General features: G+C 37.7%; 96 protein-coding genes, 1 tRNA gene and 1 pseudogene (2 of these 98 running past the window's edge). 43 read left to right on the top strand and 55 right to left on the bottom strand.

Annotated elements, in window-relative coordinates:
- From G440_RS0110175 to G440_RS0110125, 11 genes are all read right to left on the bottom strand, one after another.
- Window positions 1–412 carry the 5' portion of a chloride channel protein gene (locus G440_RS0110175; protein WP_245574848.1) on the bottom strand. The gene continues 1,415 nt to the left of window position 1, outside the view, so 412 of the gene's 1,827 nt are visible here — the first part of the coding sequence; it begins with the start codon at window positions 410–412; the stop codon falls past the left edge of the window.
- Between the two features lie 247 nt (window positions 413–659).
- A complete protein-coding gene (locus G440_RS0110170) occupies window positions 660–1,730 on the bottom strand; it encodes a PA0069 family radical SAM protein (RefSeq protein ID WP_034259334.1) in 1,071 nt (356 codons plus the stop codon).
- Between the two features lie 59 nt (window positions 1,731–1,789).
- Entirely contained in the window at window positions 1,790–3,631 is a 1,842-nt protein-coding gene (locus tag G440_RS0110165) for a Xaa-Pro dipeptidyl-peptidase (protein ID WP_026451213.1), read from the bottom strand.
- 167 nt (window positions 3,632–3,798) lie between these two features.
- Window positions 3,799–4,581 carry an enoyl-CoA hydratase/isomerase family protein gene (locus G440_RS0110160; protein ID WP_026451212.1) on the bottom strand — a complete coding sequence of 261 codons (783 nt, stop codon included), beginning with the start codon at window positions 4,579–4,581 and terminating at the stop codon, window positions 3,799–3,801.
- 109 nt (window positions 4,582–4,690) lie between these two features.
- Window positions 4,691–6,148, bottom strand: coding sequence for a sensor histidine kinase (locus G440_RS0110155; protein WP_026451211.1), 1,458 nt, complete (start codon window positions 6,146–6,148; stop codon window positions 4,691–4,693).
- A 95-nt stretch (window positions 6,149–6,243) separates the two neighbouring features.
- The gene (locus tag G440_RS0110150) at window positions 6,244–6,789 is read right to left on the bottom strand and encodes a CopD family protein (protein WP_026451210.1); all 546 of its coding nucleotides are present in this window, start codon (window positions 6,787–6,789) and stop codon (window positions 6,244–6,246) included.
- An 82-nt stretch (window positions 6,790–6,871) separates the two neighbouring features.
- Window positions 6,872–7,615 carry a T9SS type A sorting domain-containing protein gene (locus tag G440_RS0110145; RefSeq protein WP_157417929.1) on the bottom strand — a complete coding sequence of 248 codons (744 nt, stop codon included), beginning with the start codon at window positions 7,613–7,615 and terminating at the stop codon, window positions 6,872–6,874.
- Between the two features lie 15 nt (window positions 7,616–7,630).
- Window positions 7,631–8,713 (bottom strand): T9SS type A sorting domain-containing protein, encoded by a 1,083-nt coding sequence (locus G440_RS0110140; RefSeq protein WP_026451208.1) that lies wholly within the window; start codon window positions 8,711–8,713, stop codon window positions 7,631–7,633.
- Window positions 8,714–8,753: 40 nt separating this feature from the next.
- Entirely contained in the window at window positions 8,754–10,091 is a 1,338-nt protein-coding gene (locus tag G440_RS0110135) for an MATE family efflux transporter (protein WP_026451207.1), read from the bottom strand.
- 104 nt (window positions 10,092–10,195) lie between these two features.
- On the bottom strand, window positions 10,196–11,236 hold the full coding sequence (gene hemH / locus G440_RS0110130; protein ID WP_026451206.1) for a ferrochelatase: 1,041 nt from the start codon (window positions 11,234–11,236) through the stop codon (window positions 10,196–10,198).
- 143 nt (window positions 11,237–11,379) lie between these two features.
- Window positions 11,380–12,291 (bottom strand): helix-turn-helix transcriptional regulator, encoded by a 912-nt coding sequence (locus G440_RS0110125; protein ID WP_026451205.1) that lies wholly within the window; start codon window positions 12,289–12,291, stop codon window positions 11,380–11,382.
- Between the two features lie 279 nt (window positions 12,292–12,570).
- On the opposite strand from G440_RS0110125, the gene hemA reads away from it, so the two are divergent.
- From hemA to G440_RS0110085, 8 genes are all read left to right on the top strand, one after another.
- The gene (hemA, locus tag G440_RS0110120) at window positions 12,571–13,833 is read left to right on the top strand and encodes a glutamyl-tRNA reductase (RefSeq protein ID WP_026451204.1); all 1,263 of its coding nucleotides are present in this window, start codon (window positions 12,571–12,573) and stop codon (window positions 13,831–13,833) included.
- Between the two features lie 2 nt (window positions 13,834–13,835).
- The gene (hemC, locus tag G440_RS0110115; protein WP_026451203.1) at window positions 13,836–14,786 is read left to right on the top strand and encodes a hydroxymethylbilane synthase; all 951 of its coding nucleotides are present in this window, start codon (window positions 13,836–13,838) and stop codon (window positions 14,784–14,786) included.
- 19 nt (window positions 14,787–14,805) lie between these two features.
- Complete coding sequence (locus tag G440_RS0110110; RefSeq protein ID WP_026451202.1) at window positions 14,806–15,474, top strand: uroporphyrinogen-III synthase; 669 nt, start codon at window positions 14,806–14,808, stop codon at window positions 15,472–15,474.
- A 38-nt stretch (window positions 15,475–15,512) separates the two neighbouring features.
- Window positions 15,513–16,541, top strand: a complete 1,029-nt coding sequence (hemE, locus tag G440_RS0110105) for a uroporphyrinogen decarboxylase (RefSeq protein WP_026451201.1) — start codon at window positions 15,513–15,515, stop codon at window positions 16,539–16,541.
- A complete protein-coding gene (locus G440_RS0110100; protein WP_026451200.1) occupies window positions 16,542–17,027 on the top strand; it encodes a DUF6973 domain-containing protein in 486 nt (161 codons plus the stop codon).
- Between the two features lie 69 nt (window positions 17,028–17,096).
- Window positions 17,097–17,864: an EI24 domain-containing protein gene (locus G440_RS0110095; RefSeq protein WP_026451199.1), complete on the top strand. Its 768-nt coding sequence runs from the start codon at window positions 17,097–17,099 to the stop codon at window positions 17,862–17,864.
- The gene (hemF, locus tag G440_RS0110090) at window positions 17,861–18,796 is read left to right on the top strand and encodes an oxygen-dependent coproporphyrinogen oxidase (protein ID WP_026451198.1); all 936 of its coding nucleotides are present in this window, start codon (window positions 17,861–17,863) and stop codon (window positions 18,794–18,796) included. Before G440_RS0110095 ends, hemF begins: the two co-directional genes overlap by 4 nt.
- Before the next feature lie 339 nt (window positions 18,797–19,135).
- A complete protein-coding gene (locus G440_RS0110085) occupies window positions 19,136–19,471 on the top strand; it encodes a ribonuclease E inhibitor RraB (RefSeq protein ID WP_026451197.1) in 336 nt (111 codons plus the stop codon).
- On the opposite strand, the gene G440_RS0110080 is transcribed toward G440_RS0110085, so the two are convergent.
- Complete coding sequence (locus tag G440_RS0110080; RefSeq protein WP_026451196.1) at window positions 19,472–22,126, bottom strand: DEAD/DEAH box helicase family protein; 2,655 nt, start codon at window positions 22,124–22,126, stop codon at window positions 19,472–19,474.
- A gap of 189 nt (window positions 22,127–22,315) precedes the next feature.
- Between G440_RS0110080 and hemB the strand changes: the two genes are divergently transcribed.
- From hemB to G440_RS20690, 10 genes are all read left to right on the top strand, one after another.
- A complete protein-coding gene (gene hemB, locus G440_RS0110075; protein ID WP_026451195.1) occupies window positions 22,316–23,305 on the top strand; it encodes a porphobilinogen synthase in 990 nt (329 codons plus the stop codon).
- Between the two features lie 27 nt (window positions 23,306–23,332).
- A complete protein-coding gene (locus G440_RS0110070) occupies window positions 23,333–23,710 on the top strand; it encodes a hypothetical protein (RefSeq protein WP_157417927.1) in 378 nt (125 codons plus the stop codon).
- 83 nt (window positions 23,711–23,793) lie between these two features.
- Window positions 23,794–24,264: a hypothetical protein gene (locus G440_RS0110065; protein WP_026451193.1), complete on the top strand. Its 471-nt coding sequence runs from the start codon at window positions 23,794–23,796 to the stop codon at window positions 24,262–24,264.
- Between the two features lie 116 nt (window positions 24,265–24,380).
- Window positions 24,381–25,481 carry a CNNM domain-containing protein gene (locus G440_RS0110060; protein WP_026451192.1) on the top strand — a complete coding sequence of 367 codons (1,101 nt, stop codon included), beginning with the start codon at window positions 24,381–24,383 and terminating at the stop codon, window positions 25,479–25,481.
- Entirely contained in the window at window positions 25,481–25,957 is a 477-nt protein-coding gene (locus tag G440_RS0110055; protein WP_026451191.1) for a methylated-DNA--[protein]-cysteine S-methyltransferase, read from the top strand. Before G440_RS0110060 ends, G440_RS0110055 begins: the two co-directional genes overlap by 1 nt.
- A gap of 1 nt (window position 25,958) precedes the next feature.
- A complete protein-coding gene (locus G440_RS0110050) occupies window positions 25,959–27,101 on the top strand; it encodes a serine hydrolase domain-containing protein (RefSeq protein ID WP_026451190.1) in 1,143 nt (380 codons plus the stop codon).
- A gap of 147 nt (window positions 27,102–27,248) precedes the next feature.
- The gene (locus G440_RS0110045; RefSeq protein ID WP_026451189.1) at window positions 27,249–27,593 is read left to right on the top strand and encodes a type II toxin-antitoxin system RelE/ParE family toxin; all 345 of its coding nucleotides are present in this window, start codon (window positions 27,249–27,251) and stop codon (window positions 27,591–27,593) included.
- Between the two features lie 5 nt (window positions 27,594–27,598).
- Complete coding sequence (locus tag G440_RS0110040; RefSeq protein WP_026451188.1) at window positions 27,599–27,919, top strand: helix-turn-helix domain-containing protein; 321 nt, start codon at window positions 27,599–27,601, stop codon at window positions 27,917–27,919.
- Between the two features lie 154 nt (window positions 27,920–28,073).
- Complete coding sequence (locus G440_RS0110035; protein ID WP_026451187.1) at window positions 28,074–28,787, top strand: 3'-5' exonuclease; 714 nt, start codon at window positions 28,074–28,076, stop codon at window positions 28,785–28,787.
- A gap of 85 nt (window positions 28,788–28,872) precedes the next feature.
- On the top strand, window positions 28,873–29,280 hold the full coding sequence (locus tag G440_RS20690) for a hypothetical protein (protein ID WP_157417925.1): 408 nt from the start codon (window positions 28,873–28,875) through the stop codon (window positions 29,278–29,280).
- A 153-nt stretch (window positions 29,281–29,433) separates the two neighbouring features.
- Here G440_RS20690 and G440_RS0110025 read toward each other — a convergent pair whose 3' ends face one another.
- Complete coding sequence (locus G440_RS0110025; protein WP_026451186.1) at window positions 29,434–32,487, bottom strand: M4 family metallopeptidase; 3,054 nt, start codon at window positions 32,485–32,487, stop codon at window positions 29,434–29,436.
- 143 nt (window positions 32,488–32,630) lie between these two features.
- On the opposite strand from G440_RS0110025, the gene G440_RS0110020 reads away from it, so the two are divergent.
- Window positions 32,631–34,319 (top strand): ABC transporter ATP-binding protein, encoded by a 1,689-nt coding sequence (locus tag G440_RS0110020; RefSeq protein ID WP_026451185.1) that lies wholly within the window; start codon window positions 32,631–32,633, stop codon window positions 34,317–34,319.
- 99 nt (window positions 34,320–34,418) lie between these two features.
- Here the strand turns inward: G440_RS0110020 and G440_RS0110015 are convergent, their stop codons facing one another.
- The 6 genes from G440_RS0110015 to trhO all read right to left on the bottom strand — a co-directional run bounded on the left by G440_RS0110015 (window position 34,419) and on the right by trhO (window position 41,378).
- On the bottom strand, window positions 34,419–35,075 hold the full coding sequence (locus G440_RS0110015; RefSeq protein WP_026451184.1) for a CoA transferase subunit B: 657 nt from the start codon (window positions 35,073–35,075) through the stop codon (window positions 34,419–34,421).
- Between the two features lie 90 nt (window positions 35,076–35,165).
- Window positions 35,166–35,864 carry a CoA transferase subunit A gene (locus G440_RS0110010; RefSeq protein WP_026451183.1) on the bottom strand — a complete coding sequence of 233 codons (699 nt, stop codon included), beginning with the start codon at window positions 35,862–35,864 and terminating at the stop codon, window positions 35,166–35,168.
- A 136-nt stretch (window positions 35,865–36,000) separates the two neighbouring features.
- Window positions 36,001–38,313 (bottom strand): penicillin-binding protein 1A, encoded by a 2,313-nt coding sequence (locus G440_RS0110005; protein ID WP_026451182.1) that lies wholly within the window; start codon window positions 38,311–38,313, stop codon window positions 36,001–36,003.
- A 6-nt stretch (window positions 38,314–38,319) separates the two neighbouring features.
- On the bottom strand, window positions 38,320–38,805 hold the full coding sequence (locus G440_RS0110000) for a gliding motility lipoprotein GldH (RefSeq protein ID WP_026451181.1): 486 nt from the start codon (window positions 38,803–38,805) through the stop codon (window positions 38,320–38,322).
- Window positions 38,798–40,051, bottom strand: coding sequence for a PSP1 domain-containing protein (locus tag G440_RS0109995; RefSeq protein ID WP_026451180.1), 1,254 nt, complete (start codon window positions 40,049–40,051; stop codon window positions 38,798–38,800). Before G440_RS0109995 ends, G440_RS0110000 begins: the two co-directional genes overlap by 8 nt.
- A gap of 274 nt (window positions 40,052–40,325) precedes the next feature.
- Complete coding sequence (gene trhO / locus G440_RS0109990; RefSeq protein ID WP_026451179.1) at window positions 40,326–41,378, bottom strand: oxygen-dependent tRNA uridine(34) hydroxylase TrhO; 1,053 nt, start codon at window positions 41,376–41,378, stop codon at window positions 40,326–40,328.
- A 200-nt stretch (window positions 41,379–41,578) separates the two neighbouring features.
- Here trhO and recA point away from each other — a divergent pair, with 200 nt between their 5' ends.
- From recA to G440_RS20680, 4 genes are all read left to right on the top strand, one after another.
- The gene (gene recA, locus G440_RS0109985; protein ID WP_026451178.1) at window positions 41,579–42,586 is read left to right on the top strand and encodes a recombinase RecA; all 1,008 of its coding nucleotides are present in this window, start codon (window positions 41,579–41,581) and stop codon (window positions 42,584–42,586) included.
- A gap of 128 nt (window positions 42,587–42,714) precedes the next feature.
- Window positions 42,715–43,248 (top strand): RNA polymerase sigma factor, encoded by a 534-nt coding sequence (locus G440_RS0109980; protein WP_026451177.1) that lies wholly within the window; start codon window positions 42,715–42,717, stop codon window positions 43,246–43,248.
- Between the two features lie 111 nt (window positions 43,249–43,359).
- On the top strand, window positions 43,360–44,937 hold the full coding sequence (locus tag G440_RS20685; protein WP_051285280.1) for an outer membrane beta-barrel protein: 1,578 nt from the start codon (window positions 43,360–43,362) through the stop codon (window positions 44,935–44,937).
- Between the two features lie 189 nt (window positions 44,938–45,126).
- Complete coding sequence (locus G440_RS20680; protein WP_051285278.1) at window positions 45,127–45,477, top strand: SdpI family protein; 351 nt, start codon at window positions 45,127–45,129, stop codon at window positions 45,475–45,477.
- Window positions 45,478–45,487: 10 nt separating this feature from the next.
- On the opposite strand, the gene G440_RS0109965 is transcribed toward G440_RS20680, so the two are convergent.
- On the bottom strand, window positions 45,488–46,228 hold the full coding sequence (locus G440_RS0109965) for a lysophospholipid acyltransferase family protein (RefSeq protein WP_026451176.1): 741 nt from the start codon (window positions 46,226–46,228) through the stop codon (window positions 45,488–45,490).
- Between the two features lie 74 nt (window positions 46,229–46,302).
- On the opposite strand from G440_RS0109965, the gene trpS reads away from it, so the two are divergent.
- Window positions 46,303–47,271 (top strand): tryptophan--tRNA ligase, encoded by a 969-nt coding sequence (gene trpS / locus G440_RS0109960; RefSeq protein ID WP_026451175.1) that lies wholly within the window; start codon window positions 46,303–46,305, stop codon window positions 47,269–47,271.
- A 335-nt stretch (window positions 47,272–47,606) separates the two neighbouring features.
- On the opposite strand, the gene dprA is transcribed toward trpS, so the two are convergent.
- Complete coding sequence (gene dprA, locus G440_RS0109955; RefSeq protein WP_026451174.1) at window positions 47,607–48,710, bottom strand: DNA-processing protein DprA; 1,104 nt, start codon at window positions 48,708–48,710, stop codon at window positions 47,607–47,609.
- A gap of 84 nt (window positions 48,711–48,794) precedes the next feature.
- Here dprA and G440_RS0109950 point away from each other — a divergent pair, with 84 nt between their 5' ends.
- From G440_RS0109950 to G440_RS0109940, 3 genes are all read left to right on the top strand, one after another.
- Window positions 48,795–49,760 carry an HU domain-containing protein gene (locus tag G440_RS0109950; RefSeq protein ID WP_245574847.1) on the top strand — a complete coding sequence of 322 codons (966 nt, stop codon included), beginning with the start codon at window positions 48,795–48,797 and terminating at the stop codon, window positions 49,758–49,760.
- 132 nt (window positions 49,761–49,892) lie between these two features.
- Window positions 49,893–50,402: an acyl-CoA thioesterase gene (locus G440_RS0109945; RefSeq protein ID WP_026451172.1), complete on the top strand. Its 510-nt coding sequence runs from the start codon at window positions 49,893–49,895 to the stop codon at window positions 50,400–50,402.
- 224 nt (window positions 50,403–50,626) lie between these two features.
- Window positions 50,627–54,178 (top strand): S8 family serine peptidase, encoded by a 3,552-nt coding sequence (locus tag G440_RS0109940; protein ID WP_245574846.1) that lies wholly within the window; start codon window positions 50,627–50,629, stop codon window positions 54,176–54,178.
- A gap of 262 nt (window positions 54,179–54,440) precedes the next feature.
- On the opposite strand, the gene G440_RS0109935 is transcribed toward G440_RS0109940, so the two are convergent.
- The 17 genes and pseudogenes from G440_RS0109935 to G440_RS0109860 all read right to left on the bottom strand — a co-directional run bounded on the left by G440_RS0109935 (window position 54,441) and on the right by G440_RS0109860 (window position 68,920).
- Window positions 54,441–55,724, bottom strand: a complete 1,284-nt coding sequence (locus G440_RS0109935; RefSeq protein WP_026451170.1) for a murein hydrolase activator EnvC family protein — start codon at window positions 55,722–55,724, stop codon at window positions 54,441–54,443.
- Window positions 55,725–56,492: a lipoprotein insertase outer membrane protein LolB1 gene (lolB1, locus tag G440_RS0109930; RefSeq protein WP_026451169.1), complete on the bottom strand. Its 768-nt coding sequence runs from the start codon at window positions 56,490–56,492 to the stop codon at window positions 55,725–55,727.
- A gap of 5 nt (window positions 56,493–56,497) precedes the next feature.
- Window positions 56,498–57,898: a tetratricopeptide repeat protein gene (locus G440_RS0109925; protein ID WP_051285274.1), complete on the bottom strand. Its 1,401-nt coding sequence runs from the start codon at window positions 57,896–57,898 to the stop codon at window positions 56,498–56,500.
- A gap of 23 nt (window positions 57,899–57,921) precedes the next feature.
- Window positions 57,922–58,266, bottom strand: coding sequence for a type II toxin-antitoxin system PemK/MazF family toxin (locus G440_RS0109920; RefSeq protein ID WP_026451167.1), 345 nt, complete (start codon window positions 58,264–58,266; stop codon window positions 57,922–57,924).
- Window positions 58,253–58,465 carry a hypothetical protein gene (locus tag G440_RS0109915; RefSeq protein ID WP_026451166.1) on the bottom strand — a complete coding sequence of 71 codons (213 nt, stop codon included), beginning with the start codon at window positions 58,463–58,465 and terminating at the stop codon, window positions 58,253–58,255. The genes G440_RS0109920 and G440_RS0109915 overlap by 14 nt, the downstream gene beginning before the upstream one ends.
- A gap of 52 nt (window positions 58,466–58,517) precedes the next feature.
- The gene (locus G440_RS0109910; protein ID WP_026451165.1) at window positions 58,518–59,534 is read right to left on the bottom strand and encodes a sugar phosphate nucleotidyltransferase; all 1,017 of its coding nucleotides are present in this window, start codon (window positions 59,532–59,534) and stop codon (window positions 58,518–58,520) included.
- 43 nt (window positions 59,535–59,577) lie between these two features.
- Window positions 59,578–59,889, bottom strand: a pseudogene (locus tag G440_RS20960) (GIY-YIG nuclease family protein).
- A gap of 69 nt (window positions 59,890–59,958) precedes the next feature.
- A complete protein-coding gene (gene dut, locus G440_RS0109905) occupies window positions 59,959–60,393 on the bottom strand; it encodes a dUTP diphosphatase (RefSeq protein ID WP_026451164.1) in 435 nt (144 codons plus the stop codon).
- On the bottom strand, window positions 60,390–60,875 hold the full coding sequence (locus tag G440_RS0109900; protein ID WP_026451163.1) for a hypothetical protein: 486 nt from the start codon (window positions 60,873–60,875) through the stop codon (window positions 60,390–60,392). Before G440_RS0109900 ends, dut begins: the two co-directional genes overlap by 4 nt.
- A 147-nt stretch (window positions 60,876–61,022) precedes the next feature.
- Entirely contained in the window at window positions 61,023–62,477 is a 1,455-nt protein-coding gene (locus tag G440_RS0109895; protein WP_026451162.1) for an oligosaccharide flippase family protein, read from the bottom strand.
- A gap of 127 nt (window positions 62,478–62,604) precedes the next feature.
- The gene (locus G440_RS0109890) at window positions 62,605–63,000 is read right to left on the bottom strand and encodes an acyl-CoA thioesterase (RefSeq protein WP_034259329.1); all 396 of its coding nucleotides are present in this window, start codon (window positions 62,998–63,000) and stop codon (window positions 62,605–62,607) included.
- Entirely contained in the window at window positions 62,997–64,349 is a 1,353-nt protein-coding gene (gene mgtE / locus G440_RS0109885) for a magnesium transporter (RefSeq protein WP_026451160.1), read from the bottom strand. The genes G440_RS0109890 and mgtE overlap by 4 nt, the downstream gene beginning before the upstream one ends.
- Window positions 64,327–65,160 carry a 16S rRNA (adenine(1518)-N(6)/adenine(1519)-N(6))-dimethyltransferase RsmA gene (gene rsmA, locus G440_RS0109880; protein ID WP_026451159.1) on the bottom strand — a complete coding sequence of 278 codons (834 nt, stop codon included), beginning with the start codon at window positions 65,158–65,160 and terminating at the stop codon, window positions 64,327–64,329. The genes mgtE and rsmA overlap by 23 nt, the downstream gene beginning before the upstream one ends.
- A 63-nt stretch (window positions 65,161–65,223) precedes the next feature.
- A complete protein-coding gene (locus tag G440_RS0109875) occupies window positions 65,224–65,556 on the bottom strand; it encodes a DUF4286 family protein (RefSeq protein ID WP_034259327.1) in 333 nt (110 codons plus the stop codon).
- Window positions 65,557–65,673: 117 nt separating this feature from the next.
- Entirely contained in the window at window positions 65,674–67,512 is a 1,839-nt protein-coding gene (locus G440_RS0109870) for a tetratricopeptide repeat protein (protein WP_084426694.1), read from the bottom strand.
- A 139-nt stretch (window positions 67,513–67,651) separates the two neighbouring features.
- A complete protein-coding gene (locus G440_RS0109865; RefSeq protein WP_157417923.1) occupies window positions 67,652–68,254 on the bottom strand; it encodes a hypothetical protein in 603 nt (200 codons plus the stop codon).
- Between the two features lie 102 nt (window positions 68,255–68,356).
- Entirely contained in the window at window positions 68,357–68,920 is a 564-nt protein-coding gene (locus tag G440_RS0109860) for a DUF3109 family protein (RefSeq protein ID WP_026451155.1), read from the bottom strand.
- A 268-nt stretch (window positions 68,921–69,188) separates the two neighbouring features.
- On the opposite strand from G440_RS0109860, the gene G440_RS0109855 reads away from it, so the two are divergent.
- Together G440_RS0109855 and G440_RS0109850 are read left to right on the top strand one after the other, a co-directional pair.
- Window positions 69,189–69,770 (top strand): MarC family protein, encoded by a 582-nt coding sequence (locus G440_RS0109855; protein ID WP_026451154.1) that lies wholly within the window; start codon window positions 69,189–69,191, stop codon window positions 69,768–69,770.
- A 92-nt stretch (window positions 69,771–69,862) separates the two neighbouring features.
- Entirely contained in the window at window positions 69,863–70,063 is a 201-nt protein-coding gene (locus G440_RS0109850) for a hypothetical protein (RefSeq protein WP_026451153.1), read from the top strand.
- A 5-nt stretch (window positions 70,064–70,068) separates the two neighbouring features.
- Here the strand turns inward: G440_RS0109850 and G440_RS0109845 are convergent, their stop codons facing one another.
- The 3 genes from G440_RS0109845 to G440_RS0109835 all read right to left on the bottom strand — a co-directional run bounded on the left by G440_RS0109845 (window position 70,069) and on the right by G440_RS0109835 (window position 72,882).
- Complete coding sequence (locus G440_RS0109845; RefSeq protein WP_034259325.1) at window positions 70,069–71,694, bottom strand: S41 family peptidase; 1,626 nt, start codon at window positions 71,692–71,694, stop codon at window positions 70,069–70,071.
- Window positions 71,694–72,128 carry a deoxycytidylate deaminase gene (locus G440_RS0109840; RefSeq protein ID WP_026451151.1) on the bottom strand — a complete coding sequence of 145 codons (435 nt, stop codon included), beginning with the start codon at window positions 72,126–72,128 and terminating at the stop codon, window positions 71,694–71,696. Before G440_RS0109840 ends, G440_RS0109845 begins: the two co-directional genes overlap by 1 nt.
- A gap of 175 nt (window positions 72,129–72,303) precedes the next feature.
- On the bottom strand, window positions 72,304–72,882 hold the full coding sequence (locus tag G440_RS0109835; protein WP_026451150.1) for a HupE/UreJ family protein: 579 nt from the start codon (window positions 72,880–72,882) through the stop codon (window positions 72,304–72,306).
- Between the two features lie 429 nt (window positions 72,883–73,311).
- Between G440_RS0109835 and G440_RS0109830 the strand changes: the two genes are divergently transcribed.
- The gene (locus tag G440_RS0109830; protein ID WP_026451149.1) at window positions 73,312–74,682 is read left to right on the top strand and encodes a T9SS type A sorting domain-containing protein; all 1,371 of its coding nucleotides are present in this window, start codon (window positions 73,312–73,314) and stop codon (window positions 74,680–74,682) included.
- Window positions 74,683–74,773: 91 nt separating this feature from the next.
- On the opposite strand, the gene G440_RS0109825 is transcribed toward G440_RS0109830, so the two are convergent.
- Entirely contained in the window at window positions 74,774–76,504 is a 1,731-nt protein-coding gene (locus G440_RS0109825; RefSeq protein ID WP_026451148.1) for an APC family permease, read from the bottom strand.
- A gap of 256 nt (window positions 76,505–76,760) precedes the next feature.
- On the opposite strand from G440_RS0109825, the gene G440_RS0109820 reads away from it, so the two are divergent.
- On the top strand, window positions 76,761–78,212 hold the full coding sequence (locus tag G440_RS0109820; protein ID WP_026451147.1) for a sodium:solute symporter family protein: 1,452 nt from the start codon (window positions 76,761–76,763) through the stop codon (window positions 78,210–78,212).
- Window positions 78,213–78,243: 31 nt separating this feature from the next.
- Here the strand turns inward: G440_RS0109820 and G440_RS0109815 are convergent, their stop codons facing one another.
- Both G440_RS0109815 and G440_RS0109810 read right to left on the bottom strand, forming a co-directional pair.
- Complete coding sequence (locus G440_RS0109815) at window positions 78,244–79,080, bottom strand: 5'-nucleotidase, lipoprotein e(P4) family (protein ID WP_034259321.1); 837 nt, start codon at window positions 79,078–79,080, stop codon at window positions 78,244–78,246.
- Window positions 79,081–79,248: 168 nt separating this feature from the next.
- A tRNA-Leu gene (locus G440_RS0109810) sits at window positions 79,249–79,330 on the bottom strand.
- 695 nt (window positions 79,331–80,025) lie between these two features.
- On the opposite strand from G440_RS0109810, the gene G440_RS0109805 reads away from it, so the two are divergent.
- The 7 genes from G440_RS0109805 to serS all read left to right on the top strand — a co-directional run bounded on the left by G440_RS0109805 (window position 80,026) and on the right by serS (window position 86,998).
- Window positions 80,026–80,964, top strand: coding sequence for a ribose-phosphate pyrophosphokinase (locus G440_RS0109805; RefSeq protein ID WP_026451145.1), 939 nt, complete (start codon window positions 80,026–80,028; stop codon window positions 80,962–80,964).
- A gap of 349 nt (window positions 80,965–81,313) precedes the next feature.
- Window positions 81,314–81,958, top strand: coding sequence for a 50S ribosomal protein L25/general stress protein Ctc (locus G440_RS0109795; RefSeq protein WP_026451144.1), 645 nt, complete (start codon window positions 81,314–81,316; stop codon window positions 81,956–81,958).
- Window positions 81,959–82,069: 111 nt separating this feature from the next.
- Window positions 82,070–82,702: an aminoacyl-tRNA hydrolase gene (gene pth / locus G440_RS0109790; protein ID WP_026451143.1), complete on the top strand. Its 633-nt coding sequence runs from the start codon at window positions 82,070–82,072 to the stop codon at window positions 82,700–82,702.
- A gap of 2 nt (window positions 82,703–82,704) precedes the next feature.
- Window positions 82,705–83,637 (top strand): bifunctional riboflavin kinase/FAD synthetase, encoded by a 933-nt coding sequence (locus G440_RS0109785; protein ID WP_026451142.1) that lies wholly within the window; start codon window positions 82,705–82,707, stop codon window positions 83,635–83,637.
- A complete protein-coding gene (locus tag G440_RS0109780) occupies window positions 83,630–84,967 on the top strand; it encodes an HTTM domain-containing protein (protein WP_026451141.1) in 1,338 nt (445 codons plus the stop codon). The genes G440_RS0109785 and G440_RS0109780 overlap by 8 nt, the downstream gene beginning before the upstream one ends.
- A gap of 29 nt (window positions 84,968–84,996) precedes the next feature.
- Window positions 84,997–85,326, top strand: a complete 330-nt coding sequence (locus G440_RS0109775) for a hypothetical protein (protein WP_026451140.1) — start codon at window positions 84,997–84,999, stop codon at window positions 85,324–85,326.
- 400 nt (window positions 85,327–85,726) lie between these two features.
- On the top strand, window positions 85,727–86,998 hold the full coding sequence (gene serS, locus G440_RS0109765; RefSeq protein WP_026451138.1) for a serine--tRNA ligase: 1,272 nt from the start codon (window positions 85,727–85,729) through the stop codon (window positions 86,996–86,998).
- A 219-nt stretch (window positions 86,999–87,217) separates the two neighbouring features.
- On the opposite strand, the gene G440_RS0109760 is transcribed toward serS, so the two are convergent.
- From G440_RS0109760 to G440_RS0109745, 4 genes are all read right to left on the bottom strand, one after another.
- Window positions 87,218–89,461, bottom strand: coding sequence for an inorganic phosphate transporter (locus G440_RS0109760; RefSeq protein ID WP_026451137.1), 2,244 nt, complete (start codon window positions 89,459–89,461; stop codon window positions 87,218–87,220).
- A gap of 76 nt (window positions 89,462–89,537) precedes the next feature.
- A complete protein-coding gene (locus G440_RS0109755; protein ID WP_084426693.1) occupies window positions 89,538–90,752 on the bottom strand; it encodes an OprO/OprP family phosphate-selective porin in 1,215 nt (404 codons plus the stop codon).
- 343 nt (window positions 90,753–91,095) lie between these two features.
- Window positions 91,096–92,361 (bottom strand): hypothetical protein, encoded by a 1,266-nt coding sequence (locus tag G440_RS0109750; RefSeq protein ID WP_026451135.1) that lies wholly within the window; start codon window positions 92,359–92,361, stop codon window positions 91,096–91,098.
- 105 nt (window positions 92,362–92,466) lie between these two features.
- Window positions 92,467–95,292 (bottom strand): TonB-dependent receptor, encoded by a 2,826-nt coding sequence (locus tag G440_RS0109745; RefSeq protein WP_026451134.1) that lies wholly within the window; start codon window positions 95,290–95,292, stop codon window positions 92,467–92,469.
- 176 nt (window positions 95,293–95,468) lie between these two features.
- Between G440_RS0109745 and G440_RS0109740 the strand changes: the two genes are divergently transcribed.
- From G440_RS0109740 to G440_RS0109730, 3 genes are all read left to right on the top strand, one after another.
- On the top strand, window positions 95,469–96,800 hold the full coding sequence (locus G440_RS0109740; protein ID WP_026451133.1) for a deoxyguanosinetriphosphate triphosphohydrolase: 1,332 nt from the start codon (window positions 95,469–95,471) through the stop codon (window positions 96,798–96,800).
- 121 nt (window positions 96,801–96,921) lie between these two features.
- Complete coding sequence (locus G440_RS19780) at window positions 96,922–99,513, top strand: T9SS-dependent M36 family metallopeptidase (RefSeq protein ID WP_084426703.1); 2,592 nt, start codon at window positions 96,922–96,924, stop codon at window positions 99,511–99,513.
- Window positions 99,514–99,795: 282 nt separating this feature from the next.
- Window positions 99,796–102,393 carry a T9SS-dependent M36 family metallopeptidase gene (locus tag G440_RS0109730; RefSeq protein WP_026451132.1) on the top strand — a complete coding sequence of 866 codons (2,598 nt, stop codon included), beginning with the start codon at window positions 99,796–99,798 and terminating at the stop codon, window positions 102,391–102,393.
- A 50-nt stretch (window positions 102,394–102,443) separates the two neighbouring features.
- Here G440_RS0109730 and G440_RS0109725 read toward each other — a convergent pair whose 3' ends face one another.
- Both G440_RS0109725 and G440_RS0109720 read right to left on the bottom strand, forming a co-directional pair.
- Window positions 102,444–104,222: a 1-deoxy-D-xylulose-5-phosphate synthase gene (locus tag G440_RS0109725; protein WP_026451131.1), complete on the bottom strand. Its 1,779-nt coding sequence runs from the start codon at window positions 104,220–104,222 to the stop codon at window positions 102,444–102,446.
- A 223-nt stretch (window positions 104,223–104,445) separates the two neighbouring features.
- Complete coding sequence (locus tag G440_RS0109720; RefSeq protein WP_026451130.1) at window positions 104,446–105,318, bottom strand: cyanophycinase; 873 nt, start codon at window positions 105,316–105,318, stop codon at window positions 104,446–104,448.
- A 96-nt stretch (window positions 105,319–105,414) separates the two neighbouring features.
- Between G440_RS0109720 and cphA the strand changes: the two genes are divergently transcribed.
- Both cphA and G440_RS20675 read left to right on the top strand, forming a co-directional pair.
- Window positions 105,415–108,051 carry a cyanophycin synthetase gene (gene cphA, locus G440_RS0109715; protein ID WP_026451129.1) on the top strand — a complete coding sequence of 879 codons (2,637 nt, stop codon included), beginning with the start codon at window positions 105,415–105,417 and terminating at the stop codon, window positions 108,049–108,051.
- A 19-nt stretch (window positions 108,052–108,070) separates the two neighbouring features.
- Window positions 108,071–108,673 (top strand): hypothetical protein, encoded by a 603-nt coding sequence (locus tag G440_RS20675; RefSeq protein WP_051285271.1) that lies wholly within the window; start codon window positions 108,071–108,073, stop codon window positions 108,671–108,673.
- A gap of 100 nt (window positions 108,674–108,773) precedes the next feature.
- Here the strand turns inward: G440_RS20675 and G440_RS0109705 are convergent, their stop codons facing one another.
- From G440_RS0109705 to G440_RS0109675, 5 genes are all read right to left on the bottom strand, one after another.
- The gene (locus G440_RS0109705) at window positions 108,774–110,090 is read right to left on the bottom strand and encodes a sugar MFS transporter (RefSeq protein ID WP_034259359.1); all 1,317 of its coding nucleotides are present in this window, start codon (window positions 110,088–110,090) and stop codon (window positions 108,774–108,776) included.
- Between the two features lie 526 nt (window positions 110,091–110,616).
- Window positions 110,617–111,084 carry a DUF6036 family nucleotidyltransferase gene (locus G440_RS19770; protein ID WP_051285269.1) on the bottom strand — a complete coding sequence of 156 codons (468 nt, stop codon included), beginning with the start codon at window positions 111,082–111,084 and terminating at the stop codon, window positions 110,617–110,619.
- A gap of 66 nt (window positions 111,085–111,150) precedes the next feature.
- Complete coding sequence (locus tag G440_RS0109690; protein WP_026451126.1) at window positions 111,151–112,149, bottom strand: isoaspartyl peptidase/L-asparaginase family protein; 999 nt, start codon at window positions 112,147–112,149, stop codon at window positions 111,151–111,153.
- Window positions 112,150–112,366: 217 nt separating this feature from the next.
- A complete protein-coding gene (locus G440_RS0109680) occupies window positions 112,367–114,664 on the bottom strand; it encodes a GH92 family glycosyl hydrolase (protein ID WP_026451125.1) in 2,298 nt (765 codons plus the stop codon).
- Between the two features lie 174 nt (window positions 114,665–114,838).
- A protein-coding gene (locus G440_RS0109675) for a hypothetical protein (protein WP_157417921.1) crosses the window boundary here: on the bottom strand, window positions 114,839–115,343 show its 3' portion. Its footprint extends 197 nt past the window's final position; the window shows 505 of its 702 coding nt (coding positions 198–702); the start codon falls outside the window, past its right edge — the gene reads right to left on this strand; it ends in the stop codon at window positions 114,839–114,841.

Genomic DNA, 115,343 nt, shown 5'->3' with positions numbered 1-115,343 from the left:
TTACCGCACTTTGGATAATTTGGGAGTACATTTTGCTGGATTTCACCTTGCTGCCATTTTGTGAAATATCTTTTAATATAAATGAAAGCTCCTTGTCTTCATCTCCTTTAAAAAGGTATTTCACGATTAAGGAGGTCAACACAATTCCCAGCATCGGAAATATAGCAAATACAAATAGCCGCTCCGTGAGCGGTACATCATTATTGACGAAAAGTTGTATATGGTGGACCAAGACCTTAAGAAGAACTCCGGCCAAACCGGCGCTCAAACCAACCAGGATACCCGAGAGAATTAGAAATTGAATACGCGTAACCCGTTCCCTAATATAAAATAGAAGTATTTCTACAACATTGAACTTCCTAAATGGATAGTTTACGAAGGCTCTTTTGAACTTTAAAAAGCCGACTATCATTTTTTTTATTTTATAAACCATTGGACGTCATATTCTGTTTTGACTTTTAAAGTTAATTATGCAATTTATAGTAAATGCCCTGTTACTTTCGTTTTAAAGCTATCGATTCTTGATTAAATATAGGCTTTAATAAAAACATCGGTCTTTTCTTAAATTTATAGTGAAATTAGGGTTTTGTTTAAAAAACTAGCAATTCATCGGAAGACTAAATTTTCCCCAGAGCACTGCAAAGATAATACAGAGAAATTTAGAATAGATTTAGCTGCGGATTTTTTAATTGAAGAAAATGCGAGGTATCCAAGGTTTCAGTTTTGCGATCCTTTAAATATCTTTTCTTGGCGATTGCCATAGTACTTTTTACATGTTCGCTAATAGTGCCTTCGCCTCGCATTCTTCTTCCGTAATTGCTGTCGTTGAGGTTGCCGCCGTGACACTCTGCAATTTGGTTTAAAATGCGTTCCGCTTTATCCGGAATGGTTTTATAGGCCCAATCCTTAAATATTTCAGCAATCTGGCCGTTTAAACGAACAATGGTGTAGCCAACATCTTTTGCGCCAAGTTCTGCTACTTTTTTTACCAGAGGAAGGATTTCGTGGCTGTTTAAGGAAGGAATAATCGGCGCCATCATTACGCGAACAGGAATTCCGTTTGCTGAAAGTATTTCAACAACTTTAAGCCGTTGTTTAATACTTGCCGTTCGCGGCTCTAATAATCTGCGGGTATCTTCGGAAAGGGAAGTGATGGAAACATTTACTGAAATAATATTCAGTTTGGCCATTTCCTTTAAAATATCTAGATCGCGAAGAATCAATGAGTTTTTTGTGATGATTCCCGTGGGATGTTTCCATTTTAGCATCACCTCCAAACATTTTCGGGTGATTTCCATTTTGCGTTCCAATGGTTGATAGCAATCTGTATTTCCTGAAAATATAATGGTTTCGCCCTGCCAATTCTTTGAAGTTATCTTTTCTTCCAAAAGCTGAGGTGCATTTCTTTTAAAGAGAATTTTTCGTTCAAAATCCAAGCCGGCTCCATAACCCCAATATTCGTGGGTATTTCTGGCATAGCAATACACACAACCGTGTTCGCAACCTTGATACGGATTTGCGGAATAACTCATTCCAACATCAGGACTTTTAACCTTATTTACAAATGTCTTCGGAAAAACTTCAATGTAGGTTGTTTTATTTCTATCAGCTTCTTCGCCTTCGGCTTCACAGAAATTTAAATACTCATCCAAGACTTCGTGACTATTTTCGAAGAAACGATTGTGTACATTTTTCTGGGCGCCACGACCTTTTAGAACATTATCAGACATAAAAAAACTTTGAAGAATGGGTATCTTCAAAGTTAATTATTATTTGGAAGAAATCCTTTTTAATATGGAAATATTCCTATTTTTTTTATTGATTTTTCAAAAGCTTTCTTCCCTCCAACTACTGGAATTTCGATACTAGTTCCATCAAGATCAACTGTTAATTCAGTTCCCGGTTTTGGCAAAAGAGTGAATTTGCTATCGCTCGAAAAAATCATTAAACCAATTTGCTGTCCTGCTGGAATTACCTGATCATCTGGGATTAAGTCAAACGACATTTCATAAAACTTGCCTGGCTTTAAAGGTTCGCTCTCGGTAATAGATTTGTAATTCTGTGGATCGGCCCAACCTCTAGTGATAATATTGTCGGTTATTTTCGCGTCAGGATGCTTGTTCCACGGTAAGGAAACCATCCATACCGAAAGGTTCGCGGCAGGTTTGCTACTATCCAATTTTATTTTTAATGTGGAAAGTCCTGATAGATGAAGGTCTTCTTTTAAAACTGGAGTTACAAACAATAATCTGTGCTTTGATGTTGCGAGCTGCGCTAAAGAATCTCCCGAAAAATGATAGTCGTCAACCAAGGTTTGCTTTCCTTGTTTTTTATTCTTTTCCAGCGTTAAAACACCTTCGTTTTTTGATGTTGATTTCAAGTGAAGTTCAACTTTTTTAGCATCAGGATTTGGATAATCAGCGTAAGGAGTTGGATTGTTATTCGCGTCGTTTTCTCGAACAATCCACGCTTTTGGTCCTTTCTCAATATCATTATCAATTCCGAAGAGATATTTCGTAAACCATTTGTTCATCATGGATAGTGGTGGTGGTCCGCCGTGTCCCTTTTGATGGTAATAGATTTTTACCGGAAGTCCCATTTCTGCAGCTTTTTTATAAATTCTATAGCTATGATCTGGCATTACGTTCCAGTCATTAAAACCATGCGACATAAACAATGCTGCTTTCATCGGCTTCATATCGTTTAAATAGTCACGACCCGCCCAAAAATCATTATAGTCTCCTGTAATGCGATCGATACCATTTTTTATTTCGTCATCGCGATAAATTGAATCGCCATAGGCACGTTTAGACTCAGCGCCACTGTGGATAAAATCGTAAAGCACATCGACATCTTCCCCTAAATATCCTCCTGGGGAGCGAACCAGTCCGTTTGATCTGTAATAATTGTAATATGATGTATTTGGAGCGATGGGAATAATTGCTTCAAGTCCTTCCACACCAGTCGTTGCAGCCGCCAACGGAATTGTACCGTTATATGATGTGCCCGTCATTCCAACTTTTCCCGTGGCCCAATATGCTTTTACTTCTTTGTTTCCATCTGGCGTTGTATAGCCTTTTGCGCGACCGTTAAGCCAATCAATAACTGCTTTTGGGGCCAAAGATTCGTTGTCGCCGCCTACAGTTGGCGAACCTTGTGAAAGTCCAGTTCCTGGGGATGACGAATGAATAACAATATAACCACGCGGCACCCATGTGTGTATCTGGGTGTTGGAAATGATAGGCCGCTCGCCACGTCTTGTTACTGAAGGATGCACTATTCCTTTTCCTGGAGCGCCCAATTCGTGATAAACATCGTGAAAAGCACCTTCAGTTTCTGGAGCGACACCGGCAAAATAAGGACTTGATTCATATACCACAGGAAGTTTTAAGCCATTTATTTCTGTTTGTTTGGGCCTGGTTACATCCACGTGCATACGGTCTGGTTTTCCGTCGCCATCGGTGTCAAAAGTTGTTTCTACCCATAAATCGGTGCGAATCCAGTCGCTGGGGTTTTCGAACGCGGGGACAATTTGTGCCTCGCCGTCTTTAAACCAAGGTTCGGCTTTTTCTTGGGCTGTTACTGAAAATGTAAAAGCCAAAACGAAAATTATTAGAAGGTATCTTTTCATAAGTAATAAATTTTAGGCACTATTTTGTTGTATTCGCTCGCGATATTTATGATAGGTTCTAGGTGAAAATCTATGTTTTTAAGCTTTAGTATTGCACTATACCACAATCCCGATAGTTATCGGTATCACAGAGAAGCACGAAGTTGTACAAAGAAAAAATAAAAGTTCTATTTCCCGGGAAAATTTGCCTTTCTCTTTTGAAGAAATGCTTGCGTACCTTCTTTAAAATCTTCCGTGCCGAAACAATTGCCGAATTCTTCAATTTCCACTTCAAAACCATTTTGGCCATCTTCGAAGTTTGCATTAATGGCATTTATAGCCGAAGCAATTGCAACCGAAGAGTTTTTCATGATTTTTGAGGCGATCTTTTCAGTAAACTCCAATAATTCTTCCGAAGTGGTTACGTGGTTTACCAAACCGTATTGCAGGGCTTGATTGGCATCGATCATTCCAGCAGTCATAATCATTTCCATAGCACGGCCTTTTCCCACTAATTGAGGTAAACGCTGCGTGCCGCCATAGCCAGGAATCACACCAAGCGAAACTTCTGGCAGTCCCATTTTTGCGTTATCGGAAGCTATACGGAAATGTGCCGCCATAGCCAATTCCAGTCCGCCACCAAGTGCAAAACCATTTACCGCTGCAATTACAGGCGTAGAAAGGTTTGCAACAAAATCGAACAACACCTCTTGTCCTTTAGCTGCTAGTTTTGCACCTTCTTCTTCTGAAAAATCGGCAAATTCGCTAATATCTGCGCCAGCAACAAAAGCTTTTTCACCGCTTCCGGTAATGATTATTACTTTCGTTTTAACTGAATTATCAGCTACTTCGAAAGCATCGCGTAATTCCTGAATAGTTTCACGGTTCAGCGCGTTTAATTTTGAAGGACGGTTGATAGTTATGGTTGTGATGCTGTTATCAGTTGCGGAAAGAATATTTTGATATTTCATTTATAGTGTATTTTATTTTGAGATAAATAAGTTTTTTACCACGAATACACTAAGGTGATTTTAATAATATTCGTGCATTCGTGGCTCTTTCACAAAGCTACTAAAAAGCCTATAGTATTGCCAGAAACGATACTTTAAAAGTGGTTTTTTCTTCGGAAGAATCCAGTGTTATGGTACCGCCATAAGTCTCAACAATATTCTTTACCATTCCCAAACCTAAGCCCATTCCGCTAGTTTTGGTTGTAAACTGTGGTTCAAAAATAAAGGTTCGGTTTTCTTCGGAAACACCAATTCCATTATCAGTAACCGATATGTTTACAAATGTGCCTTCGGTTTCAATTAAAACATCAATTCTAGGTTCTTCAGGGTTCTTCTGCTCTATAGATTGAATACTATTTTTAACCAAGTTTGTGATTACACGAATGAGTTGGGTTCGGTCAAAACGTGCGCGGACATCTTCTTCTTCGGAAAACAGGAAGATATAATCTTCATTAAAAATATCCAGCGCCAATTTTGTGATTTTTACTACATCCAAGGTTTCATCTTGTTGCGCGGGCATTTTTGCATACGTAGAAAATGCTGATGAGATGGAACTTAATGTGTCAATTTGCTGTAATAATGTATCGGTATATTCCGTCATTTTATTGTCAATATCAGCATCATTACAATCAAATCTACGTTGAAAACTTTGAACCGTAAGTCGCATAGGCGTTAACGGATTTTTAATTTCGTGTGCCACCTGTTTTGCCATTTCGCGCCAAGCGGTTTCGCGTTCACTGGCGGCGAGTTGAGCGGCGCTGTTTTCCAATTCGTCAATCATCCCGTTATATGCGTTTACTATTGTGGAAATTTCAGAAGGCGTATCACTTAAATGAATTTTTTTATTGCGTTTATCAAAACGAGTTGCAGTAAGTTTTTCACTAATTTCTTTTAGGGAACGAGTAATATATTTTGAAAGGAAATACGCTAGGGCAATTGCCACCAAAAGCATAATAAAGTAGGCCACACCCAACCTATAAAGATATTCTGTTAGTTCTTTGGTAATAAAACCGTCATCTTCTATATAAGGCAAGTTTAAAATTGCCAGTGGTTTAAAATAACTATCTGTGATATAAGTATAAGAAGACTGATACTTTTGGCCACCTTCCTCAAATTCTTTTATATAACTTTTTGTGGGTGAGTTCTGAAGCTTTTCAAGCGCATATTCCGGCATTTTTGGGGAAACGGTATCTTTAAAAAAAGAAGGCTTTGATGATTTTAAAAGATTTCCGTGTAGATCGTAAAGAAAAATCTCAAGACTGTGAATGTCCTTTATTTCGTAGATTTTATCTTTAAAAATGAGCGGAATCTGAGCAGTTTCTACAGGATACGTGGTGGTTTTTAGAATATAGTTTATGTTCTCGCGGATGGCTGCTTCTTTACGTAATAAGCGATCACGGTGATAATCCTGTGCTTCTTCTTTATATTGATATACGGTAACGATGGCAATAAGTATAGAAGCCCCAATAACCAAAAGAATCATGGATAGGAAGATGCGAGTACGGAGGGATTTTTTGTAAAAGTACACTTACATTTTTTTGGGAAAGAAAGATAGCAAAAACCATACTGGAAAGCACCAAAACTTTAAAATTCTCAATTTCAACTTCAAGATAAATTCTAAAATCAATTTTTGCTTTCTCTGATTCGTTTATAGATTTTATAGCCCATCATCAATAAAATAGCAAAAATTATAATTCCTGCGGTTCCATATATCCAGTTGACGGCGCTTTTCAGAATAACCAGAAAAACTACTGCAAATAGAATGATTGTGGGTACTTCATTAAAAAGACGCATATAGTTTGAGGAATGTTTTACCACGTCATTTTGCAGTTGTTTAAAAATTTGATGACATTTAAATTGATAGATTACCAAAATCACCACGAAGGCTAATTTTACTTGCATCCAAGCATCGCTCAAAAAAAACATGCGCATATAAATAAGCCAAATTCCGAAGAACAGTGCCAGAATCATAGATGGCCAAGTGATAATATTCCACAAGCGGAAGGCCATTATTTTGAGCTGTTTTCCCAAGATTTCTTTTTCTGGCGAAGGTTTTTGTGAAGCTTCAATTTGATACACAAACAAACGGACAATATAAAAAAGCCCCGCGAACCAAGTGATAATAAATATTAGATGAAGGGATTTTATATAGGGGTAATATTGTTCCATTAAAAACTAGGTTTTCTAAAAACTAGTCTGCAAAGATACCGAATTAATAAAATAAGTATTGGTGTCTGCTAAACGGATAAAATCAATGTTTAATAAATTTCTTCTTCGTACTATTTCCTGTGGAAAATTGAATACTTATAAAATACATTCCAGAGTTTAAGGCTGAAACGTCTATTTCATTTGAAACCATATCTTTTATAGAAATCATAATTCTACCATGAATGTCTGTGATGATAACAGAATCGAAGTTGTTGGTTGCAGATTGAAGAATCAATTTGTTCTGCGTAGGATTTGGGAAAATAACTAAATCGTTAATTGAAATATCTTCTATGTCTAGAGCGGGAAAATTTTTGTAAACCTGATAGCCATAACTAAAATCATATTGAAGTACTATCTGCTTGTCATCTCCCGGGAGATTAACTTCAAAGATATCGGCCGTTTTTTCTTCAACAAAGGGAATAAAAAAATAGTTTTCCATGGCTTCATAATCGCTACAATTTTCGGTTTCAATAACAACATTTCTCGGTATAAAATTATCGTCAACTCCAAAGGGTTCGTTGCTTATATATTCGTATTCGCCAGTATAATCATTGCAGAAACCGACACCGTGGAGCGTGTAATCGGCATCAATAACTAGGGTTGGCCCCTCGCTTATTGGTAAATCGCTGATAGACACCACTTCGTCGATATATGTAAAACTGTGCAAATACCAATGGTCAACAATATATTCCGGAGGTTGCGCCACCAATACTTGCATAGTGAGAAAAAGCGATATAAAAAGCAGTATTTTTTTAATTTTGAGATTTTTTTTAGTGTGCAGAGACAAATTGCGTGGTTTTTATTATTCCTTAATAAATTTCTTGGTATTATTTCCTTCGGAAGATTCAATCCTTATAAAATACATCCCTAGTTTTAAATCCGAAACATCTATTTCATTTGAAACCACATCTTTTATAGAAATCACAATTCTGCCATGAATATCTGTGATGATAACAGAATGGAAATTGTTTGTTGCAGATTGAATAATCAATTTGTTCTGCGTAGGATTTGGGAAAATAACTAAATCAGATAAATTATTTTCATTGACAGACAATAATTGATTCGAGAAATAGGAAATAAAACCAGCATAGGTTTCGTATTGTAAATAGTCTATTCCGTCACTTCCTGTATATAAAGTACAACCCATCGTTGGATTTTGGTACATTAAATCATATAAGGTATACTCCACTGGTCCTGGCGGACAATTGCTTTCATCTTGCTGATAGTTTTGTGATTGCAATTTAAATTCATAGTCTCCACCATTTCCCAAAATTAAATCTCCGCTTATTATGGCACAATCCTCAATACCAGTATATGTGAAATCTGGGTTTATTGTAAATTGTGGTGGATTGGGCCCCGGATAAAAAACGGGATCACCAAGATCCGCTTCGGTCATATACAAATACCAAGTTTGAAATAACATGGCATCTGGTACCGGAGCTGGTTCTGTACTATATAAAGCTAAATTATAGTCTGAATCCCTTAACGACAGGTATTTATAACCGTTTCTTTCATTATAATTATAAGTCAAGATTTTAGATTCCAGGTTATGGTTGGTTAAAATTTCATAAAAATAGAGATCTTCATAATAGCAATTGGGCTCTATACAATCGTGTAATGTGACGCTAATAGAATGAAGCGTTACTGAATTGCCGCTAAAATTTGCACCAGCAGTCAAGGTGTTAAAGATACCATCGGCATCTAAAACATGACTTCCGGGAAGCGGGTAAAAAGCCACACTTGGATTTTCTCCATTTGGAGTTAAAAACCAATCGTTCGTTTCAATAGATTTTAAATTGAAAGTCTCATTCAACATTCCAACAGGTTGCGCAAATGCAGAGAAGATTGAAAAAGATGTGACAACAAGAAGTATAAGTTTTTTCATAACTGATGGATTAGTAGTTAAATATACAAAAAAATCAGCTTTAACCTTTTATTGTTTTTCGTATCTCTCTGTTCAAAAAATAACCCGTTACAATGGTTGAAAGAATATCTGCGGCGGGAAAGGAGATCCAGACGCCCAATTCGCCAAAATAATGCGGAAGAATAAATATCAAGGGAATAAAGAAAAATCCTTGTCTGGTTAATGTCAGCAATAATGCAGGGACAGCTTTTCCGATGGCTTGAAAATACGCCGAACCTATCAATTGTATTGCTATAACAGGTATTGCCGCAAAAACCCAGCGCATATACTGTGGGGTTTTTGAGAGTATTTCGGGATCGTCTGTGAAAACGGAAACAATTGCCGCTGGAAATATCATTATTAATACAAAAATGATGAATGCTAAGGCGCCGGCATATAAGATTGCTTTGTTGATGCTTTCGCGAACTCTTTCAAATTTATGTGCGCCGTAATTGTATCCTGCAATAGGTAAAAATCCTTGCGTTACCCCAAGAACAGGAAAGAGGGCAAACATCAACATTCGCGCGATAATTCCGTAGGATGCAATGGATGCTTCTCCGCCAATGTCGAAAAGGATGTTGTTCATTAAAAGGTAAGTAACACTAACCACCGCTTGCCTCGCCAAGGTTACACCCCCCAATGCCGACATTTCCTTAAGTACCGATAAATTCAATCCTAAATGGGGTATACTTATTTTGAGTTCTGATTTTCCGCTTAAGAAAAAATAAAGAACATAGAGAAAACACAAGCCATAAGAGAGGGTCGTTGCCCAAGCGGCTCCCGCCATTCCCATATCCATCAGATTGATAAAAACATAATCGAGAACTAGATTTCCAACCGAAGGAATAATCATTGCAATCATTGCGAACTTCGGTTTTCCTTCGGCTCTAATCACGCTGTTGCCCATCATGCACAGTGCTAATAATGGCACTCCATAAAGGACAATCCGGTAATAGATTTTGGCCGGATCAAAAATGTCGCCTTTTCCACCGAAGGCCGGGATTAGTTCATTTATAAATACTAAGCCAAAAACTACCATGGCGGTGGTCAGCAAAAGCGTTAAGGTTATCTGATTTCCAAAAGTTTTTAACGCTCGTGGTTTAGTGTTAGAGCCTAAAGCGCGTGAAATTATGGAAGAGCCACCAATTCCGATAGCCATCCCAAGTGCCGAGATAAAAAATGAAATAGGTAATACAACATTGATTGCCGCAATGGCGATGGAACCTATCCAATTCCCCACAAAAATGGTGTCTACCAAAATGTTCAGCGACATCACTAAAATCCCAATGGAAGCTGGAACAGCTTGTTTTATCAGTAAACTTCCAATGGGTTCGGTGCCGAGAGCCGTAGAATTATTCATTCTTTATTACTATTACTTATTTTTTTCCTCTAACATCTACTATATCTATTACCCCGAATTAATGCTGAAATAATAAAAAATAGTAATAGAAAATAATGAATAATTTAAGCGATCGCTGTTTTAACATCCACAATTCGCCAAGTGTCAATCCAGCCTGTCAAAATCTCCGCCCAATCATCACGATCGTTTAAGCAAGGAATAACAGTAAATTCTTTTCCGCCAGCTTCGTGGAAAATCTCTTGACCTTCCATTGCTATTTCTTCCAAAGTTTCCAAGCAATCACTCACAAAAGCCGGAGTGACAATTGCAATTTTCTTGGTTCCCTCTAAGCCTAACCGTTCTATGGTTCTGTCCGTTGGTGGTTTTAACCAAGGATCAAAACCTAAACGCGATTGGAAGCAATTAGAATACGTTCCGGGTGTTAGATTCAATTTTTCGGCAACAAGAGCGGTTGTTTTAAAGCACTGATGGCGATAGCAGAACTCGTGAGCTGGAGAATCAGTAACGCAGCAACTACCATCTATTTTGCAGTGGCTTTTGGTAATATCTCGTTTATAGATATGCCGTTCCGGAACTCCGTGATAGCTGAATAATAAATGCTCATAATCCAGCCCTTCCAGTTTTTCTGAGATACTTTTAGAAAGAACCTCAATATATTCTGGCTTATTGTAGAATGCTGGTAAGGAAGTAATCTGAAGTTGAGGGAAGAATTCCTTTTTTAGTTCTTCCACCCTCACATCAATAGTTTCTGTGGTGGCCATTGCGAATTGTGGATATAAAGGAATGGTTAAAATTTCATCTACGCCTTGATCCACAAGCTCCTGTAATCCTTTTTTTAATGTCATGCTTCCGTAACGCATGGCTAAAGCAATGGGAACAGTTGTTTTTTCCTGAATTTTTTTCTGAAGTCTTTCGGAAAGTACAATTAACGGAGATCCTTCCTCCCACCAAATTTTTTGATAGGCTTCAGCTGATTTCTTAGGCCGCGTATTTAAAATAATCCCGCGAACAATAAAAGATCGAAGCCAGAACGGAACGTCAATCACACGTGGATCCATCAAGAACTCATCGAGATATTTTTTTACGTCTTTTGGGTCGGTGCTGTCTGGTGAACCGAGATTTACAAGGAGAACTCCTTTTTTCATTTTCTAAATTTAATTTGCAAAGGTAACAAGTCTGCTGTTAAAGACCCTCTAGGTTTAACTACAAATAGAGGTAAATTCTGGGGACTGTTCAAATTCTTTAAAGTCGTCTAAGGAATGTATGTTTTGGAGTTTGTTACTTATGCCTATGCGTTAAGTCCCATCAAAAACTTCTTAGGTGTAGTGCCAAATTTCTTTTTAAAGGCTGAAATAAAATGGCTAGAGGTACTATAGCCTACTTTCAATCCCACTTCATTTACATTATGGGATCCTGTTGCCAAAAGTTGACGTGCTACTTCCATTTTATAATCAAAAAGAAAACTGAAAACGGAATCGCCATAGATTTGTTTAAAACCTTCTTTCAATCTATTTATAGGAAGGTTAATCTCGTCCGCAAGTTGTTGTAAGGTTGGAGGTTCAGCCATTCTGGAAATCATAATCTGCTTCGCTTTCTTTATTTTCGAAACATTAACTTCATCTGCTAAAAATGGACATTGCTCCACATCTGCATCTGCTGGGCGATTAAAAAAAAGGCTCAGTAATTCGTATGCTTTCCCTTTAAAATACAGCGGTTTAATACTGGGATGCAAGTTGTAATTCATTAATTGGTTTAGCACAATAGTCATAGATGGATTGGTAAGACCATCCTTGTAATATTTACGATCTTTATTTTCGTCGTTTAGAAAGGTAATATAATTCGCCTCGGTTGAAAAAAGACCGTGAAACTTAGTGATGGGTAGCAATACCGAAATAACCCAGGAATGCGCAGATAAGTGAAGATCTAGCGGTAAATCTCGCTGAGGATTGTAAAGTAATAGCGAATGATCTTCCTGTATGGGCAACTTATAATTACCTTCATTAAAAGAAAAAGAAGCGGAACCCTTAATACAGAAATGAAACTGGATAAAATTAGCACTCACTTCCCGCTTAAAAGTTTGATTTTCATCGGTTTCATTGTTAAACTTTAAAATGAAAAAACCGGGTTCAATTGCTATTTCTTCATAAAATCCTACCATATTGGCAGGTAAACTTTGAGCGGTATTTTTTTGAAAATCCATGGTAAATATGATTAATTTTATTTAGAATAGTTCTAAATTAGATTTAATTAAATTTGATGTGAAACCCCGAATTTAGTGCGTTATAATATGATAAGTATCATATTTATATCAATTTTAACAGGGAGCGATATAAAAGATACCGCTAGCGTTACTTTTTGAAAAACTATGCCCGTACATTTGCTTCTGTTTTTATTTTAAACGCTTTTAAAGCCTTTGCAATTCTACTATAATGAATAATCTGAATATTTCTTCTATCTATTTCTCAAATATACTTTGTGGATGAAAAATAATTTAAAGACATATTCTGGTGAGAGCCTTGAGGGTCATTTTTATGCTATTGGTCTTAATTATAAAAAAGCAGATGCCGAAATAAGAGGACATTTTAGTATAGACGATTCAGCTAAACAAAAAATTCTTGTTCAGGCTAAGGAAGAAGGTATTCCTTCACTTTCAGTAATCTCCACGTGTAACCGTACAGAACTCTACGGTTTTGCCCAACACCCTTTTCAACTTATAAAATTATTATGTCAACATACCAATGGTACCGTTGAAGCTTTTGAAAAAGTGGCCTATATCTATAAGAACCACGATGCAGTCTCACATCTTTTTAATGTGGGTACCGGCCTTGACAGTCAGATTTTAGGTGATTTCGAGATTATCAGTCAACTGCGCAGCGCATTTCGTGAATCAAAAAAACACGATATTTTCAATCCGTTTATGGAGCGTCTAGCCAATGCGGTGATTCAAGCCAGTAAACGTATTAAAAATGAAACTCAAATCTCATCTGGAGCTACTTCTGTAAGTTTTGCTGCGGTGCGTTATATTATGAATCGGGTGCCACAAGTTTCAGAAAAGAATATTTTGCTATTTGGAACCGGGAAAATAGGTAGAAATACTTGTGAAAACCTTATAAAACATACTAATAACGAACATATAACCCTTATAAACCGCACCAAGGAAACAGCTGAAAAAGTGGCTGGAAAATTTAATCTCGTGGTAAAGGATTATGTGGATATTCAGAGTGAAGTTGCACAGGCCGATGTGCTTATTGTAGCTACGGGCGCACAGCAACCTACAATATCCAAGGAACTTTTATATTTAAAAAGACCGCTTTTAATACTTGATCTTTCAATACCTAAGAATGTTTCCGAAGATGTTTTGGAAAGTGAATTCGTAACTTTGCTACATCTAGATGATCTTGCAGCCTTAACCGATGAAACTTTAGAACAACGCGCATCGCAAGTGCCAATGGCGAAGAAAATTATTGCTGAAATTGAGAAAGATTTTAGAAAATGGGCAGATGAGCGAAAATTTGCTCCTACCATTCGCGCTCTAAAAATTAAACTTGCTGAACTTAAAACTGGCGAAATAGATTATCAGAGCAAAAAAATAGATGGCTTTAATGAAGAACAGGCCGAAATAATTAGCGATCGTCTTATTCAAAAAATCACTACCCATTTCGTCAACCATTTAAAAGGCGAAGAAGGTTCAGCCGAAAGCATTGAACTTATACGAAGAGTTTTTCAACTTGAAACTGCCTAGTCTTGAAAAAAACAATCCGAATTGGAACCCGCGATAGTGAACTTGCGCTTTGGCAAGCTAACACCGTAAAATCTAAACTCGAAACTTTAGGTTACAGTACCGAACTCGTTCCTGTAAAAGCCCAGGGAGATTTAATCTTGGACAAACCTCTTTACGAAATGGGTATTACGGGTATTTTCACCAAAACCTTAGACATTGCGATGATCAACGGGATGGTGGATATTGCCGTGCACAGTATGAAAGATGTGCCTACACTTTTACCTCGGGGAATTGTTCAAACAGCAGTGTTGGAACGCGCTACATCACAAGATATTCTAGTAACAGAAGCCGATACTGAAATTGATTTTGAAAAAGTATGCACCATTGCTACAGGAAGCCTTCGTAGACAAGCGCAATGGTTGCACAGATATCCAAATCACAAACACGTAGATTTACGTGGCAATGTAAATACCCGTCTTCAAAAACTGAAAGATAATCAATGGCAAGGTGCTATTTTTGCTAAAGCAGGACTAGAACGATTAGGGTTTGTGAGCGAAGCAAACATAAAAAACACCTCCTTTGCTGGGTTTGGGGAGGATTTAGATTGGATGATTCCCGCACCAGCCCAAGGCGCAATGGTAATTGTGGCAATGGAAAATGATGCTTTTTCTATTGAAGCCACTTCAAAATTGAATCACTTTTCTTCCGAAATTTGTACCCACATTGAAAGAGAGTTTTTAAATACCTTGGAAGGTGGTTGTACCGCGCCTATTGGAGCTCTTGCAGAAATAGTAAAAGATAAAATCTTATTTAAAGGATGCTTATTTTCTTTAGATGGTAAAGAAATGCTTGAAATTGAAAGGAGTGTTAATACTGTTGATTATAAAGGTTTTGGAAAGGAATGTGCCACATACATTCTAAAGAATGGCGGAAAGGAACTGATGGCAAAGATTAAAAAACTTACGGGTAAATAAGCCGCTAAATGGTATTGCTATGAAAAGCATTCTCTCCACCAAAAAACTGAGTCCTTCACAAAGGGAATTGTTGATAAACGCTGGAGTCTCTTTGGTAGATTACAATGCTATTAAAATTGAATTCGTGCCTTTTGAGACTCACTCAAATATTGAAAACGCCATTTTCACCAGTCAAAATTCCGTGGAGACGGTAATGAGTGGCAAGGTGAAAATTGCACAATGTTTTTGTGTTGGAGAAAAGACAAAAGCGTTTTTGGAGAAAAACGGTCAAAAGGTGGTTAAAATGACGGAATATGCTTCAGAATTAGCGCCTTATTTAGTTGAAAACCATAAAAACGATCATTTTAATTTTTTCTGTGGAAATATTCGAAGCGACGTAATTCCATCAAAACTGAAAGAAAATAATGTTTCTTTTGAAGAAATTGAAGTGTACAAAACGATGCTTAACCCGAAGAAATTTGAAAGGCAATTTGATGCAATTTTATTTTTCAGTCCGAGTGGAGTAAGAAGCTATTTCGAAAAGAATAAATCTTCCAGGGTTCAAAACCCCGGAAGATTTGAATCGACAGCCATTTGTATCGGAACAACAACCGCTCAAGAAGCAAGAAATTACACAGAAAATGTGGCGGTTTCAAATTCCACAACGGTGGAAAGTGTGATTGCCAAAGCAGTTAAAATATTAACCTAACAGGTTTTCAAAACCTGTTAGGTTTTGAACTAGAACTTATGATAAAAAACGATCTATTCTTAAAAGCCCTTCGCGGAGAAACCGTGGAGCGACCTCCGGTTTGGATGATGCGCCAAGCAGGAAGGTATTTGCCAGAATTTATGGAAATAAAGGCGAAATACGACTTTTTTACCCGTTGCCAAACACCAGAATTAGCTAGTGAAATCACTGTGCAACCAATCCGAAGATACGGAATGGACGCTGCGATTTTATTTAGTGATATTTTGGTGATTCCGCAGGCCATGAATATTCACGTAGAGATGAAACCAGGAATTGGTCCATGGGTGCCAGACCCAATTCGTTCTATGAAAGATTTGGAGCGTGTTATTGTTCCAGACATTAATGAAACCCTAGGCTACGTAATGGAAGCCATAAAAATGACCAAGGAAAAACTGAATGACGAAGTGCCATTAATTGGTTTTGCTGGCAGTCCGTGGACAATTCTATGTTACTGCGTGCAAGGTCAAGGCAGTAAAAATTTCGATAAAGCAAAGGAATTCTGTTTTACACAACCTCTTGCAGCACACCAATTACTTCAGAAAATAACTGATACCACGATTTTATATTTAAAGGAAAAAGTAAAAGCTGGTGTTGATGCAGTTCAGGTTTTTGATAGCTGGGGTGGTATGCTTTCCCCAACCGATTATCAGGAATTTAGCTGGCAGTATATGCAGCAGATTATTGACGCCTTAAAAGATGAAGCTCCAGTAATCGCTTTTGGAAAAGGATGTTGGTTTGCTTTGGACGAAATGGCGAAAAGTGGCGCTTCCGCTTTAGGAATAGATTGGACTTGTTCTCCTAAAAACGCTCGCTATTTAACTGGAGGGAAAATTACATTACAGGGGAATTTTGATCCAACAAGACTTTTTAGCCCTCCATCAGAAATAAGAAAGATGGTTAAGCAGATGATCGATGAATTCGGAAAAGACCGGTATATCGTCAACTTGGGCCACGGAATTTTACCAAATATTCCTTTGGAAAACGCAGGCGCTTTTATTGACGCCGTGAAGGAATACAAACAAGATTAAATGCTTTGGCGGATTTTAAAGAACCTAGATTACAAGCAACTTTTCGGGTTGCTTGGCCTTTTTCTTAGAAATCCGTTATACACCATACCTACAATTTTTGCAACCAAGGATTGTATGAATATTGCCCAGCAGGAGTATGGAGGTAAACACCATTTAAGCAATCCTGCAAATGCTTTTAGGCATGCGCTTTGGGTTATTTTGATAACCAAGAAATGCTTAAAGTGGAAGAATAATGAGGAAAAGGCAATTGCTTGGGCTAAAAGTTTTACCGATTGGCACGAGGATTTTTCACCAAACGAAGCATTGGAACGAGCGATGGATTTGCACAACAATCAAGTGGGAATTGCTTTATATGAAGAATTAAAAGACAAAAACCAAGAAGATATCGTTTCGTTTTTGAAGCAGAAAGCTTTGGAAGCTGAAAAGATTAAAGCTGTTGATGAGATTGAAAATTTTCAGAAAGTATTGGTTTATATAGACGATTGAGAAAAACCTAACAGGTGGTAGATTGCTTCGTCCCTCGCAATGACACCTGGTATGTTTGAAGTTCAAGAAATGATAAAAAACATCCTAAAAGGCATAAAAGCATACGCAGGAACTTTCAAGCTCATCAACAAACTTGGGCTTTGGAAATACTTCGGTGTGCCAATGGCGATTAGTTTTCTAACGGCGGTTTTAATCGGTTTTTCTGCTTGGGGATTAGGTGATAATCTGGGTGCTTTTATCTCAAAAGCTTGGTTTTGGGAATGGGGCTTCGAAACCTTTAGGGCAATTAGCGATTTTATAGGAGCGTTAATAATTCTTGCTTTAGGGCTTATTCTTTATCGTCATATTGTAATGGCTTTAAGTGCTCCGTTTATGAGTCCGGTTTCGGAAAAAATTGAAAAGCATTTATACGGAATAGATCACACAAGGCATTCCCACAGAAATACCACCAATGCTGCGCAACTTTGGCGAGGTATACGGATAAACGTTCGGAATCTTTTGTTGGAGTTGCTATTTACCATTCCAATTATTTTAATTGGATTCATTCCGGTGGTTGGAATAATTTCCACCATACTTTTGTTTTTGGTGCAAAGCTATTACGCGGGCTTCGGGAATATGGATTACACATTGGAACGACATTATAAATATTCCGAAAGCATTCAATTTGTAAAAAGGAATCGAGGTTTGGCTATTGGAAATGGTATCGTTTTTATGCTTGTATTATTGATTCCAGTTGTGGGGATTATTTTGGTTTTACCGCTTTCGGTTACTGCCGCGAGTACGGAAACTTTGAGGGTTTTAGAGAGCTCAAAAACACTAAAAAAGGATTTTCAATGAAAGAAAAATTTGTAGCATACATAAAAAACTTGCAAAACGAAATCACCTCCGCATTGGAGGAAATTGACGGAAAGGCAAAGTTCCAAGAAGATAAATGGATCCGCAAAGAAGGTGGCGGCGGACAAACCCGCGTAATTAAAAACGGGGACGTTTTTGAAAAGGGGGGTGTAAATATCAGTGAAGTTCACGGGAAATTGCCCGAAAGTATGCAAGCATATTTCGGTGTAAAAGACGCTGATTTTTTTGCTTGTGGTTTGAGCTTAGTGCTCCATCCAAAAAGTCCAATGGTGCCAACAGTCCACGCGAATTGGCGCTATTTTGAAATGTATGATGCTGAAGGAAATATCGTAGACAGTTGGTTTGGCGGTGGACAAGATTTAACGCCTTATTATTTATTTGAAGAAGATGCAAAGCATTTTCATCAAGTATGTAAAACCGCTTGCGACAAACACAGCCCTGAGTTTTATGATACCTACAAAAAACGGTGCGATGAATATTTCTGGAATTCACATAGAGAAGAAGCTCGTGGAATAGGCGGATTGTTTTTCGATTACCTTAAGTCGTCCGAAGCCTTGGCGAAGGACGATAAAAATATGGCGAAGGATATGTCGATGGAAGATTGGTACAATTTTGTAACCGAAGTTGGCGATAGCTTTTTGGAATGTTATGTTCCCATTGTGGAAAAACGAAAAAATCTTCCTTATGCCGAAGAAAATAGAACTTGGCAAGAAATCCGTCGTGGTCGCTATGTAGAATTTAATCTAGTTCACGATAAGGGAACGCTGTTCGGCTTAAAAACCAATGGCCGAATTGAAAGTATTTTAATGAGTTTACCGCCACACGTACAATGGGTTTATGATCATCATCCAGAAGTTGGAAGTGAAGAAGAACAACTTGTTGAAGTTTTAAGAAATCCCAAAGAGTGGGTTTAATCTGTAAGATATTTTTTTATTTCGCCTGAAGCTATCGATATTCTTGCAAGGTGTTCCCGCCTTTTCGGCGGGCTCCTTGTAGGTATTTCAATTTCCCAATGTTAATTGCGTAACCACAGTTTCTCAAAAAAATCTGTTTCAGTAAAAGGAGCATACTTACAAGGCTCTCTTCCTGCAGCGGACAAGTTTCGGTCTTGCCGGAGATTACTTTAATGAAGAAAATCCTATCTTTATAGTTCCTTCAATATCTTTAAGGCATTCCTTCCTCGTTTGCCAAGTGATCTTGTGGAAGGAATAATGTGAACCTTTAAAACAAATCAGCTTAAATCAAGTATTCCAATGTCAAGAAATAGAACGAATAAAAAAATTTTCGAAATACTTGACGCTTTCGGTGACGACGGGAGAGAAAAGCGTCCTGTTACCCATTGGTTTTATTTTGAAAAAAGAAAGGATCTTGAAATTTTTGAAAGTTATACTTGGGATATTGGGTTCCAAACCTCGTTTAAACACCTTCGGAAAAGAAAGGGATATCAAAAGCTTTTGCTGATTATTTATAGAGTTGAAAGTATAAATGAAAGTTCTATCGATTTTGATACTATGGAATTTTTTGAACTTGCAACAAAATATAATGGTGAGTATGATGGTTGGGAAACTTCAATCGAATTTGACGAATAATTATTTCCAAATCAAAGCCTTTTTCGACCTTACTCTGTTATCATCCTGGAAATAATGGAAGCGTGCTTTTAGCAATAATTTCCGCCCCTTTAGATTTCTTGTAAAGCTTAAACCTGCTTTTCCATTGAATTTTTCCCAATACTCGAAAAATACATCTGCATCTTTTCTTCGTTCGGCAAATAATTTTGGAACACTGTAATAATTGGAAAGTCCTAATAAATTTCTAAACCAGCCAGCTTGTGTAATTATATAACGTGGATTTTCAACGGGCTCGATAATTTCTTCTAAATAATCAATAAAAAGAAGACTTTCCTTTACTGTTGAACCTTGTAAAAAGCAACTTATTTCACCAGGGCGAAATTCTTCAATTATAACATCTAATTGAACATCGGGAGTTTGTATAATTCCTTTTTCAATCATCGTTGCTTTCAACGCATTGGCAATATTACATAACTGTTTATCTCTTCTTCCGTATTTAAAATATAGTTTGAGTGCCTTGAAAGTTTTTGGAACGAATATTAAAAGAATGCCACTTGCAATGGCATAGAAGAAATAAAGAAATCCTCGTGAGATTAAGGTGAAAAGATTCTGTAGAAAAAGCTCAGGTATGGTAATCAGTAGTAAGGCTAAAAGTTCGATAAACGTATATTTCACCAAGTCTCGATAATATAGTTTCTTCGGTTTGGCAGCAGCTTTTTTGGCGGGAAAGTCCATCTTTAATTCTCGAATCAAGATATTTCCTTTCTCTAAGGCTGTATTCCATCTTCCCCTTATATTTTTACGATTTAATGAAAGAGAATGCATTTTCTCATTGAAAACTTCCACTTTTGGTGTTTCGTTAGTTATTCCTAAACTTGAAATACCATTTTGTATATAAGGTTTTCCTTCTAGGGAAATTCCGCAGAAAGCATCAAATCTTCGTGTCAATGTTTCCACATCAGCACCTCCAATTTCACTCGTAGGATCCACGCAGGCGAGATGCCATATGTTTGCGACTTTCTCAGGTTTAAATGGGTTTATGCGAAGTGCCCGTCCACGCATTTGGTTGGAGGTTACAAAAGAACCGACAAATGAAGCCAAGACTAGCGTGTTGATAGCCGGTGCATCCCAGCCTTCTCCCAAAAGGGATTTGGTCCCGATGAGAACCTCAATAAATCCTTCCTCAAAAAGTTGCGTCATCGCACTGACCATTTCCTTCTTTCCATTTAGAGTTGGGGTGATAATAATGTATTCTGTATCCCACAAGATAGATTGGGTAAAAGCATCTAAAGAAATTTTGGCAGTCAGTTCATCGACCAAGGAATTGTGAATTAAAATTAAGGATCCAGTAAGCACCGCCAATTTACTTTTCTGAAGATTTAAACCAGTTTCACTTTTTATGGTGTGACGAAGATATTGGAAGATAGGAACCACGCCTAGCTTGTTTATTTCCGAAAGTGAATCACCATATTTAAAATCGAGAAATTCCTTTCGAATATAGTCTGAAAGAACAACCATTCGCAGTGAACTTCCAAGATTGGTGGATTCGATTTTCGCTATTTCTACAATGCTCTTTAGCTTCGTGGTACTTTGGGAAAGGGAACGGTAAAGATTGCTTTCACCTACAAGATTGACGCGTTGTTTATCAAAAGCCCCGATTTTCCGTAAGTTTCTTTCAATTGCTTCTATCAGGATTTCATCTTCAATATAATCCTCCCTATCATCAACCAAAATAGGCTGCAACAGAGCTTCAACCCATTCATAATTAAAAGAAGGAAAAGTGATATTTTTTGACTTGACTCCCAACAATTCAATCTTTTCCGAAGGAATTTCAAAATCAATCGAATTTAAATATATTAGAATCGCCGAATAGAAATCTGGATGCTCGTAAATGGCTTCCAGCGAATTTTCCGTATTGGCATAAAATGGGTGTTTCAGAATAAAATCTTTGAAATCTACATTGGTTTTTAATTCCGAAACAAAGGCTAATAACTGCTCGCGATATTTGATGATATACAGAATTTGTTTCTGCTCTGGTTTCGAAAAGTAGATATAATCCTGATGCGGACATAGATTGCCTTCCTTTACCAATTCTGGTAGACCGATTTCCATATCAATGAGGCCACATAATTCAAAATACTTTGCGATTTCACTTGGTTCGCTATCATAAGGCGGCGTTGCAGTCAGTGAAATTACAGTACAATCGGGAATTTGTTTTAAACTGAAAAGAGGTTTCCACCATTCGTTTTTTAGGTGATGCGCTTCGTCTAAAACAAGGTTTTCAATTCCTGCTTTCTTAAAGAAATTCAGTAATTTATTATCCGAACTTTCCATTTCATTCTTATAAAAGGAATGTAAAGATTGATACGTCGAAAAGGTGAGTGTTTCCGGATTTTTTAAGTCGAAGGAAATGGGAAATGAATCCTCATCGTTGACAAAACACTCTAACATACGCTCATTCCATTGATTTCGAATGGTTAAAGTGGGCGAAAGTATTAGTGTTTTTTTGTTTATTCGGCGCACCATTTCCAATCCGAGAATTGTTTTTCCAGAGCCTGGTGGTGCCACTACGTGCAGGTGATTATCTTCATTGTGGTTTTCAAAACCGTCCAAGAAACGCTGTTGGTAGCTACGCCAAGTAAATTTGAAAAGAAGTGAAGAGGTTAGGGTGTTCAATTTAACGAAGGCTCAGATTATAGTAGTAAATTTGCAACGCTAAAAATAAGGTATTTTAACGAGTTTAAAATTTCGTTGAAAATCTGGTTTATGGTTTAAATATATTACTAAATTGATTTTTGAATTTACGATTTCAGATTTATCAAAAAATCTAAAATCTAAAATCTCAAGTCTAAAATCTAAATAGATATGTATCCATTAAGAAGAAACCGAAGATTGCGAACTAGTGAAAGTATGAGAAGTTTGGTTCGTGAAACTATTTTAAGTCCGAAAGACTTTATCGCACCACTTTTTGTGGTGGAGGGAAAAGGCGTAAAAGAGGAAATTGCCTCGATGCCCAATTATTACAGATTGAGTTTAGATCTGTTAGAAAAGGAAGTAAAAGAGCTTTGGAAACTCGGTCTGAAGTCAGTTTTACTTTTCGTAAAAATTGATGATAAACTGAAAGATAACACAGGAAAAGAAGCGCTAAATCCAGATGGCTTGATGCAACGTGCCATAAAAACGGTTAAAAATGCCGTACCGGAAATGCTGGTTATGACCGATGTGGCTTTGGATCCTTTTTCAATGTACGGTCATGACGGAATAGTATCTGAAGGAAAAATATTAAATGATGACAGTAGCGCCGTCTTGGCCGAAATGTCACTGAGCCACGCAAAAGCTGGCGCAGATGTAGTTGCGCCAAGTGATATGATGGACGGTCGTATTTTTGAGATTCGAACTTTATTAGAAGACGAAGGTTTTGTTGATATCGCAATTATGGCCTACAGCGCCAAATATGCTTCGGCGTTTTATGGGCCGTTTAGAGATGCGTTGGATTCTGCTCCGGTAGACGTTAAGAATATACCGAAAGACAAAAGAACCTATCAAATGGATTATGGCAATCGCGACGAAGCCATAAAGGAAACGCTTATGGATATTGAGGAAGGAGCAGACATTGTAATGGTAAAGCCGGGACTTTGTTATTTAGATATCGTTCGTGAGATTAAGAATACTGTAAACGTTCCTGTTGCAGTTTATCAGGTTAGTGGTGAATATGCTATGTTGAAAGCAGCTGCGGAAAGAGGATGGTTGGATCACGATGCAGTTATGATGGAACAACTGACAGCCATAAAACGTTCAGGTGCTTCTATGATTGCGAGCTATTTTGCCAAAGATGTAGCTAAATTGATTAATTAAGAAAAATTTTTCATTCCGAATCTAAATTTGACCTACATTTGTCAAGTGAAACTTGCTGAAAAACATATAGGTACATTCTTGGTCTCGATGGCCATCTTCTTGATTTTTGGGAATATAGCTTTCGCCAATGTTTCTTTTTCCGATAAGGTCAAATCAGCAGCGGTTTCTAATTTTCAGGCCGACGATAATCCAAAACCTTATGTTTTTGATGAACTTTCCATCGGCAAATTTTCTCCAACGCTTTCGCAAAATGAATCCTTGGGTACTGGATTTGTTGGAATGCTCTATTCCAGCAAGAATTTTTCAAACGTTCAGGTTTCTTCTTTATTTACCTGTTCATATTCCGCAACAGACAAACGGGAGTTGATCTTTCAGTATCTGTTTCCTTTCCACTTTTTTTGGTAATTTTTTGATGATTTTTTCGAAGTGTTTGAATTGACTTTCAAACCATTTTTTATTCCAATTATTCATCTTAAAAATTATTCATTATGGAAATAAGTGCATCCCTTATTGGGGTTATAATATTGTTGTTAATAGCTGTACCTGTGGGCTATATGATTATAAGCGCGGGCGGCGTCAACAAAAAAGTAAAGAAATCTGTTGTTCAACTTTCACAGAGCAATGGCATACAATTGAAGGATATAGATATTATCGGTAATTTGGTAATTGGTGTGGATGCCATTTCCAGAAAACTGGTATATACATCTAAAAAGAATCCATCAGACGATTTTAAAATTGTTGATATGGAGGATGTAAAGGACTGTCACGCCAAGACAATCAAGCAATCTGATAAAACCCTGGATTGGGTAGGTCTTGAATTTATAGAAAAGACTGGGAAAAAGGAAATCGTCTTTTATGACGAGCGCGCTGATGATGAGTTTAGCAAAGACCCTTTTGTTTGCCTTCAAGACGCAAAACGTTGGGAAGGTACATTAAGACCACTATTGAAAGCTTCTTAAAGATATTTTTGTAGAAAGACCGCCCAATGTGGCGGTTTTTTTTTGCGCAATTAACAAGACCTTGCGTTAAAAGGCGTTATAATTTCTTTATTTTTAAAAAAATTAAAACATCCCGTATGACTTTACTCATAGTATATGCAGTACTATCTATTTTCTTTTCTTTTTTATGTTCCATTCTGGAGGCCTCCTTGTTGAGTTTTACGCCTACTTATCTACGGATGAAGGTCCAGGAGGCTAAAAAGTATGCCGTTACTTTGACCAATTTCAAGAAGGATATCGACAAACCATTGATCGCTATACTTACACTAAATACCATAGCACATACCGTTGGAGCCATTTTGGTTGGAGTAGAAGCCGAGAAACTACCCTTTAAGGTTGAATTTTTGGGAATGAATATCGTTGGCGTTGTCTCCGCAATCATGACGATTCTTATTTTAGTAGTTTCTGAAATAATCCCGAAAACAATAGGTGCTACTTACTGGAAAAAATTAGGTCCTTTTACCGCAACGTTTTTAAAGGTAATTATCTTCCCACTGAAATATACTGGTATTCTTTGGCTCTTAATGTTTGTAACAAAGATGGTAGGCAAATCTGCTCACGTAAGTACCATGAGCCGTGAAGAATTCCTTGCTATTACGGATGCAGCAGAAGAGGAGGGCGTTTTTGAGGAAAATGAAACCACAGTTATCAAGAATCTACTGGTTTTTAAATCTGTTCAGGCGAAGGATGTAATGACGCCATTCCCTGTTGTTACTCTAGAAAACGAAGAAATGAGTCTTAAAACCTTCCATAAAAAACATAAAAGCCTGCGTTTTTCACGGATTCCAATTTACAAGGAGAAAACGCATAATATAACGGGCTTTGTTCTTCGGGATGATGTTTTGGAAGGGATAGTGGACGAACATGGGAACAAAATGCTGGCTGATATTAAGCGTGAGATAACCGTAGTGGATGCCAAAAAACCGATTCCGGATTTGTTTGAAGTCTTTATAAAACAAAGAATGCATATTGCTCAAGTGGTGGATGAATTTGGCAATACCATCGGTGTTGTTACTATGGAAGACATTATTGAAACCCTGCTTGGTCTGGAAATTATGGATGAAAGCGATAACATTGAGGATATGCAACTCCAGGCAAGAAAAAACTGGGAAGTACGTGCCAAACGAATGGGAATTCAATTAAATGAAGATGGCGAACCAAAAAAAAAGGATGAATAATGAAAACGGTTTTTATACAAACTCCAATGGGAGTTTTAGAAATTATAGGAAATTTGGAAGGACTTTCGGCGGTACTTTTTAAAGATGCGGAAACGTCAACTATTTCTGAAAAAGTTCCAGAGGAATTGAAAGATGCAGTTCTTCAGCTTCAGGAGTATTTTGAAGGTGAACGGAAGGAATTCAATCTAAAACTTTCCCCAGAAGGCACTGATTTTCAAAAACGGGTTTGGAACGAACTTTTAAACATTCCTTTTGGAAAAACCTCGTCATATCTGCAAATGGCCAATAAGCTAGGTGATCCAAAAGTGATTAGAGCCGCAGCTTCTGCAAATGGAAAAAATCCTATTTCAATTATAATTCCTTGTCATCGTGTAGTTGGCAGTGATGGCTCGCTTACTGGTTATGCTGGTGGACTGCATAGAAAAAAATGGTTATTGGAACACGAGAGCTCTTCGCTACAGCAATCTTTATTTTAGAATGAAAATAATCAAGAAGTTTTTTAAATGGATTTTTGTAATCCTGTTTGCGATAGTAATAGGTCTTTATTTTACTGGCAACGCATATATTTTGAAAGGTATTTGGGTAGTTTATCTTCACGGGCACACCACCGCTTATATTGATGATTTTAAATATTTCGAAAATGACGAAATACCTGCAAGTAAAAATCCGCAGCCTTGGCCAATCCATAAAGATTACAATACCGTAGCAGCCACTAAAAAACTCTCCAAAACCAACACTGAATTGGGAACGATTGCTTTTTTGATTATTAAAAATGATAGTATTTGGTATGAAAAGTATTTTGAAGACTTCGGAAAAGACTCCCAAACCAATTCATTTTCAATGGCGAAAAGTATTACTTCCGCCTTACTGGGAAAGGCGATTGATGATGGATTTATAAAAAGCCTTAATCAATCCGTTGGAGATTTCTATCCACAGTATGCTGATTCTGGAATGACTGTTGGCGATCTTGCTTCGATGTCTTCGGGATTGGATTGGGATGAATCTTATACCAATCCGTTTGGAATGACGGCGAGAGCGTATTATGCCAGTGATTTATCCAAAACTATTTTAAAGCTGAAAGTTGTTGATTTTCCGGGATTAAATTTTAAATATTTAAGCGGAAACACAGAACTCTTGGCAATGGTGCTTCAAAAAGCTACAAAAATGCCCTTGTCAGATTATTTGTATAATAGTTTTTGGAATCCGATGGGTGCAGAAAACCCTGCGCTGTGGCAAGTGGATGATACGGAAAACAGATTAGTAAAAGCCTATTGCTGTATTGGTAGTAACGCGAGAGATTTCGCCCGTTTTGGAAAACTCTACAAAGATCACGGAAAATGGAATGGCAAGCAATTGCTGGATCCTGCTTTTGTGGCAAAATCAATAAAACCTCGTTTTGAGACAAGCCCAGAATACGGTTATGGTTTTTGGCTGAGTGATTTTATGGGAAAAGAGATTTTCGCAATGCGAGGCATTTTGGGACAGTATGTAATAGTAATCCCTGAAGATGATTTAATTATTGTTCGTCTAGGGCATCATATTGGTGAGAAAACAGAATTACCTTTTAGCTCAGATTTTTATGTTTATATTGAGGAGGCGTATGAGATGCTTGGAAAATAGGGCTTTGTAAACCCATTATTTCTTTTGTTGTATATTTATGTGTTGGCGGCGCCGTATTGCGCGGGCTACTCAAAATGAACATTGATAATAGTTCTGAATCTATTGTTTCCCATTCGGGAAATATTTATATTTGATAAAACTTTTTGGATGAAGCAAAACTTTGATATTCAATTGTTGCCAGAAGCAGTTGAGTTTTTGAATAATCTTGATAGTAAAGCACGGAACAAAATTTATTACAACTTAAAGAAGGTGCAATACACTAATAATAAAGAGCTTTTCAAAAAACTTAATGAATTCATCTGGGAGTTTAGAACGCTGTATAATGGAAAAATCTATCGACTTTTTTCATTCTGGGACAAAACTGGGGATGAAAAAACCATCGTAATTGGAACACATTTAATATTAAAGAAAGCACAGAAAACACCACCAAAGGAAATTAAAAAGGCTGAAAGTATTAGAAGTAAATATTTTGAGAATAAAACAAAAATGTAATAATTATGAAAAACGATTTTAAAACCGTTTCAATTGACTCGATGATTGATAAACACATTGGCAAGCGTGGAACTTCGAATCGTGATGTTTTTGAGAATGAATTGAGAATCGATTTGTTGGGAGAAGCAATTAGACAAGCTCGCAAAGAACGAAACTTAACACAAGAACAATTGGGCAAACTTGTAGGAGTTCAAAAAGCTCAAATTTCAAAAATAGAGAACAGTGTCAAGAATGCCCGATTTGAAACGATCTTGAAAGTATTCGAAGCTTTGGGGGCCAAAGTGAATTTTAATGTTGAAATGAATAACGAAAAATTAGTCTATTAACTATAGAAATGTAAGTTGATGGCTCTGAACAAGATTAGGTGTTGCTCCTAGCAAAGTTTAAACTAAAATGAATTGGAACGTGAGCCTTAAAAAATAACATTCAATAATTTTTCGTAGCTTTAACTTTCTCCTCCCCAGTTGAAATTCTTAAATGATGATAAAGCGTATAAACTTAGAGCACATCCTCTTTTTGGATATTGAAACGGTGCCGCAGCAAGAAAATTTTTATGAGCTGGACGATACAACCAGAGTGTTATGGGAGTCAAAAAGTCATTATCAACGGAAAAACGATTTTACCGCTGAAGAATTTTATGACCGCGCCGGTATCTGGGCGGAATTTGGAATGATTGTTTGTATTTCTGTGGGTTATTTCGTCTTTAAAGAAGATGTTCGTAATTTTCGTGTAACCAGCTTCCACGGCGATGAGGTTAAGATTTTGAAAGATTTCAAAGCTTTGCTTGAAACACACTTCAATAAACCACATCATCTACTCTGTGCCCATAACGGGAAGGAATTTGACTTTCCATATATTGCAAGACGGATGATTATTAAAGGGATCGATATTCCTTTTAAGCTCGATCTCTTCGGAAAAAAACCTTGGGAAGTTCCACATTTAGATACGCTCGAATTATGGAAATTCGGTGATTATAAAACCTATACTTCACTTAAATTAATGGCGCACGTTTTAGGAATTCCTTCTCCAAAAGACGATATTGATGGCAGCCAAGTGCACAACGTTTTTTATGAGGAAAAGGATATTGATAGAATCGTTATTTATTGCGAAAAAGATACGGTTACAGTGGCCCAAATTCTCTTGCGACTTCGAAATGAACCTATTTTGGACGATGATGAAATCCTTTCGGTGTAGCTAAACTCTTGGAAACAAAGCTTCAAATATGGAATTCTGTTTAAAATTCCTTAGATTTACCGGTCATTATAAAATAAACACTTGTATGACTCTTCCCAAATTCAATTTTAAATCAATTTTAGCCTTTCTTTTTATTTCTGCTGCTGTGCTTACTTCTTGTAAAGACAATGAGCAGAGAACAGATATAGAAACAAATACACCTCAAGAAGCAACGCTTGAACAGAAAAAACAGGCGCTTCAGAATGTTGCTCCAACTTCAAATAATGCCAGCTCAACAGGTGACATGGCACTAAATCCAGCACACGGACAACCAGGCCATAGTTGCAAAATTCCTGTGGGCGCACCCTTGAACGGCACTGGATCTACCAAGGCATCTCCAATTAAAATGGATATGAACAAAACCAATGCAACGCCAGCTTCTGGTTCAGGAATTAACCCGCCACACGGGCAACCTGGACATAGATGCGATATCCAAGTGGGAGAGCCACTATAAATTTCAAAATGACGTAGGACCTAAGACTGTATTGTTAATTTTAATATTTTACCTATTCTACTTTGTTGTTCAGTCATATTTAAAAATAATTATAAAAGATAATAGGCCCGTTTCAAAATTGAAACGGGCCTATTCATTCTGAACATTAATAAATTATTCTTTTACAAATCGTTTCATTAATTTTTCTCCATCGGTATTTACTTCCATCATATAAACACCACTTTGTAGGGATGATACGTCTATATTTTCAGAAAATGTCCCCTTGCCAACAATTTGGCCCATAATATTATAGATTACATAATCTTTGCCTGAGGCATCAAGCAAGTCAATATTCAATGTATATTTTACAGGGTTTGGATAAAGGGTCATTTGTGCAGTTGCTAAACTATTTCCTTCCATAAATCCTTGTGGTGCAACACCGCTTCCAACTATAACAGTATAGTCTTCTACTTCACCATAACTAAAGGTTTCACAAGCAGTTTGCCCTGAATTGTATTTCATTGAAACTCGCATTCTTGTTGGACCGCCAAGTGCAGAAGTTGGAACATTGAAATTTGCTCTTAAAATACCGCTACTAGTGGCCGAACCGCTCACTACCAACTCATTGCTGTCAAAGGTTCCGTTTTGGTTATAATCGATCCAAATTTTCCAGTACTCTTTGTAAGCGCTGCCGCTATAACCCGCACTTATTCTAATAGTATTTGCACCATAAGGTAAATTGGCTGCTAAATTTGTATTGTCTTTATAACCGCCATCATTTCCTGATGATTTAGTGAGGTTGTTTAACTGAACATAATCGATCCATTCATAACTAGAAGTATTCCCTTTAGAAGTACAATAAGAAACAGAACCACCTCCTGGGGTAGTTACACTTACTGAATTACTAAAAGGCGAATTATTACCAGCTGCATCATGTGCACGAACTTTAAATGAATATGTTGTAGCAGTTGCTAAGCCAGTAATGTTTGCTGTGGTTCCCGCAACACTTCCCAAATTAGTCGTTCCTTGGAAAATATCATAACCGGTAACGCCTACATTGTCGGTGGAGGCATTCCAAGCAAGGCTAACTGAGGTCTGAGTTAAATTAGATGCAACCAAGTTTGAAGGGGCTGTTGGAGCTTGGGTGTCGGTTCCGCCTCCGGCCAAATCGATCGTGTAATCTTCCACTTCCCCATAACTGAAAGTTTCGCAAGAGGTTGGAATTCCGTTGTATTTCATCGAAACTCGCATTCTTGTTGAGCTACCTACCGTTCCCGAAGGCACTGTAAATGATCCGCTCACCGGACTACTTTTTGAAGCAGATTTTGAAAAAACCAGTTCTCCGGCATCTGTAAAATCACTATCTCCGTTATAATCGATCCAAACTGCGACACCTTCGTTATATTTTGTGCCGGTCCAAGTTGGAGTAACGGTAACGGTATAAGTCGCTCCCTCATTTAATGTTGTTGTAATACTTGTAAAGTCTGAATATTTCTGTGCACCAGAAGTCTTGTTGATCGTGTTTAACTGTACCCGACCAATGTATTCGTCATTTACATTATTTCCTTGCGAAGTGCAATAATCACTTCCGCCACCGCCGCCTCCGTCGTATGCCGCACCAACGCCAACAGCGTACCAAGCGTTTGTGGTTGCAATTTCTTCGGCACTACCAGCGCCGTATAAATCTTTTGCAGCTTGGATTGCTCCATTTCGCGCATCGCTATATTGAGAGTTTGCATTTAGATAAACTGTAAGGTTTCTATAGGCAATGGCACCAGCTTTGTCCATCCCTATTCCAGAAACATTATAGCTGTTTCCTTTATCGTTTGTACCGCTTTTACCCACGCTTAAAACGTAGAACCAGAAGTTTTGAACTCCGGAGTTCGTGTGTACACCACCAGAATCTCCAGATCCGCCATACCAATAGGTTCCCTGATAGGTATCTGGATTGTTATATGCATTTGGATTGCTCATAGAACGCAAAGCACCACCGCTTCCGCCAGCACCAATATCATCTCCCATTAGCCAATCGTTGGTTCCCGAAGCAAACTTTTCAATAGATTCCCCAAATATATCAGAGAACGATTCATTTAAAGCACCAGATTGATAGCTGTAAACAAGATTTGCGGAATATTCAGTAACCCCGTGGGTAATCTCGTGACCGCAGATGTCCAAGGAAACCAAAGGTCCGTAATTAACGCCATCACCGTCGCCGTAGGTCATTCGGCTTCCATCCCAAAAAGCATTTACGTAATTGGAGGAATAGCTAACATAAGATTTAATAACGCCACCAGTGTTGTTGTAGGAATTTCTACCGTATTTCTGCGAAAAGTACTTATAGGTACGTTCCGCGCCAAAATGTGCTTGAACCCCTGTGTTGTTTGAAGTGAAATTGGTTGAGCTACTAGTAATATCAACTGCACTATTGTAGTTTGTGCCGTTGTTCAAATCAAAAGTTTGGATTCCACCCCCGTCTGCTGTTTGACGTAAGCGATAAGGTCCTGCAGAATTATCTGCGGTAAAGGAAACATTGCCATTATAAAGGCTCGTTCCCGTTGCGGGGACATTGGCGTGATGGATTCTTTTGTTTTCCATAATGAATTGCCCGGTTGTGGCGTCTATATACACGTCAGCTCTGTAAAGAGGCGCTGTGGCATAGATGTCAAATTTATAGGCAAGTCGGTTTGTTTCTGAAATGTTGTCTAGTGCTGGAAAAATTACTAATTCCCCAGTTGGTTTTTTGTAATTATCTGCCAAATTTGCTTCGGCTGGATTTTGCCACATATATTTAGTAGCGCCCACGTGAGCGATTGCACTGTTTAAAGCTTGAGATTTGCTAATAGATGGCGTTGTGACGAAATCATCTGCTATTGGAGAATATGCAGAATTTAATGTTTGCACCATTCCATCTTTACTGCTAAGTGTGAGCGTTGCAAATTCTACTTTTACACCATTAAAATACTGTTGCATTTTTTGATGGGTAAATCCTAGTGGATCTTGTTCTTGTTTTAGCGTTGAAAAAGAAGTGTGAGGGGAAGGATTTAAAACTTCTTTAAAAATTTGAGAGGAATTTTGAAGCGAATACGATTGTGAAGCATCAAAAATTACTAGCCTCGGTGGTTGCTTAATGTTTCTCTTTTCATCATTTTTATTTTGAGCAGAAGAAACTGCGGAAAAAATAAAAATGCTCAACAAAAAGAAGAAAACACTTTTGTTAATTTTTTTCATAATAATTAAAATTAAGTGAGTAAATAGGTTTGATGTTTTATTAAAAACATATAAAATAACAACTTTAATTATTGAAAACATTATTTTTTCGATAAACGGTTGTTAAAATTTCATTTTGGTTGGATTGTTTTATCTTTGAAACAATGAAGAATCTTCCTCTATTATCCGTTCAAGATCTCGCTGTTTCCTTTGGAAAGAGAAATAGTTCGATTGAAGTTTTGCACAAAATTTCCTTTGAAGTTTTCCAAAATGAAATTGTGGGAATAGTTGGTGAATCCGGTTCAGGGAAGTCAGTTACTTCTCTTTCTATTATGGGGTTGCTTCCTAAGAAACAAGCGCATTTGTCTGGTAGTATTTTATTTGAAGAAAAAGATTTACTTAAAACCGAAGAGGAAAAATTTCGAAAAATCCGGGGAAAGGAAATAGCGATGATTTTTCAGGAGCCGATGAGTGCGCTGAATCCTTCTTTAAAATGCGGCTTTCAGGTTTCGGAAATACTTCAACTTCACTTAAAGATGAGTTCTTCCGAAGCAAAAAAGGAAACTATTTCTTTATTCGAAAAAGTAAAGTTGCCTCGCCCAAATGAGATTTACAACACGTATCCGCATCAAATAAGCGGTGGCCAGATGCAGCGCGTTATGATCGCGATGGCTATTGCCTGCAAACCAAAACTTCTTATTGCAGATGAACCAACCACGGCGCTAGATGTAACGGTTCAAAAAGAAATTATTTCACTGTTGAAATCTATTCAACAGGAAACAAAAATGGCTATGCTGTTTATTTCCCACGATCTAAGTCTTATTTCCGAAATAGCGGATAGAGTGGTGGTAATGTATAAGGGTGATATTGTTGAAACTGCTACAACGGAAGAAATATTTAAAAACCCGAAAGCGGAATATACCAAAGCACTTTTGGCATCTCGCCCCTCGTTAAATGTTCGTTTAGCAAAATTGCCAACTATTGCTTCTATTGCCGATGACAGTTTTAAACCAAGAATTGTTAAGCCTGCAGAACGCGCTAAAAGACATAAACAGATTTATACGCGGCAACCCATTTTGGAAGTTGAGAACCTGGCAAAATATTATTTAAGCAACGTTGGGATCTTTGTTAAAAAGGAGGTTGTAAAGGCGGTTGACAATATTAGTTTTTCGGTTTTTGAAGGGGAGACTTTGGGACTAGTAGGTGAATCTGGTTGTGGAAAATCTACTTTGGGAAGGACCATTCTTCAATTGGAAAAAGCCAATAGTGGAAGCATAAAATATCGGGGTAAAGAACTTACTAAACTGTCGAAACAAGAAATCAGAGGTTTGCGGAAGGAAATTCAGATTATTTTTCAAGATCCATATTCATCATTAAATCCACGATTGATGATTGGCCCAGCGCTTATGGAACCTATGGAAGTTCATAATCTGGGGAAATCGAAAAAAGATAGAAAGGAACGTGCTTTGACACTCTTAGATAGGGTAGGCTTGGACGAGAGCTATTTTTATCGCTATCCGCACGAACTTTCAGGAGGGCAGCGACAAAGAGTAGGGATAGCGCGGACTATTGCAGTAGAACCAAAACTGGTGATATGTGACGAATCGGTTTCTGCACTGGATATTTCGGTGCAGGCACAGGTATTGAACTTACTCAATGAACTGAAGAATGATTTTGGTTTCACCTATATATTTATATCACACGATTTGGCGGTGGTTAAATATATGTCTGATCAGCTTTTAGTTATGAACAAAGGGAAAATTGAGGAATTGGGAGATGCAGATGAAATTTATGAAAATCCACAAACAGAATATTCAAAAAGACTTATTGAAGCGATTCCTAAGGGGGTTTAGGGGTTGATATCTAAAAAATAGAACCCGTTCAAGCCTTAGCAAAAACGGGTTTATAATTATTTATATTTAGGATAGTTGCTTTAAGTTGAGCAGACTTTTTTAAAACTTCATTTCGGGAATTTCGCCATCAATAATCAAATCACCTTCGGTAGCTTTTTGAATTTCTTCCACTGAAACTCCGGGTGCACGTTCTAAAAGATGAAATTTTCCATCCCTAATTTCTAACACGGCTAAATTTGTGACAATTTTTTTAACGCATTCTACACCAGTTAATGGTAGGCTACATTCCTTAAGAAGTTTAGATTCGCCTGCGCGATTGGTGTGCATCATAGCCACAATAATATTTTCTGCGGAGGCTACCAAATCCATGGCGCCGCCCATACCTTTTACCATTTTACCTGGAATTTTCCAGTTGGCAATATTTCCATTTTGAGCAACTTCCATAGCACCCAAAATAGTTAAATCTACGTGTTGCCCGCGAATCATTCCAAAACTCAACGCTGAGTCAAAAAACGAAGCTCCAGGTAGCGCAGTTATAGTTTGCTTTCCGGCGTTAATTAAATCTGGATCTTCTTCCCCTTCAAAAGGGAAAGGTCCCATCCCCAGAATTCCATTTTCACTTTGAAATTCAACGTCTATATCGTCATTCACAAAGTTGGCTACTAAAGTTGGAATCCCAATACCTAAGTTAACGTAGTATCCGTCCTTTACTTCTTTTGCTATACGTTGTGCTATTTGTTCTTTTGAAAGTGCCATAATTTAATTTGAAGATGTGTTTATTTCCTCTGTGATCTCTGTGGCTTTGTGGTTTTAAATTTTCACCACAGAGGCACAGAGGACACAGAGTTATTTTTTTCTAACAGTTAGTTGCTCAATTCGTTTTTCATATTTCTCTCCTTGAAAGATTCGTTGAACAAAGATTCCTGGAATATGAATTTGGTTTGGATCCAATTCGCCTGCGGGAACCAATTCTTCTACTTCGGCAACGGTTATTTTTCCAGCTCCGCACATGGCTGGGTTGAAGTTTCTAGCAGTTCCTTTAAAAATAAGGTTACCTGCTTCGTCTCCTTTCCAAGCTTTTACGAAGGAAAAATCTGCTTTAAAAGCTTCTTCCATCACATACATTTTCCCGTCGAATTCGCGAGTTTCTTTTCCTTCGGCTACTTCGGTTCCGTAACCCGCCGGAGTAAAGAATGCTGGAATCCCGGTTCTTGCAGATTCGCAACGTTGTGCCAAAGTACCTTGAGGTACCAATTCAACCTCCATTTCACCACTGAGCATTTGCCGCTCAAATTCAGCGTTTTCTCCTACATAGGAAGAGATCATTTTCTTTATTTGATGTTTCTTCAGTAAAAGTCCGAGTCCAAAATCATCAACACCAGCATTATTTGAAATACAGGTTACGTTTTGAATATTTTTTCGAACTAATTCGTTGATGATATTCTCAGGAATACCGCAGAGACCAAAGCCACCGAGCATAAAAGTCATTCCGTCCTCAATGCCTTCACAAGCTTCTTTAACGTTTGCTACTGTCTTTTTTATCATGTTTTAATTTTTCTTAAAATTACAAAATTTCAATCTATTACAAAACCTCATAGTTTCATTGGGATCCCGAAAGCTATCGGGAGAAGCAATCTCACCTATGAGGGTTACTTCCCTTTAATTGGGAAGAATGTAATGATTAAAAGTCAAACTCATCTGAAATTTGCTCTTCATTGGTGTCTTTTTCGCCCCACTTTGCGCAATCCGTTTCAATAGACAAATTAGCTGGTCGTTCAAAATTTCCAGTAGAAATGTTTAGATCTTCATCGGCGTAGCAGCTTTTCATATACATTCCCCAAATAGGTAGTGCCATGGTTGCTCCCTGCCCATAGGCGATAGACCTAAAGTGTGTTGCTCGGTCATCACCTCCAACCCAAACGCCAGTAACTAAGTTTGGAACCATGCCCATAAACCAGCCATCACTTTGGTTTTGTGTAGTTCCTGTTTTTCCTGCAATTGGATTCTTGAAATCGTATGGATATCCAGTAACTGCTTTTTTATAGATAGGAGAGCCTGTAGCCCAAGTACCTCTTAAACGAGCACCAGAACCTGATTGGGTAACACCTTCCAGTAAACTTACTGTTACATAAGCCGTTTCATTACTGATAACATCTTTGGTTTTCGGGACATTTTGAAACAATACCGTTCCATTTTTATCTTCAATGCGTTGTATTAAAATAGGCTCGACATAAACACCTTGATTTGCAAAAGTGCTGTATGCGCCAACCATATCGTAAACCGAAATATCTGCTGTACCTAGTGCAATAGATGGAGCGGCAGGAATATCTTTTGTGTCAACTCCCATCTTTTTTATTAAATCTATTACGGGTTCCGGTCCAACTCTATCTATTAATCTTGCCGTAATGGTATTTATGGAGTTTGCGAGGGCGTATTTTAGGGTAACCATTCCACCATAACTGTTTCCGGCATTTTTTGGAGTCCACGGTTTTAGTAAATGGTGTCTTCCTTCGGGAATAGTGTACAAAGTGTTTGGTAAGGTATCGCAGGGCGACATATGCATTTGGTCTATAGCCGTAGCATAGACGAATGGCTTAAAGGTAGAACCTACTTGGCGTTTTCCTTTTTTAACCATATCATATTTATAGTGCTTGTAGTCAATTCCACCAACCCAGGCTTTTACTTCACCTGTTTGCGGAGTCATAGACATCATTGCCGCCTGTAAAAAAGATTTGTGATACCGAATGGAATCCATTGGGGTCATTAAGGTATCGATGTCACCCTTCCAAGAAAAAACACGCATTTGGACTTTCTTTTTAAAACTAGCGATTATTTCGTCTTCGTCTTTCCCTTGTTTCTTCATTTCGCGCCAACGATCACTTTTTCGCATAGCGGAATTTAAAATTCCTTCGGTTTCTTTTTCTGTAATATCTCTAAAAGGTGCCGTTTTGTTGTTTTTGTTCTGATCGTCAAAAGTTTCTTGTAGATGCGCCATATGTTTTTTTACGGCTTCTTCTGCATATTCTTGCATTTTGCTATCAATAGTAACAAAAACCTTTAAACCATCTTCATAGATGTTGTATTTGCTGCCGTCAGACTTCGGATTTTCCTTAATCCAATCTTCCATAAAACGACGGGCGTATTCACGGAAATAGGTGGCGCTTCCCTCATCATGGCCCTGTGGTGTAAACTTCACATTTAAAGGAAGAGCCTGTAAAGAATCCATCACTTTTTCCGAAATATAATCATATTTTTCCATTTGGGCCAAGACCACGTTCCTTCTTTCGAGGACAAGTTCTGGTCTTCGGTTTGGGTTAAAAAGAGATGAATTTTTGAACATTCCAACCAGCATGGCAGCTTCTGCAGTGGTCAATTCAGCAGGTGGTTTGTCAAAATAAATATGGGCGGCAGATTCTATACCTACAGCTTGGTTAAGAAAATCGTATTCATTAAAATACATAGTGATAATTTCCTCTTTGGTATAGCGACGTTCCAAACGTGTGGCGATAACCCACTCTTTTACTTTTTGAAGAACACGCTCTAGTTTGTTTGAGGCCCTTTGATCAGTAAAAAACAATTTCGCCAACTGTTGCGTAATAGTACTTGCACCGCCACGGCTGCCCAAAAAGGCAACAGCTCTAAGCGTTCCCTTTCCGTCAATTCCAGAATGATCATAAAAGCGAGCATCTTCGGTGGCGATCAAAGCATTTACTAAATGATCTGGCAAGGCTTCATAAGAAACGGGAGTTCTGTTCTCTTTATAGAACTTACCAATGGTGTTTCCATCTGAAGAAATGATTTCTGTAGCTAGGTTTTTCTCTGGGTTTTCAAGAGCTGTCTCATCGGGTAGACTCCCAAATGCTCCCCAAGAAGCCAAGAGGAAAAATAAAATAATCAATAGGATAAAGCCTCCAAATAATTTCCAGAATGTACGTATATGACGTGAAACATCATTTTGTTTTTTCTTTTTAGGGCTAGTTTTCTTTGTTGCCATATTTTTTTACTGTTTGGTAGCTTCTTCAATACTGAAACCAACGTCTGTAATGCCTTCGAGTTTTGTAACGCCTTCTACGTCACCATTATTGCGCATTGCTTGGGTGATGTCTACAGTGTAATTTCCATCTTCAGAAAATTGAACGTGTTCTTTATACCAGAGTTTATTCTCTTTTACATCTCCAATTCCTTGACCCAGCCATGTACCATCAGGATTTGCCATTCGATACTCAAGCGTATCGGTAACGGTTTTTCCGTGTGGAAAATTCATTGAAACTATCAAAAATATATTGTTGAACTTGTATTCGTTAGTGTTTCTAATATTTAAGAACAGATTGTATCTTTTGAGTGAATCCATTTCTGGTAGCTTAAATTCTGCCACTTCGGTTGCACCCCAATGCCCATCCATAGATTTTGTATCGCTGAAAACTATATCAGACTCGCAGGAAGTGAAAGTCACTGCAACAATAAAAAGCACTACCAGTTTATTCATCTTTTGTTGGTTTGCGATTTCTGTTTTGATTTCCAGACTTGTTTCTTGGTTTGTCACCAGATTTTTTAGGCTTGCTTCGTGGAGCGTTTCCAGTAGTTGCGCCAGCTTTTGCTTTAGGCTTACTTCTTTTTTTGTTTCTCTTTTTGATAGTTTTAGGTTTGTCAAAACGAGTCAAACTATCTTGCCCAACCACATTACCATAGGGCTCTTTTTCTGGAGCTTTAACTTCAATTATAAACTCTTCAAGCGCTAGTGGCTTTTTACCGTTTTTGTTTAACTCTATTATTTCGTTCGCCTTTTCGGCAGTTAGTTCATGCCAGTTCATGCCGTCTTTTTCATAGGCATACCAAAGCAAGCCTTTAAAAATATCGATTTTTTGGCAGGACGCACTTCCTTTTTCAGTCTGTAATCTAGTTTCTGTATTTGGAAAGGAATCCAAAGCTTCCAAATAGGTGTCTAATTCATAATTCAAACAACATTTCAGTTTACCACATTGCCCAGCTAGTTTTTGTGGATTAAGTGAAAGTTGTTGATAACGCGCTGCGGAAGTATTTACGGAGCGAAAGTCCGTTAACCAAGTTGAACAACAGAGTTCGCGGCCACAACTACCAATTCCACCCAAGCGAGCTGCTTCTTGCCGAAACCCTACTTGTTTCATTTCAATACGTGTATGGAAAGTACGAGCGAATTCCTTAATCAATTCCCGAAAATCTACTCGTTCCTCGGCAGTGTAATAAAAGATAACTTTAGATGCATCGCCCTGAAACTCTACATCGCTTATCTTCATTTGAAGTCCGAGACGGATAGCGATTTGACGCGAACGTTTTTGTACATCTGCCTCTTTATCGCGAACGCCTTGCCAAATATCAATATCTTTTTGGGATGCTTTTCGGTATATTTTCGGTAAAGCTTCTACTTTAACCGGAACTTTTTTCTTCTTCATTTGTACGCGAACCAGTTCCCCGGTAAGCGTTACAATGCCGATATCGTGTCCAGGCGAAGCTTCGGTAGCTATAATATCGCCAATACTAAGTGTAAGATTTTCTGAATTTTGGAAGAATTCTTTTCTTCCATTTTTAAAGCGAACTTCGGCCGCATTGAAAGGTTCCATATCGGCGGGAAGTTGCATATTTGAAAGCCAATCGAACACCGTTAGTTTATTACAGCCATCGGTTCCGCAAGTGCCGTTGTTCTTGCATCCCTTTGGCTGACCGTTGGCGCCCGTGGCACAGCTGGTACAGCCCATATTTTTTATATATAAAGCCCTTTTCCAAGTGAAGAGGGACGAAAATTAAACAAAATTGTTAATCGGTAAAGATACCAATAAAAAATTCAGAATTTAGAATTCAGAATTTTTTAAGATGACTTTTAGAAACATGGCGATTTGAGCCATAGCCTGTCCCGATTCTACTTCGGGAACGCTTTGAGCCAAGACACAAGACAGAAAGGAAACAGGATTGTTTCTACGAAGTAAAATTAAAAGAGAATCAAAAGGTTTTGACTCACAATTCAGAAACTTGTTAATTCCCCCTTTGGGGGCTAGGGGGCATAAACTTCAACTTTTCTGAACGTCCCTTTTTAAAAATCTTGTTGCTATTTGGAATGCCTTGGCGGAGTCTTTTCTGTTCCTCAACCGGCAGATGGATTATTTCTACACATTCCTTACTACAGCAGTTTTCCATTGTTAGCGCACATTTTTCACATTGAATAAACAGTAAGTGGCAGGCTTCGTTGGCGCAATTGGTGTGTGTATCGCAAGCTTCGCCACATTGGTGGCAATGACTGATTATATCTTCCGTGATTCGTTCGCCGCGACGATGATCAAAAACGAAATTTTTTCCGACGAATTTATTTTCCAGTCCTTGGTTTTCAACTTGGCGTGCATATTCAATAATACCGCCTTCAAGCTGAAACACATTTTTAAAACCTTTGTGTTTGTAATAGGCACTGGCTTTTTCACAGCGAATTCCACCCGTGCAATACATAACCAGTTTTTTATCTTCTTTGTGGTCTTTTAAATCTTCTTCAATGATATCCAATGAATCCCGAAACGTGTCGACATCTGGGGTGACGGCATTTTTAAAGCGACCTATTTCACTCTCGTAGTGATTTCGCATATCTACCAAAACCACGTTTGGATCTTCAATAAGCTCGTTAAATTTTAGAGCGTCAACGTGAATCCCTTTGTTGGTAACATCGAAAGATTCGTCGTTTAAACCATCGGCAACAATTTTATCGCGAACTTTTACCTTCAGTTTTAAAAACGATTTTAAATCTTGTTCAATGGCGATGTTTAAACGGACATCTTTGAGAAAATAAATTCCGTCCAGAAACTCCTTGAATTCTTTAAAGCGTTTTGCGGGCACGGAAAGTTGGGCGTTGATTCCTTCGTGAGCTACATAAATACGACCCAGGACATCTTGTTCATGCCAAGTGATAAACAGATGATTTCTAAAAAGTTGTGGATTGCCAATTTTGGCGTACTGATAAAAAGAAAGGGTGAGCCGCTCCTCGCCGGCCTGTTCCAAAAGAGTTTCCCTTTCTTTTGCACTTAATTTATTGTACAGTTGCATGCTATACTTTTTTAGGTGAAAAGAATTGATTTTTTGATAATTGCGGCAAAATTAATCATTTGCTTCGTTGTTAACAAAAATATAGTGCCAATACATTTTACTTTTGTCCTTGGCGCAAAGAAATAGTATCTTAGCAACTCGTTCGCCTATGCAATTTTTGGCGGAAGAAACTTAAAATTCCACTATAAAAAATACTGAAAATGAGCACTGAAAAAGACGCAAAACTGAAAGCTTTAAAGCTAACTTTAGATAAACTCGACAAAACCTACGGAAAGGGAACCGTAATGAAAATGGGCGATAGTCCCGTGATAGATGTGGAGGTAATCCCTACAGGCTCCTTAGGTTTAGATGTAGCACTTGGCGTTGGCGGTTATCCGCGGGGTAGAGTTATAGAAATCTACGGACCAGAATCTTCAGGTAAGACCACATTGACACTTCACGCTATAGCGGAAGCACAAAAACAAGGAGGTATCGCTGCTTTTATAGATGCGGAACATGCCTTTGATAGAGGCTATGCCGAAAAATTGGGGATTGATGTTGAAAACCTGATTATTTCGCAACCAGATAATGGGGAACAGGCTTTGGAAATTACTGATAACCTAATTAGAAGTGGGGCCATAGATATTATCGTTATTGACTCTGTAGCTGCATTAACTCCAAAAAGCGAAATAGAAGGCGAAATGGGCGATAGCAAAATGGGGCTTCATGCCCGATTGATGAGTCAGGCACTTCGAAAGCTTACGGGTTCCATCAGTAAAACAAAATGTACGGTAATTTTCATTAACCAATTGCGTGAAAAAATTGGCGTGATGTTCGGAAACCCAGAAACTACTACGGGAGGAAACGCTTTAAAATTCTACGCTTCGGTTCGTTTGGATATTCGCCGTTCTACACAGATAAAAGATACTAACAGCAACGCTATGGGTAATAAAACCCGTGTGAAAGTTGTGAAAAACAAAGTGGCGCCGCCTTTTAAACAAGTGGAATTCGACATTATGTATGGCGAAGGAATCTCTAAAGTTGGCGAAATCATTGATCTTGGTGTTGACTTTGAGATTGTTAAAAAAGCTGGATCTTGGTTTAGTTATGATGACACCAAACTAGGGCAGGGACGTGATGCCGTGAAGAATTTACTTTTAGATAATCCAGAATTAATGGATGAGTTGGAAAAGAAAATAAAAGACGCCATAGCCGCAATAAATCAATAAATAGTAGCGAACCACGCAACCCTTTTGATATACTGGTATCTACAGAATGTAGGAACTTTGATTATTAGGTTGCCCTCTAACAAATAAAAGAGGTATTAACAACGGAACAATAATTCAGGGTACCGCGTTTGACATTAGACGAGCTCATACAAAAATGCAAAAAGCAGGATGCGACGGCGCAGGGCGAATTGTACAAACAGTACAGCGGAGTCCTATTTGCCATTTGTCTTCGCTATTCGCCTAACTATACCGAAGCGGAAGATAATTTGCAAGATGCATTTATTACCATCTTTAAAAAAGTTGAGCAGTATAAAGGGAAAGGTTCTTTTGAAGGCTGGATAAAACGGGTTACCGTTAACACAGTACTTCAGAAATATAGAAAGAAACGCACCTTTGAAATTGTTGATGAAGGACAGATTGAAGATAATGCTGAGGAAGAAGTAGAAAGCGAGGGAATTCCGTTGGATTTTTTGTTGAAAATCGTGCAGGAACTTCCAGATAGGTACAGACTGGTTTTTACAATGTATGTAATGGACGGCTATCAACATAAAGAGATAGCAGAAATGTTAGGAATCAGCGACGGTACGTCTAAATCAAATCTAGCACGCGCTAGAATGATTTTAAAAAACAAGATTGAAGATTATAATGCTAAAAAACGATAACACTTAAGGCATTATGAATTGTTTAGATTGAAAGACCCCTGCAAGGGTAGGGGTTTTACTAAAGATTGAATATATAGATTATATAGACCTCTGTTTTTGTAAGGTTTAAAAATGAAAGAAAAGAAAAATATAGACGAGCTTTTTCAAGATGGTTTCAAGAATTTTGAGGCCACTCCTTCGCCGCGCGTTTGGGAAAACATCAAAGCAGCCCTGAATAAGGAGAAAAAGGAACGCAAAGTCATTCCATTGTGGATACGGCTTGGCGGTGTGGCTGCTTTGCTCGCGCTATTGTTGACGGTTGGAAATTGGCTTTATACTCCAGATATCGATCAGCATCATATAACCAATGAAGATACTATCCAAACTGATGAAAAAACGCGTAGCAATCAAGAAGATATAGTTCCAGAATCAAATGATTCTAAAGTTGCTTCAGAAAACGAAACGCTTTTTGATGAATCATCACAGGATCTGAATGCTTCTGACAATACAAATTCAAAAAATACAAAGGAGTCTAAGTCTTCCGATGAAGGAGTTATTAGTTCCTCGAAAAAATCAGCTTCTACTGTTATCGCTTCCAGTAACTCCGAAAGAACTACTACTTCCGAAGCAAATAACATTCATGAGAAGTCTCAGAATCATTCAATTCAGAAAAATACTTCTAAAAATAAAATAAAGGAAGGATTGGCTTCTTCTAAAGCTACTTCAGATAAGAAGGAGAAACAAGAAATAAATGAGAACAACCTAAATAAAGGGAAAGATGTTTTCGATCTGAAAAAAGAGGATGTCGCAGTTAACGGTAAAACTGAATCCGTGTCTACCGACAAACAGGAGAATAGTTTAGATCAAAATACAGTAAAAACCGAAGCTGCTATTGCTACGGACTCTAAAAACAAAAAATCAATTTTTGAAGCTATTTCCGAAAAAGATGAGGATAAAACGCCTAAAAAGATTGTCAAAGAAAAGCCAGATCATCGCTGGAATGTAGCTCCAAATGTGGCGCCAGTTTACTATAGTAGTTTTGGTAATGGTTCTTCCATCGATCCAAGTTTTACGGATAACCCTCAAAAAGGGGATGTAAATATGAGTTATGGAGTACAGGTAAGTTACGCCTTGAACAAACGTTTGAGTGTGCGAACAGGAATAAATAATCTGGATTTAAGCTATAGCACTTCTGATATCGTTGTGGGTACCGGTCCAGTTGCCGTTGCCTTGCGTTCTGTAGATTATGGATCGAGCCAGAACGTTGTTACGGCAATAGATAGATCTACTTTTGAAAGCGCAACATCTAATAATGATTTTGGTCAAATAACCCCAAAATCCACTATGGGTAATGCTAGGCTTATTCAGGATATAAATTATTACGAAGTGCCATTGGAGCTAAAATATGCCGTTGTTGACAATAAATTTGGTGTAAATCTAATTGGAGGGATAAGCACCTTGTTTTTAGGTAATAATGAAGTTTCTATAAAAGCAGATAATTTTAATAGTGTACTTGGAGAGGCAAATAACCTTTCCTCGGTAAGTTTTTCAACTAACGTCGGGCTGGGATTGGACTATAAACTGTCCAAGAAATTTACGTTTAATATTGAGCCAATGTTTAAATATCAGCTCAACCCTTACACGGACTCTTCTGTAAACTTTAAGCCTTATTATCTTGGAGTTTACAGCGGATTAAGTTTTAAGTTTTAGGTTACTTATTAGTTGAATGTGTTTGAGATACTTCAAACAAAATGATTGGAAAACCGTTCTTCGCCATAGAACGGTTTTTTTATGTTTTCATATTTCACATTGAAATAAATAAATGATAAGGTTTCCTATGAAAGGAATCTTTTTGCTGCCATCGGAATTTATTATATTTATTCTTTAAAAATTGATCTTATGAGTTTGAGTGCAGAGACTTCGATTTCATTAATACTTTTGGGTGTTTCATTCATTTATTTTTTATTTCCACCCAGAAAAATTAATCATTTATATGGGTATCGGACTCCAAGATCAATGAAAAATAATAATCGTTGGAAATTAGCAAATAAAATGGCGCCAAAAATGTTGATAGCTTTATCATTATTTGATGCGGTTCTTGGATATGTTGTAGCGGACATCCTAAATTATGACTTTCTATATCTCTTTACAGGTCTGCTAATATTAGAGTTTGCAATTTTATTCTATTTGATTGAGAAAAAGTTAGGCAGAATTGACCCTACAGAAACGGAATTAGAGTCTAAGGATTAGTTTTTTGGCGTTAAACTGTAGGCTTTTGCAGCTCTTCTAAAATCACTCCGCGAGTTTCTTTTTTTAATTCCTTTCTGTTTTCCAAAGTTAAATTTTCCGTAGGAATAAGTTTATGCACTTTAACCCGCATTTTTCCGGGCCCGCCAATAAAAAACGAATATGGAAAACGTTTTTTGTTATCGTGAAAAGTCATTGGAGCGACGGGTATTTGATGATCAATGGCAAGCCGAAAAGCGCCGTCTTTAAATTCATCCAATAAAACCGAAAGATCATCCGGCACGCCACCTTCAGGAAAAATACAAACGCTCAGACCTTCATTTAAACGTATTTCTGCTCTTCGGAAGGCTTCAACTCTACTTTTTGTATTTCCGCGATCTACCAAAATACAAGTTCGTTTATAAATATATCCGAAAAGGGGAATCTTCGCCAACTCCTTTTTTCCAACGAAAACAAAAGGATTTTTTGTGGAATAAAACATCAGCATAATATCCAACATTGAGGTATGATTGGCAACGAACATATAACTCTTGCCTTTTTCGTATGCAACTTCACGTTTAATAATTGGATAGCATCCAATACCAAAAATGATAAACGCGGACCAAGTTCGGGCAACTTTAAAGAAAAATGGATACCAAGAATACTTTAGAATACTTATAAGAAGGAATGGAAAAAGTAAAATTGTAGCTAATGCTATAATTATATAGAACCATATCCTGTAAAAAGTTACAAAAATTTGCTTGAGTAATTTCATAAAGTATCAAAAGTAACAATTTGAACGATGCGAATAAATCAAATAAAGTACCTTTGTGGAAATTTTTTAATACGATGTCTAGAATACTTACCGGAATACAAAGCACAGGAACCCCACACTTAGGAAATCTTTTGGGAGCGCTCATTCCCGCCATTGAAATGGCCAACGATCCAAATAACGATTCTTTCCTTTTTATTGCAGATATGCACTCGTTAACGCAGATTAAAGATGCGAAAACCTTACGTGCAAATACGTATAGTACCGCTGCAACTTGGTTGGCTTTGGGCTTGAACACGGAACGTGTAGTATTTTATCGTCAGAGCGATGTGCCGCAAACCACGGAGCTCTCTTGGTATTTGAGTTGCTTTTTCCCCTTTCAACGTTTGACTTTAGCGCATTCCTTTAAGGATAAGGCTGGGCGTTTAGAAGATGTAAACGCTGGACTTTTTACATATCCAATGCTTATGGCGGCAGATATATTATTATATGATGCCGAAGTTGTTCCAGTAGGTAAGGACCAAATGCAGCATATTGAAATTACGCGTGATGTTGCTTCTCGTTTTCATGCCCAAATGGGTGAAACTTTTATAATGCCTGTTGGCAAGGTTCAAGAGGAAACCATGTACGTTCCAGGAACGGATGGCGCTAAAATGAGTAAATCTAAAGGGAATTATATCAATATCTTTTTGGACGATAAACCGCTTCGGAAACAAGTAATGACCATTGAAACCGACAGTACGCCGATGGAGGAGCCTAAAAATCCAGATACGTGTAATGTTTTTGGTATTTATAAATTATTGGCTTCAAAGGAAGAAGTAGCACAAATGCGAAAAAACTACGAAGCTGGAAATTACGGATATGGCCATGCGAAGCAAGCACTATATGAATTGATAGTGGAAAAATTTTCTGAAGAGCGTTCGCGATATAAGTATTATATGGAAAATCTTTCAGAAGTAGATGCTGCATTAGCTGCTGGTGCTGAAAAAGCTGGAAAAGTTGCCGATGAGGTTTTAAAAAGAGTGCGAGAGCGAGTTGGCTATTAATAATTATTTGATTGTCCGCAAGATATCATAAAGATCTGAATTGTGACATCATAGCAACTCTTATATGAAGTCTTTCATAGCGTATATTTCCTTCTATTCTGCGTTAATTCGCGTGATCTGCGGGATATCTTTTGCATTCTCAGATTTTTTTTCCCGCTGATTTGCTTCGCCAGTTCGCTATCGCTCGGATCGCAGATATTCGCAGACTTTTTACTCCTATGACAAAAAGCGGATATACAAATAATTATTCTGTCTGGTCGAACGCATCCGCTAGTTATCGGATAGAGGCCTAAGTAACTTGAGTTTAGGTGAAAGACTGAAACAGATACGTCTTTTCAAACCAACTGAAACAACTTCCCTGGCAATGGTCTCACAACGCCTTTTAATTCCATATTCATTAAGATGCTAGCAGCTTTATAAGCTGGAATGTTACATTCTATGGCGATGCTGTCTAATAGCTCCTTGTCCTTTTCCTTTAAAAAGCGGAAAACAATTTTTTCTTCTTCGTCTAATTCTACAAAAAGTTGGGTTTGTCTGGGTTTTTTGGCTTCTTTTAAATCCCAATCCAACATATAAATTATATCTGCCGCACTAGTGAGCACTTGCGCTTTTTGCTGCTTTATCAAGTTATTACAACCGCGGCTTTGGCTATCGGTTGCTCTTCCTGGAACAGCAAAGACTTCGCGATTATAGGAGTGTGCTATATCTGCAGTAACCAAACTTCCGCCTTTTTCAGCAGATTCAATAACAATGGTTGCTTCGGAAAGACCTGCGATAACTCTGTTGCGCTTTAAAAAGTTATTTCTATCAAAAGCATCGCTACTCCAGAACTCCGTTATAAATCCACCGTTTTCTTCAATATCTTTTACATATCTCTTATGATTTTTTGGATAAATCTGATTTAGTCCATGCGCCAGACAAGCAATGTTTTGCAAATTATTTTCTATGGCCGCTTTATGTGCACATATGTCAACTCCATAGGCCAATCCTGAAACAATCACTGGATTTAAAGGTGCAAGTTCCTCAATTAAATTCTGACAAAAAGTATTGCCATAACTTGTGATTTTTCGGGTGCCTACAATGCTAATTATTTTTTTACCAACCAAGTCAATATTTCCACGGTGAAAGAAAAGTATGGGGCCATCTATACAATGCTTTAGTTTTTCGGGGTAGGTTTTGTCTTTGAAATAGCTGAATTCAATAGCGTTGTCTTCAATAAACCGCAATTCCTCATCAGCTTCTTCCAATTGTCGTTTCAAATTAATATCCCTTAAGCGTAAAAGTCCGATGCCATTAATTTTAGCGAGGTTACTTTTTTTCTCTTTAAAGATTTCTTCCGCAGATCCCATTTTCCGCAATAGTTTTTTTGCAGAAATGTCTCCCAGATTTGGAGTTCGTTGCAATGCAAGCGTATAGCGAAGTTCGTTTGTAGAAAGCATAGTTCGAAAATTATAAAAGAGGGGAAAGTTTAAAAATACAACTTTTTAGGTTGTTAATAAATTAGTAAAACTAAAATTGGATTGATGCGAAAAAAGGCTAATTTTGTTAATATGCAACTTACTACCTACATAACCGACCTGCTATATCGATACGAATGTGTGATCATTCCTGGATTTGGTGCATTTTTGACGCGTTCGAAGTCTGCTTATATCGATGCTTCTTCAAATACATTTCATCCACCTTCAAAAATTGTTTCCTTTAATAAACAATTGCAGGCAAATGATGGTTTGTTTGCCAATTATGTGGCTTCTGTAGATAAATGTAGTTATGAAACTGCATTGCAACAAATTCGAAATTACACCACTCAAATTTCAAGAGAACTTTCTGAAGGAAAAAAAATTACATTTAAAAATATTGGTGAGTTTTCTTTAAATGAGGAAAAATTACTTCAGTTTGAGCCTTTAGCACAACAAAATTTTAATGCTTCGGCTTTTGGACTTTCCTCTTTTACTTCGCCAAAAATAAATCGTGAAGTTTATAAAGAAACCGTTGAAGCTTTAGAAAAGAAAGCACCCATTGCCATTACGCCTGAAACTAGAGCTGCAAAACCATATCTTAAATATGCTGCAATTGCTGTTATTGCGATTTCGGCAATTGGTTTTGGAAGTTTGAAATTTTATGAGAATCAGGTTCAAAAATTCAATTATGCCGAACGGCAAAAGGCAAACTCCTTGATTGATAATCAAATTCAGGAAGCAACTTTTGTAATTGAAAATCCGTTGCCAGTGCTAAGTTTGCACCTTCCTAAACATTCTGGAAAGTATCATATTGTCGCCGGGGCTTACCGTTTGGAAGATAACGCCGATAAAAAAATTGAACAATTGCGTGAAAAAGGCTATTCTCCATTAAAAATGGAAACTACGCGTTATGGTCTCCACCAAGTTCTTTATTCCAGTTTTGAAGATCGCAAGGAAGCTTTAAATAACCTTCACGAAATTAAAAGAACCGAAAATGCCGATGCTTGGCTTTTGGTACAAGAACTTCAGTAGATAGTTGATATAGATTAGAAAAAGCTACGGGAGATTTCTTACACTTTTCAACTCTGTTTTCTCTTTGTTCTTTTCTCTTATTTCTTTATTCTTTACTCCTCTACTTAAGTATCTTTGCAAAAAAAATTTACGATGCAATCGAAAACTGCAAACGAGTCGCTTACAATTTATACAGACATGGTACTTCCCAGTGAAACAAACCCAATAGGGAATATGTTTGGGGGAGAGTTGCTAGCAAGAATGGATCGCGCCGCGAGCATTGCCGCTCGTCGTCATAGTAGAAGAATAGTAGTAACTGCCTCTGTAAACCACGTAGCCTTTAATAAAATGATTCCGTTAGGGAGCGTAGTTACGGTTGAAGCAAAAGTTTCCCGGGCTTTTTCCAGTTCTATGGAAGTATATATGGATGTTTTTATTGAAGATAGAGAAAGTGGTGAAAGAAGCCTAAGTAACGAGGCCATCTATACTTTTGTAGCGGTTGATGAATCGGGAAGCCCGGTTCGGGTACCTGAATTGGTTGCTGAAACTGACTTAGAAAAAGAACGCTTTGAGGCTGCACTGCGTCGAAAGCAATTGAGTTTGGTTTTAGCGGGAAAAATGAAACCTAAGAATGCTACGGAATTAAAAGCCTTGTTTATCTAACTTTTTGTGAATGCGTTGAATTCACAAAAACCTTACAATCATTTTAGTTAATTAAATTATTTTTACAGAATTCTCATTGATTTATTGGTGGTATTAAATATATTTGGAATCCTTTCTTAAAAATTCCTTTAGGAAATCTTAAGATATATTATTTTAAACCTAAATTCCCAACGCCAATAAACATGAAAAAAACTACCTTATTTCTTTTTAAAAGAATTTGTTTTTTGACTTTACTTCTTGTTTTTACAATAAGTTTTGGTCAAAACGATCTTAATTTACAAGGCGACACATACCCGATGCCTGAAAATATAGCTACTTTTCAATGGAGTCAAATGCCAGAATCTTCAAAAATGGCCGATGGCTATGTTGGTTGGGTTCAGTTTTATGAAACTCCCTCACAGAAGGTTCAAGATTTGTTTACGCAAAATAACCTGGAACTTTTAGAATATATTCCACATAAAACCTACCTTTTTTATTTTCCAAAAAGAACTTCTATAAATTTATTGAGAGATAATGGGGTTCGTACTATTGTTCCCGTTGATGGAAATGCAAAGCTTTCCGCAGCATTAAAAAATGGAGGCTATGACGATTATGCAATCGAGGGCGATAACATCCTGGTAACGCTTGAGTTTTACAAGCACGTGGATACGCAATATGTTATTCAGCAACTTGCAGAACGACAAATAGCGGTAAAACAGCAATATAAAGGGTCAAACAATATCGATCTTTCCATACCTAATAATTGTTTGGAAGATCTCTCTAATCTGTCTTTTGTTAAATGGGTTGAGCTTATTGTTGCTCCTGCTGTTCCCGATGATACCCGTGGTAGAAGCCTGCACCGTTCTAGCAATCTGGATACACAAACCTCAGCAGGAAGAAACTATACTGGTTTAAATATTGGTGTTTTATGCCGAGATGATGGTATTGTTGGTCCACATATCGATTTTCAGGGAAGAATAGACAACTCAAGAGCTAGTGGTACCAATGCGAGCCATGGCGACGGCGTTTCAGGAATTATGGCTGGAGCTGGCAACTTGAATCCTTCCAACAGAGGGATGGCAGCAGGCGCCATGTTATATGTGTCTAATTATGCATCATCTTTTTTGGATAATGCAACGGTTTCACTTATCAATAGTGGTGATGTTCTGATTACAAATTCCAGTTACAGTAACGGATGTAACGAAGGTTATACCAGCGTTACAAAAACGGTGGATACTCAAGTACACGACCTTCCTAGTTTGCAGCATACTTTTTCTGCTGGAAACTCGAATGGTAGCAATTGTGGGTATGGCGCAGGAAATCAATGGGGAAATATCACTGGTGGCCATAAACAGGGGAAAAATGTAATTGCAACTGCAAACGTTTTCTTTGATGGTTCATTAGTTTCTTCTAGTAGCCGCGGACCTGCTCACGACGGTAGGATTAAACCGGATATCGCTGCTAACGGTCAAAATCAAATTTCAACAAACGAAAATAATACCTATCAGAGTTTTGGTGGTACTTCTGGAGCTTCTCCGGGAATTGCAGGTGTTTCTGCACAACTTTACCAAGCATATTCTGAGGCTAATGGCGGTGATTTACCAACATCTGCACTTATTAAGGCAACGTTGCTAAATACGGCACAAGATGCTGGGAACGTAGGGCCAGATTATAAATTTGGATGGGGAATTGTCAACGGTCTTCGCGCTGCAAAACTTATTGAGGATGGTCGTTTCCTTTCAAGCACCATGACACAAGGTAGTTCCAATGATCATAGCATCAATGTGCCATCTGGTACTAAGCAAGTTCGTTTTATGGTTTATTGGAGCGATACTCCTGCTTCTCCAGGGGCTAATCCAGCTTTGGTAAACGATTTAGATTTGGTTGTTACTGATCCGGCAAGTACGGAATACCTTCCTTATATTTTAGATCCAACTCCGAATCCAACTACATTAAATCTTCCAGCTACTAATGGCCCTGATCACCTAAATAATATGGAGCAGGTGCTTATCAATAATCCAACTGCAGGAAATTATAATATAAACATTAAGGGCTTCAACGTTCCAGTGGGTCCACAGGAATATTATGTAGTTTATGAAATTATTGAAGATAATGTTACCGTTACGTATCCAAATGCAGGAGAAAGCTTTGTTCCTGGTGAAACAGAATCAATTCATTGGGATGCCGTTCCTGTAAATACAACTTCAGATTTCGTTCTTGAATATTCAGTAGATAATGGTACAAGCTGGAATGCTATTGCAACGGTTTCAAACACTACCACAAATTATGGATGGAGTGTGCCAAACTCTGTAACTGGAGACGCCTTGATACGAGTTAGTAACGGATCTTTCCAAGATGTAAGCGATGACACTTTTTCAATTGCACCTTTAGTTACCAATGTTCAGGTATCGCAGCTTTGTCCAACAGAGGCGAGTTTCTCTTGGAACGCCGTTGCCGATGCAGAATCTTACGATTTTTATATATTGGGAGAAAAATATATGGAAGTTGTAGGAACTTCCACAACCAATACTATTACGGTTCCAATTTCAGATCCAGACGATGTTATTTGGTATGCTGCCGTGGCCAAGAACGCTACAGACAGCTGGGAAGGAAGAAGAAGTATCGCCAAAAAATACAATGGTGGCTTGCTTAATTGTTCTCTTTCAACGGACTTATCAATTGAAATCAACAATCAGCCAAGTGATTTCAATATTATTTGTAATCCAGGACCCGTAACGGTTTCTGCAGTTGTAAGAAACTTTGGGGCTTCACCAGAAAGCAATTTTGATTTAAGTTATCAATTAAGTGGAGAACCAGCCGTTACTGAAACCTATACAGGAACTTTAAATGCTGGGGAACAAGTGACATACGATTTCACTACACCTTTAGATATCACAAATTCTGGTAGCTATACACTCAACGTATCTGTTGATCTAAGCGGTGATGAAAACCCAGCTAATGATACGGACGAGATTTCATTTTATGCTGCAATTGACGCCGAGGGATTGGATTACGTAGAACCTTTTGATGTAAATGGAGTTCCACCTCCAGGTTGGAGCATAATCAATCCTGATAACAATATTACTTGGCAACAGAGAACTACAACTGGAAGTGATGGTGCATCAACCTTGACTGTATATATTGATAATAATGCCTATAATGCTTCGGGACAAGAGGATTCATTAGAAACACTATTTGTGGATTTAACAGGGACTTCTTCGGCGGCATTCACATTTGATTTAGCGAAAGCACAATACTCCACTAGTTATTCTGATGCCCTACGAGTTGATATTTCTACAGATTGTGGTGCTACTTTTACAGAAATTTATTATAAGGAAGGCTTAGATCTTTCTACGGTTCCTGGATATGTGAGCAGTGCTTGGCAGCCAACCTCAGCAAGTGACTGGCGCAAAGAAACTATAGATTTAACAGACTATTTAGGTCAAAGTGTACAGTTTAGAATTGTAAACGTTACAGGTTATGGCAATAGCACTTTTATAGACAACGTTTCAGTAGTTGAGTCATTAGGCGTTACAGACAATGTGTTTTCTTCATTTTCTATGTATCCAAATCCTGCAGAAAACCAAGTATTTATGTCTTGGAAGGATGTTGAAAGCAATGTGGCAATCACCTTGTTTAATAGTCTTGGACAGCGTTTAGTTCAGCTTTCGGAAACTGAACTTGCTGGAAAGACTTCAAGTAGCATGGATGTTTCAGGATTTGCTAACGGTATTTATTTTATTACTATAAAAGCAGGAAATCATCTTGAAACCAAAAAGCTGATTATCGGAAATTAATTTCTGAAAGTATTCTTTAATACAAAAAAGGGAGCCGCAATGGTTCCCTTTTTTGTATACAAACATTTTGTAAAGACAGCTAATGCTGAGATTAATAGTCATAATCCTCGCATATTTTGCAGAGGAAAAAATATTTCGGGGAATAAGCTACAATTAGAATTATCGGTGATTAGGAATATGGATACTGGATAACTCGAGTTGGTTACTAATTAATGAGTTTGTAACTTGTGGTTAATGTTATAGCTGCTCTCCAAACTAAAATCTACATCCTATAAATCCAATCTGCAGGATTTATTTTTGTTTTATTTTTATAAATATAAAACTTCAAAACTGTTCGGCCTTCAGTATGACTTTTAGCAACTGTACCAATAGTTTGTTTGGTAGAAACCTTATCACCTTTTTTTACGGAGACTGTAGCTAAGTTGCTATATACAGAAATGTAATCTCCGTGCTGGATAAATAGTACTTTATTAGCACCTTTTATAACTTGGATAGACATCACTTGTCCTTCAAAAATAGATCGTACTTCGGCGTTGTCACTGGTAGCAATTTCCACCCCGCTGCTATTTGTAGTCACATTCGGGAATTGCGGATGCTGATGCGTTCCAAAACTTTTTACAACCATACCTTTTTCCACAGGCCATGGAAGCTTCCCTTTATTACTCGTAAAACTTGCCGCTAAGGCTTTGTCTTCAGCTGTTAGTGCGAACTCTTCTGTTTTTCCAGCTTTAGTGACGGTGTTTTTGGTGCTTTCATTAGGTTTTTTATTCGCATTTTCTCTCGCTGCCTTTTCCCTTGCAATTCGGTTTGCTTCTTCAATAGCGGCTCTAATAAGCGCATCAATCTGTCGGTCTATTTCATCCGCTTGTTTTTGTTTAGCTCTTATTTGGGTGGTGAATTTGCTTTCGTCCTTCTTTAGCGTCGCAACTAAATCCTGTTGGTCTTTGCGTTCTTGGGTCAATTTCTTTTTTGCCTGTTCGTTTTCAGCAATCAACTTTTGTTTGGTTTTCTTTTGGCTGATTAAATCTGAATTTAATTGCTGAAGTTCCTCCGTTTTTGCCTTAATGCCCTCGCCTTGCTTTTTTCTGAAGGCTGCATATTGTTTCATATATTGAACGCGCTTATAGGCTTGTAAAAAGTTTTCCGATGAAAGCAAAAACATAACCCGGCTCTGCTGATTTTTGCTTTTATAGGATTTCTGGATCATTTGGGCATAATCCGCCTTCATCACCTTTAATTCGTCACGTAACGTGCTTATTTTATTGATGTTATCGTTAATGTTTCGGGTAAGCAGATTGGCTTGTTGGTTGGTAACGCGTATAAGATTTTCTGAAGCTGAAATACGTTGGTTGAGGTCTTCCACTTGTGACAAAACAGACTTTTCCTCTTTCTTCGTTTTAAAAAGAAGCGAGTTTATTTGTTTTATTTCCTCCAAGATTGCCTTCCGCTTGTTCTCCAGTTCCTGTTGTTTATCAACTTGGGAGAAAGCAGATGGAGCTGCCATCAAACAGATAAATAAGAAAAAATATGTGCGGAAATACTTCATTTAATTCAGTTGGATTTCTTCATAGCCCTGCGGAATATCAAAGGGAAAGCTGACATTGACATTCAGATCTATCTTTTTATAATTGATCTCAATTTTAGTAGCTTCACCCTTTTCCGAAGTATTAATAGTTATGTTTTTCGGATAAAATTGCTCCTCCAATTTTTGGTAATCGCCATAACGAATACTCAACAAACGATCATCATTTGGCTGCGAAAGCGTTTCTGAAGCAATTTTAAAATTATCCGGATTTAAAAAGAGCGAATGTATAAAATTTTGAGGTTGCTGCTTAGGAAGTAATTTGAATTTATTCTGAAAAATCTCAGAGTTATATTCAGACGGTTTTAAGGTAAAAATGGATTGTCCTAAAAGCAGATTCTGCGTTTGTTGAAAGTTTATAGGGGTTCCAAGCCATTCGCCCAAAAGCGCGAAATCTCCCTCAAAATAGGTTTTTCCTATGGTTTCATAATAGCTAACGCTGGTAGGTGTAATCAAAACCTTTGCAATGGTAATGCCCAAAATAGAAGCTTTTATCCAAATGTTTTTATCTTTTTCCATCCGAAGACCCACGGTAATACTCTGTAGTTTTTCGTCGGTTTCGTAAACCAGTTGCATGCGGCCGGCCAAAGTTTTAAAATCTGGTGCCGCTGCCTTATGCGATGTTATAACCTCTTTGGCCGAGGCCTCTTCTATATTTGTAATTTTTTTGGCACCCCCGCAAGATGTGATTACCAATAGTAACAATGTGAAATACAGCGCTTTTATCTTCATAAAAATTAGTTAGACTGTTTTATGGCCATAGCCTTATCAGAATATATTTTAGCTTTTTTTGAATCCCCCTTTTTGGTATAAGCAATACTAAGCTGCTCATAAAAATCACGCTCCATTTTTGGGTCTTCTAATATAAAATCCAGGCCGGTTTCCAAACTCTCTATTGCAATATCGCTTTTTTGAAGTTCATTATTCGCAACTCCATTCAGCAAATACAACAATGCTTGCGCGGGAAATATTTCCAAACCTTCCGCACTTAATTTGGCTGCTGCATCAAATTTTTTAATATCGATCTGAAAAAGAAGCGTATTCTTTAAAAGATTGTAGTTTTCTATGTCGTGAGTAATTCCTTCTTCATAAAAGCGAAGTGCATCGTCCTTTTTATTTTTTGCGCTGTAATAATCTCCAACCTTTTCATAAACCCGACTATTTTCCACTGAAAATGAAGTGATAATTTGAGCTAACTCGGCTTCATATTCTGGATTTGATTCCACGAAGCGAATAAAATCGCCTAGCACTTTATATTTAGTTTCCTTGTCTACCTCCTGTGAAGCAAACACCGTTTTCATAGATTTTATTGCTTCGGAAGGATTATCCGCGTCTAAATAAAATTTGTAGAGAGCTAAATGCACCAATTGCGAATTTGGACTATTTTTCAACAAGATTTTAGCTGCTTCAAATGCTTTTTCTTTATTGCCTTGCTCGCTGTATAAAAAGATCAGGTTTAGCTGTTCCTTTTCGTTTTTCGGATTTTCATCAATCCGTTGCTCTAAGTTTTCAATGGCACCAGTTGTATTGCCGGTAACACGATATATTTGTGCCCTAAGAGCATTTCTTATATCACTTTCACCCCAAACATTATCCAAGTCATCTAGTTCTTTCAAGGCCTCGTCATATTGCTTGGTTCGGGTGTATAGATTGGCTAAATCTTCTCTATAATCTTCATCAAATGGAATCAATTTTTTAACCAAGGAAATTGATTTTTCATATTCCTTTTGTTGGTAATACACATCGTATAATCGTTCCAAAACATCCAGCCGATCTCCTTCAATTTTCAAGACTTTGTTGAAATTGTTCTCGGCCTGGTCATATTCTTTTAGATAGGTATGATTTTTACCCATTTCAAAATAAACCACCGCTTTGTTTTCTGGGTTTTTAGTAGCATTTTCTGCCTTATTTAGTGCAGCAAGCGCCAGTTCATAATTTTCAATTGCTTTTTGTTTTAAGGCTTCAAAGAAATTTTCTTGAAACGCATCGGTTACATCGCCCAAATTATCCAACGGATTTTTGATGGTGTCGCTACCAACTGCCGGAGGAACAAATTCTATTTCTTGAGCACAGATGTGCTGCGGAAGAAAAAAAGTTCCGAAAAAGAAAATAATAAAGAGCCTTATTTTAATTGTCATTATAAAATTCAAAGTTTCTGTTTTCAATATCCGATGGAAAGTACTTTGGCCAATCCATCCTTAATCTTTTCAAGCGTTGCATAATCGATCTTTCCAATCTTGTTAATGATTCGCTGATCTGAAAGAGAGCGGACTTGAAAACAGTCTGCCGAAGAAGTTTTGGTTAAATTATTAACTTTATTTGGGGAAATTTGAATCATCCAAGGAGCAATTTGATAATGGTTTTTCCAATCCGTTAGTGGTACGATAACTTTAAGAGGTAATTTCCCTATAGCATTATCATTTACAATAATGGCTGGTCTTGTATTCTTTATTTCAACTCCTATTGTAGGTTCGAGATTTATAAGCCAGATTTCACCTTGTTTCATAGAAATTTTCATAATCCAATTCCGTAAAAACTATCAATTCCTGATCGGTTTTGTAATCAGAACCCAGCTTTTCAGCAGCTATCGACATACTTTTTTCGAAATTGCTTTTGCGAATGGATTTGAGGGTTTTTTCAATTAATCGCATTCGCTGCTCAACCGACAAACGTTTGATTTCTTTAAATAACTCCTTTGTTTCCATATTCTAAATTTACAAAATTTAATAATGCCTTATCCTTATTTTCAGAAAAGCACTATTTCAACTGCGAATAATCCCCAATGCTCACATTGGTAAACTTACCATCAAAAGTAGCGTAATTGCCAATCATTGCGTTGTCTAAATCTGCATTTCTGATTGTTGAATTGGTCTGAATAATGCTATTTTTAACGTTGCTGTTCTCAATAATTGTGCCTTCGCCAATGGAAACAAATGGCCCAACACTACTATTTTTAAGGATTACGTTTTCTCCTATAAAACAAGGTTCAATAATTGTTGAATTATCTTTGATGACATTATCGGCAATTAATTTTTCATTTGCTTCAGAAAGAAAACCTAACATTCTTTGGTTGGTTTCCACAGTAACTTCTTTATTACCACAATCCATCCATTCATCAACTGTTCCGGTCTTGAAAACTTTCCCGTCAGACATCATTCGTTTTATACCGTCGTTTATTTGGTATTCGCCGCCGTTGATGATGTTGTTGTCCAGAACAAATTGAAGTTCATTTTTGAGCTGCGCCACCTCTTTAAAATAGTAAATACCGATTACGGCTTGGTCGCTCACAAATTCTTCTGGCTTTTCTACCAATTCGATTATCTCGTTTTTTTCGTTGAGGTTTACCACGCCATAAGCTTCGGGATTTTCAACTTTCTTAGTCCAGATTACAGCGTCTGCATCTTTATCCAAATCAAAATCGGCACGAATTAAGGTATCTGCGTAAGCGATTACTGCAGGGCCAGAAAGGGAATCTTTAGCACACATAATGGCATGTCCAGTTCCTTTTGGATCTAATTGACGGTAAATTGTAGGTTTTGCACCCAAACCTGTTGCAAGGACTTTTAGACTTTCAACCACTTCCTCACCAAAGAAAGCTGGATCCCCCAAAATAAAAGCGATTTCGTCGATCTCTTCATTTAAAACGCCAGCAATATCTTCCACCAAACGGTGAACAATCGGTTTTCCAGCAACTGGAATTAATGGTTTTGGTACTGTTAAAGTATGTGGTCTTAATCGGGAGCCTCTTCCGGCCATTGGGACTATTATTTTCATATTTATCCCCTGCGAAGTCAGGGGTCTCTTTTAGGGTTAGTATTTATCTTAACTTATTATAATTTAAATTCCAATTTGTCGTCAAATCAATCCAACTAGGATTCATTTCGACTATAAGATTGATTTTCCAATCTCGTTTCCATTTTTTAAGTTGTTTTTCTCTTCTAATAGCTGATTTCGCAACATCGTGTTTCTCAAAATAAACTAATTTATTACAGTTGTACTTTGCAGTAAAGCTATCTGGATATTTTTTAAGTTTGTGCTCTTTGGTTCACTCTTCAATATTATCAGTAACTCCAATATACAATATGGAGTTTGTTTTGTTGGTCATAATATAAACATACCATAATTTCATTTCAACTTAGTAAGAGATTCCTGCCTTGCGCCACCGTTATAGCTAAAGCGCACGTGGTCGCAGGAAATATTATTTATTTCCTGTTGAACCAAACCCACCAGCGCCGCGCGAGGTATCGGAAAGTTCTTCGACTTCCTCCCAAATTGCACGTTCATGCTTGGCAATAACTAATTGGGCAATGCGTTCGCCGTGCTCAATTGTAAAATCTTCGTTGGAAAGGTTTACCAGAATTACACCAATTTCGCCTCTGTAATCAGCATCTATGGTTCCTGGGGAATTGAGAACGGTAATTCCCTTTTTTGCTGCCAAACCACTTCGTGGGCGTACTTGTGCTTCATAACCGATAGGCAGTTCAATAAAAAGCCCGGTTTTTACGATAGCACGCTGTAAAGGTTTTAAGGTTGAAGGGCCATCAACATGGGCGCGAAGATCCATTCCTGCGGAAGCTATTGTTTCGTAGCTCGGTAAAGGATGATTCGATTTGTTTATGATTTTTACTTTCAAGGCTTTTCTTTTTTTGAGGTTTCTGGCTCGTCACTGTCAATAATAAAATCGATGGCATAAACCGATTTTGGTATCAGGAACATTTTAAGATCCGTAGAAGTGAATGATTGGGTTACTTTGTCAGCCATCACTTTGTATTTTACTACCAATCTATTCTTTTTTAAATCGGCAGAAGGGATAAGGATTTCTTGTTTTTTGTCACTTGGGGCGCTAATTATCGCCACCACTTTGTTTTTATCAAAATCAATTGTTGGAACTTGGTTTTTCATAGTTTGGGCTATTCCAAAATATTTATCAAAGTCCTCTTTTTTATTGATAATTAAGGTTTTTACGGGAGCATTAAATTGGATATCGTTTTTTGGGAAATAACCCTCTAGGTATTCCACCTCAAACCCAACTTGCTTCTCCGCATTAGCATCCTTTTCTGCGTTATTGCAAGCTACAAATGCCAATAAAATAATAATTAGGAGTATATTTTTCATATAATTTCTAATAACCTTTCATTTAACTTTATAAAATAAAACATCTAATCTTTGGGTACAAATTTTTAATTTAATTCCAAAACTGAGGTGGCTGAGTGATTTTCGTTCCTTTGAAAAAGGAAAGAAAATTGTATCGAAGCCCGAAGCCTATTTTTTCAGAATTTTTAAAAATTCATTCTTTTCGTAATAAAACATAATTCCCGCAAACATTACTAACAACGCAGTTCCTATCCAAATATTTCCGTTGAAAACATAAAAGGAAATTGCTGAAAAGCCGATAGCCAATAGCAAATAGCTGCTTATTTTTTTCACTTCATACGGAACATCGTAATATTTGCGACCGTAAAGATACGAAAGCACCATCATACTGCCATAAGCTGCGAGAGTTGCAATAGCAGAGCCCATATAACCTATGTATGGAATTAAAAGATAGTTGAGAACAAGTGTTACCATAGCGGCAAAAACTGAAATGTAAGCGCCATATTTTGTGCGATCCGTCACTTTATACCAAACCGAAAGGTTGTGATAAATACCTAGAAATAAATTGGCCAACAAGATTAAGGGAACAATTTTTAAAGCCTCCCAATATTGACTGTTTGGAATTAAAATTCGTTTAAAAATGTCAATATAGATAACTACTACAAGTAGTATCAAACATCCAAAAAGTGTGAAATATTTGGTGATAGTTGCGTACGTAAGCTTTGCATTCTTATTGCTGGAATGATTGAAGAAAAAGGGTTCTATACCCAATCTAAATGCCATTACGAATATCGTCATAAACATCCCCAACTTATAACAGGCAGAATAAAGACCTACTTGAACTTCAGCAACATTTTCTGGCAATAGATATTTCAGAAGAATTCTATCAAAAGCTTCGTTTATACTAAATGCAATTCCAGCAATAAGAACAGGTATCGCATATTTCATCATTTCTTTCCAAATGGTCCTGCTAAACCCGAAACCAATTTTCACATAAAGAGGAAGCAGAATTAATAGGGTTATCGCGCTGGCAATCAAATTCGCAATAAAAATATAGATTACTTTATTCTCTGGAAACCAAAAGGAATTCCAATAACTACTACCTTCGGCCAGCTTTGGAAGAATCAAAAAGAAAAATAAGTTGAATACAAGGTTTATTATTACGTTCAATATTTTGATAAATGCAAACTTCATCGGTTTTTCATTCACTCGAAACCACACAAAAGGTAACACTACCAAGGCATCTAAAGCCAGAATTATAAGACCGTAGGTTACATATTCCGTTTTAAAGTCAGCGACAACGGCAATGTTTTCTCTGAAAAGAAGTGTAATTCCTAAAAAAACTAAGGTTGAAACAGTTAGTGAGGTAAGCGTAGTTGATTGTACGATTTTTTGTTGCGAAGTATCTTTGGTCACAAATCTGAAAAAAGCCGTTTCCATTCCGTAGCTCAATAAAACATTTCCTGTAATTAAGAAGGCCATAACGGTGGAATAGATTCCATATTCTCCCGGCAGCAACACTTTCACATAAAGCATCAGGAGGAAAACCGACAAAATTCGGGGCAGCACGGTAGCTAAACCGTAAATAAAAGTTTGTTTAAATAGTTTTTTGAAAACGCTCAAGAGTGTCGATTTTAAGCCCTAAAAGGTTTTTAAAACCTTGCAGGATTAGCATCAATTTTAAAAACCTTATGGACGCACAAAAGTATTGAAAATAATGGTTTTGAGTGCTACGAGTTTGTTTTCATATTTAAAGGAAAAGACCGGATATTTCTTCTGTAATTTTGGTCGGTCTAAAGGTCTTAGCATCTAAAAAGCACCAAAGCGTTTGAGCTACTACAATTGTTTTTCCATCGGCTGGACGGATTATTTTGTAATGCCTTTCGCTCTTAACGCCTTTATAACTTTCAATCCAAGTTTGGGTTTCAAGTTCTTCTCCTAAAAAGGAAGGGTTTTTATAGGAAATAAAATGGTTTAAAACTACCCACACGTTTTCTTTACGCTGCTTTTCCGAAGTTTTTGAAATCCAATGATCTTCTGCGGCGTCCAAGCACCATTGCAAATAAGTTACGTTATTTACGTGGTTTAAACCGTCAATAGCTGAAGCTGGAACGATAAATCGTTCTTTGAATATTCCTGATTTCAAAATCCTAAAATTGTTTTTGCGATAAGAAAATAAGTTAAAATACCGAATACGTCGTTACTGGTGGTAATAAACGGACCTGTTGCAACTGCGGGGTCTATTCCTCTTTTATGAAGAAATATTGGAATAAGGTTTCCCACGATTGCGGCTATAATTATAACAGTAATTATGGCAATTCCTATGCTTATTGATTCTAGGTAACTGGTGTAGAAAATAAAATGACTTATAATGAGTACAATAAGGGCGATGGCAATTCCATTGACTAAAGCCACCGAGGTTTCTCTTAATATTCGGGCCATTAAATGTCCTTTCAGTGAATTGTTTGCCAAGCCTTGGACGATTATCGCGCTGGATTGTACACCCACATTTCCTGCCGTAGCCTGAATTAAAGGGACAAAAATTAATAATTTCGGGAAGGTTGTCATTATAGTTTCAAATCCTGAAATAATTGTTGCAGCACCCAATCCACCCATCATTCCTATCAATAACCATGGCAAACGTGCACGAGTTTGTTTAAAAAGCCCGTCATTCGCTTCAACATCTTGACTAATACCTGCTGCTAATTGGTAATCTTTTTCAGCTTCTTCTTTAATGTAGTCTACAATGTCATCAATGGTAATTCTTCCAACTAGAATGCCGCTTTCATCTACTACTGGAATTGCTTCCAGATCATATTTCTGCATGATACGAGCAACCTCGTCGGCCTCTGTATTCACATTTACATAATCCACTTTTGGAATGTAAATATCTTTAATGTGGGCCCTTTCTGGAGCGGTTAGCAAATCTTTAAGCGACAGTCTTCCTTTTAGTTTTCCTTGTTTATCTGTAACATAGATGGAATGTACTCGAGTAACGTTTTCGGCTTGGCGTCTCATTTCACGCACGCAGCCAGCCACGGTCCAGGATTCTTTAACGCGAACCAATTCCTTTGCCATTAATCCACCAGCTGTGTCCTCGTCATAACGAAGAAGATCCACAATATCTGCTGCGTGCTCTTCATCTTCAATATGGCCAATTACCTCCTTTTGGATGTCGTCATCCAATTCTGCAATAATATCTGCAGCATCATCGGTATCCATTTCCTCGAGCTCATCAGCAATCTCGGAAGGGGTTAGTTTATCCAGAATTCGCTCTCGGAAATCTTCATCCAGTTCTATCAAAATTTCACTGGTAACTTCGCTATCCAGCAATTTTATGATATAGGTAGCATCTTCTGTGTCGAGTTCTTCAAGAAGTTCGGCAATATCGGCGAAGTGAAGCTCATTTAAAAGAACTTCCAGCTGATCACCGCTATTATTGGCAATTAGCTGTTCAACCTGATCAATAAATTCATTCGTCAGTTGAAATTGCATCTTTTTCCAGTTTTTGGGTGAGAGCTATAAATTGTGAAATAGAAAGTTGCTCGGGGCGCTGGCCAAAGATACTATCTTCTTTTATTTTATCAGAAATATTAAATGATTTTAAACTGTTGCGAAGGGTCTTTCTTCGCTGTTGAAAAGCCGTTTTTACAACTTTATAAAGCATTTTTTCGCTACAGGGAATTGAAAAGTCTTCTTTTCGTTTTAAACGAAGCACGCCGCTGTCAACTTTTGGCGGCGGATTAAAAACAGAGGGAGGTACGGTAAAAAGATATTCTGCGTCGTAAAACGCCTGCGCCAAAACAGAAAGAATTCCATAGGTTTTGCTACCTTCTTTTGCACAAATACGTTGCGCCACTTCTTTTTGGAACATTCCTGTAAACTCGGGAATCTGTTCTTTCCACTCCAAGGTTTTAAAAACGATCTGGGTAGATATATTGTAGGGAAAATTACCGGTAATGCCAAATTGTTCCTTACCGAAAAGTTCCGAAATATCGCATTTTAAAAAGTCTGCTTCAACGATTTTAAGGTTCTTGTTGGGATAATTTATCTCCAAGTAGGCGATAGATTCTTGATCCAAATCCATGGCGATCACCTCAATATCTTTTTCAATTAAATATTTTGTGAGCACGCCCATTCCGGGACCTATCTCCAACACATTTTTATAGCCCTCTAGCGTTAAGGTGTTACCAATTTTTTCGGCAATAGTTTCATCTTTCAGAAAATGCTGGCCTAAGTGTTTCTTGGCGCGAACAGCATCTGAGTTTTTTCTGTCTTTCGTGTATTTTTCTTTTTCCTTTTTCATTTAAAAGCCTTCAAACTTGATGGCTGCAAATTACGTAAAGGTTTTACACGGAAGGGGCAGGGCTTAGTTTTTTTTAAAAAGTTCATTGTGAGCTTCCCCAATAACTTCCAACTCGGTTCGGAAAGTGACAATTTTCCCAGCGTAAGCTTTGCTTTGGGCACGAAGGGCGTCGGCATTTTCTGAATAATATCGCTCCAAGGTTTCCTTGCTGTCTGTAGTATATTGAACAGAATAGGTTTTTCCACCCATTTCTTCCTCAATAACTACCTGCGTCATAAGCGCTTTACTGAATTTTCCAGTGGCAAGCATGGCTGGAATATGTTCAGACACCATCCATTGCAACCAAACATCATGAATGATTTCGTCTACGTTTATTGTAACATTATATATATACATATTTTCAATTTTCAAACTTGCCTGCCGGCAGGCAGGTTTCAAGCACTAAATTCCAAAGACATTTTAAGAATATTCCATCTGTAGTTTTGGAATTTGGTATTTTTTTTAATTTGGTGCTTAGTTTATTGCATCACCGCGCAAAGTTCTGAATTTTTTTCGGGCTTCCACATAATAAATACTATCTGCAAATTGGAAAATTAGCTGTTCGTATTGTTCCTTAGCTTTATCCGGTTCATTCAATTTTTCTTCGTAAATTTTCGCTAAGCGGTAGTGTGCGTCATCTGCTAGAATATCGTCATTATAAAATTGTATTATCTTGAGGTAGTTGGCTTCGGCCTTTTCGAATTCGCCAAGTTTCTCATAGATTTCACCTTGTTTTAGCCAAGCTTCATCTTCAATTTTTTCGCCTTTATTGTTGGTCAATAAATCCTCTAAAACCGCAATGGCTTCTGTGTTTTTTCCCTGAAGTTCCAAAAGATCTGCGCGAGCATATTTTTTAAGTGCTGTCTGGGTTGAATCTTCCAAGGAGTTATCACGAATTAATAAACTGAGCTCCATGGCATCGTTCGCAATTAATTGTGTAGTAGATTTTTTTAAAACATCAAGTTGTACTTGCGCCCATTCAAAATCGCCTTTAAAGTAGCTGGTGCGCGCCACCTTAAAACGTGCTTCCTGCGCTAAAACATCGCTTTGAACCTTTTTTTGGATTTGGGAATAATAGATTAAAGCTTCATTAAACTTTTCGTCAAACACCAAAATATCGGCAAGTTCCATTTTCACTCGAGCTTCTTGGTACGGCCTGAGATTTTCTTTTGCTAAAGATTTTAAATTTTGAATGGCCATTTCTTGTTTGTTGTTCTTAAAGGCCAAGAAATTGTTGTAATCTATCTGAAGCATATAAGTTTCACGATTTCTCCCAAATTCATCTAATAATTTTTCAAACTTTTTTTCTACTTCAGCATATTGCTTAGGGATGGCAGTTTTCACCTCCATCTTCATCAGGATTTGATTTCCTTGTAATCTGGATTGTGGTGTGAAGGAACTCTCGATGACGTAATTGACTATTTCTCTTCCAATTTCATAGTCTTCATCTGCAATGGCAATGTAAGCAAGATCGGTGATGCCGCGTAAATCTTCGCCAACCCGTTTATAGATTGCCTTTTCCTGTGTAAATGCTTTTTTGTATTCCTTTTGCTGAATAAACAACCAGCTTAACAGTTCGTTATAAAGAATATCAGGGTTTTGTTGTGAGCGTTTTAGAAGCAACTTTCTTAAAATAGAATTGGCTTCATTACTGGGGTCTTCCGTAGTGTAAAGACTGAAATATCTTTGTGCCGTGCCTTTAAAACTCAAATTCTTCTCGATCAAATTGAGATAGCTGTTAAACATTTTTTCGAGTTTACCCTGTTCGCCGTAAATCTGTGCCAGTTGCGAATTGAAATCCATCTTATCACTGAGTGACATTCCTTTTTCATAAGTTGAAACCGCTTCATCTAAAAGGCTGTATTTCTGAAACGTATTTCCAATATTATACGCAAAATTAGGGTTTGTGTCTAAAGCTGCAATCGCCTTGTTATAATTGGCTGTGGCAAGTTCAGTTTTGTTTTGAAGGGAATAATTATAGCCAAGTTCTACATAGAGTTGTGGAAAATTTCGGCCGCTTCCCAACCTTTCCTTTAAAAGTTTTTCGGCTTCCGGGAAATTTTCGAGTTGTTGGTTCGCCTGCACCCTTCCCATAAAATAATCCATGCGATATGGGTTTTTATCACTTAGCTTTTCATAGATACTCAGCGCTTTTTGAAACTGACCCTGTTCAAAATAATTTTTAGCTAAAGCCTCACTCTGCGAAAAGCTCGCCGTAACCGAAAGAAGGAATAGAATAATAAGAAAATTACGCATGCCGTAAATATAAACAAATGCTATGATAGCAATAGGATTTTGAAACGGATTTATCAAAAGGGAAGTTGAGCTTTTTTTTTGCTATAAAATTTTAGTCCATATATTTAATATAGTCTGATTCATAAAAAATAAAGCATAAAAAAGAGCCGAGAAGAATTAGTTTCTTGGCTCAAAAAATAAATTTGAAAGAAATGTTTTAACCTAGTTTTTTCAATTTTAAGGCTTCAACCGCATCCCAAGTTTCATCCATATCCATATTTTTCCCTTTAGCTTCCAGATAAAAACGATTATTCTCTAAATATTGGATTGTTGAATTGTTTTTGCTAATTTGATATTCTTCAACAGCCTTTTTTCCGTTTTTCTTGACAGTTCTTCTGGTGTGATATTCATCTTCCTCCTCAAAATCTTGACTCATTACCATCCGCATGCCCATGGTGGCAGCCGCGCCCATTTGGCCAGCGCCGTCAATGACGTTAATAGTGAATTTTTTAGACTTGTCTTCATTGGCATAAGTAGCTTCAATGGAAGAAATACCCATCATGCCCACTTCTCCTGCTTTATAACTAATGCGTTTCATTCCTTTTATTTCGTCAGGAAGCCAGGATTTTAATTCCGCATTTGTGAGCGGGGTCATTTCCTGCAGGTCTTTTACATCGTCCTGCATATTGGTCATTTCTTTTACAGCATTGGTAGTGTTGGAAACTGATTGTTTGGTTTCCTTAATCTTTTTGCTCACGGGATTGTCTTTACAGCTTATAATTGCTGCAAACACAAAAAGAGCCAGTACATACTTTTTCATCTTTGAAAATATTTTAGTTAGTAAATCAATTTGTTGAAAATTGATTACTAATATAATCATTATCAAAATATTAATGATTAAAACTAAAAATGAATTGAAGAATTACATTTCGGAAGCTATCTTTTCCAGCTCGGTATACCAGTTTTCGCCGAATTTGCGGATAAGAGCCGCTTTCGTAAATTTATAAACGGGTACTTGTAGTTGTTTACCCAAGGTGCAAGCGTCGTCACAAATAGGCCAACGATGGTAGTTTACTGCCGAAAACTCACTGTATTCCTGAACGCGGATAGGGTAAAGATGACAGGAAATAGGCTTTCTAAAGTCAATCGCTCCAGCATTGAATGCATCTTCAATACCACAGCTTGCTATGCCTTTGTCTGTAAATGTTACGTAAGCACATTCTTTTCCTTCTACCAATGGGGTTTCCAGTTCGTCCATTTCAGTTTCAATGTGAGTGCCTTGTTTTTCAATGGCGGCAATGCCTTCTGGGCGAAGGAAAGGTTTTACTTTTGGATAAATTTCTTTTAAAATATCCACTTCTTCTGAAGTAACGGGTGCACCAGCTTCACCTTCAATACAGCAAGCACCTTTACAGGCGTTGAGATTACAGACGAAATCTTTTTGAATTATATCCTCAGAAACTATTGTTTTGCCAAGTTGAAACATGTTGCAAAACTATGAAATTCTTAAGTACAAATTGCAAAACCCAAAATTAAAATATACTTCACCGTATAAACCTCGGTTACTAAATTTGGAGTAAGGAAAAGGGGTGCTTTTCAGAATACAAATCAAGACTTGACACGTTATTTGAAAATTGATACTTATTGTCTTATAATCAATTATTTATCTGTTCTGAAAAACATAAAATTTAATTGCATATTTGTTTTACTAGATCAAAGAATAGTCTTAGTTTTGCGCCCTGAAAAAAATGACCATGAATTTTAATTTTAAGGATATAGCAAGTGCCACTATGGTACTTTTTGCCGTTATTGATATTATAGGAGGTATACCTATTGTTATTGGGCTTCGCGAAAAAGCGGGACGTCTCCATTCTGGAAGGGCTTCCATTATTGCGGGAATCGTAATGATTATTTTCCTGATTTTAGGAGAGAAAATTTTGCACTTAATTGGTATTGATGTCAATGAATTTGCTGTTGCGGGAGCATTGATTCTCTTTTTTATTGCCTTGGAAATGATTCTCGGGGTCACGCTTTTTAAGGAAGGCGATGACAACCCAAATATGGCATCCTATTTTCCTTTGGTTTTTCCGCTCTTGGCAGGTCCTGGAAGTTTAACAACACTGATATCACTTAGAGCAGAATATTCTCTTGAAAATATCATCGTGGCCATTGTAGTGAACATCATAATCATTTACGTAGTTCTGAAGACATCAGGAAGATTACAAAAACTTTTAGGAACAAGTGGAATTGCCGTGATAAAGAAAATATTTGGTGTAATTTTGTTAGCAATTTCTGTGAAACTATTTACATCTAATATTCAATTGCTATTTAATTAGATTTTGAAGTTGAATGTGGATAGTTTAAGAGTTTATAAGTTGAGCTGGACGTAAAACTTTCCGCAACAAGCTTGAACATAAAAAATAATAAGATGAAGATTTTTATTTACATTTTGATTGCGTTCGCAACTGTCTTAGTTGTTTTTAATGCTACTAAATTGGATTTTGACCATTTGTTGGAAGGGGACAGTTTCGTTGCGGCAGTTTGTATAATGGCTGGGCTTTGTGCTATTCTTGCATTGGGAATTTTACTTATTTCCAGAGGTATAGCAGCTAAACAACAAAAAAGATAGGGTTTCTAATTGTTGTCTAAACGATTAACATCCTCTAGCTCCAATACTTTTAGGAGCATGGGGTCATTTTCGTTCAAGATAATTTCATACGCATTGCTGCCGAAGAGTTGCTGGGCAATGTTAGCCTTTAGCGTTCTTTTTAACTCTTCGGTATAGTTAGAAAGATCTATTTGCGCTTCGTTGAATTTGGCGTATTCAATAAATTCTTGCGATAAGCTATCTTCTACAATAAAATTCTTTCTGAAATCGTCAAACTTCATTCCTTCAAAGAAAACTCTATTCTTGTCGAGATATTCAAAAATGAAATAACTCATGAATCCACTTCTAGAAACATATTGAAGCGTTTCATTTTCTACACTTGTATCTTTTGGAACAAAAACATCTGGGATAATTCCACCGCCACCGTAAACCACTTTTCCTTTTGGAGTAATATATTTTAAGGAATCGGCTACTTTTATACTGTCTGCGTGAAGCAATTCGCCATTGCGGTATCGTTTTTCATAGTCACTATAATACGTGTCGTTTCCATTTCCGTAAGGTCTTTGAATGGAGCGGCCCGTTGGGGTGTAATATCGCGCAATGGTCAATCGTACTGCACTACCATCACCAAGGGACATTTCCCGTTGCACCAGGCCTTTTCCAAAAGAGCGTCTTCCTATTATGGTTCCCTTGTCATTATCTTGAAGAGCACCGGCAACAATTTCACTCGCTGATGCAGAGTTTTCATTAATAAGAACATAGAGTTTTCCGTGTTCAAAATCGCCTCTTCGGGTGGCGTAGGTTTTATTGATGTCACCACTTTTATTTTTTGTTATGAGGACCAATTTTTTATTTTCCAGAAACTCATCTACCACACGTTCCGCAGTTGAAATATATCCACCGGGATTATTCCTTAAATCCAAAATCAATTTTGTAATTCCTTGGTCTTTCAGCTTGCTGAGCGCGCTTTCAAATTCTTTAAAAGTGGTTTCTGAAAAACGATTTATCTTTATGTAGCCTAAATCGTCAGTTATTTTATAGGAAGCATCTACACTAACCAAAGGCACTTGCTTTCTTCTAACTTTTATTTCTAAGGTTTTGTTTTCACTGGGACGATATACGTCCAAAGCTACCTTGCTGTTTATTTCGCCTTTTAAATAATTCGATATGCTATCGCGATCAATTAATTCACCAAATAGCTTTTTCCCATCGGCATAGATAATTCTATCTCCACTTTTTATTCCAGCTTTTTCTGCGGGCCCGTCTTTAATGGTCCGAATTACTGCGATAGAATCCTTATAATTGTAGAAACTGATACCGATACCAATAAATGCTCCGCGCATATCGTCGGCATTATGGGCGTATTGACTTTTTGGGATGTAAACAGAATGCGGATCCAGATTTTCGAGAATTCCGTTTACGGTAACATCAACAATACTATCCGTATTTACGTCGTCAACATATTCATAATCAATGTAGTCTATTAATCGGTTGAGTTTGTCTTTTTTGGAACTAGTAGCGAAGATCTTCTCGGTGTTATCATTAAAATTTAGCTTCGACCCAATAAAAACACCTATGGCTAGTGCCAAACCAATCCATAGTGGCAAGTACTTTCTTTGCTTGCTTAATTTAGGCGAAGGGTTATTTTCCATTATTCTGAATCCAGATCTGAAATATGTTCTATGCTTACACCCGCCTTGTCAAGGAAAGCGATGCCAGCGTTGTCTTTATATTCCTTTAGATAGACAATCCTTTTAATACCAGCTTGGTGTACCAGTTTACTACATTCTTTGCAGGGCGACATCGTAATGTAGAGTGTTGCGCCTTCGCAGGTTTGGGTTGAGGAAGCTACTTTTAATATTGCATTTGCTTCGGCGTGAAGAACATACCATTTTGTGGAGCCCGCTTCATCTTCACATTTATTTTCGAAACCTGTGGGCGTTCCATTGTAGCCGTCGCTGATTATCATTTTATCTTTTACTATAATGGCACCAACTTGCCTTCTATTACAATAGGAGAGTTTACCCCATTCTCTGGCCATTCTTAGGTAGGCTATATCGTACTTGCGTTGTTTGCTGTCTTTCATTCCTTTATATAATTAGCGAAATTAATGTGAAGTTATACTACTGCCAAAAAAAATGCTGTTATTTATTTGCCAAATACGCTGATGGGTTTATAAGTTGAGAGGTTTATAGGATCAAAGGCTAAAAAATGAACTTATCAAAACTGCTAAATAATTGTTTGAATTTGATCGTGTTTGTTTAAAAAATCCAATTCTCGATGAGCATAGGGATGGTCATTCCAATAACCAAGGAAGAGACAACCAATACCCAATCTCTTTTGTTGAACCGGAATATGGTTTGGAATATGAAGGCAATTATTAAGAAAATGATAACCACGATAAGTTGAGCGGCTTCAATACCTAGGGCGAATTCCAGCAATGACAACATACCGTTTCCGCTATCCAATGCTGTAAAGAAAGAAGCAAAGCCCATTCCGTGGATTAAGCCGAAGAAAATAGTGACCATATAATAAATGCCCCTCCTTTCTGTTTTTTTTCCTTTACCCGAGCTAAAGATGTTAAAGATTGCAGTAACTAGAATTGTGATTGGAATTAAAAACTCAACTACTTTTGAAGAAACGCTCACTATATTATAACTAGCTAAGAGTAAAGAAAGGGTGTGACCTAGGGTAAACAAGGTCACTAAAATTAAAATTTTTTTCCAGGAAGAAAAGTTATACGAAGCACAAAGCACAATCAAGAATAGAATATGATCGTATGCGTTCCAGTCTAACACGTGGTGCAGGCCTAGGTTAAAATACAACCAGAAATCGGTCATTTGGAATGGATTATCGAGATTTCCTCAAATATAGCGATTGTAGCGAAAATTTCAATAGTAATTCAGTTCAAAAAACTTGGATCAGAATATTCAAAATGTATTGTATCCTTATTTTGATCGTAATGATATTACCTTCAAAGTGAGCAAGCTATATAAATTCTATCATTTTTTAGTAACAACTGCTTGGCTTAGAATAGTTCACAGAAGTATTATAAATATATTTCCAATGTAATTATCTAACAATTATGTTGTTTATTTGCTTTTTTTCGAAGCTATAAATTCTATTTTAACAAGTCTCCTGCTGAATCTTGTTAAATTGTATTAAAACCGCTTGTATGGTGTTATATTGTTACAACCTATCTAGCGTTCAGGGGTTTGTTAGCTCAACTATTTTTAGATAGATTTGCGGGAAATCCCTAAAATATAATGATGAAAAAATTACAAATCTTTTTAGTATTGCTTTTGGTCTCTGTAACTGTAGCTGAAGCACAAACTTACCCCACAACATCTTGGAGCGATGTTGCCGACACGAGTTGGTACAATTCTGGTCAAGATGAATTTACACTTTCCACTGCCGAAGCATTCGCAGGAGTTGCACAATTGGTTGCAGACGGAACAACTTTTGAAGGAAAGACGATTAACATTGGTGCGGACATTGACCTAGATGGTAATTTATGGACCCCAATTGGAGACTACCCCGAACTTTTTGCTGGTGATGTTGAAGGAAACAATCACACTATAAGCAACTTATGGGTCAATACACCTGATGATGATTATGGTGGATTATTTGGATATGTAGTATCAACATCTTTCTCTAATATCAAAATCGATACTGCCCATATTATAGGTTTCGATAGTAATGGAACCTTAGTTGCCAATCTTTTTGACAATGGTTCTGTTGAAAACTGTAGCGCGATCAACATCTCCATAACTGGAAAAAATAATACTGGAGGTTTAGTAGGTGGACTCGTTCAAAACTCTTCCATTTCAAACAGTCATGCTATTGGTGATGTAGTGGGAGCAGTTCAAGTTGGCGGTTTACTTGGATCTGGCTATGGCGGTGTTTTGCTTAAGGATAGTTATTCCGAAGGAACGGTTACCGGTGACTTTTTAGCAGGAGGATTAGTTGGGGCTTACCCTTTTGCCTTTGCCGGACCAAGCACAATTGACAATACGTATTCTCGCTCTTTAGTAATTGCTTACGTGGAACGTGCAGGTGGTCTTGTTGGAGGAGCAGATAATCAATTATTGGTGAAAAACTCATACTCAACAGGAACAGTAAGCGCACCGGATTTTGTAGGTGCCACTATTGGTTTTTGGGGTTCCATTGAAATGGAAAACATTTATTTCGACACGGAGTCTTCTGGAATGACCGAAGCAGTAGGTGGTTTTGCAGGTGCTCCAGTTACACCAGACATTACAGGAAAAACAACTGCAGAAATGAAAACTACTGAATTGGTAGATTTATTAAATGCAGGTTCAACAGATGCTCCTTGGTCTATTGAAGCCACTATTAATGACGGTTATCCTATTTTAAACGCAACATTAGGCGTTCAAGACAACAATATGGATGTTGCCGTAAAAGTGTATCCAACGGTTTTTGAATCTGAATTCACAGTTTCTTCAACTATGGAATTGAACTCTTACCAAATTTATAATATCTCTGGAGCTCTTATTTCAACTGGAGCTCTAGAGGGTAATACTACCACCATAAAAGCAGCTAATCTTTCAACTGGTGTTTATATTTTGACGGTTCGTTCTGCGGAAGGAATGATTTCAAAAAGAATAATTAAGAAGTAGTTTAGATGAATCTTTAAGAATTCATATTTAAGTTTTATCAAAAATCCCTAGAATCTTTCTGGGGATTTTTTTTATTTCTGTTAATGAATGGTTAGATAATCACCCGAACCTCTCCCAATTGTTGGATCTTATAGGGAAAATCTTCACCCGGTGCGCCAATAAACATAAAGTTGATAGGGATTCCCCAGCGCTTAGAAAGTTCCTCTATTTTTTCAGGACCAAATTTTCCTTCTTCCTCTATAAACTGAATATTGATGTCGGGATAGGCACGGTTCAAGACTTCTATATCAGACTTTAAATTCTGTGCTACATGCTTTCCATCTTTGACCACCGCAACAATCTTCAGATTTCTGGTAGGTTCATTTCTTTTTATGTAGAGCATTACACGATTCAAGGTTTCCACATTATCATTATTGGTAAAGAAAATAAAACTTCGACTGGTTATGGCATCCAATTTTTCCTTTGTAATACGATTCCAGGTTTTAAAGAAGGGGCTGTTGTCTGGCGATATATAATCGATGAACATCAGGGAGGCCTTTAAGATACGTTTGTGATACAACATAAAAAACACGACGAAGAGTGTGGGAATCAGATATTCAAAAAAGGTAATCAGGAACTCGGGATTTAAGAAAATATTGCCTAACAAGGCGGCCATAACTGCAGCAATTGCACCCAACACCCCCAAATAAGTGGCTCGTTCTGGTCTGGGTAAATGTTTTCGATTTATTTTCAACAATAGATTACCAATTCCGAAAAGCACCATAACGGTTAAGAATGCAATGGTATATACGCCGGCGAGTGCGGGCAAATCACCGTGGGTTACAAGAAGGATGGAGGTGCATAATGCAAAAAATAGAATAAAGATAAAATAGGGGCTTTTCTTTTTGTTTCGTTTCAAAAGAAAACTGGGTAGAATACGGTCTAGTGCCATACGTTCCATCAGTCCGCCAACGCCAACATACGAAGTGAGCACGGCACCACTCAATACTAATGCGGCATCAATACCCACCAAAACTGAGAGCCAATGTCCGCCAGAGGTTTCGCCTAAAAAAGACAGTAAGGCATCCTGATTATTGTTTACCACTTCTTGTGGAAGAAGACCCAAAGCTAAAAAAGCTATAAGCGGATTGAAAACACTCACCACAATCCACATATTACGCAGGGTTTTTGGGAAAACTCCTGGTTTCTGTTCCTCAACGTAATTCGCTGAACTTTCAAACCCGCTTATTCCAAGCATGGCTGCGGAAAATCCAAAGAAAAGTGCCATAGTAATACTACCGCCAACGGGAATTTTAAAATTGGCAATCAGTGTTTCAAAGCCATTACTAAAGAAAAAATAGAGACAAAACCCACAGAGAAGGGTTAAAGAAAACAAGTGGAATAGAAATATAAATACGGCCACTTTTGAAGATTCTCCAATCCCCATAATAACCAAGCCCATAAACAGCAATAAAAGCCCAATTGTTACGGGAAATACTGGAATTGCATTCCAAACGCTATGTGCATATTTAACTGCTTCGCTACCAGAAAGTACAGCTGTGGCCATATAAGAAAGTACCGTTAAGGCCGCTGCAATAGATGCAGTAGATTTTTTGGTGGTATTTAAAAGTGCATTATAGGCTCCTCCATTTAGAGGGAGGGCACCAACAACTTCACCGTAGATTCTTCGGAATAAAAATAGAACACCAGCCACCATCAAAAGTGAAATCCAAGCATATTGGCCAGCGTAAAAAATGGCTAAAGCCGAAACATATAAACAAGAAGAACTTATATCATTTCCACAAATGGCAGTGGCTTCCAATTGATTTAGTTTTTTCGACATGTATTTTAAATTGAGTTAAATAAAGGTAGGTATAGGATATTTTTTTTAAAGAAAGAAAGTGTTAAATTTTAAAGAAGACCTTTATTTCGTTTGAAGAATTAAATAATTGCTTAAACAATAAGTGGGGCGATGAAAGTTATCTATTTTTGCCTTTTTTAAGAATTCACTTTATTCAACTTCTAAAGAATCTTGTGTTCATCCCCTCCGTACAAGTATTGAGTGTTGGCGATAATTAGAATGACAGAATAGTCAAAATATGCAGAGAACCACTATTATAATTATATTTTTAGCCCTTTATATAATTGCCATAATTGCGGTGGGAATTTGGAATAGAAAGAGTGAAAATAGCGAAGATTATTTTCTGGCTTCTCGGAATTTGCCCGCTTGGTTATTAGCTGTGACCTTTGTTGCATCTTGGTGGGGTGGTGGTTCTGCGATCGATCTGGTAGACCATGCGCACAAAAATGGATTAAACTCCTTTTGGATTTATGGAGTTCCCGTTCTAATTGCTACGGCCTTGATGTTTCTCTTCGCAAAAGGAATTCGGAATGTAGGAACCATTTCGCAACCACAATTAATGGAGCAGCGATATAACAGTACGGTTTCACTGTTATTAACCATTTTCATTATAATTTTTATGGTGATTGCCTCAGCAGTACAAGTTATCGTGATCGGTAAATTTTTCCATGCCTTTTTTGATATGAGCTATGCCATGGGAGCGACCTTGGGAACTATTATTGTTTTGACTTATTCCTTGTTTGGAGGATTTAAAGGAGTGGTGCTCACGGATTTTCTTCAATTCCTGTTTTTCCTTTTTACTGTTATATTTTTGTTTTACATCACCTATGCCCAGTCGGGAGGGATGGATGCGGTGAAAGCAACGGCAATTGCAAACGAAAAGGCTGGATACACTTCCTTCTTTAATAACGTTGCAGATAATCTGGCGTATGTAATAACCTTCGGTACTTCTTGGATGATTCAAGCTAATATTTGGCAACGCATCTCTGCGGCTAAAAAAGCTACAGATGCCAAAAAGATGATGCTACTGAGTTTCTTCGCTTTTATCCCACTATATCTCATGGTAACCTATACAGGAATGTTTTCATCTGTAATTTACGATGTGGTTCCTAAAGCAGGTATTATCCCTGATTTAATTAGCAACATCCCAAACCCAGTTTTGAGTGCGCTTTTATTTGTTGGCTTATGTGCTGCAATTATGTCCACGATGGATTCCCTTATAAATACGGGAGCGCTTTCTTTAACTGTTGATGTTTACCAGAAATACATCAATCCCAATGTAAGTTCCTTGCATAGCGTAGTGGCAGGTAGAATCTCAACTTTGATTATGTGTGCTCTGGCATTAGTGATTGCACTAAAAATACAATCCGTTTTAACCATTTCTTGGATAGGCTCTGATTTCTTGACCAGCGGTGCATTTATACCACTGGTCTTCGGGTTTTTATGGGTTAGGGGAACATCGAAAGCAGCGACAATCTCTATGTTTTTTGGTTTGCTATTTTCAACCTATAATCTTTTAGTAGCCCTAGGTATAGATCTTCCGGTTGCTTGGGAGATAGCTTCCGTAACACAAGCGCTGATAGGAATCTCCATTTCGCTTATTTTATATGTAGTTGTTAGTTTGGTTACTAAAAATGATACGGAGAAGAGTAGAAGCTTTATCAAGAAGGCGAATATTTTGAATCGGTAGCCAGCCGGTAATGTGATGCAAACCAAATTAATCAGTACGAATTTAACCTCTTTCTAATAATAGAATCCTTTTGTGCCGGCGTCCAGTCGTATTTACCATTGTAAATCCCATCGGTTAACCATGCGCCATACATTGGGTTGGGAAGGACGATAAATTTTTTACCGAATTCCGCTCTTTCCTTATCGGTAAGCGCGTTGCGTGATTCTAGCGTTTGATGGTCAAATATATTTGAAAAATCTGAAAGGTTATCACCCAAAAATAGTACTGCCTTATAATTTTGCGCTACCTTGAGACGGCGTTTTTCTTTATTTTGACCTTTTTGTTTTAACATTATATGTTCATTGTCGGCATTTGGGAAATTCAATTTTTTTAAATTGTTTATGGTGCTTTGCAGCTGATTATTGTATCTATCGGAAATGTAGAATATGGCAACCCCATTTTGGTGGGCGAAATTTAAAAACTCCAATGCACCCGGTACGGCTTCGGCTGCTTCTAGATTGCCCCAAGCAATCCAATTTTCAGCTAAAAAACCTTCGCCTATTTTCGCTTGCTTTGCACTATAAGGGCTGTTGTCTATAAGGGTCTCATCAAGGTCTGTTACAATTGCCAAGGGTTTATCCGAAGTCGCGTGGTTTGATAATTCTTTCCCTAATTGAAGTTTGGCAATATTAAAGGCCTGATAACAAAGTGCTTTATATTCTCCAGAAGTTTGTTGCCATAAAACACCTTGAATGGCATACTCTTCTATGTTTTTAGCGGCTATTCCACTTGAAGAACTTTCTTTTAAATCAAGATTTTTACAGGACGAAAAACTTAGTAAAGTAATTGAGAGTGCAGTGATTAATTTGAAACTTATGAGGTCTTTCATTTTTTACTTTAAAATTACCATAAAAAGTGAAATTTTAAAAGATAAAATTTTATTAGGATTTAAGCTGAGGTTTCTCTTTGAACTGAGGATTTGAGGAAATCCCACGTTCTAAATATTATTGTATAACAATCAAAAAAGCCTCAACATTTAAGTCAAGGCTTTTCTTTGTACTCGAGGCGGGAATCGAACCCGCACGTCCTAAAACACTGGATTTTGAATCCAGCGCGTCTACCAATTCCGCCACTCGAGCAAATGGGAGGGCAAAAATAAACAAATATTTATAATTTATTCTAAAATTATAAAAGGTATTTTTTTTAATTTTTAAATCTCCTAAGCTGAAAATGACGTAGAACGGATTGATTGACGTAGGACGGTAAGACATACGACGTAAGACAAAATGTGCCAGAATTGAAATCCTGCTAATATTATTTTAGTCCTATGTCTATCATTTCACTAATCTTATAATAATCTAACTATTAACAGGTTGTGTTTGAGAGCAAAGATATGACTAAACCATTCGTTATTAATGTTACAAGGCATTCAAAACAGACTGAAAGTCTGTTTAATCCGTGAAATCTACAGTAACCTGTTTGCGCTACAATTTTCAAGGAAAGATCGAAATTGTGAAAATTAGTGCCATTCGTGGCAGCACTTTGAGCACTAGTTAGATATTGTTCGTGATCTCGGACGGGCCCGAGTGAAGGAGTTAGGTCAATTCATTTTATAGGTTAATAATGACGAAGGACGATAACAAATACGAGATAAGACAAAATGTGCAAGATTTCATATCACTTTACAAATTTCGTTAGCCCTATGTCATACGTCCTTTTGTCTTACGTCATTTTCTCCTATGTCATTTTATCTTTCAGTTCTTATTAAGAATGATTTTTTCCAAATCACTACAGATTAATTTTTACCTTTGCAGCCTAAACAAAAACATACACCATGCCAACCATTGCACCGGATCCTAAAATTTTTGCTTGTAAACAAAGTGAAGCGCTTGCCAAAGATATAGCGAAAGCCTATGGAATACCTTTAGGAAACGTAATTACATCTCATTACAGCGACGGTGAATTCCAACCGTCCTTTGAGGAATCCGTTCGTGGAGCACGTGTTTTTTTGATTGGCTCAACATTTCCGAATAGTGATCACTTGATGGAATTATTATTAATGATCGATGCTGCCAAACGTTCTTCGGCGCGTCATATTACTGCTGTTTTGCCTTATTTTGGTTGGGCAAGACAAGATAGAAAAGATAAACCCCGTGTTCCTATTGCCGCAAAGTTAGTAGCTAAAATGCTGGAAACTGCTGGTGCAACGCGTATAATCACCATGGATCTTCACGCAGATCAAATACAAGGCTTTTTTGAAAAACCAGTGGACCATCTTTTCGGCTCTACGATTTTCCTTCCTTATTTAAGGAGCCTAAATCTTGATAACCTGACAATTGCTTCACCAGATATGGGTGGATCCAAACGCGCCTATGCCTATTCAAAATTTTTGGAATGTGATGTGGTTATCTGCTACAAGCAGCGGGAAAAAGCGAATGTAATTTCATATATGGAATTGATTGGTGATGTAAAAGGGAAAAACGTGGTTTTGGTTGATGATATGGTAGATACTGCCGGAACCCTTACCACGGCTGCAGATTTAATGATGGAACGCGGCGCCTTGAGTGTTCGGGCCATCTGTACGCACCCACTTCTTTCTGGAAACGCTTATGAGCGTATTGAAAAATCGCAACTTTTAGAGTTGATTGTTTCTGATTCTATTCCTACAAAACCGCATGATAAAATTAGAGTGATTAGCTGTGCGGAATTGTTTGCTGATGTTATGTTGAGTGTAAACGCGAATAAATCCATAAGTGGGAAGTTTTTGATGTAGCTTCGGTACACCTCGCCGAAAAGACGAAATACTCAGCAACCTTTACTTTGTTAGCTCCAATTTAAAATTTGCCTTGGTGTAAATCCACTGATCCGATAGCTATCAGGACGGAATCACCTTCCGCCGGCAGGCAAACCTGAAGGGGGGATTGTGGCGTACATTTCTGTTTTTTTTGTTCCGAGTCTCTTCAGTCCTGATTCCCATCACCAAGGGCAGGCTTGTTTATATTTGGTCCTTGATCAAAAAAATATAAATCATAAATAGTATATCCAAAATAAAATCTATCTTTGCACTCCCTAAAAAACAACATTTTAGGGAGTTTATTATTAATATATAATTTTATAGAAAAATGAAATCTATTACAATTAAAGGATCACAAAGAGAAAGCGTGGGCAAAAAGGCAACGAAAGCCCTACGTAATGCTGGAATGGTTCCTTGCGTAGTTTACGGAGGGGATGAGACACTAAGTTTTCAAGCAGAAGAAATTGCATTCAAAAACTTAATTTACACTCCGGACGTACACACCGTTGTAATTGATCTTGATGGTACTACGGTTAAAGCCGTTCTTCAGGATATCCAATTTCACCCAGTGACGGACCGTATTCTTCACATCGATTTTTATCAAATTTTTGATGACAAAGAAGTTTCTATGGAAATTCCTGTTCGTACAACCGGAAACGCACGTGGTGTTCGTAATGGTGGTACTTTGCGTATTGTTACACGTCACCTTCGTGTAAAAGCATTGCCAGAAAATCTTCCTGATTTTATTGAGGCTGACATTACCGAAATGAAAATTGGAAGCAAAATGTACACTAAGGCTGTTGAATCAGACCTTTACAAAATCATGCACCCAGAGAATACCGTTATTTGTCAAGTTAGAACTTCACGTGTTGCAGTTGCAGATGAGGTTGATGACGAAGAAGTTGAAACAGCTGAAGGAGAGGAAGCTGCTGCTGAAGGTGAGGAAGCTGCCGAAGGTGCTGCTGAAGCATAAAACTTTCTTTTTAAAGATAAGTGAAAGCATCCTGTTAAATCAGGGTGCTTTTTTTATTTTTACCAATTATAAATTGCAGGTTGAAAGTTCAAATTCAGGTTTAAAAGATATATGCTTTCATTTTTAAGAAAATTATTCTCAGCAAAAGCTGACCAAATTAGCACAGAGGAAGATCCAATGAAAAAATTTCTTATTGTAGGATTGGGCAATATAGGCCCAAAATATGCAAACACGCGCCATAACATCGGTTTTAAAGTGGTTGATTTCTATGCAGAAAAAAATTCACTTACCTGGGAAACAGCCAAATTGGGCGATATTACTTCGCATAAAGTAAAAGGTAGAACCTTTATTTTTCTGAAACCAAGTACATATATGAACCTAAGTGGAAAAGCTGTAAATTATTGGCTTGAAAAAGAGAAAATTCCTTTGGAAAATATGCTGGTTATTACAGACGATCTTAACTTGGCTTTTGGCACCATTCGTATTAAAACGAAAGGAAGCGATGGTGGCCACAACGGTTTGAAAGATATTCAGAATACACTTCAAACCACAAATTACAATCGTTTTCGTTTTGGAATCAGCGACACTTTTTCAAAAGGAAGACAGGTAGATTACGTTTTGGGCGAATGGGAAGCAGAAGAAGATAAACAATTGCCAGAACGTTTGAAATTAAGTTGTAATATTATCGAATCTTTCGCGCTTGCTGGAATGAACATTACCATGAACACCTTTAACGGAAAATAATTTTGAAGAAGTATTCCTCGGCCTCCGCATATAAAAATGACCGCCATAGTGTGGTTACTATCGGTACTTTTGACGGGGTTCACCTTGGTCATAAAGCTATTTTAAAACGTTTGGTAGAAACTGCTCAAAAGGAGAACTTAGACTCCGTGGTGCTTACATTTTTTCCACACCCTAGAATGGTACTCCAGCAAAATGTTGATATAAAGCTGCTAAATACCATTGACGAAAGAACGGAGTTACTTGAAGAAACAGGACTTGATAATTTGGTGATCCACCCATTTACACACGCCTTTTCAAGATTGACGGCTTTGGAATATGTGCGTGATATTCTAGTAAAAAGTTTAAAGGCGAAAAAAATAATTATCGGTTATGACCATCGTTTCGGAAGAAATAGAACAGCAGATATCGTCGACTTAAAGGAATTTGGTAAAACCTATGATTTTGAAGTTGAGGAAATTTCTGCCAAGGAATTAGATGATGTAGCTATAAGCTCTACCAAAATCCGAAAGGCATTAGAGGCGGGAGATGTGGAAACCGCAAACAATTATTTGGGGTACAACTTTATGATTTCTGGGGAAGTGGTTCGGGGGAAAGCCATTGGCCGCACCATTAATTATCCTACCGCAAATTTAAAGCTTAAAGAAAAATACAAGTTGGTGCCCAAGAATGGTGTGTATATCGTTCAATGCAATATTAAAAATAAAAATTACTACGGAATTACCAGTATCGGTACGAATCCAAGCGTGGGAGGGAAAGAAAAAACCATAGAAACTTATTTTCTGGACTTCAATGATGATTTGTATGGTACGGAAATAAGAATTGAATTCTTGAAGTTCATTCGCAATGAAGCCTATTTTGATTCCATAGAAAAGTTGCGCTTGGAAATAGAAAAGGATGAAAACTTGGCTAAACAGTTTATAAAACAACGTGAATAAATTTCTATTTAAACAGATAGACAATACTGGACTCGTTCTTTTTAGAGCGGTCTTTGGACTTTTGATTGCAACTGAAGCAATTGGAGCACTAATTACAGGCTGGGTGCGCCGTACTTTGGTAGAGCCACCCTTCACATTCAATTTTATCGGCTTCGATTTTTTGCAATACCTGCAAGGCGATTTAATGTATTACTATTTCGCGCTGATGGGTATCTTTGGCATTTTCGTAATGTTGGGCTATAAATATCGCTTTAGTATGATTGCCTTTGCGCTTATGTGGACTTGTGTCTACTTAATGCAAAAGTCTAACTATAACAATCATTATTATTTAATGATGTTGTTGTGCTGGATAATGGCTTTTCTACCTGCAAATCGATGGTTTTCACTGGACGCCAAAATAAATCCCAAGATAAAAAATCCCGCTATGCCACGCTGGGTGCTATTAATATTAATACTTCAGGTTTGGATTGTTTATACCTTCGCTTCCGTGGCTAAATTTTATCCCGATTGGCTTAACGCTTCTATGGCGAAATTGTTGATGAGTGGTAAAAGTGATTATTGGCTCATTGGTGATATACTACAAAATAACTGGGTGCATTGGACGATAGCTTACACAGGTATCCTTTTCGATTTGCTTATTGTGCCGTTGATGCTTTGGAAACGCACACGAATGTTGGGGTTTATTATTTCAGTATTCTTCCATCTTTTTAATTCCATTATTTTTCAAATTGGCATATTTCCGTATATGTCCATCGCTTTTGCTTTGTTTTTCTTTTCTGCGGAAACATTACAGAGACGTTTTCTTCCGAAGAAAGAACTATACACTGGTGATGAAGTGATTGTTCCAAATAATAAAAGTCTGATTGTTGGTGTTTTTTCTATCTACTTTCTCTTTCAAATCGGCCTTCCATTACGGCATTGGTTTTTTAAAGACGATGTGTTATGGACCGAAGAAGGCCACCGTCTTAGTTGGCGAATGATGCTACGCTCTAAAGGGGGAACTCTAAAAGTGTATGTAGCCGACAAAAACACTGGAGAAAAGGAGCGGTATGATTACGAAAGACTCCTAGGGATAAAACAACAATCTTCCGTAACCACGAAGCCCGATATTATGTGGCAACTTGCCCAAAAGATAAAGAAGGTGGAAGCCGCAAAGGGAAGAGATGTCGCTGTTTATCTAGACGCTAAAGTGCGGGTGAATTATGGAAAATACTATCCTTTTACAAATCCAAATGTTGACTTGGCAGCAGAGGAATGGCATCCTTTTAAACATAGCGAATGGATTTTGCCTTCACCTGAGGGATTTAATAAAAAATCTCAAAAAAAATAGTTATATTTAATGTTGATTTATAATTAACAATGGATTTAAAAAAGAAGAAATATAAAATAATTGAAGCGCTTCTAGCAGTTGAAGAACCAAGCATTATTAATGAATTGGAAAAAATATTGAAAATGAATTCAGAAGAAAGCTCGGAGGAAGATGTGCTTATGGAAGAAGCCAAAACAGATATAAAAGCTGGAAGAGTATATTCTATAAACGATGGGAAAGAAATGATATCCCAATGGAATTCTGAAGTGTCTGAAGATGAAAAATCATTTATTCAAGCTGGGTTAAAGGATATTGCAGAAGGAAAAATTTATACAAATGAAGAAGTTCTTCGAAAAATAAATCAAAAATATGGATTGTGATAATGGAAGTAGTTTGGTCAAGACTAGCTCTTATTACCTATAAAGAAATATTTGAAAACCTTCAATTTCGATGGACCGTGAGGGAAATGCGAATTTTTCGAGATTTAACTCAAAACCTTGTAGATAAAATTAAGACTCAACAAATAGCTTGTCCAGTAATCAATGAAAGGCTTGAAATTCGAAAAGCTGTAGTTCATAAGAATGTTTCTTTTTATTATCGAATAGACCTTTCTGCCAAAAAAATTTACATTATTACATTTTTCAATAACAGAATGAACCCTGAAACTCTAATTAAGTTTCTCAATGAATAAACGGCACTTTATCTTAAAAATAAGACCCCAAAGGTTTTGAAAACCTTTGGGGTCTTATGTAACTTAGCCGCTTCAAAATATTTAAGGATATGCTACTAGTAACTGACATTCGTGAAAACAAGGAAAAATACATAAAAGCTCTTGCCAAACGTGGTATTGATGCTTCCGCTACTTTAGATGAAATTTTAAATGTAGATGAAGAACGCCGAAGTTCACAAGGGAAGCTGGACGAAGTTTTATCGCAAAGCAATAGCTATTCCAAGGAAATCGGAAAGCTTTTTCAAAGTGGTGAAACTCAAAAGGCCAATGAGTTAAAGGAGAAAACAGTTGAATTGAAGGAGTCTTCAAAACAATTGAACGACCAGATGATGAACGCAGCTGAAAAGTTGCAACAGTTGCTTTATACGCTGCCCAATATCCCAAATGATTTGGTGCCAGCTGGAACCGATGAAAATGATAACGAAGAGATTTTTAGTGAAGGTGAAGTTCCAAAACTCGCTGAAGGAGCCTTACCGCACTGGGAACTCGCCAAAAAATATGACCTGATAGATTTCGAACTCGGTGTGAAAATAACGGGTGCTGGTTTCCCTGTTTTTAAAGGAAAAGGGGCACGTTTACAAAGAGCCTTGATCTCTTACTTTTTAGATAAAAATACGGCTGCCGGTTATACTGAAGTTCAAGTACCACTTTTGGTAAACGAAGCTTCAGGCTATGGAACGGGTCAATTGCCAGACAAAGAAGGGCAAATGTATCACGTTGGTGTTGATGATCTGTATTTGATTCCGACAGCTGAGGTTCCAATAACCAATATGTTCCGCGGTGATTTATTGAATAATTCCGATTTGCCAATTACTTGCACTGGTTTTACCCCTTGCTTCCGAAGAGAAGCAGGTAGTTACGGCGCTCACGTTCGCGGGTTAAACCGCTTGCATCAATTTGATAAGGTGGAACTCGTTCGTATTGAACATCCCGATAATTCTTATAAAGCTTTGGACGGAATGGTAGAGCACGTAAAAGGTATTCTTCGTGAGTTGAAATTACCGTACAGGATCCTTCGACTTTGCGGTGGCGATTTAGGTTTCACATCTGCACTAACGTATGACTTTGAAGTGTTTTCAACTGCGCAAGATCGTTGGTTGGAGATATCTTCAGTTTCTAATTTTGAAACCTTTCAAGCGAACAGATTGAAACTTCGATTTAAAGATACAGACGGGAAAAACAAACTTGTACACACGCTGAACGGAAGTTCGTTAGCGCTACCAAGAGTTTTAGCCGGGATCCTTGAAAACTACCAAACCGAAGATGGAATTAAAATCCCGGAAGTCTTAGTTCCGTATTGCGGGTTTGATTTTATAAAGTAAATTTCTTTGCCACGAATACACGAATGATACAATTCGTGTATTTGTGGCTTTTTTACAACTTCTTAACTACTTCAATTTACGCATAAAGCAGTTTATTAATTCAAAAACAAAACCCCAAAGGTCTCGAAGACCTTTGGGGTTTGATTTTATAGGCAAGATTCATTCGTGAACCTGCCTCTCCGGCAAGCGGGTTCGTGGCAATTTTTCTCCTAGCTATGTTTACTCCTTTTTAAAACTAGTGTGATATTCTTCCATTAGGTTCATCAAAGCAGTTACCAAATCTTTAGTTTCTAACAATAGGCTAAAATATAAAGTAGTGTTTTTGGGACTTGACTCTTCTGTTCTTGTTCGTTCTACCTGCTTTTCAATTTTGTTTTTTAGGCTGGCAAAAACTTCTTCTTTTTTATCAAGTACAGTTCCAATTCGCTCGAATTCCTTTTTGTCGAATATGTCTTCAATTTCATTGAAAACTTCCTCCAAATGTCTATCTATTTCTTGAAGATCTTTTATTTGGTTAAAACGAAGTGCTTTATGGTTGTTGTTGACGTGCTTATAACTGGCTTTAGAAATAAACTCTAAAGACTGCACCACATCGGTCAAATATCCAAGAATAATAATGTAAAAGTTACTTCCGCGAACACTGGTATCATCTAGGTTTTTGATAAAGTAGAATATATTGTCGCGTAGCTCATCTACTTCATCAGTCAATTTTTTCACACCTTTTTTGCTCTTCTTTAGTTTTTTGGTGTCCTGCTTGGCGAGACCACGAAGCATATCAGTATAAATCTTGTTGGAACGAGAAACGACATTACTTATGTTTTCCGCACTTTCCTGAATGATTCCTTGAACGGTTTTACTTTCGGTTTTCTTAAGCCCCGTTTTATTTAACTTCAGCTTTACCTTGTTTTTATGTGAAATATAGTTTCGCACTAACAATAGAATAGCAAGTAATAAAAGCACTGCGATCATGGCTCCTCGACCAATAAAAATTAAGTAAGTTAAGGTTCCAGCGGCGGCAAAAGCAACAAATGCGGTAAAGAACCAACCTCCAATTACGTTAAGTACACCGGCAACGCGATAAACAGCGCTTTCGCGACCCCAAGCACGATCTGCCAAGGATGTTCCCATTGCTACCATAAAGGTTACATAGGTGGTGGAAAGCGGAAGTTTCATAGAAGTTGCTGAAGCAATCAATATCCCTGCTACCACTAAGTTTATGGATGCGCGAATCATATCAAAAGCGGGTAACTCGTAGGCTTCGTGTTTTGGAAGATCGATTACGGGCTTTTCAAAGCGCTTGTCTATTTTCTTCTGAAGCGACTTCGGAAGAATTTGGTCGAACATTAAAGAAACTTGCGTACTGGATTTTACCAAAATTCTGGAAAGCATGTTTGGGTTAAATTTTTCGTGGCCTTCCCCTTGTCTTGCCAAATCTATTTCGGTGTCGGAAACGGTTCTTGCTTTTTTGGAAAACCATAGTGTCAGAACCATAATGGCTCCTGCTGCGAAAAGCAAAATAGGCTCCGCGGGAACAGCATCGGCAAGGCTTGACATATTGTATTCTGATGCGGCCATTCCAGAAGCAGACCAATCTATATAGCTATGGTATGCCGCCATGGGCACCCCAATAAAGTTCACTAAATCGTTTCCGGCAAAAGCTAGGGCCAGACTGAAACTTCCTACGGCAATCACAACTACCAGAATGCTCTTTTTGAAAATTATCATGAATAATTGCGAAAAGAGCGTCCAAAAAATAAAACTGATTCCTATAGTAAGTATGGTGTTGCTTTCTACAACACCTTTAAAATTTCCGTAGAATGGAGTGCTTTTTAAACCTTTCATAAAAATGAAATAGCTTATCGCTGTTAATGCTATCCCTCCGAAGATGGCACCAAAATATTTCATTCTTTGTTCAATGTGAAAAGTAAAAATAAGTCGGGATAGATATTGCACAATTGCACCGACCGTAAATGCAATTACTACAGATAAGACAATCCCGATAATAATTTCGATTGCTTTTTCGGTATTTATATACTTAGAAAGCGCTGAAAATGTTTCTGCATCATTATTCGAAATTTTTATAAGAGCCATAATAACTGCTGCCCCTAAAAGTTCAAAAACAATGGAAACCGTTGTGGAAGTGGGTAAACCAATACTATTAAAGAAATCAAGCAGTAAGATGTCGGTAATCATTACGGCCATAAAGATGATCATTATTTCATCGAAGTAGAATTCACTGGGAACAAAAATTCCCTTACGCGCCACTTCCATCATTCCGCTGGAGAAAATGGCACCAATGAAGATTCCCAGACTCGCAATTATCAAGATACCTTTAAAAGGAATTGCCTTTGAACCAATGGCGGAGTTTAGAAAATTCACGGCATCGTTGCTTACGCCTACTACCAAATCTGCTACGGCCAAAGCCACTAGCGCAACTATCATTAATAAGTAAATATTATCCATTTATACTTAGATTAAGTTATTGCAAATTTCTTTTATTAAATAAAACTGATTGTTACCAAATTGTTAACTGTGCTATTTAAAAGTCGATTTGTATTCTGCCCTGTAAAATATTGGCATTCCCTTGGTCCTCAATGTTTACCCAAATATGGTTTATCATCAAGCGTGTTACAGGGTTTAAATACCAGTTTAGGCCCAAAGCGATGTCACCTTGTTTCCCGCCTATAATATTTTTGTCTGTTAAATCTGTTTCCGAATATCGAAGTGCAATTTCCCAAGCCCCTGCCCCTTTATTTTTTCCACCGAAGTTATTTTTTGGCTTTATTCGTCCAAAACCATCGTAGGAACTTTTGTAATTTCTGCTTTCACCAGTAATGAAATAGCTTACTTCTGCATAATAATTTGAAAAATTGAGTCTGCTTATAGCTGTATTCACCGTTGCGTTTAAATATTCCCCTTGAAACGAAAAAGGTCCGTTGATATAAGCTGTTTCAAAATTGATAAGATTGATCTCATCAACATCCTTTAGAATTCCAGTACTAATATATTTGGGTGCAAGATGGGAACCAGGTCTTGCCGAAACTAAATATTCCTTGCTTTCGGGTTGGCGATAACTATATGCCAGCCCTAAATGCAGGAGCTGATTTTTCTTCTCATTTTTAATGGCTAAACCCGTAATCCTTCCTGTTACTATATATCCATCATCCGCAAAAACATCGTCACTGGTGTTATTGGCATTTCGAAAAGTGCTGAGCTGGGCTGATAATCTGTCATCTAAAAAGTCATTGTGCACCATAATTCCATTATTGCGAGTTTGGGAGAATGCTTCATTTTGAGCGAGTTCCATAAAGGTGGTAAACTTGCTGCTAGTTAAGGTGGAAAGACGGAACGGTTCCTTAAAATGTCCTATTTGCAAATTTCCAACTATAGGCAAATTGCTGAACCCGATGTAAACGTCCTTTAAATTGACGTTGTTTCCCGCAAAATCTGCTTGGAATTTAAAATGTGTGTTTTCATAAATATCACCTGAGAAAAACAAACGCGCACGTCTAATTTCGGTTCCGCTTTTTGAAATTAACGGTCCATAGGCTTTAGTAAGTGCATCACTTTGAAAAAAATAGGCGTGATCCACCATTATGCGTCCACCAAATTTTAAGGCAAACTGGTTGTCTTGGCTTGTAAGTTTAAAACCGTTGTCCCATTTAAATGAAAAAGGGTTTTTGGGATCCTCTTGCGAAAACACCAAAGAACAGAAAAACATCAAGAGTCCGTTTAGAAAGCACTTGTGAAGCATTAAAAATCAATTTTTAGTTTTTGTCGGTGTAAAGAACTGATTTTAATGTTATCTGAATGTTAAGCGGAACAAAAAGTTGTGATTTTTTAATAAAAAAAGGGCTCCATCTTTAAATGAAACCCGGTTTAAAATCTAGTCGACAAAAACTAAACGATTTTAAATTTGCTTAAAAAGCCTATTCAAAGAAACGAAATGCGTGCTTATTGACTGTAAACACATTATTAGTAAATTGTTATTTTAATAGTGATTTTAAATGCACTTCACTTAAAATTGAAATAATCAACAAGCAGAAAAACCCAGCTTCCAAAGAAAACTAGGTTTTGACATTTGCTAATTCAATTTTCTATTCAAAAACGTATCCGGTCCAGTTAAAAAGATCTCGACTAACTGTCGGGACTAAACCATCTATCACGTTTATCGTGGCATTTGGAGTGGTTTTGATGTCTGCTATATCAAGTCCTGAAGATGCATTCCCAACAATCGAAATATTTAGAGAAGCACCTTTTGCATCTCCTTTGCTGTCTTGCAGATCAATAAAATCTGAAGCTTTTGCATCTTCATTCGCAAATGCTACATAGGCATTGGTCAGAGTAAGACCACTTCCACGACGCACCTTTATCATATCTGCCATTTCAACGATAGATCCATTTATCAATACTAACCCGTTGATTGTTGGGTTTGATTGTCCAGTGTCTCCTGGTGAATTTCCATCCAGGTTTCCATCGCCTTCCAAGCCACGAGGATCTTCAGTTATTGATGTGAAACTAGCTTCACGTAACCCATATAGATTAGTCGCTGTTCCAGTCCAGCCTTGGGTCCAATCAAACATATCGTCTTTAATGTTTACGGCCATTAGGTTTTTTACGTTTATAGTGCCGCCAAACCACTCAAAAGCATCATCATCACAATAAAATACCGCTATATTTTCCACTACGGTTTCATTTCCAACTCCGTAAAAAGTAATTCCATTGAATTCTTTATCGCCATTTATTCTGGCGCCGGTGTAAGAGGCTTCAACGTATTTCATTACTCCGGAATTGTCATTTACATCAGTTCCTCCATAGGTTAGATCTACAACTTCGGTAGTAGCTGTTCCGCCGCCGCTTAGTGGTGCTTTCCCAATTAAAAGGATTCCTCCCCAATCGCCAGAGCGTGGATTTGAAGCATTCGATGTAAATCTAATTGGAGCAGTTGCAGTTCCTTCGGCATTAATTTTCGCGCCTTGCTCAATCACTACATAAATGTTGGTTCCACCTGCAACGGCTTTAATTGTAGTTCCCGGCTCTATGCTTAAAGTAGCACCTGCTTTCACACTCAATGGGCCGCTTAAAATCCAAACCGTATCGTTGGTAAGACTTACATCTGCGGTAACATTTCCTTTAAGGTCTGCAGCATCCAAATCTGGATCGTCTTGGGAACTAATTATCCCGTCTTTTTCGGCTTGGACTTCACAAGGTTCGCACGAACCACCGCAGTCTATCCCGGTTTCAGTTCCGTTTTGAATTCCGTCGTTACAAGTAACAGCAACTGGGTCGCTACTGTCATCTTTACTACAGCTGCTAATTAGTAGGGCTGCAATTACAAAGCTTGATAAAAATAGTTTTTTCATTTTTTTTTAATGTTTTTGATTGTTGATTTTAAAGTTTAATACAAAGAAACTCTTGTCTTGTTTCCTTATTCTTAGGTTAATATTATGCTTGGGTTAATTGTTCTTTTAGAATGAATAAGTTACGCCAGCACTAAAACTCACGCCTCTTTTATAGGTTTCAACAGGAACTTCCTGTCCGTTGGGCAATGTGGCGTTTGGCACTCCAATATTGTTTACTTCTTGCGTCAATTTGTATTCAGGATCTAATATGTTTTTAATGTTAAGCTTGATTCCGAAGTTTTTATTGATGGCAATTTTGTTGATGAAATCCAAAGTAGGAATGGCAGCAAGCATAATGTTATTTTTTCCAGATCCTGGGTTTGCATCATCGCCACCAGTTCCTAAGGAATAAATGCTCTTGCTGTTGTAGTTAAAAACTACGGAACTGGTAATCGCACTATTTTCATTTTTTATATTCAACGTTAAATCCGAACCCAAAATGAAAGGGGAAGAACCTTCCAATTCATCTTCCTTATTGGTGAAACGAACGCTAAGATTGTCCGTCGGTACGTCTTCCAATTTTTGGTTTGAGTATAAATAGGAAGCGTTTAAACCGAAAGTCAAAGTTTTCTCAGAACCTGAATCGTTTGAAAGTTTTAGAATATCCTTTCTCAATTCAAGTTCAATCCCAGCGACATTTGCGTCGCCCGTATTTACATAGGAAAGCTCTCCTGCAGCGGAATTCACTTCAATACGGTTAATGGCGTTTTTGATGTTTTTATAAAACCCTGTAATTGCGAGGATTTCATTTCGGCTGAAATAGTATTCATATTTTAAATCGAGATTATAGTTGTCTGCTGTTAATAAATCGGGATTTCCGAAACTATTGAAACTTATATCTTCATAAAGAAATGGCGCTACTTCCTTAAACTGCGGAATGGTGTAAGTCTTACTTCCAGCTAAACGCGCAATGCTGTTTTCGGTGAAATTGTATTTCAGGCTGAAACTTGGCAGAACGAAGTTTTCATCAATTAGTGAAGGGTCGGTGTTTGGATCGTTTGTAGTGGCAAGGTTGGTGTCAAAATTTACTTCTTGCTTTAGTTTTTCATAGCGAAGTCCTATGTTTCCAGAAAATCTTTCAGAAAAATCATAGCTTATTTCCCCCAAACCTGAGTGAATCGTTCTATTTCCTTCATAAGAAAAGGGGATAAAGGGGTTTTTCCCATCGCGACCATCACCGCGATTGGTTGTCAATCTAAAGATTCCATTATTTAAGGATTCCTGGTTAAAAAGTGAAGTGTCTGGATTGTCAATATCAACAACGGCTGGCCTGTCGAAAATGTAGTTTATTTGGGTGTAATTGAAAGTTCTGTCCGTATTTCTGTAATTATAGCCCAAACGGATTCGGCTGTTTTTGCTGGTTTCATTTTTCCCGTTTAAAGCGTAATCTAAATAGAGCTTTCCAGCCAAGTCATTTTCTTCAAGATTTGAATAAAAGCGATTGTTTAGCGCACTGCCCGAAGCAGCTCGCGCAACATCAGTATTTACATCAATAACATAGGTGTTGGTTCTTCGGTCTGGCTCGTAACCGCGAATGGTATTGTATGAAGCTCCGGCTTCCAAACTTAGATTTTCTGAAAGTATGAGCGAAGTTAAAATCTGATTTACAAAAAGATTGTTTTCGTTTTCCTGCTGTCTTCTTATAAAAGCACGAACTGGATTTTCAGGTTCGTCATTTTCGGTAAGACCAGCTTTTAGTCCGTAATAATCAGCAATGCTTTGGCTATTACTTTTAATGAACATACTGTTTACCGCAATGTAATCACCTTCCTGAAAATGGAATTTCACATTCGCCATCGCCAGTTTTGAGATGTTGTAATTATATTCGGTTTTTTGAAGTTGCTGGTTAAATCCACCTGCTGCGTTTATTCTATCTGAAGCTCCTTGGTGATATTCATAATTGTTATCCAAATTGCCAACGAAGTAAAGGCTTAAACGATTTTTCCCAATATCAAAACGTGTCCCGCCTAAAAGGGAATAACTGGAATTAAGCTGCGCATTTTGGGTGTTTGGCTTAAAGCTGTTATCAAAAGAATGAACTCCCAAATTGGTTATCGGCAGATGGGTTTCGTGAATATTGCCGATGTATCTAGCATTGTCCATTGTTAAAAACTGTTTATCAATTGCACGGGAATTCACTTCCGGCGAAATTGAAAATTGCAAACTTCCAGGCCCGTGAAGCTCCTTGCTGACGATATCTATATTTGCGCCTGCAACATCGCCGTAAAGCGGCACGGAAAAGGTTTTGTTGATGCCAACGCTCTCAATAGCATCAGAAGCGAAAAAGTCTAAGGAGATGTTTTTGTATTCAGGATCTTCAGAAGGCAACGGCAGTCCGTTTAAAGTTGTGGAATTGTAGCGATCGCCCAATCCGCGAACAAAGACATTTTTAATCCCGGCCTGTTTTTTAACTCCGGTAACTTTAGTGACAGCACCTTCCGCATCGCCAACCCCTTTTCTGGCTAGATCATCTGCGCCAATGGACTGTGAAATGCCGACCGCTTTTTTCTGTTCTAGCAATAAAGCAACTGCACTTTCCCTACGCGTTGTGGTTTTAATTACCACTTCATCCAAAGCTGCTGCACTGGCGCCCATTGGCACATCGATATTTGCTACTTTTTCGGCAATTACTTTCACGTCGGGAATTTCTACAGTTTCATACCCAATATAGCTGTAAACTACAGTATAGGTTCCTGGGTTTACGTTTTCCAAGGAATACAAGCCATCAATATCTGAGGTTATTCCTTTTGAGGTGCCTTTTAGAAAAACATTTGCAAATGGCAGTGGTTCGTTATTGTATTCGGTATCTGTAAGTTTTCCAACAATAGAACCGGTTTGGGCTATTGAAATGGAAGTTAAAAAGAAGAATAAAGCTTTAATAGTAGTTTTCATTTTTGTCGTTTGATTTATTTGTGCAAAGGAACCCCCACGATGTAAAGCGAGTGTTAATTGCGCATTACCATTGGGTCATTAAAGCGTTAGCCCAAGGTTAAGCAACAAGCCGAAAATTTATCATTGTCCTCCCTTTTGAAAATAGTATCTTGCCTTCCAAATTTCTTACAACTATGATGCAATGGGAACAATTGCTTTCACTGCGAAAGCACGGAGATAAAAACAAAAGATTACGTGCGGAGGAGAACGAAACCCGCTTGGGCTTTGAAGTGGATTACGACCGTGTTATTTTTTCTTCGGCCTTTAGAAGTTTACAGGATAAGACGCAGGTAATTCCGTTTTCAAAAACTTCGTTCGTGCATACAAGATTGACCCATAGTTTGGAAGTTTCAGTTGTTGGTCGATCGTTGGGAAGAGCGGTGGGGAAGGCAATTCTTAAAAAACATCCGCATTTAGAGAAAGCACACGGGTATCAATTCAATGATTTTGGCGCAATTGTCGCTGCCGCTGCCTTGGCGCACGATATTGGGAATCCACCATTTGGACATAGTGGCGAAAAGGCGATTGGCGATTATTTTCTTAACGGAAATGGGAAACGTTTTAGGGATATGCTTACTGAAAAGGAATATCAGGATCTGGTAGATTTTGAAGGAAATGCCAACGGCTTTAAAATTTTAACCGAATCTAAAAATGGGGTTGAAGGAGGTCTAAGGTTGACTTATGCGACTTTGGGAGCGTTTATGAAATATCCCAAAGAGTCACTTCCCAAAAGACCTACAGACCACGTTGCGGACAAAAAATATGGGGTTTTTCAAAGTGATCTAGCTTTTTTTAATGATGTAATTTCAGAACTTGGTTTGCTGTCCCGAAATAATGGAGATGGTTTTGCGCGCCATCCATTAACGTATTTAGTGGAAGCTGCAGACGATATTTGTTATACTATTATCGATTTTGAAGATGGAATTAATCTAGGCTTGATTGAAGAAGAGATAGCACTGGAATATTTAATCAATTTAGTAAGGAATACGTTGAAGAAGGATGTCTATTCAAGATTGACAACTTCACAGAATAGATTGGCATACCTTCGTTCTCTGGCTATCAACACCTTAATTTCTGAGGCGACTACTATTTTTATTGAAAATGAGGAAGCGATATTGAACGGTACTTTTTCCGAAGCATTATTAGATAAAAGTCAATACAAGGTTCAGGTAGATGACATCATAAAAATAAGTGTTGAAAAGGTCTATCAAAGCACTGAAGTAAGGGAAAAGGAAATTGCGGGGTATACCATCCTTACAACTTTATTAGAGGCATTTACCACAGCTTCTGAAAATCAACATAATGGACAGGCGCGTCACTACGACAAATTATTGCTGAAAATGTTGGCCAGTGATCATTCGAGCACCCAATCAGTCTATGAATATTTGATGGAATGTTGCAGCTATATTTCCCGACTGACGGATGGAAACGCACTTCAGATTTTCCAAAAAATAAAGGGAAATTTATAAGGAAAATTTATTTTTTGTGTTAAATACTAATTTTTTTGCATGTGAAGCGGTGTTTTTGTGATAACTTTAGGTTTGCAAAATGACTTTAATTTGTCATTACTTAATTAAACTTAAAATTATTATGAAAAAAATTATCTACTTCATAGTTTTTTTTGCATTCAATTTTTCCTTTGCGCAAGAGTATTCTTCCACGGTAAAATCGTATTTGCAAAATAATCTATCACAATTTTCCTTACAGGCCCAAGATGTCGCTGATATTCAGGTTGCTTCTGAAAGCTACTCCAGTAGCCTAAAGGCTACTACCGTTTATGTGGAGCAGCGTCACGCCGGTATTAAGGTGTTCAATTCTACTTCGCCTTTTGTTTTAAAAGCTGGGGCTGTGGTTACGGCTAAAATTTCCTTTATTCAAGATCTAACTTCAAAAGTAAACACAAGCACTCCAGTAATATCCGCAGAGATGGCGATTTCAAAAGCTGCCGGAGCACTGGGATTGGGTTCACCTGTTGGCTTGAATTTACTTACAACGGAACCAGGAAATAAATTTATCTTTTCCGATGGCAATATTTCATTGGAGAAAATCCCCGTGCAGTTGGTCTATCAAAAAATTGAGAACACGAACGCTGTTAGGTTAGCTTGGGATTTAAGTATTTATTTGCTTGATGCGAGCCATTATTACAACGTTCGTATTGACGCTGTAACAGGAGCGCTTTTAGAGAAGATGGATTGGGTTTCGCAGTGCGAGCTTCCCGATTTTTCTACAAAGCCCAATGTTTCAAAAAATAACGAAAGCGTTTTGTTTGAAAACCAAGGTTTAGTTAAAAGACCCATCCTGGTCGATGCGCAATATAGAGTTTTTAAATTGCCCTTGAGAAATCCTGATGATGGACCGGATACATTGGTGATAACTCCTGAAGATGCCACAGCCTCTCCTTTTGGATGGCATGATACGGATGGTGTTGAGGGTGCAGAATATACCATTACACGAGGAAATAATGCCTATGCTTATGCGGATTTGTGTGATACCAATTCAGGACCTTCTCCTGACGGCGGTCCTTCCTTGAATTTTGATTTTCCTTTTAATTTGCCACAATCTCCAGCCAGCTTTAGAGAGGCTTCCACGGTAAATCTATTTTATTTAAATAATAAAATTCACGATATAACCTATCAATACGGTTTTGATGAGACTAGTGGAAATTTTCAACACAATACTTATGGAAATGGCGGTAATGGAAATGACGCAGTAAACGCTGAATCACAAGACGGCGGTGGAACCAATAATGCCAACTTTGGAACTCCGCCAGATGGGAGTAGTCCAAGAATGCAGATGTATATTTGGACGAGTGGTGGTGGTGGCCCCATTGCAGATATCTTTTCGATTAATAGTGGCCCATTGGCAGGGGTCTATAGTGGTGTTCCTGCAAATTTTGGCGCTGGTATTCCCCTAAATTTGACCCAAGATTTGGTGTTAATAGAAGATGATAATGCCGGTACTTCTACTGATTCGCACGATGGTTGTGACAATATCACCAACGGTGGCGCTCTCAATGGTAAAATTGCAGTGATAAGAAGAGGTGAATGTGAATTCGGATTTAAGGTATTGGCAGCCGAAAATAATGGTGCCGTTGCCGTAATTATAGTAAATAATGAAGCGGGTACACCACCTGTTATGGGGGGCGGAGATGTGGGATGTCAAGTAACAATCCCTGCTTTTGCAATTTCTGATGTTGACGGGGAACCTATAATTACCGAATTACAAGATTCAAATTCAGTAAACGGAACATTAAACGGAACTAATGTACCTATTGGTGTTGATGGGGATCTTGATGCTGAAATTGTTATTCATGAATATACCCACGGGATATCAAATAGACTTACCGGTGGTAGGTTTAATACGAGTTGTCTTCAAAATGAAGAACAAATGGGAGAGGGCTGGAGCGATTATTTGGCATTAGTCATGACTATTTATGATGGGGATCAAAGAGAAGACGTACGCGGTATGGCTTCTTACGCATCAGGAAATCCCAATGGCATTAGAACGTATCCTTATAGTACCGATTTTACAATAAACCCGCATACATATGATAGTATAAAAGTAGAAGTTGCTCCCCACGGGGTAGGTTCCGTATGGGCGGCCATGCTTTGGGAAATGACTTGGGATTTAATTGATGAATATGGTTATGATTCTGATATCTATAATGGTTCTGGTGGTAATAATATCGCGCTGCAATTAGTAATGGACGGTCTTAAATTGCAACCGTGTAGCCCAGGATTTGTGGATGGCAGGGATGCTATTCTTGAAGCCGATGAAATTGCCAATAACGGTGAAAATAGATGCCTAATCTGGCGTGCTTTTGCTAGAAGAGGTCTGGGCCTTAGTGCCAGTCAGGGTAGTTCTAATAGTAAAACAGATGGCACCGAAGCTTTTGATGTGCCAGTGGAATGTGATTTGGGAGTAAATGACAACGGAAGTATTGACAATAACTTTATTATATACCCCAATCCTTCTAATGGACAAATTTACATCAAATCTAAATTGGATGTTGGCAATGCTACTATCTCCATTTTTGATGTTAATGGAAGAAAAGTTTTTGACCAGCAGCTAGAACTAAACTATATTAGAAATATTGATGCCAATAAACTGGATTCAGGTATTTACCTAATACGTATAGATGGGGGTGGTTTTACTCAAACGGCCAAGTTGATTATAAATTAAAGCAGTTTAATATTCCTTAAACAATAGAAAGAGGTCTTTTTTGGAGGCCTCTTTTTTTTTTCGACTGTAAAAATGAAAAAAGCGTGGAACATTATCGTTTTGAAGAACAAAAATCGAAATAACGTCTATTTTTGAACTGCTAAAATGTTAAAACTCATTTTGTAGCGGGCTTTATCACATGTTTTATGATATTTTTATCAATTCTAAAATAAAACATTTTAAATTATCAATTTTTTATCAAATTACCGATTATTTACTTACCTAAAACTTAATTTTAAACTTATGAAAAAAGTTCTTTACTTACTTATCATTTTTGCTGTAAACTTGTCTTTTGCACAGGATTACAATGGGGTGGTAAAAACGTATCTTCAACAAAATTTAACAGAAAATTCCCTAAAGCAGCAGGATGTATCAGACATTTCAATTGCTTCGCAGAGTTTCTCGAAAAGCATGCAAGTTCAAAACTTATATGTAGAGCAGCGCCATAATGGTATTAAGGTGTATAATTCCACTTCTCCGTTTGTCTTAAAAGATGGCGAGGTTATAAGTGCGAAATTATCGTTTACGGAGAATATTGCAGCAAAGATTAACGCATCATCTCCTTCTATCACCGCAGTAAATGCTATTTCGAAGGCCGCAAATGCACTGGGACTTGAAAATCCTTCAAGCCTTAATTTAATTGAAGCTGTTTCAGACAACAGCTATATCTTTTCAAACGGAAACATTTCACTTGAGAATATTCCAGTAGAATTGGTTTACCAAAGAGTGGAAGAGACAGGCGCTTTAAAACTAGCTTGGGATTTAAGTATTTATCTTAAGGACGCAAGCCACTATTATAATGTACGTATAGACGCACTTACTGGAACACTTTTGGAAACGAACGACTGGGTTGTTAGCTGTAACTTTGACGGTGCCGAAGGTTCACACGATCACGGTACTATGGATAGTGTTCTTTTTGGAAACAAGAAAGTGGAAAATGCAGCGCGCACATTGGGAGATGGTGCTTCATATAGAGTTTTCCCATTACCTTTAATTTCTCCTAACGAAGGATCAGACGCTATCGTTACAGATCCTGCAGATGCTATTGCTTCTCCTTTTGGATGGCATGACTATGATGGTGTTCCTGGACCAGAATTCGAAGTAACACGTGGTAATAATGTATTGGCAAATGAAGATAGAAACGGTAATAACGGTCCTGGCGCCACTGCCGATGGTGGTCCAACACTTACATTCGACTTTCCTTTTGAGCTTCCTCGTTCGCCACTAGCTTTTCAGGATGGGGCCATTACAAATCTTTTTTACATGAATAACATGATTCATGATATTATGTATCATTATGGTTTTGATGAGGAAGGTGGAAACTTTCAAAAAAATAATTACGGCAATGGTGGTGCCGGTAATGACTTCGTTGTTGCAGATGCACAAGATGGAAGTGGAATGAACAATGCTAATTTTGCTACACCTCCAGATGGTGGTGCACCAAGAATGCAAATGTATCTTTGGTCTGCCCCAGGATCCGTGTTGTCTCCTTATCTTACCGTAAATGACGGGCCTTTAGCAGGACAGTATTATGCTTTTGATTCAAATTTTGCACCACCAGTTCCAACGTCTGGAATAACAGCAGATCTGGTTGTTGTTAATGACGATAGTGGCGAGCCTACAGACGGTTGTGGTACTATTACCAATGCTGCCGACTTGGATGGAAATATTGCAGTTATCCGAAGAGGTACCTGTAGCTATAATGTTAAAGTTCTGGGTGCGCAAAACGCAGGTGCAGTTGCTGTAATAGTTGTGAACGATGTAAGTGGAGATCCAATAGTTATGGGTGGAAACGGTTCATCTATCACTATTCCTGCAGTTATGATCTATCAAACAGATGGAGAAGCTTTAATCACTTCTCTTTTAGATGGAGACACAATTAATGCAACACTAAAAGATGACGGTACTGGAAATGATCCTTTCCAAAGAGACGGTGATCTTGACAATGTTATTGTTGCTCACGAATATGGACACGGTATCTCTAACCGTTTAACAGGCGGTCCTGCTCAAGCTAACTGTCTTCAAAATCAAGAGCAAATGGGTGAAGGTTGGAGTGATTATTTTGCACTAATGATAACCATGAAGCCTAACGAGACAAGAGATTTTTCGCGTGGAATTGCAACCTATGTTGTAGGTGAAGGAATAGGAGGAAAAGGAATAAGAACAAAAAAATATAGTCCTGACTTCGATGTAAACAACTTTACCTATAATAGTATAAAGTCTCAAGTAGCGCCCCACGGAGTTGGTTCTGTATGGGCAACGATGCTTTGGGATTTAACTTGGGATTTGATTGACGAATACGGTTTTGATCCAGATATTAAAAGTGGAACAGGTGGAAATAACATTGCCTTACAACTTGTTATGGACGGCTTAAAGCTTCAAGCTTGTAGCCCTGGATTTGTTGATGGGCGTGACGCTATTTTAGAAGCTGACGAACTTGTTAATGGTGGTGCAAATAGATGTATTATTTGGCGTGCTTTTGCCAAGCGTGGTCTTGGTGTAAGTGCGAGTCAAGGAAGCTCAAACAGCAAGAATGACGGAACAGAAGCATTTGACGTTCCGGCAGATTGTGAATTAGGAGTTTCTGACAACGGCAACACTGAAAATATTTTTGTTGTATATCCTAATCCTTCAAACGGAGAACTTAATATTAAGTCTCGTGTGGATGTAGGTGAAGCTACCATCTCAATCTTTGATATGAATGGAAGAAAAGTTTTCAATCAAAAAGTTGAAATCCATCAATCAGCAACTATCAATGCAACCGGTCTAAATTCGGGTATTTATATAATGCAGATTGACGGTGCGAATCGCTCACAAACAACTAAGTTGATTATCAACTAAGAATAAAAGTTAGTTTGACATATAAAAGAGGCTCAATCGAGCCTCTTTTTTTATAAATATTTTTGAAGGGATTTATTTATTTCTTCTGAAGAGATACCGGCTATATTTTGCAGTTCAGCAGTAGTTCCATGTTCGGGAAATACATCTGGAATCCCTATAACTTCAATGCGATTTTTGTACTGATTTTTTGCAGCGAAGGAAGTAATTGTCGTTCCTAATCCTCCTACTAAAGTGCCATCTTCAACAGTGATTATGTTTTCGTATTTTTTGAAGACGCGATGAAGTATGTCTTCGTCCAAAGGTTTTAAGAAGCGCATATCTACACAGCCAATTTCATCTTCTTGTTCAGGAGATAGCATTTCAATAGCCTTAACTGCGTTGCCAGCCATAGTTCCTATGGTCAATACTGCAATTGTAGTACCTTCTTTTATAACTTCGGCTTTTCCAATTTCAATATTGCTAAAGGGTTTTTGCCAATCGAGCATACTTCCTCTTCCACGAGGATAACGAATAAATATGGGTAGATCTAAACCTAATTGGGCGGTAAATAGAATGTTTCGCAGTTCAACCTCGTTGCGTGGAGCAAAAATGATGAGGTTTGGAATGCAGTTTAAAAATGCCAAGTCGAAAATACCGTGATGTGTGGGGCCATCTTCCCCAACCATTCCTGCACGATCTAAACAGAAAATAACTGGTATTTTCTGTAAGCAAACGTCGTGTATTACCTGATCATAGGCACGTTGTAAAAAGGTAGAATAGATGTTACAGAAAACAATAAATCCTTGCGTTGCGAGTCCAGCAGCAAATGTAACTGCGTGTTGTTCTGCGATACCAACATCAAAGGCCCTCTCTGGGAAGATATCCATCATATATCTCAAAGAACTTCCCGTTGGCATTGCTGGAGTGATACCGATGATCTTTTTATTTTTTTCTGCAAGTTCCACGATGGTTTTCCCAAAAACATCCTGAAATTTCGGAGGTTGTAAAACATTAGTTTTTGGGGCAAGATCTCCTGTGAGTGCGTCAAATTTTCCTGGAGCGTGATAAACAACTTGATTCTCTTCGGCTTGTTTTAAGCCTTTGCCTTTTTTTGTGATTATATGAAGGAGTTTGGGGCCTGAAATATGTTTCAATCTTTCCAGTTCTGAGATTAGAAGATTGATATCATGGCCGTCAATAGGGCCGGAGTAATTAAAATTGAGTGCTTCAAAAATATTGTCAGTTTCAACAACAGCATTCGTTTTAACCTTGGTTAAATATTCCTTTAAAGCACCTACACTTGGGTCAATGCCAATAGCATTATCATTTAAAATCACCAAGAGGTTAGTGTCTGTTACTCCTGCGTGGTTTAAAGCTTCGAAGGCGATTCCACTAGCTATGGATGCATCGCCAACTACTGCAATATGTTGTTTGTTTATTTCGCCTTTTAACTTGGAGGCAAGCGCCATCCCAAGGGCTGCTGAAATAGCGGTACTGCTGTGGCCAACACCAAAAGTATCATACTCACTTTCGCTGAGCTTAGGGAAACCACTGATGCCCCCCAACTGCCTGTTTGTGTCAAAAATTTCCTTACGGCCAGTCAGTATTTTATGGCCATAGGCTTGGTGGCCAACATCCCAAACCAAAATATCATCAGGTGTGTTAAATACGTAATGCAAAGCGATTGTGAGTTCAACCACGCCTAGACTAGCGCCTAGATGGCCTTCTTTAGTGGCGACAATATTAATGATAAACCCACGTAGTTCGCGCGCTAATTGCGGCAATTTTTCCTGAGGAACCTTCCGAAGTTGGTCTGGAAATTTAATTGTTTTTAGTATGCTCTCTGTCATAGAACAAAGATACATCATTAGGTTTTTGCCGATTTGCTATTTTAAAAAAATACACATCGGCAAAAACATAATTTTTAATCCTTTTTTGGATTTAATTCCCCAAGGCTCTGCCTCGCATTTTTTTTGGAGTTTGGAGTTTGTCATTTTGGAATTTGAATACCTCGCGGACTCTGCTCTGAGGTAATTTATTTTAGACCACTGATTACTGATTACTGATTACTGTTTAAAGTGTTTCAGCGTCCGTCATTTCAAGATGAATAGGCGAAATATGCACCCGCTTTTCTTTAATATCCAGCTTGTCGCCATTGGCTAAAATATGTGTTTTAAGGTTGGTTATGGACATAGGAGCGCCTTCTTCTACTGAATCGCGATTGTTGTGAATCAGTCTGCGTGGATCAAAAAGAATTACCATTCCGGAACCGATTACTTCACATTCGTTACAGTTTTTGATGACTAAACCAGTATCCTCGGCCAAGCCAATTCCTACTTTCATAGGAAATCGAGCAACTGCCTCGGCTAATCTACCAAAACGACCACGACGGATAAAATGTGAATCAATAATAAAATTCGGTATAAAGCCCATGCCATTTCCCATGGAAACTGCGCCTTTGGTAAATGCTTCCTGCACACCACCACCCGTAATCATTTCCTCGCTCATGCACATAGCGCCTGCACTGGTTCCAGCAATTATGAAATCTTCGTTTTTGTATTTATCTTTTATAATTTGATCCAGCTTAGTTCCTCCAATATATTTCACTATTTTAGATTGATCACCGCCAGAGAACATAACACAGTTGGCCTTTTTCATCAACTTTAAAAAGACTGGGCTATCTGCATCTTCTCGGCTCCTAATGTCCATAACATGTACATTATTACAGCCTAATTTATTAAATGCATCCCGATAATTACTACTAACTTCAACAGGGATACTTGATGCCGTGGGAATTACTATTATTAGGGAATCATTCCCACCACTTTCCCGTACTACTCTAGAGAGAATACCTTCCTGAATATATTCTAATGTATATCTTTCGTTTTCTCCGTTTCCTTTATCTTCATTTCCACCTATGGGAATCAAAGTGCCTTTTACGCTCATGAATTTATTTAATTTGTGGGCAAAAATACGCTAATTGTTAGAAAAATTAATCATATATTTATCAAATTCATTCAAAACAAACTAAACCTTCAACATATGCGAATTAGAGAAATCAACGCCATGCGGGGGCCAAACTATTGGTCTATACGTCGTCATAAATTAATAGTAATGGTTCTGGACCTAGAAGAAATGGAAGAATTACCTTCCAATAAAGTTGAAGGTTTTAGTGATAGATTACAAGCAATGTTTCCAACAATGTACAGTCATCGTTGTAGTGTTGGCGAAGCAGGAGGCTTTTTCAAACGAGTTGAAGACGGCACTTGGATGGGTCATATTATAGAGCATATTGCACTGGAAATTCAGACCTTGGCAGATATGGATACCGGTTTCGGTAGAACACGCGATTATGGTGAAAAAGGTGTGTATAATGTGGTGTTCAGTTATATTGAAGAAAATGTGGGACGCTTTGCAGCAAAAGCCGCTGTTGATGTTTGTCAAGCCTTGATAGATGGAAAAGAATATAATTTGGAGGCCGATATTCAAACCATGCGTGAAATTCGTGAAAGTGAACGTCTTGGACCAAGTACGGGTTCCATTGTGGAAGAAGCGGAAAGCAGAGGAATTCCATGGATTCGTTTAAATAAATATTCACTTTGCCAATTAGGCTATGGTGCAAACCAAAAAAGAATACAGGCCACTGTTACTTCAGAAACTAGCAGTATTGGTGTGGAAATAGCCTGCGACAAAGAAGATACAAAATACCTTTTGGAACAGGCTGAAGTTCAAGTGCCACGCGGCGACATTATTTCACGCGAAAGCAGTCTTGAGGAAGCTTGTAGTTATGTGCGTTATCCTTTAGTAGTGAAGCCTATTGACGGCAACCACGGACGTGGGATTACGGTGAATATTAATAATTATGACGATGCCTTAGTTGCATTTCGCGAAGCGAAGGAAATTTCGAATAAAGTAATCATTGAAAAATATATTACCGGCGAAGATTATCGTTTGCTGGTAATAAACAACGTGCTGGTGGCTGCTGCGAAAAGAACGCCTGCAAATGTTGTAGGTGATGGAAAATCGACCATTACCGAATTAGTGGATGAGGTAAATAAAGATCCGCGTCGTGGTTATGGTCATGAAAATGTGCTTACCAAAATAACCATTAACAATCTTACCAAAACTATTATAGCCGCTAAAGGTTATACTGAAGACTCCATCCCACCAAAAGATGAAGTTGTACTTTTAAAAGATACGGCAAACCTTAGCACAGGCGGAACAGCTGAAGATGTTACAGATATTGTACACCCTTCAAATGTTTCCATGGCCGAACGCATTTCAAAAATAATAGACCTTGACATCTGTGGAATTGATATTATGACTACAGACATCAGTCAGCCTTTAGAAGATACTGGCGGAGCAGTATTGGAAGTGAACGCAGGTCCAGGTTTCAGAATGCACTTGGCACCTACTATCGGTTTACCGCGAAATGTTGCCGCTCCCGTGGTAGACAAATTATTTCCAAATCATGGAGATACAGGTAGAATTCCAATAATAGCTGTTACGGGAACCAATGGAAAAACTACAACTACTCGTTTAATTGCCCACATTGCAAAAATGAAAGGCCATCGTGTAGGTTACACTACTAGTGACGGGGTTTATATTCAGAATAGATTATTAATGAAAGGCGACTGTACAGGTCCTGCAAGTGCAGAGTTTGTATTAAAGGATCCAACCGTCAATTTTGCAGTTTTAGAGTGTGCTCGAGGTGGATTATTACGTGCCGGTCTCGGTTTTAAAAAATGTGATGTTGCCATTGTAACTAATGTGGCGGCAGACCATTTGGGGTTGAAAGGTATTCATACCATAGAACAACTCGCCAAGGCAAAAGGTGTAATTCCAGAAACTGTTTTGCCAGAAGGCTATGCAATTTTAAACGCCGATGACGATTTGGTTTTCGAAATGCGAAGAAGCATTAGTAGCAACCTTGCTCTATTCTCCATGGATGAGGAAAACCCGAGAATAAAAGCACTTCAAAAACTAGGTGGAATTACGGCAATTTACGAAAACGGGTATGTTACACTATGCCGTGGCACTTGGAAAATGCGCGTTATGAAAGCGGAAGATATTCCGTTAACTTATGGAGGAAAGGCGACTTTTATGATTCAAAATATTCTTCCAGCAGTTATTGCAGCAAATATCCGTGGCATTGGCATGGAAGATATTAAAATAGCTTTGCAAACTTTTATTCCATCGGCATCGCAAACTCCAGGTAGGTTGAATTTGTTTGAGTTTGAAAACTTCACAATTTTACTTGATTATGCACATAATCCCGCAGGAATGCGAGCTCTACAGAAATTTACCGATAACCTTGAAGCCACTGTAAAAGTTGGAATTATTGCCGGAGTGGGTGATAGAAGGGAAGAGGATACCAACGAGCTTGGAAGTATTGCTGCTGAAATGTTTGATGAAATAATCATACGCCAGGATAAGCATTTGAGAGGAAAATCTGAGGAAGCACTTATCAAAATGCTTAATGATGGAATCCAAATGAAGGATCCAAACAAAAAAACAACTATTATCCCTTCCGAAAAAGAAGCCATAACCTACGCAGTAAAGAATGCGAAAAAAGGTTCTTTGATTGTTTTATGTAGTGATGTAATTCCCGATGCCTTGGATTTAGTGATGAAATTTAAGGAAATGGAAAGTAATGGAAAATTGGTTTTTACTGAATAGTTTAACTTAAAAGAAATAGATGAAAATAAGAAAAATGACCATTATTATGATTTTTGTTGGATTGGCATTCAGTTCCTGTAAAAATCAAGATTCAAAAAAGAACGCAACGGAAACTGATAAAATAGAGTCTGCAGAAGCAGTAATTACCCCGGAATTTGAAAATGAAATTAACGATGCTCAATTAGTCGCTACAGTGAAGGATTACATAACGACCACATATTTGACTGAAGCCGATTTACGTGCCATACCAGAAGACCAAAGAAAATTTCAAATCGAACAATTAGATCTGAATGATGACGGAAAAAAAGAAGTATTTGTCAATTTTATGTCGCCTTATTTCTGCGGAACGGGAGGTTGTAGTATTGTGTTGCTGAACAAACAAATTGAGCCTATTACTAAATTTACCGTAACTAGAACGCCACTTTATATTGAGCGATCCATGGAAAACGGATGGAGACCTATACTGACGCAGTCCGAGGGAAAGTGGAGAAAACTTATTTATAAAGACGGTTCGTACCCTTCAAACCCATCGGTAGTAGAAGTAAGTAAGAACGGCCCAAGTGAAGGATCTGATATTCTTTTTGGTGATGATAAAAACGAACTGGAAACTTATAATTTTTAAAATGAAAATTGAGTTAAACTACTGATTGTGAATAGTCAACATTCAGTAGTTTAATTATACTCGGCAGAATAAAAGGAATAGTTATGAACTATTTTGTGTCTTAAGCCTGAGCTACAACAGCTGTCTTCCTCTTATAAATTCCAAAGAAAAGAATATATAAATAACAAGCTATTACCAGCAGTAACGCAACTTTAAACCCAACGTTGTCCGTTAAAAAACCATAAGCTGGCGGAATTACCGCGCCTCCAACAATTGCCATACAGAGCAAACCGGAAGCTTGAGGTTTTAAATCGCCCAGGCCATCAATGGTTAATGCAAAAATAGTTGGGAACATTATTGAGTTAAAAAGCCCTACAGCAAGAATGGACCACATGGCTGTTAAACCTCCTGTATTCATTGAAATTAACAACATCAACACGGCCAAAAAGGCAAAAACTGATAGTACTTTGGTTGGAGCCATTATTTTAGTCAAATAAGCTCCAATAAACCGTCCAACCATAGCGCCACTCCAATAAAATAAAACGAAGGCGCCAACAATTGCTTTGGGGTCAATGGAATTTAAATCGGTGTTTAAAAGACTCTCAGCAATGTATTTCATAGTTTCGTTTTGCAGAATTACTTCGGAAAGATTCATGCTGGTGAAATAATTTACCAAATAACTACCTATGGCAACTTCTGCACCTACGTAAACAAAAATACCAAGTGCGCCCATCATTACAATTTTATTTTTCAGCAATTTTCCGTAGCCTCCAACTGGACTTTTCTCCAAAATCGTCGGAAGCTTTATAAATACGAACATGAGTGCCAATAATCCAATGAACGAAGCGATATATAAAAATGGTGTTTGTACCGCAGAAGCTTCCGAAACGTAATAGGAACTTCTATCGATCTCTGTCAACCCTAAAATTTCTTCTGAAGATTTTATAGTGTCGCTCAATAAAAAAGAAGCTCCAATTATAGGTGCAATTGCTGTTCCTAGAGAATTAAAGGCTTGGGAAAGGTTTAACCTACTTGAGGCGCCATCTTCACTTCCCAGTACGGAAACATATGGATTGGCCGCTACCTGCAAAATGGTAATTCCGCCAGCTAATGTGAAATAGGCGACCAAAAATATCCAAAATACCCTTTCGGAAGCGGCGGGATAAAACAGTAGGCAACCCACGGCCATAGTGCCTAAACCAACAATAATTCCTTTTTGATATCCGATTCGCGAAAGCAAAGCTCCAGCCGGAACTGAAATCACCAAATAAGCCAAAAAGAAAGCAAACTGTACCAAGCCAGCCTGAAAGTAACTGAGCTCAAAAACATCTTTTAATCTGGGAACTAGACTATCGACTAAAACCGTGATAAACCCCCAGAGGAAGAATAGAACGGTAACAGTGATAAATGCGGCGCGGAAGGATTTTTTTTCGGTCATAGCAGTATTGTGCATTTTTCTCTGTGTCCTCTGTTCCTCCGTGGTGTTAGTTTACCACAGAAACACAGAGGCACAGAGGACGCGGAGGGTTTAGTTCTTATTAAAAAAATTGGATGAATATTTTCGTTTTTATCGTCCTGGTGTTTTGTCACTGAAAAACATATTGGTTTGAATAATTTTACTTTTATCTTAAAAAACTTGACTTTGGAGACTGAGACTATTTTTTCTAAAAGCGAATTCTATTGTTTCTAATTCAATCTTCGTAAAATCCTTTTGGTGGAGTTGACGAAAAATTTCGAAGGCAATCTGGTATTTAGTGTATTTTGGGTTTTCAGAACGGATTCTCTGCTTCAAAACTTCATAACCAAATTGAATCATCTCAAATCCTAAAGAAGCTCTTTCCTTCGGGCTTTTAGAAAGAAAAATCTCCACTTGTTTTTTTTGGATATTTAACGGGGTATCAGTCATCAGACAATAAGTTATAAGTGTTCAATTTTAATTTTTTGCACCAGTTTAAAACATAATCTTAATCGGTGTTGGGATTTAATAGGAGGTATTTAATATCATTTATTTGCGTATCGCTCTGAACTTCCTGTATCCATCTCAGCTTCGAAATAATTAAATCTTCAATAGAAACTATCCAAGTTTCATAACCAAAAATCTCCTGTTTTTTTCGTCGATTGAATTCGTGGAGATTGAATTCCGAATTTTTCCGTACTATGAAATCGATATTATAACCAGACTTAAAATCGATAATATTGAACATACCTCTTCTTGAAACCTCTTCTCTTACGGTAGCGGGTTCAATGTAGAAATTATCTGCAAATAAGCCAAGAAAATTTTCCACATCCTTGTTTTGGATGTTTATTACAATATCGATGTCGCGAGTCATTCTGGGAATGGTGTAAGCCAGTAATGCCAGGCTACCCGAAATCATATATTCTATATTTTGGGAATCTAATTTTGTGCAAATTTTCTCCAATAAATCTTTCATTGCTTGTTTTTAGTTTTCCTTTAAAGTAAAAGAGCCCACCACAGTGGCACAGAGCACACAGAGGGTTTAGTTCTTATTAAAAAAATCAGATGGGATATTTTCGTTTTTATCGTCCTGAAATTTTGTCACTGAAAATCCGTCGTGGATGGAATAATATCCTGTCTCCCCTTTTTTATTTACGGCAATATATCCCACTTGAAAATTGCTGTAATCGGGATTCTTTTTTATAATTCGACCAATCGCTTCCTCACAAGCTTGTTGTGGTGTTCTGCCTTGGCGCATCAATTCAACAATTAAAAAACTGCCTACGGTTTTTAAAACTTCCTCGCCCATACCGGTTGCGGTGGCACCGCCAATTTCATTATCAATAAACAATCCGGAACCAATTATTGGGGAATCGCCCACACGGCCGGCCATTTTGTAGGCCAAACCACTTGTGGTACATCCACCAGAGAGATCGCCGTTTTTGTCAATGGCCAACATACCAATGGTGTCGTGGTTTTCAATGTTGATGATAGGCTTATATTCGGAAGTTTTTTTCCATTCTTCCCAATCTTTTTTCGATCTTTCTGTAAGCAGATTGACAGGTTCAAAGCCTTCTGAAATAGCGAATTGTTCCGCTCCTTTCCCCGCCAAAATAACGTGAGGCGTGTCTTCCATCACTTTGCGTGCAACAGAAATAGGATGTAATATATTCTGAAGGTAAACCACCGCGCCATAATTCCCTTTACTGTCCATAATGCAAGCGTCCAGCGTCACCTTTCCATCTCGGTCTGGTAAGCCCCCAATTCCTACGGATTGTCCTTCTGCGTTGGCTTCTTCAATTCTACAGCCTTGTTCTACGGCATCGAGAGCCGATTTTCCTTCCTGCAAAACGCGCCAAGCTTCGGCGGTGCTTTCTTTTACATTCCAAGTGGCGATAACCAGAGGAAAACCTGCTATTTCATTTTTAATATTAAGAATTTTAGAAGTTGAAGCTTCAATTTTTGAAGCAAAAACTGAACTTCCAGCTACAACTCCTAAGCTGGAAAGTGTGGCGTTTTGTATAAATTTTCTGCGTTTCATAGTAATATTGGTTTCAAGTTTCAGGTTGCAAGTTTCAAGTTCCAAACCCCAAAGGTTTCAAAAACCTTAGGGGTTTTAGTCCTGTTTCCTGTTTCTGTTAAGTCGTGGTTGATATTCATTTTATTCTGTTTCAGACTTACAAGGAACCCCGCTGAAAATACGGGGAACACCTTGTAGGAGTTCAGATCAACAAGGAGGATTTAAACCTAACAGGTTTTTAAAACCAGTTAGGTTTAGTTCTAGTCATTTCAAAAACAACTTCTTTACTCTTTGTAATCTCATCATGGGTTATGTAATTTCGATTCAGTTTTTTTCCATCGACAGAAACACTCTTCACATAAATATTTTTTGGAGATTGGTTTTTTGCGATTATAGTTACCGAATTTCCATTATCCAAATGTAAAATAGCTTTTTCAACTATTGGGCTTCCAAGCGCATATTCTGCAGAACCGGGCAAAACGGGATAAAATCCTAAAGCACTGAAAACATACCATGCACTCATTTGCCCAGCATCGTCATTTCCGCAGAGACCGTCTTGTTCGCTATCATACATTTCGGCCATGATTTTACGAACGCGTTCTTGGGTTTTATACGGTTTGTTTGTCCAATTATAAAGATAAGGAATATGATGGCCGGGCTCGTTGCCGTGCACGTAATTCCCCATAATTCCGTCGCGGGTAATATCTTCATTTTTTTCGATGTATTTATCGTCCAGCTCCATGGTAAAAAGAGAGTCCAAATGCATACTAAAACGCTCTTTTCCACCCATCATTTGGATCATTTCGTCTAAATTTTGCGGTACGTAAAGTCCATAATTCCACGCGTTACCTTCAATAAAACCTTGTCCGTGGGTGTCTAATGGATCAAATTCTTTTCTAAATTTTCCATCAGAAAGTTTAGGCCTCATAAATCCAATTTCTGGGTCATAAACATTCTTGAAATATTCCGAACGCTCTAAATATTCTTTTTCAGCTTCGGTATTACCAACACTTTTGGCTATTTGCGCAATACACCAGTCGTCATAGGCATATTCCAAAGTTTTTGAAACCGAAGATCCACTTTTATCCTCTGGTACAAAATGCATTTTTTTGTAATCGCCAATTCCGTCAAAATAATCGACGTTTGCGGTGTTTATGGAAGCTTCCAAGGCGTGTTTTTTATTAAAGTCGCCTACATTTTTCGCAATGGCATCTGCAATTACCGAAGTAGCGTGATAGCCTATCATAGTCCAATTTTCATTTGCGTAATGGCTCCAAATTGGCAACATTTTATGCACGCTTTGGTCGTGATGTGCGAGCATACTTTTTATCATATCATTGTTTCGCTTTGGTTGGGTGATGTTAAAAAGTGGATGCAAAGCGCGATAGGTATCCCAAAGTGAAAAAATGGTGTAGTTGATAAAGCCTTCGGAAGTGTGAATGTTTTGATCGAGCCCGCGGTACTTTCCATCGACATCTTCATAGATTATAGGGCTGAGCATAGTATGATACAACGCAGTATAAAAGGTAATCTGGTCTTCGGGAGTGATTGATTTTACTTCAATTTTTGAAAGTTCGTCATTCCATTTCTGTTTGGTTTCCGCTTTGGTTTTTTCAAAATCCCAATGTGGGATTTCTGCTTTTAAGTTCTTCATTGCTCCTTCCGTGCTTACCGATGAAAGTGCAAATTTTATAGCTATCTTTTCGTTTTCTTCGGTATCAAAATTGAAATAGGCACGGATTTTTTTTCCAGCCATTTCCGGGAAATTTTCTTCTTCGTTGAATTTTCTATAAAAACTGTTGTATTGGGCTTTGTCATATTTTTTGTGACCGTAACTTTTAAAGGGTTTTGAAAATTCCATCGCGAAATAAACGGTACGCGTTCTCGCCCATCCATTGGTTTGACGGTATCCGGTAATAGTGGAATCATTTTCAACGCGCACAAAAGTCCAAACGTTTTTATCGTCGTAGCCATAAACGTTGTAAACCATATCTAAAATAATATGTGCTTCCTCGCTCTTCGGAAATGTATATTGATGAAAACCCACTCTGTCACTAGCGGTAAGTTCTGCTGAAATATTGTAATCGTCCAATTTCACTTTGTAGTATCCGGGTGACGCCATTTCGTTTTTATGGAAATAGGAAGACAAAAATCCTTTTTCGCCGTTTTCGGTTTCCAGCGGATCCAAAACCAGTTTTCCTAGGGTTGGCATCACCAAGAAATCCCCCAGATCTGAATGTCCTGTTCCACTAAAGTTGGTGTGTGAAAAACCTATGATGGTGGAGTCTGCGTATTGATAGCCCGCGCAATATTCATAAGTTTTGGAATTGTAACTACCGTCGGATTTATACATTGCTTCCACATTTGTCTGCGGACTCAGCTGAACCATTCCAAACGGTGCCGTGGCTCCGGGAAAAGTATGCCCCATATTTTCGGTGCCGATAAATGGATTTACAAATTGGGTGAAATCCTTATTCTGGGCGAAAGTGCTGAAACAACTGAGAATTGCAATTGTATAGATTGTTTTTTTAAACATTTTAATTTTCTTTGAGACTATGTCTTTTAAAAATTAGCGTGCCAATCTCTTTTGGCGGATGAATTTCTATTTGACAAGCAAAAGCTATTTGTATCGAATTTCAAATCTAATTATTTCGCTAATAACTGCGCCTAGGTTTGTTTCTTATTTTGTGTGTAGAGATTTTTATGGAGGCTAATTAAGTCTAAAATACAATTTGACGCCAAAAACAAAGTCTACACCTCCTTTTTTACGTCCTTCATCTCTAAAATAATCATCCCAAAAAAGAAATCCATCTGTAGGAGTATTAAAATACTTTGAAGGATTTACCACATGGGAATAGCTGTTTTTTCTATTCCGAATGCCCAAACCAGCGTACGGATTTATTCCAAACCTTTTATTAAAGTTGATGAAAATACCATAATTCAAGTAGGCACTTAATTTTATCCGTTTATAATTTGCTTGGTCATAAGCCGTTTGGGTATGATCATTTTTAGGGGAATAGTATGAATTGATAAAAACCTCCGTTTGATTTAAGTACAATAATTTGACTGAAACGTATTGTTCAACTTTTCTACCTGGATTAAAGGTGTGATACACTTGGGGAGCAATTTCATAGATTTCGAAGGATTTTATCATATCCAAATCTGTGAAATCAATTTTTAAAGCATCGTTGCCATAACTGATATCTATGCCAGCG

Origin of the sequence: Aequorivita capsosiphonis DSM 23843 (assembly GCF_000429125.1) — a bacterium.
In the GTDB taxonomy this organism is placed as follows: Bacteria; Bacteroidota; Bacteroidia; order Flavobacteriales; family Flavobacteriaceae; genus Aequorivita; species Aequorivita capsosiphonis.
This window is presented reverse-complemented; position numbering and strand designations above follow the sequence as displayed.

Bases quoted from the DNA above. Each gene is read 5' to 3' on its own strand.
- G440_RS0110170 (WP_034259334.1), bottom strand. From the start codon at position 1,730: ATGTCTGATAATGTTCTAAAAGGTCGTGGCGCCCAGAAAAATGTACAC.
- G440_RS0110165 (WP_026451213.1), bottom strand. From the start codon at position 3,631: ATGAAAAGATACCTTCTAATAATTTTCGTTTTGGCTTTTACATTTTCA.
- G440_RS0110160 (WP_026451212.1), bottom strand. From the start codon at position 4,581: ATGAAATATCAAAATATTCTTTCCGCAACTGATAACAGCATCACAACC.
- G440_RS0110150 (WP_026451210.1), bottom strand. From the start codon at position 6,789: ATGGAACAATATTACCCCTATATAAAATCCCTTCATCTAATATTTATT.
- G440_RS0110140 (WP_026451208.1), bottom strand. From the start codon at position 8,713: ATGAAAAAACTTATACTTCTTGTTGTCACATCTTTTTCAATCTTCTCT.
- G440_RS0110135 (WP_026451207.1), bottom strand. From the start codon at position 10,091: ATGAATAATTCTACGGCTCTCGGCACCGAACCCATTGGAAGTTTACTG.
- hemH (WP_026451206.1), bottom strand. From the start codon at position 11,236: ATGAAAAAAGGAGTTCTCCTTGTAAATCTCGGTTCACCAGACAGCACC.
- G440_RS0110125 (WP_026451205.1), bottom strand. From the start codon at position 12,291: ATGGATTTTCAAAAAAATACCGCTCAAAGTTTACCTGCCAATATGGTA.
- hemA (WP_026451204.1), top strand. From the start codon at position 12,571: ATGAAAAATAATTTAAAGACATATTCTGGTGAGAGCCTTGAGGGTCAT.
- G440_RS0110110 (WP_026451202.1), top strand. From the start codon at position 14,806: ATGAAAAGCATTCTCTCCACCAAAAAACTGAGTCCTTCACAAAGGGAA.
- hemE (WP_026451201.1), top strand. From the start codon at position 15,513: ATGATAAAAAACGATCTATTCTTAAAAGCCCTTCGCGGAGAAACCGTG.
- G440_RS0110100 (WP_026451200.1), top strand. From the start codon at position 16,542: ATGCTTTGGCGGATTTTAAAGAACCTAGATTACAAGCAACTTTTCGGG.
- G440_RS0110095 (WP_026451199.1), top strand. From the start codon at position 17,097: ATGATAAAAAACATCCTAAAAGGCATAAAAGCATACGCAGGAACTTTC.
- hemF (WP_026451198.1), top strand. From the start codon at position 17,861: ATGAAAGAAAAATTTGTAGCATACATAAAAAACTTGCAAAACGAAATC.
- G440_RS0110085 (WP_026451197.1), top strand. From the start codon at position 19,136: ATGTCAAGAAATAGAACGAATAAAAAAATTTTCGAAATACTTGACGCT.
- hemB (WP_026451195.1), top strand. From the start codon at position 22,316: ATGTATCCATTAAGAAGAAACCGAAGATTGCGAACTAGTGAAAGTATG.
- G440_RS0110065 (WP_026451193.1), top strand. From the start codon at position 23,794: ATGGAAATAAGTGCATCCCTTATTGGGGTTATAATATTGTTGTTAATA.
- G440_RS0110060 (WP_026451192.1), top strand. From the start codon at position 24,381: ATGACTTTACTCATAGTATATGCAGTACTATCTATTTTCTTTTCTTTT.
- G440_RS0110055 (WP_026451191.1), top strand. From the start codon at position 25,481: ATGAAAACGGTTTTTATACAAACTCCAATGGGAGTTTTAGAAATTATA.
- G440_RS0110050 (WP_026451190.1), top strand. From the start codon at position 25,959: ATGAAAATAATCAAGAAGTTTTTTAAATGGATTTTTGTAATCCTGTTT.
- G440_RS0110045 (WP_026451189.1), top strand. From the start codon at position 27,249: ATGAAGCAAAACTTTGATATTCAATTGTTGCCAGAAGCAGTTGAGTTT.
- G440_RS0110040 (WP_026451188.1), top strand. From the start codon at position 27,599: ATGAAAAACGATTTTAAAACCGTTTCAATTGACTCGATGATTGATAAA.
- G440_RS0110035 (WP_026451187.1), top strand. From the start codon at position 28,074: ATGATAAAGCGTATAAACTTAGAGCACATCCTCTTTTTGGATATTGAA.
- G440_RS20690 (WP_157417925.1), top strand. From the start codon at position 28,873: ATGACTCTTCCCAAATTCAATTTTAAATCAATTTTAGCCTTTCTTTTT.
- G440_RS0110025 (WP_026451186.1), bottom strand. From the start codon at position 32,487: ATGAAAAAAATTAACAAAAGTGTTTTCTTCTTTTTGTTGAGCATTTTT.
- G440_RS0110020 (WP_026451185.1), top strand. From the start codon at position 32,631: ATGAAGAATCTTCCTCTATTATCCGTTCAAGATCTCGCTGTTTCCTTT.
- G440_RS0110015 (WP_026451184.1), bottom strand. From the start codon at position 35,075: ATGGCACTTTCAAAAGAACAAATAGCACAACGTATAGCAAAAGAAGTA.
- G440_RS0110010 (WP_026451183.1), bottom strand. From the start codon at position 35,864: ATGATAAAAAAGACAGTAGCAAACGTTAAAGAAGCTTGTGAAGGCATT.
- G440_RS0110005 (WP_026451182.1), bottom strand. From the start codon at position 38,313: ATGGCAACAAAGAAAACTAGCCCTAAAAAGAAAAAACAAAATGATGTT.
- G440_RS0110000 (WP_026451181.1), bottom strand. From the start codon at position 38,805: ATGAATAAACTGGTAGTGCTTTTTATTGTTGCAGTGACTTTCACTTCC.
- G440_RS0109995 (WP_026451180.1), bottom strand. From the start codon at position 40,051: ATGGGCTGTACCAGCTGTGCCACGGGCGCCAACGGTCAGCCAAAGGGA.
- trhO (WP_026451179.1), bottom strand. From the start codon at position 41,378: ATGCAACTGTACAATAAATTAAGTGCAAAAGAAAGGGAAACTCTTTTG.
- recA (WP_026451178.1), top strand. From the start codon at position 41,579: ATGAGCACTGAAAAAGACGCAAAACTGAAAGCTTTAAAGCTAACTTTA.
- G440_RS20685 (WP_051285280.1), top strand. From the start codon at position 43,360: ATGAAAGAAAAGAAAAATATAGACGAGCTTTTTCAAGATGGTTTCAAG.
- G440_RS20680 (WP_051285278.1), top strand. From the start codon at position 45,127: ATGAGTTTGAGTGCAGAGACTTCGATTTCATTAATACTTTTGGGTGTT.
- G440_RS0109965 (WP_026451176.1), bottom strand. From the start codon at position 46,228: ATGAAATTACTCAAGCAAATTTTTGTAACTTTTTACAGGATATGGTTC.
- trpS (WP_026451175.1), top strand. From the start codon at position 46,303: ATGTCTAGAATACTTACCGGAATACAAAGCACAGGAACCCCACACTTA.
- dprA (WP_026451174.1), bottom strand. From the start codon at position 48,710: ATGCTTTCTACAAACGAACTTCGCTATACGCTTGCATTGCAACGAACT.
- G440_RS0109950 (WP_245574847.1), top strand. From the start codon at position 48,795: ATGCGAAAAAAGGCTAATTTTGTTAATATGCAACTTACTACCTACATA.
- G440_RS0109945 (WP_026451172.1), top strand. From the start codon at position 49,893: ATGCAATCGAAAACTGCAAACGAGTCGCTTACAATTTATACAGACATG.
- G440_RS0109935 (WP_026451170.1), bottom strand. From the start codon at position 55,724: ATGAAGTATTTCCGCACATATTTTTTCTTATTTATCTGTTTGATGGCA.
- lolB1 (WP_026451169.1), bottom strand. From the start codon at position 56,492: ATGAAGATAAAAGCGCTGTATTTCACATTGTTACTATTGGTAATCACA.
- G440_RS0109925 (WP_051285274.1), bottom strand. From the start codon at position 57,898: ATGACAATTAAAATAAGGCTCTTTATTATTTTCTTTTTCGGAACTTTT.
- G440_RS0109920 (WP_026451167.1), bottom strand. From the start codon at position 58,266: ATGAAACAAGGTGAAATCTGGCTTATAAATCTCGAACCTACAATAGGA.
- G440_RS0109915 (WP_026451166.1), bottom strand. From the start codon at position 58,465: ATGGAAACAAAGGAGTTATTTAAAGAAATCAAACGTTTGTCGGTTGAG.
- G440_RS0109910 (WP_026451165.1), bottom strand. From the start codon at position 59,534: ATGAAAATAATAGTCCCAATGGCCGGAAGAGGCTCCCGATTAAGACCA.
- G440_RS0109900 (WP_026451163.1), bottom strand. From the start codon at position 60,875: ATGAAAAATATACTCCTAATTATTATTTTATTGGCATTTGTAGCTTGC.
- mgtE (WP_026451160.1), bottom strand. From the start codon at position 64,349: ATGCAATTTCAACTGACGAATGAATTTATTGATCAGGTTGAACAGCTA.
- rsmA (WP_026451159.1), bottom strand. From the start codon at position 65,160: ATGAAAAAGGAAAAAGAAAAATACACGAAAGACAGAAAAAACTCAGAT.
- G440_RS0109875 (WP_034259327.1), bottom strand. From the start codon at position 65,556: ATGTATATATATAATGTTACAATAAACGTAGACGAAATCATTCATGAT.
- G440_RS0109865 (WP_157417923.1), bottom strand. From the start codon at position 68,254: ATGAAAAAGTATGTACTGGCTCTTTTTGTGTTTGCAGCAATTATAAGC.
- G440_RS0109860 (WP_026451155.1), bottom strand. From the start codon at position 68,920: ATGTTTCAACTTGGCAAAACAATAGTTTCTGAGGATATAATTCAAAAA.
- G440_RS0109855 (WP_026451154.1), top strand. From the start codon at position 69,189: ATGAATTTTAATTTTAAGGATATAGCAAGTGCCACTATGGTACTTTTT.
- G440_RS0109850 (WP_026451153.1), top strand. From the start codon at position 69,863: ATGAAGATTTTTATTTACATTTTGATTGCGTTCGCAACTGTCTTAGTT.
- G440_RS0109845 (WP_034259325.1), bottom strand. From the start codon at position 71,694: ATGGAAAATAACCCTTCGCCTAAATTAAGCAAGCAAAGAAAGTACTTG.
- G440_RS0109840 (WP_026451151.1), bottom strand. From the start codon at position 72,128: ATGAAAGACAGCAAACAACGCAAGTACGATATAGCCTACCTAAGAATG.
- G440_RS0109835 (WP_026451150.1), bottom strand. From the start codon at position 72,882: ATGACCGATTTCTGGTTGTATTTTAACCTAGGCCTGCACCACGTGTTA.
- G440_RS0109830 (WP_026451149.1), top strand. From the start codon at position 73,312: ATGAAAAAATTACAAATCTTTTTAGTATTGCTTTTGGTCTCTGTAACT.
- G440_RS0109825 (WP_026451148.1), bottom strand. From the start codon at position 76,504: ATGTCGAAAAAACTAAATCAATTGGAAGCCACTGCCATTTGTGGAAAT.
- G440_RS0109820 (WP_026451147.1), top strand. From the start codon at position 76,761: ATGCAGAGAACCACTATTATAATTATATTTTTAGCCCTTTATATAATT.
- G440_RS0109815 (WP_034259321.1), bottom strand. From the start codon at position 79,080: ATGAAAGACCTCATAAGTTTCAAATTAATCACTGCACTCTCAATTACT.
- G440_RS0109805 (WP_026451145.1), top strand. From the start codon at position 80,026: ATGCCAACCATTGCACCGGATCCTAAAATTTTTGCTTGTAAACAAAGT.
- G440_RS0109795 (WP_026451144.1), top strand. From the start codon at position 81,314: ATGAAATCTATTACAATTAAAGGATCACAAAGAGAAAGCGTGGGCAAA.
- pth (WP_026451143.1), top strand. From the start codon at position 82,070: ATGCTTTCATTTTTAAGAAAATTATTCTCAGCAAAAGCTGACCAAATT.
- G440_RS0109775 (WP_026451140.1), top strand. From the start codon at position 84,997: ATGGATTTAAAAAAGAAGAAATATAAAATAATTGAAGCGCTTCTAGCA.
- serS (WP_026451138.1), top strand. From the start codon at position 85,727: ATGCTACTAGTAACTGACATTCGTGAAAACAAGGAAAAATACATAAAA.
- G440_RS0109760 (WP_026451137.1), bottom strand. From the start codon at position 89,461: ATGGATAATATTTACTTATTAATGATAGTTGCGCTAGTGGCTTTGGCC.
- G440_RS0109755 (WP_084426693.1), bottom strand. From the start codon at position 90,752: ATGCTTCACAAGTGCTTTCTAAACGGACTCTTGATGTTTTTCTGTTCT.
- G440_RS0109750 (WP_026451135.1), bottom strand. From the start codon at position 92,361: ATGAAAAAACTATTTTTATCAAGCTTTGTAATTGCAGCCCTACTAATT.
- G440_RS0109745 (WP_026451134.1), bottom strand. From the start codon at position 95,292: ATGAAAACTACTATTAAAGCTTTATTCTTCTTTTTAACTTCCATTTCA.
- G440_RS0109740 (WP_026451133.1), top strand. From the start codon at position 95,469: ATGCAATGGGAACAATTGCTTTCACTGCGAAAGCACGGAGATAAAAAC.
- G440_RS19780 (WP_084426703.1), top strand. From the start codon at position 96,922: ATGAAAAAAATTATCTACTTCATAGTTTTTTTTGCATTCAATTTTTCC.
- G440_RS0109730 (WP_026451132.1), top strand. From the start codon at position 99,796: ATGAAAAAAGTTCTTTACTTACTTATCATTTTTGCTGTAAACTTGTCT.
- G440_RS0109725 (WP_026451131.1), bottom strand. From the start codon at position 104,222: ATGACAGAGAGCATACTAAAAACAATTAAATTTCCAGACCAACTTCGG.
- G440_RS0109720 (WP_026451130.1), bottom strand. From the start codon at position 105,318: ATGAGCGTAAAAGGCACTTTGATTCCCATAGGTGGAAATGAAGATAAA.
- cphA (WP_026451129.1), top strand. From the start codon at position 105,415: ATGCGAATTAGAGAAATCAACGCCATGCGGGGGCCAAACTATTGGTCT.
- G440_RS20675 (WP_051285271.1), top strand. From the start codon at position 108,071: ATGAAAATAAGAAAAATGACCATTATTATGATTTTTGTTGGATTGGCA.
- G440_RS0109705 (WP_034259359.1), bottom strand. From the start codon at position 110,090: ATGACCGAAAAAAAATCCTTCCGCGCCGCATTTATCACTGTTACCGTT.
- G440_RS19770 (WP_051285269.1), bottom strand. From the start codon at position 111,084: ATGAAAGATTTATTGGAGAAAATTTGCACAAAATTAGATTCCCAAAAT.
- G440_RS0109690 (WP_026451126.1), bottom strand. From the start codon at position 112,149: ATGAAACGCAGAAAATTTATACAAAACGCCACACTTTCCAGCTTAGGA.
- G440_RS0109680 (WP_026451125.1), bottom strand. From the start codon at position 114,664: ATGTTTAAAAAAACAATCTATACAATTGCAATTCTCAGTTGTTTCAGC.